This window comes from Leifsonia sp. Soil_N53 (assembly GCF_057655165.1).
In genome coordinates, this window is sequence record NZ_JBDGMM010000059.1 from 1 (window position 1) to 110,341 (window position 110,341).

Annotated in this window: 113 protein-coding genes and 1 tRNA gene (1 of these 114 cut by a window edge); 44 read left to right on the forward strand and 70 right to left on the reverse strand. The window is 71.1% G+C overall.

Annotated elements, in window-relative coordinates:
* From AC3A3H_RS09340 to AC3A3H_RS09355, 4 genes are all read left to right on the forward strand, one after another.
* Positions 1-533, forward strand: a 533-nt coding sequence (locus tag AC3A3H_RS09340; RefSeq protein ID WP_487614287.1) for an NAD(P)/FAD-dependent oxidoreductase, incomplete at its 5' end; no start/stop codon positions are given.
* 166 nt (positions 534-699) lie between these two features.
* Positions 700-2,190, forward strand: coding sequence for a glycosyltransferase family 39 protein (locus AC3A3H_RS09345; RefSeq protein WP_487614288.1), 1,491 nt, complete (start codon positions 700-702; stop codon positions 2,188-2,190).
* A complete protein-coding gene (locus AC3A3H_RS09350) occupies positions 2,187-2,864 on the forward strand; it encodes a DedA family protein (RefSeq protein WP_487614289.1) in 678 nt (225 codons plus the stop codon). Before AC3A3H_RS09345 ends, AC3A3H_RS09350 begins: the two co-directional genes overlap by 4 nt.
* 9 nt (positions 2,865-2,873) lie before the next feature.
* On the forward strand, positions 2,874-3,962 hold the full coding sequence (locus tag AC3A3H_RS09355; RefSeq protein ID WP_487614290.1) for a DNA glycosylase AlkZ-like family protein: 1,089 nt from the start codon (positions 2,874-2,876) through the stop codon (positions 3,960-3,962).
* A 19-nt stretch (positions 3,963-3,981) separates the two neighbouring features.
* Here the strand turns inward: AC3A3H_RS09355 and AC3A3H_RS09360 are convergent, their stop codons facing one another.
* Positions 3,982-4,758 (reverse strand): SDR family oxidoreductase, encoded by a 777-nt coding sequence (locus AC3A3H_RS09360; protein ID WP_487614291.1) that lies wholly within the window; start codon positions 4,756-4,758, stop codon positions 3,982-3,984.
* Between the two features lie 102 nt (positions 4,759-4,860).
* Here AC3A3H_RS09360 and AC3A3H_RS09365 point away from each other — a divergent pair, with 102 nt between their 5' ends.
* The 6 genes from AC3A3H_RS09365 to AC3A3H_RS09390 all read left to right on the forward strand — a co-directional run bounded on the left by AC3A3H_RS09365 (position 4,861) and on the right by AC3A3H_RS09390 (position 10,776).
* Positions 4,861-5,730, forward strand: coding sequence for a helix-turn-helix transcriptional regulator (locus AC3A3H_RS09365; RefSeq protein WP_487614292.1), 870 nt, complete (start codon positions 4,861-4,863; stop codon positions 5,728-5,730).
* Between the two features lie 33 nt (positions 5,731-5,763).
* Entirely contained in the window at positions 5,764-7,308 is a 1,545-nt protein-coding gene (locus AC3A3H_RS09370) for a DUF6777 domain-containing protein (RefSeq protein ID WP_487614293.1), read from the forward strand.
* Between the two features lie 68 nt (positions 7,309-7,376).
* Complete coding sequence (locus tag AC3A3H_RS09375; protein ID WP_487614294.1) at positions 7,377-7,823, forward strand: hypothetical protein; 447 nt, start codon at positions 7,377-7,379, stop codon at positions 7,821-7,823.
* A gap of 58 nt (positions 7,824-7,881) precedes the next feature.
* Entirely contained in the window at positions 7,882-8,799 is a 918-nt protein-coding gene (locus tag AC3A3H_RS09380; RefSeq protein ID WP_487614466.1) for a hypothetical protein, read from the forward strand.
* A gap of 76 nt (positions 8,800-8,875) precedes the next feature.
* A complete protein-coding gene (locus AC3A3H_RS09385) occupies positions 8,876-9,340 on the forward strand; it encodes an SHOCT domain-containing protein (RefSeq protein WP_487614295.1) in 465 nt (154 codons plus the stop codon).
* Positions 9,341-9,501: 161 nt separating this feature from the next.
* The gene (locus AC3A3H_RS09390; protein WP_487614296.1) at positions 9,502-10,776 is read left to right on the forward strand and encodes an AI-2E family transporter; all 1,275 of its coding nucleotides are present in this window, start codon (positions 9,502-9,504) and stop codon (positions 10,774-10,776) included.
* Between the two features lie 28 nt (positions 10,777-10,804).
* On the opposite strand, the gene AC3A3H_RS09395 is transcribed toward AC3A3H_RS09390, so the two are convergent.
* The 8 genes from AC3A3H_RS09395 to AC3A3H_RS09430 all read right to left on the reverse strand — a co-directional run bounded on the left by AC3A3H_RS09395 (position 10,805) and on the right by AC3A3H_RS09430 (position 18,014).
* A complete protein-coding gene (locus AC3A3H_RS09395) occupies positions 10,805-11,068 on the reverse strand; it encodes a HigA family addiction module antitoxin (RefSeq protein WP_487614297.1) in 264 nt (87 codons plus the stop codon).
* A gap of 16 nt (positions 11,069-11,084) precedes the next feature.
* A complete protein-coding gene (locus AC3A3H_RS09400; protein WP_487614298.1) occupies positions 11,085-11,363 on the reverse strand; it encodes a type II toxin-antitoxin system RelE/ParE family toxin in 279 nt (92 codons plus the stop codon).
* Positions 11,364-11,411: 48 nt separating this feature from the next.
* The gene (locus tag AC3A3H_RS09405; protein ID WP_487614299.1) at positions 11,412-11,966 is read right to left on the reverse strand and encodes a hypothetical protein; all 555 of its coding nucleotides are present in this window, start codon (positions 11,964-11,966) and stop codon (positions 11,412-11,414) included.
* Between the two features lie 49 nt (positions 11,967-12,015).
* Positions 12,016-12,888, reverse strand: a complete 873-nt coding sequence (locus tag AC3A3H_RS09410; protein WP_487614300.1) for an MIP/aquaporin family protein — start codon at positions 12,886-12,888, stop codon at positions 12,016-12,018.
* 13 nt (positions 12,889-12,901) lie between these two features.
* On the reverse strand, positions 12,902-14,002 hold the full coding sequence (locus AC3A3H_RS09415) for an ATP-binding protein (RefSeq protein WP_487614301.1): 1,101 nt from the start codon (positions 14,000-14,002) through the stop codon (positions 12,902-12,904).
* Positions 13,999-15,846: a glycoside hydrolase family 15 protein gene (locus AC3A3H_RS09420; RefSeq protein WP_487614302.1), complete on the reverse strand. Its 1,848-nt coding sequence runs from the start codon at positions 15,844-15,846 to the stop codon at positions 13,999-14,001. The genes AC3A3H_RS09415 and AC3A3H_RS09420 overlap by 4 nt, the downstream gene beginning before the upstream one ends.
* A 115-nt stretch (positions 15,847-15,961) precedes the next feature.
* A complete protein-coding gene (locus AC3A3H_RS09425; protein WP_487614303.1) occupies positions 15,962-17,596 on the reverse strand; it encodes an MFS transporter in 1,635 nt (544 codons plus the stop codon).
* Between the two features lie 67 nt (positions 17,597-17,663).
* A complete protein-coding gene (locus AC3A3H_RS09430; protein WP_487614304.1) occupies positions 17,664-18,014 on the reverse strand; it encodes a hypothetical protein in 351 nt (116 codons plus the stop codon).
* A gap of 77 nt (positions 18,015-18,091) precedes the next feature.
* Here AC3A3H_RS09430 and AC3A3H_RS09435 point away from each other — a divergent pair, with 77 nt between their 5' ends.
* Complete coding sequence (locus AC3A3H_RS09435) at positions 18,092-19,453, forward strand: DUF2252 domain-containing protein (protein WP_487614305.1); 1,362 nt, start codon at positions 18,092-18,094, stop codon at positions 19,451-19,453.
* Between the two features lie 55 nt (positions 19,454-19,508).
* Here the strand turns inward: AC3A3H_RS09435 and AC3A3H_RS09440 are convergent, their stop codons facing one another.
* The gene (locus AC3A3H_RS09440; protein ID WP_487614306.1) at positions 19,509-20,888 is read right to left on the reverse strand and encodes an FAD-binding oxidoreductase; all 1,380 of its coding nucleotides are present in this window, start codon (positions 20,886-20,888) and stop codon (positions 19,509-19,511) included.
* Between the two features lie 233 nt (positions 20,889-21,121).
* The gene (locus AC3A3H_RS09445) at positions 21,122-21,898 is read right to left on the reverse strand and encodes an alpha/beta fold hydrolase (RefSeq protein WP_487614307.1); all 777 of its coding nucleotides are present in this window, start codon (positions 21,896-21,898) and stop codon (positions 21,122-21,124) included.
* A 41-nt stretch (positions 21,899-21,939) separates the two neighbouring features.
* Between AC3A3H_RS09445 and AC3A3H_RS09450 the strand changes: the two genes are divergently transcribed.
* A complete protein-coding gene (locus AC3A3H_RS09450) occupies positions 21,940-22,428 on the forward strand; it encodes a GNAT family N-acetyltransferase (RefSeq protein WP_487614308.1) in 489 nt (162 codons plus the stop codon).
* Here AC3A3H_RS09450 and AC3A3H_RS09455 read toward each other — a convergent pair.
* The 4 genes from AC3A3H_RS09455 to AC3A3H_RS09470 form a co-directional block, all read right to left on the reverse strand.
* Complete coding sequence (locus tag AC3A3H_RS09455) at positions 22,374-23,222, reverse strand: ABC transporter ATP-binding protein (RefSeq protein WP_487614309.1); 849 nt, start codon at positions 23,220-23,222, stop codon at positions 22,374-22,376. The genes AC3A3H_RS09450 and AC3A3H_RS09455 overlap by 55 nt on opposite strands.
* A gap of 399 nt (positions 23,223-23,621) precedes the next feature.
* The gene (locus AC3A3H_RS09460; protein ID WP_487614310.1) at positions 23,622-24,500 is read right to left on the reverse strand and encodes a DUF5666 domain-containing protein; all 879 of its coding nucleotides are present in this window, start codon (positions 24,498-24,500) and stop codon (positions 23,622-23,624) included.
* A 35-nt stretch (positions 24,501-24,535) separates the two neighbouring features.
* The gene (locus AC3A3H_RS09465; protein WP_487614311.1) at positions 24,536-25,888 is read right to left on the reverse strand and encodes a sensor histidine kinase; all 1,353 of its coding nucleotides are present in this window, start codon (positions 25,886-25,888) and stop codon (positions 24,536-24,538) included.
* Between the two features lie 5 nt (positions 25,889-25,893).
* Entirely contained in the window at positions 25,894-26,580 is a 687-nt protein-coding gene (locus AC3A3H_RS09470; RefSeq protein WP_487614312.1) for a response regulator transcription factor, read from the reverse strand.
* A 110-nt stretch (positions 26,581-26,690) separates the two neighbouring features.
* Here AC3A3H_RS09470 and AC3A3H_RS09475 point away from each other — a divergent pair, with 110 nt between their 5' ends.
* Complete coding sequence (locus tag AC3A3H_RS09475; protein ID WP_487614313.1) at positions 26,691-27,653, forward strand: DUF1996 domain-containing protein; 963 nt, start codon at positions 26,691-26,693, stop codon at positions 27,651-27,653.
* A gap of 125 nt (positions 27,654-27,778) precedes the next feature.
* A complete protein-coding gene (locus AC3A3H_RS09480; protein ID WP_487614314.1) occupies positions 27,779-30,430 on the forward strand; it encodes a DUF4062 domain-containing protein in 2,652 nt (883 codons plus the stop codon).
* A 76-nt stretch (positions 30,431-30,506) separates the two neighbouring features.
* Here the strand turns inward: AC3A3H_RS09480 and AC3A3H_RS09485 are convergent, their stop codons facing one another.
* From AC3A3H_RS09485 to AC3A3H_RS09500, 4 genes are all read right to left on the reverse strand, one after another.
* Entirely contained in the window at positions 30,507-32,378 is a 1,872-nt protein-coding gene (locus AC3A3H_RS09485; RefSeq protein WP_487614315.1) for an alkyl/aryl-sulfatase, read from the reverse strand.
* A gap of 104 nt (positions 32,379-32,482) precedes the next feature.
* On the reverse strand, positions 32,483-33,094 hold the full coding sequence (locus tag AC3A3H_RS09490) for a GNAT family N-acetyltransferase (RefSeq protein WP_487614316.1): 612 nt from the start codon (positions 33,092-33,094) through the stop codon (positions 32,483-32,485).
* Between the two features lie 21 nt (positions 33,095-33,115).
* Positions 33,116-33,712, reverse strand: coding sequence for a YdeI/OmpD-associated family protein (locus AC3A3H_RS09495; RefSeq protein WP_487614317.1), 597 nt, complete (start codon positions 33,710-33,712; stop codon positions 33,116-33,118).
* A gap of 42 nt (positions 33,713-33,754) precedes the next feature.
* Entirely contained in the window at positions 33,755-33,955 is a 201-nt protein-coding gene (locus AC3A3H_RS09500) for a hypothetical protein (protein WP_487614318.1), read from the reverse strand.
* A gap of 175 nt (positions 33,956-34,130) precedes the next feature.
* Here AC3A3H_RS09500 and AC3A3H_RS09505 point away from each other — a divergent pair, with 175 nt between their 5' ends.
* The 3 genes from AC3A3H_RS09505 (at position 34,131) to AC3A3H_RS09515 (ending at position 36,944) form a co-directional block, all read left to right on the forward strand.
* Complete coding sequence (locus AC3A3H_RS09505) at positions 34,131-35,063, forward strand: NAD-dependent epimerase/dehydratase family protein (RefSeq protein ID WP_487614319.1); 933 nt, start codon at positions 34,131-34,133, stop codon at positions 35,061-35,063.
* Positions 35,060-36,031: an RNA polymerase sigma-70 factor gene (locus AC3A3H_RS09510; protein ID WP_487614320.1), complete on the forward strand. Its 972-nt coding sequence runs from the start codon at positions 35,060-35,062 to the stop codon at positions 36,029-36,031. Before AC3A3H_RS09505 ends, AC3A3H_RS09510 begins: the two co-directional genes overlap by 4 nt.
* A 67-nt stretch (positions 36,032-36,098) precedes the next feature.
* Complete coding sequence (locus AC3A3H_RS09515) at positions 36,099-36,944, forward strand: hypothetical protein (protein ID WP_487614321.1); 846 nt, start codon at positions 36,099-36,101, stop codon at positions 36,942-36,944.
* Between the two features lie 92 nt (positions 36,945-37,036).
* Here AC3A3H_RS09515 and AC3A3H_RS09520 read toward each other — a convergent pair whose 3' ends face one another.
* The 5 genes from AC3A3H_RS09520 to AC3A3H_RS09540 form a co-directional block, all read right to left on the reverse strand.
* Entirely contained in the window at positions 37,037-37,303 is a 267-nt protein-coding gene (locus tag AC3A3H_RS09520; RefSeq protein WP_487614322.1) for a hypothetical protein, read from the reverse strand.
* Between the two features lie 7 nt (positions 37,304-37,310).
* Positions 37,311-39,248: an esterase/lipase family protein gene (locus AC3A3H_RS09525; protein WP_487614323.1), complete on the reverse strand. Its 1,938-nt coding sequence runs from the start codon at positions 39,246-39,248 to the stop codon at positions 37,311-37,313.
* A 199-nt stretch (positions 39,249-39,447) separates the two neighbouring features.
* The gene (locus tag AC3A3H_RS09530; RefSeq protein ID WP_487614324.1) at positions 39,448-40,815 is read right to left on the reverse strand and encodes an NAD-dependent succinate-semialdehyde dehydrogenase; all 1,368 of its coding nucleotides are present in this window, start codon (positions 40,813-40,815) and stop codon (positions 39,448-39,450) included.
* Positions 40,816-40,947: 132 nt separating this feature from the next.
* Positions 40,948-42,255, reverse strand: a complete 1,308-nt coding sequence (locus AC3A3H_RS09535; RefSeq protein WP_487614325.1) for an APC family permease — start codon at positions 42,253-42,255, stop codon at positions 40,948-40,950.
* A 116-nt stretch (positions 42,256-42,371) separates the two neighbouring features.
* The gene (locus AC3A3H_RS09540) at positions 42,372-42,752 is read right to left on the reverse strand and encodes an SHOCT domain-containing protein (protein WP_487614326.1); all 381 of its coding nucleotides are present in this window, start codon (positions 42,750-42,752) and stop codon (positions 42,372-42,374) included.
* Positions 42,753-42,942: 190 nt separating this feature from the next.
* Here AC3A3H_RS09540 and AC3A3H_RS09545 point away from each other — a divergent pair, with 190 nt between their 5' ends.
* The 3 genes from AC3A3H_RS09545 to AC3A3H_RS09555 are packed head-to-tail and all read left to right on the forward strand — an operon-like array spanning position 42,943 to position 44,652.
* Positions 42,943-44,076 (forward strand): M20/M25/M40 family metallo-hydrolase, encoded by a 1,134-nt coding sequence (locus tag AC3A3H_RS09545; protein WP_487614327.1) that lies wholly within the window; start codon positions 42,943-42,945, stop codon positions 44,074-44,076.
* A gap of 23 nt (positions 44,077-44,099) precedes the next feature.
* Positions 44,100-44,339 (forward strand): hypothetical protein, encoded by a 240-nt coding sequence (locus AC3A3H_RS09550; protein WP_487614328.1) that lies wholly within the window; start codon positions 44,100-44,102, stop codon positions 44,337-44,339.
* A gap of 22 nt (positions 44,340-44,361) precedes the next feature.
* Positions 44,362-44,652, forward strand: a complete 291-nt coding sequence (locus tag AC3A3H_RS09555) for a hypothetical protein (RefSeq protein ID WP_487614329.1) — start codon at positions 44,362-44,364, stop codon at positions 44,650-44,652.
* Positions 44,653-44,670: 18 nt separating this feature from the next.
* Here the strand turns inward: AC3A3H_RS09555 and AC3A3H_RS09560 are convergent, their stop codons facing one another.
* On the reverse strand, positions 44,671-44,943 hold the full coding sequence (locus tag AC3A3H_RS09560; protein ID WP_487614330.1) for a hypothetical protein: 273 nt from the start codon (positions 44,941-44,943) through the stop codon (positions 44,671-44,673).
* A gap of 37 nt (positions 44,944-44,980) precedes the next feature.
* On the reverse strand, positions 44,981-45,379 hold the full coding sequence (locus AC3A3H_RS09565; protein WP_487614331.1) for a DUF7144 family membrane protein: 399 nt from the start codon (positions 45,377-45,379) through the stop codon (positions 44,981-44,983).
* A 191-nt stretch (positions 45,380-45,570) separates the two neighbouring features.
* On the opposite strand from AC3A3H_RS09565, the gene AC3A3H_RS09570 reads away from it, so the two are divergent.
* Together AC3A3H_RS09570 and AC3A3H_RS09575 are read left to right on the forward strand one after the other, a co-directional pair.
* Positions 45,571-45,864, forward strand: coding sequence for a hypothetical protein (locus tag AC3A3H_RS09570; RefSeq protein ID WP_487614332.1), 294 nt, complete (start codon positions 45,571-45,573; stop codon positions 45,862-45,864).
* Positions 45,865-45,894: 30 nt separating this feature from the next.
* Positions 45,895-46,740, forward strand: a complete 846-nt coding sequence (locus tag AC3A3H_RS09575; protein ID WP_487614333.1) for an SDR family NAD(P)-dependent oxidoreductase — start codon at positions 45,895-45,897, stop codon at positions 46,738-46,740.
* A 10-nt stretch (positions 46,741-46,750) separates the two neighbouring features.
* Here AC3A3H_RS09575 and AC3A3H_RS09580 read toward each other — a convergent pair whose 3' ends face one another.
* The 4 genes from AC3A3H_RS09580 to AC3A3H_RS09595 all read right to left on the reverse strand — a co-directional run bounded on the left by AC3A3H_RS09580 (position 46,751) and on the right by AC3A3H_RS09595 (position 50,044).
* Positions 46,751-48,505, reverse strand: a complete 1,755-nt coding sequence (locus AC3A3H_RS09580) for an ABC1 kinase family protein (protein WP_487614334.1) — start codon at positions 48,503-48,505, stop codon at positions 46,751-46,753.
* A 4-nt stretch (positions 48,506-48,509) separates the two neighbouring features.
* Positions 48,510-49,112: a PadR family transcriptional regulator gene (locus tag AC3A3H_RS09585; RefSeq protein WP_487614335.1), complete on the reverse strand. Its 603-nt coding sequence runs from the start codon at positions 49,110-49,112 to the stop codon at positions 48,510-48,512.
* A gap of 150 nt (positions 49,113-49,262) precedes the next feature.
* Complete coding sequence (locus AC3A3H_RS09590; protein ID WP_487614336.1) at positions 49,263-49,499, reverse strand: PLDc N-terminal domain-containing protein; 237 nt, start codon at positions 49,497-49,499, stop codon at positions 49,263-49,265.
* A 122-nt stretch (positions 49,500-49,621) separates the two neighbouring features.
* Entirely contained in the window at positions 49,622-50,044 is a 423-nt protein-coding gene (locus tag AC3A3H_RS09595; RefSeq protein WP_487614337.1) for a hypothetical protein, read from the reverse strand.
* 62 nt (positions 50,045-50,106) lie between these two features.
* On the opposite strand from AC3A3H_RS09595, the gene mobA reads away from it, so the two are divergent.
* The 3 genes from mobA to AC3A3H_RS09610 all read left to right on the forward strand — a co-directional run bounded on the left by mobA (position 50,107) and on the right by AC3A3H_RS09610 (position 51,585).
* Positions 50,107-50,679, forward strand: a complete 573-nt coding sequence (gene mobA / locus AC3A3H_RS09600) for a molybdenum cofactor guanylyltransferase (RefSeq protein WP_487614338.1) — start codon at positions 50,107-50,109, stop codon at positions 50,677-50,679.
* Positions 50,679-50,924 (forward strand): DUF6457 domain-containing protein, encoded by a 246-nt coding sequence (locus AC3A3H_RS09605; protein WP_487614339.1) that lies wholly within the window; start codon positions 50,679-50,681, stop codon positions 50,922-50,924. The genes mobA and AC3A3H_RS09605 overlap by 1 nt, the downstream gene beginning before the upstream one ends.
* Before the next feature lie 133 nt (positions 50,925-51,057).
* On the forward strand, positions 51,058-51,585 hold the full coding sequence (locus tag AC3A3H_RS09610) for a DUF1269 domain-containing protein (RefSeq protein ID WP_487614340.1): 528 nt from the start codon (positions 51,058-51,060) through the stop codon (positions 51,583-51,585).
* A 43-nt stretch (positions 51,586-51,628) separates the two neighbouring features.
* Here AC3A3H_RS09610 and AC3A3H_RS09615 read toward each other — a convergent pair whose 3' ends face one another.
* Positions 51,629-52,123 (reverse strand): peptidoglycan-binding domain-containing protein, encoded by a 495-nt coding sequence (locus AC3A3H_RS09615; protein ID WP_487614341.1) that lies wholly within the window; start codon positions 52,121-52,123, stop codon positions 51,629-51,631.
* A gap of 137 nt (positions 52,124-52,260) precedes the next feature.
* On the opposite strand from AC3A3H_RS09615, the gene AC3A3H_RS09620 reads away from it, so the two are divergent.
* The 4 genes from AC3A3H_RS09620 to AC3A3H_RS09635 all read left to right on the forward strand — a co-directional run bounded on the left by AC3A3H_RS09620 (position 52,261) and on the right by AC3A3H_RS09635 (position 54,718).
* Complete coding sequence (locus AC3A3H_RS09620) at positions 52,261-52,455, forward strand: hypothetical protein (RefSeq protein WP_185278140.1); 195 nt, start codon at positions 52,261-52,263, stop codon at positions 52,453-52,455.
* A 52-nt stretch (positions 52,456-52,507) separates the two neighbouring features.
* Positions 52,508-53,080, forward strand: a complete 573-nt coding sequence (locus AC3A3H_RS09625; protein ID WP_487614342.1) for a mismatch-specific DNA-glycosylase — start codon at positions 52,508-52,510, stop codon at positions 53,078-53,080.
* A gap of 386 nt (positions 53,081-53,466) precedes the next feature.
* Positions 53,467-53,916, forward strand: coding sequence for a DUF1801 domain-containing protein (locus AC3A3H_RS09630; RefSeq protein ID WP_487614343.1), 450 nt, complete (start codon positions 53,467-53,469; stop codon positions 53,914-53,916).
* 67 nt (positions 53,917-53,983) lie between these two features.
* The gene (locus AC3A3H_RS09635; protein WP_487614344.1) at positions 53,984-54,718 is read left to right on the forward strand and encodes a hypothetical protein; all 735 of its coding nucleotides are present in this window, start codon (positions 53,984-53,986) and stop codon (positions 54,716-54,718) included.
* 133 nt (positions 54,719-54,851) lie between these two features.
* Here AC3A3H_RS09635 and AC3A3H_RS09640 read toward each other — a convergent pair whose 3' ends face one another.
* The 12 genes from AC3A3H_RS09640 to AC3A3H_RS09695 all read right to left on the reverse strand — a co-directional run bounded on the left by AC3A3H_RS09640 (position 54,852) and on the right by AC3A3H_RS09695 (position 68,146).
* Positions 54,852-55,412 carry a hypothetical protein gene (locus AC3A3H_RS09640; protein ID WP_487614345.1) on the reverse strand — a complete coding sequence of 187 codons (561 nt, stop codon included), beginning with the start codon at positions 55,410-55,412 and terminating at the stop codon, positions 54,852-54,854.
* A gap of 377 nt (positions 55,413-55,789) precedes the next feature.
* Positions 55,790-56,545 carry a hypothetical protein gene (locus tag AC3A3H_RS09645; RefSeq protein WP_487614346.1) on the reverse strand — a complete coding sequence of 252 codons (756 nt, stop codon included), beginning with the start codon at positions 56,543-56,545 and terminating at the stop codon, positions 55,790-55,792.
* A gap of 790 nt (positions 56,546-57,335) precedes the next feature.
* Positions 57,336-57,409, reverse strand: a tRNA-Pro gene (locus AC3A3H_RS09650).
* A gap of 236 nt (positions 57,410-57,645) precedes the next feature.
* The gene (locus AC3A3H_RS09655; RefSeq protein WP_487614347.1) at positions 57,646-59,274 is read right to left on the reverse strand and encodes a chitinase; all 1,629 of its coding nucleotides are present in this window, start codon (positions 59,272-59,274) and stop codon (positions 57,646-57,648) included.
* Entirely contained in the window at positions 59,274-61,598 is a 2,325-nt protein-coding gene (locus AC3A3H_RS09660) for a glycosyltransferase family 2 protein (protein WP_487614467.1), read from the reverse strand. Before AC3A3H_RS09660 ends, AC3A3H_RS09655 begins: the two co-directional genes overlap by 1 nt.
* 194 nt (positions 61,599-61,792) lie before the next feature.
* The gene (der, locus tag AC3A3H_RS09665) at positions 61,793-63,298 is read right to left on the reverse strand and encodes a ribosome biogenesis GTPase Der (RefSeq protein WP_487614348.1); all 1,506 of its coding nucleotides are present in this window, start codon (positions 63,296-63,298) and stop codon (positions 61,793-61,795) included.
* Positions 63,291-63,968 carry a (d)CMP kinase gene (gene cmk, locus AC3A3H_RS09670; RefSeq protein ID WP_487614349.1) on the reverse strand — a complete coding sequence of 226 codons (678 nt, stop codon included), beginning with the start codon at positions 63,966-63,968 and terminating at the stop codon, positions 63,291-63,293. Before cmk ends, der begins: the two co-directional genes overlap by 8 nt.
* On the reverse strand, positions 63,965-65,053 hold the full coding sequence (locus tag AC3A3H_RS09675) for a prephenate dehydrogenase (RefSeq protein WP_487614350.1): 1,089 nt from the start codon (positions 65,051-65,053) through the stop codon (positions 63,965-63,967). The genes cmk and AC3A3H_RS09675 overlap by 4 nt, the downstream gene beginning before the upstream one ends.
* Before the next feature lie 30 nt (positions 65,054-65,083).
* On the reverse strand, positions 65,084-65,842 hold the full coding sequence (locus AC3A3H_RS09680) for a pseudouridine synthase (protein WP_487614351.1): 759 nt from the start codon (positions 65,840-65,842) through the stop codon (positions 65,084-65,086).
* A complete protein-coding gene (gene scpB / locus AC3A3H_RS09685) occupies positions 65,832-66,446 on the reverse strand; it encodes an SMC-Scp complex subunit ScpB (RefSeq protein WP_487614352.1) in 615 nt (204 codons plus the stop codon). Before scpB ends, AC3A3H_RS09680 begins: the two co-directional genes overlap by 11 nt.
* Positions 66,436-67,263: a segregation and condensation protein A gene (locus AC3A3H_RS09690; protein ID WP_487614353.1), complete on the reverse strand. Its 828-nt coding sequence runs from the start codon at positions 67,261-67,263 to the stop codon at positions 66,436-66,438. The genes scpB and AC3A3H_RS09690 overlap by 11 nt, the downstream gene beginning before the upstream one ends.
* Positions 67,247-68,146 carry a ParA family protein gene (locus AC3A3H_RS09695; protein ID WP_487614354.1) on the reverse strand — a complete coding sequence of 300 codons (900 nt, stop codon included), beginning with the start codon at positions 68,144-68,146 and terminating at the stop codon, positions 67,247-67,249. The genes AC3A3H_RS09690 and AC3A3H_RS09695 overlap by 17 nt, the downstream gene beginning before the upstream one ends.
* A 129-nt stretch (positions 68,147-68,275) precedes the next feature.
* On the opposite strand from AC3A3H_RS09695, the gene AC3A3H_RS09700 reads away from it, so the two are divergent.
* Positions 68,276-68,812, forward strand: coding sequence for a GNAT family N-acetyltransferase (locus AC3A3H_RS09700; RefSeq protein ID WP_487614355.1), 537 nt, complete (start codon positions 68,276-68,278; stop codon positions 68,810-68,812).
* On the opposite strand, the gene xerD is transcribed toward AC3A3H_RS09700, so the two are convergent.
* From xerD to tyrS, 9 genes are all read right to left on the reverse strand, one after another.
* Positions 68,794-69,699: a site-specific tyrosine recombinase XerD gene (xerD, locus tag AC3A3H_RS09705; RefSeq protein WP_487614356.1), complete on the reverse strand. Its 906-nt coding sequence runs from the start codon at positions 69,697-69,699 to the stop codon at positions 68,794-68,796. The genes AC3A3H_RS09700 and xerD overlap by 19 nt on opposite strands.
* Entirely contained in the window at positions 69,696-70,370 is a 675-nt protein-coding gene (locus AC3A3H_RS09710) for an NUDIX domain-containing protein (RefSeq protein ID WP_487614357.1), read from the reverse strand. Before AC3A3H_RS09710 ends, xerD begins: the two co-directional genes overlap by 4 nt.
* Positions 70,370-72,115, reverse strand: coding sequence for a CTP synthase (gene pyrG, locus AC3A3H_RS09715; protein ID WP_487614468.1), 1,746 nt, complete (start codon positions 72,113-72,115; stop codon positions 70,370-70,372). Before pyrG ends, AC3A3H_RS09710 begins: the two co-directional genes overlap by 1 nt.
* 17 nt (positions 72,116-72,132) lie before the next feature.
* The gene (gene recN, locus AC3A3H_RS09720) at positions 72,133-73,905 is read right to left on the reverse strand and encodes a DNA repair protein RecN (protein ID WP_487614358.1); all 1,773 of its coding nucleotides are present in this window, start codon (positions 73,903-73,905) and stop codon (positions 72,133-72,135) included.
* Entirely contained in the window at positions 73,898-74,824 is a 927-nt protein-coding gene (locus tag AC3A3H_RS09725; protein WP_487614359.1) for an NAD kinase, read from the reverse strand. Before AC3A3H_RS09725 ends, recN begins: the two co-directional genes overlap by 8 nt.
* A 104-nt stretch (positions 74,825-74,928) precedes the next feature.
* Complete coding sequence (locus AC3A3H_RS09730) at positions 74,929-75,726, reverse strand: TlyA family RNA methyltransferase (RefSeq protein ID WP_487614360.1); 798 nt, start codon at positions 75,724-75,726, stop codon at positions 74,929-74,931.
* Complete coding sequence (locus AC3A3H_RS09735; protein ID WP_487614361.1) at positions 75,713-75,880, reverse strand: hypothetical protein; 168 nt, start codon at positions 75,878-75,880, stop codon at positions 75,713-75,715. Before AC3A3H_RS09735 ends, AC3A3H_RS09730 begins: the two co-directional genes overlap by 14 nt.
* Before the next feature lie 9 nt (positions 75,881-75,889).
* Positions 75,890-77,227, reverse strand: a complete 1,338-nt coding sequence (locus AC3A3H_RS09740; protein ID WP_487614362.1) for a polysaccharide biosynthesis protein — start codon at positions 77,225-77,227, stop codon at positions 75,890-75,892.
* Positions 77,228-77,427: 200 nt separating this feature from the next.
* Positions 77,428-78,759: a tyrosine--tRNA ligase gene (gene tyrS, locus AC3A3H_RS09745; protein WP_487614363.1), complete on the reverse strand. Its 1,332-nt coding sequence runs from the start codon at positions 78,757-78,759 to the stop codon at positions 77,428-77,430.
* A 134-nt stretch (positions 78,760-78,893) separates the two neighbouring features.
* On the opposite strand from tyrS, the gene AC3A3H_RS09750 reads away from it, so the two are divergent.
* Together AC3A3H_RS09750 and AC3A3H_RS09755 are read left to right on the forward strand one after the other, a co-directional pair.
* Positions 78,894-79,520 carry a DNA-binding protein gene (locus tag AC3A3H_RS09750; RefSeq protein WP_487614364.1) on the forward strand — a complete coding sequence of 209 codons (627 nt, stop codon included), beginning with the start codon at positions 78,894-78,896 and terminating at the stop codon, positions 79,518-79,520.
* Positions 79,517-80,116 (forward strand): hypothetical protein, encoded by a 600-nt coding sequence (locus tag AC3A3H_RS09755; RefSeq protein ID WP_487614365.1) that lies wholly within the window; start codon positions 79,517-79,519, stop codon positions 80,114-80,116. The genes AC3A3H_RS09750 and AC3A3H_RS09755 overlap by 4 nt, the downstream gene beginning before the upstream one ends.
* A 76-nt stretch (positions 80,117-80,192) precedes the next feature.
* On the opposite strand, the gene AC3A3H_RS09760 is transcribed toward AC3A3H_RS09755, so the two are convergent.
* From AC3A3H_RS09760 to infC, 15 genes are all read right to left on the reverse strand, one after another.
* Positions 80,193-80,822, reverse strand: coding sequence for a DNA-3-methyladenine glycosylase (locus AC3A3H_RS09760; RefSeq protein WP_487614366.1), 630 nt, complete (start codon positions 80,820-80,822; stop codon positions 80,193-80,195).
* Between the two features lie 120 nt (positions 80,823-80,942).
* A complete protein-coding gene (gene argH / locus AC3A3H_RS09765) occupies positions 80,943-82,400 on the reverse strand; it encodes an argininosuccinate lyase (protein ID WP_487614367.1) in 1,458 nt (485 codons plus the stop codon).
* Positions 82,397-83,350 (reverse strand): ornithine carbamoyltransferase, encoded by a 954-nt coding sequence (argF, locus tag AC3A3H_RS09770; protein WP_487614368.1) that lies wholly within the window; start codon positions 83,348-83,350, stop codon positions 82,397-82,399. The genes argH and argF overlap by 4 nt, the downstream gene beginning before the upstream one ends.
* Positions 83,351-83,388: 38 nt before the next feature.
* On the reverse strand, positions 83,389-84,618 hold the full coding sequence (locus AC3A3H_RS09775; RefSeq protein ID WP_487614369.1) for an acetylornithine transaminase: 1,230 nt from the start codon (positions 84,616-84,618) through the stop codon (positions 83,389-83,391).
* On the reverse strand, positions 84,615-85,538 hold the full coding sequence (gene argB, locus AC3A3H_RS09780; RefSeq protein ID WP_487614370.1) for an acetylglutamate kinase: 924 nt from the start codon (positions 85,536-85,538) through the stop codon (positions 84,615-84,617). Before argB ends, AC3A3H_RS09775 begins: the two co-directional genes overlap by 4 nt.
* A 1-nt stretch (position 85,539) precedes the next feature.
* A complete protein-coding gene (argJ, locus tag AC3A3H_RS09785; RefSeq protein WP_487614371.1) occupies positions 85,540-86,694 on the reverse strand; it encodes a bifunctional glutamate N-acetyltransferase/amino-acid acetyltransferase ArgJ in 1,155 nt (384 codons plus the stop codon).
* A complete protein-coding gene (gene argC, locus AC3A3H_RS09790) occupies positions 86,691-87,740 on the reverse strand; it encodes an N-acetyl-gamma-glutamyl-phosphate reductase (RefSeq protein ID WP_487614372.1) in 1,050 nt (349 codons plus the stop codon). Before argC ends, argJ begins: the two co-directional genes overlap by 4 nt.
* Before the next feature lie 215 nt (positions 87,741-87,955).
* Positions 87,956-90,499: a phenylalanine--tRNA ligase subunit beta gene (gene pheT, locus AC3A3H_RS09795; RefSeq protein WP_487614373.1), complete on the reverse strand. Its 2,544-nt coding sequence runs from the start codon at positions 90,497-90,499 to the stop codon at positions 87,956-87,958.
* Positions 90,499-91,539, reverse strand: coding sequence for a phenylalanine--tRNA ligase subunit alpha (gene pheS / locus AC3A3H_RS09800; protein WP_487614374.1), 1,041 nt, complete (start codon positions 91,537-91,539; stop codon positions 90,499-90,501). Before pheS ends, pheT begins: the two co-directional genes overlap by 1 nt.
* A 52-nt stretch (positions 91,540-91,591) precedes the next feature.
* On the reverse strand, positions 91,592-92,632 hold the full coding sequence (locus tag AC3A3H_RS09805; protein WP_487614375.1) for an SRPBCC domain-containing protein: 1,041 nt from the start codon (positions 92,630-92,632) through the stop codon (positions 91,592-91,594).
* Positions 92,629-92,988 (reverse strand): ArsR/SmtB family transcription factor, encoded by a 360-nt coding sequence (locus AC3A3H_RS09810; protein ID WP_487614376.1) that lies wholly within the window; start codon positions 92,986-92,988, stop codon positions 92,629-92,631. The genes AC3A3H_RS09805 and AC3A3H_RS09810 overlap by 4 nt, the downstream gene beginning before the upstream one ends.
* Positions 92,989-93,035: 47 nt before the next feature.
* Entirely contained in the window at positions 93,036-93,839 is an 804-nt protein-coding gene (locus tag AC3A3H_RS09815) for a TrmH family RNA methyltransferase (RefSeq protein ID WP_487614377.1), read from the reverse strand.
* A 172-nt stretch (positions 93,840-94,011) separates the two neighbouring features.
* Positions 94,012-94,398, reverse strand: coding sequence for a 50S ribosomal protein L20 (gene rplT, locus AC3A3H_RS09820; protein ID WP_345836654.1), 387 nt, complete (start codon positions 94,396-94,398; stop codon positions 94,012-94,014).
* A gap of 37 nt (positions 94,399-94,435) precedes the next feature.
* Positions 94,436-94,630 (reverse strand): 50S ribosomal protein L35, encoded by a 195-nt coding sequence (gene rpmI / locus AC3A3H_RS09825; protein ID WP_487614378.1) that lies wholly within the window; start codon positions 94,628-94,630, stop codon positions 94,436-94,438.
* A complete protein-coding gene (gene infC, locus AC3A3H_RS09830) occupies positions 94,630-95,286 on the reverse strand; it encodes a translation initiation factor IF-3 (RefSeq protein WP_487614469.1) in 657 nt (218 codons plus the stop codon). The genes rpmI and infC overlap by 1 nt, the downstream gene beginning before the upstream one ends.
* A 284-nt stretch (positions 95,287-95,570) precedes the next feature.
* Here infC and AC3A3H_RS09835 point away from each other — a divergent pair, with 284 nt between their 5' ends.
* Both AC3A3H_RS09835 and AC3A3H_RS09840 read left to right on the forward strand, forming a co-directional pair.
* Positions 95,571-95,945 carry a DUF1844 domain-containing protein gene (locus AC3A3H_RS09835; RefSeq protein WP_487614379.1) on the forward strand — a complete coding sequence of 125 codons (375 nt, stop codon included), beginning with the start codon at positions 95,571-95,573 and terminating at the stop codon, positions 95,943-95,945.
* Between the two features lie 4 nt (positions 95,946-95,949).
* Positions 95,950-96,282, forward strand: coding sequence for an MmcQ/YjbR family DNA-binding protein (locus AC3A3H_RS09840; RefSeq protein WP_487614380.1), 333 nt, complete (start codon positions 95,950-95,952; stop codon positions 96,280-96,282).
* Between the two features lie 25 nt (positions 96,283-96,307).
* Here AC3A3H_RS09840 and AC3A3H_RS09845 read toward each other — a convergent pair whose 3' ends face one another.
* Entirely contained in the window at positions 96,308-97,003 is a 696-nt protein-coding gene (locus AC3A3H_RS09845; RefSeq protein WP_487614381.1) for a YoaK family protein, read from the reverse strand.
* 55 nt (positions 97,004-97,058) lie between these two features.
* Here AC3A3H_RS09845 and AC3A3H_RS09850 point away from each other — a divergent pair, with 55 nt between their 5' ends.
* Positions 97,059-98,855: a gamma-glutamyltransferase family protein gene (locus tag AC3A3H_RS09850; protein WP_487614382.1), complete on the forward strand. Its 1,797-nt coding sequence runs from the start codon at positions 97,059-97,061 to the stop codon at positions 98,853-98,855.
* Between the two features lie 24 nt (positions 98,856-98,879).
* Here AC3A3H_RS09850 and AC3A3H_RS09855 read toward each other — a convergent pair whose 3' ends face one another.
* Entirely contained in the window at positions 98,880-100,253 is a 1,374-nt protein-coding gene (locus tag AC3A3H_RS09855; RefSeq protein ID WP_487614383.1) for a pyridoxal phosphate-dependent decarboxylase family protein, read from the reverse strand.
* A gap of 148 nt (positions 100,254-100,401) precedes the next feature.
* On the reverse strand, positions 100,402-101,829 hold the full coding sequence (locus tag AC3A3H_RS09860; protein ID WP_487614384.1) for an amidase: 1,428 nt from the start codon (positions 101,827-101,829) through the stop codon (positions 100,402-100,404).
* Positions 101,830-102,064: 235 nt separating this feature from the next.
* Here AC3A3H_RS09860 and AC3A3H_RS09865 point away from each other — a divergent pair, with 235 nt between their 5' ends.
* From AC3A3H_RS09865 to AC3A3H_RS09905, 9 genes are all read left to right on the forward strand, one after another.
* Positions 102,065-102,355, forward strand: coding sequence for a WXG100 family type VII secretion target (locus tag AC3A3H_RS09865; RefSeq protein WP_487614385.1), 291 nt, complete (start codon positions 102,065-102,067; stop codon positions 102,353-102,355).
* Positions 102,356-102,497: 142 nt separating this feature from the next.
* Positions 102,498-102,875, forward strand: coding sequence for a hypothetical protein (locus AC3A3H_RS09870; RefSeq protein WP_487614386.1), 378 nt, complete (start codon positions 102,498-102,500; stop codon positions 102,873-102,875).
* Positions 102,872-103,111 carry an EsaB/YukD family protein gene (locus AC3A3H_RS09875; protein WP_487614387.1) on the forward strand — a complete coding sequence of 80 codons (240 nt, stop codon included), beginning with the start codon at positions 102,872-102,874 and terminating at the stop codon, positions 103,109-103,111. Before AC3A3H_RS09870 ends, AC3A3H_RS09875 begins: the two co-directional genes overlap by 4 nt.
* Positions 103,112-103,116: 5 nt before the next feature.
* Entirely contained in the window at positions 103,117-104,256 is a 1,140-nt protein-coding gene (essB, locus tag AC3A3H_RS09880; RefSeq protein ID WP_487614388.1) for a type VII secretion protein EssB, read from the forward strand.
* Entirely contained in the window at positions 104,253-108,710 is a 4,458-nt protein-coding gene (essC, locus tag AC3A3H_RS09885; RefSeq protein ID WP_487614389.1) for a type VII secretion protein EssC, read from the forward strand. The genes essB and essC overlap by 4 nt, the downstream gene beginning before the upstream one ends.
* Positions 108,711-108,712: 2 nt before the next feature.
* The gene (locus tag AC3A3H_RS09890) at positions 108,713-109,156 is read left to right on the forward strand and encodes a DUF4176 domain-containing protein (protein ID WP_487614390.1); all 444 of its coding nucleotides are present in this window, start codon (positions 108,713-108,715) and stop codon (positions 109,154-109,156) included.
* A complete protein-coding gene (locus AC3A3H_RS09895) occupies positions 109,153-109,422 on the forward strand; it encodes a hypothetical protein (RefSeq protein ID WP_487614391.1) in 270 nt (89 codons plus the stop codon). Before AC3A3H_RS09890 ends, AC3A3H_RS09895 begins: the two co-directional genes overlap by 4 nt.
* Positions 109,419-109,775, forward strand: coding sequence for a hypothetical protein (locus AC3A3H_RS09900; protein ID WP_487614392.1), 357 nt, complete (start codon positions 109,419-109,421; stop codon positions 109,773-109,775). The genes AC3A3H_RS09895 and AC3A3H_RS09900 overlap by 4 nt, the downstream gene beginning before the upstream one ends.
* Positions 109,766-110,341: the beginning of an alpha/beta hydrolase gene (locus AC3A3H_RS09905; protein WP_487614393.1), read on the forward strand. Its footprint extends 1,437 nt past the window's final position; the window shows 576 of its 2,013 coding nt (coding positions 1-576); it begins with the start codon at positions 109,766-109,768; the stop codon falls past the right edge of the window. Before AC3A3H_RS09900 ends, AC3A3H_RS09905 begins: the two co-directional genes overlap by 10 nt.

Sequence of the window (110,341 nt, forward strand, 5' to 3'; positions counted from 1 at the left end):
CGGCACTGGACGCCGACCGCGTGCTGACCGCCGGCGGCGAACCGCTGGCGGCGGACGCGATCGTCGTCGCGGCGGGCGCGTGGACCGACCGCGTCCTCCGGCCGCTGGGCGTCCGCGTGCGGGTCGAGCCGCAGCGCGGACAGCTCGTGCACCTGCGGGTCGATGCGGACACCCGAGCGTGGCCGTCGGTGCATCCCGTCGCGCCGCACTACCTGGTCCCGTTCGACGCCGGGCGGATCGTCGTCGGCGCCACCCGGGAGACCGGCTCCGGCTTCGACGCGCGCGAGACCGCGGCCGGCGTCCGGCAGGTGCTGGCGGACGCCCTCGCGGTGGCGCCGGGCCTGGCCGACGCGACTCTGGTCGAGACCAGGGTGGGGCTGCGCCCGCTCCCGGACGGCGACCTCCCGACGGCCGGCCCCGTCGAGGACCGGCCGGGGGTCTACGTCAACACCGGCTTCGGCGCCGGCGGCCTGACGATGGGCCCCCTGATCGGCGACCTGCTGGCCGAGCGCATCCTCGCTGAGATCAGCTGACCCGTGGATGTCACCGACTGTTGGACCGTCCGACTCTTGGACGTTTCTGGGGAGTGCTGGGATTGACTGACCGCAGACGCTGATTCGAGAGGACGGTGCCGACCTGTCCGTCACAACGCTGCGGCCGGCCCCGATCCGCAGGACCGCGCCCCTCGCCCGCCCGGCCGTGCTCGCCGCACTCGCCGGCGTGCTCGCGACCGTGCTGTCCGCAGCCGGCTCCTGGATCCCCTCGCTCTGGGGCGACGAGGCCACCAGCATCATGTCCGCGCAGCGTCCGCTGCCCACCCTGTTCCGGATGCTCGGCCAGCTGGACGCCGTGCACGGCACCTACTACCTCGGCCTGCACTTCTGGGGCGAGCTGGCCGGCTTCTCGCCGTTCGCGGTGCGGCTGCCCAGCGCGATCGCGGTCGGGCTGGCCGCCGCCGCCGTCGTCCTGCTCGCCGCACGCCTCCGCGATGTCCGCACGGCGGTCGTCGCCGGACTGATCTGCGCGCTCCTGCCCCGGGTCACCTACATGGGCGAGGAGGCGCGCTCGTTCGCCTTCTCGGCCGCGATCGTCGCCTGGCTGACCGTGCTGCTCATCGGCGCGCTCGGCCGCGACCGTCCGCGAGCACTGTGGTTCGTCGGCTACGGCCTGCTGCTCGCGGTCGGGACCTACGTGTTCCTCTACACGATCCTGTTCGTGATCGTGCACGGCGTGGTCGTCGCCGTGTCCCGCGCGCCGCGCCGGACCGTCGCCGGCTGGCTGATCACCGCGGGAGCCGCGCTGCTGGCCTCCGCTCCCCTGCTTGCGGTGGCGATCCGCCAGCACCACCAGATCGCCTACCTGGGCGCCGTGCAGCAGCTCGCCCCGCAGACGCTCTTCAGCGGCATCTGGTTCGGCGACGCCTGGCCGCTGGCTCTCGCGGCCTGGGCGCTCATGGCCGTCGCCGTGACCGTGGAGGCCCGGCAGCGCATCCTCGTCGCCCGGGTGGCGGGAGGCGGACTGTTCTTCCGGTCGGGCACGCGCCTGCCGTCGCTCGTGCCGCTCGCCCTGCTGTGGCTGCTGCTCCCGCCGGCGATGCTGATCGCCGTGCACGCGGTCGTCCCCGACTTCACCGCCCGGTACGTGTCGTTCTGCGCGCCCGCTGCCGCGCTGCTGATCGCGTGCGGGGTGGATGACATCCTCCGCCGGCGGCGCTGGGCGGGCGTCGCCGCCGGGCTGCTGGTCCTGGCGCTGTGCATCCCCTCCTACGCTGCGGAGCGCACGCCGTACGCGAAGAACCAGAGCGACTGGGCCGAGGTCTCGGCCGCGGTCGGAGCGCATGCGCAGCCGGGCGACGGGGTCGTGTTCGACGAGTCGACCAGGCCGTCCCGACGGCCGCGCCTCGCCGAGCACACCTATCCCGCGGGCTTCGCGCACACGACGGACGTCGCGCTCGACCTGCCGTTCGCGCAGGCGCCGTCCTGGCACGACACCATCTATTCGGTGAGTCAGGCGGGCGCTCTGGGCCGGTTCGACGGGCTACGCCGGGTCTGGCTCATCGAATACGCCGCCTCGCCCCGCACCGTCGACAGCTACGGCATCGCCGACCTCGCCGACCTCGGCTTCCATCCGACCACGACGCGGATCGCGACGCATCGCGCAGTGATCGCGCTGTACGAGAGGACCCCATGATCTCCCACCCCCTGGCGGCCGCCGGCGCCGTAGCCCATTCCGGCCTCCTCGACCCGCAGGCCCTCATCCAGGCCGCCGGCCCCTGGGCGCTGCTCGGCATCTGCGCGATCGTGTTCGCCGAGACAGGCCTCCTGCTCGGCTTCTTCCTGCCCGGCGACACCCTGCTGTTCTTCGCTGGCGTGCTCACGCTCACCGGGCAGATCCCGCAGCCGCTCTGGCTGGTCATCATCGCCGTCGCGGCCGCCGCGACCGCGGGCGGCGAGGTCGGCTACCTGATCGGCCGCACGAGCGGCCCCGCCGTGTTCGACCGGCGCGAGTCGGGAGTGTTCAGCCGGGCCAGCGTCGTGCGCACGCAGCAGTTCTTCGACAAGTACGGCAACGGCGCGGTCGTCGTTGCCCGCTTCGTCGCGGTCGTCCGCACGATCGCCCCGGTCGCCGCCGGTGTCGGCCGGATGCGGCACCGCGTCTTCAGCCTGTTCAACCTGATCGGCGCCGCCGTCTGGGCCGCCGCGGTCGTGCTGATCGGCTACGGGCTGGGCCACATCCCCGGCGTCGCGGACTTCGTTTCGAGGTATCTCGACCTGGTCCTGATCGCGATCGTCGTGCTCTCGGTCGGGCCGGTGCTGGTGCGGACGATCACGCTGCGCCTGCGGAAGTCGCGCGCCGATCGCTAGCGTAGGGGCATGGCCCTCACCCTGGACCGCGACGAAGCGCGCAGGATCGCCGTCCGCGCGCAGCGCCTCGACGCCGAGCGCCCCGCCGGGCTCATCCCGCTCGCCGAGAGCCTGACGTTCCTCCAGCTCGATCCCACGGCAGCGATCGCGCCGAGCGCCGACCTGATCGCCTACACCCGGCTCGGCGCGGCCTACCGGCCGCAGGACCTCGTCCAGGCGCTGGAGGCCGATCGGCTGCTCTACGAGGTGAAGGCGATGGACGACCCGGTCACCGCGCCGTTCGCGATGGTCCGGCCGGTCTCCGACCTCGGCCTCCAGCTCGACCGGATGTCGCGCTGGCCCGACGCCCGCTCCGGCGCGCAGGCCTGGCTGCAGGCCAACGACGCCTTCCGCCGGGACGTGCTCGCACTGCTCCGCGACAACGGGCCCACGCTGTCCAAGGACATCCCCGACACCGCCGCCGTGCCGTGGGAGTCCACCGGCTGGACGCACAATCAGAACGTCACCCGCCTGCTCGAGCTCCTGCAGGGCCGCGGGGAGGTCGCGGTCGCCGGCCGCATCGGGCGCCAGCGCACCTGGGATCTGGGAGAGCGGGTCTACCCGGCGGGCATCGAAATCGTGCCGGAGGCGGAGGCCGCCCTGCTGCGCGACGAGCGGCGGCTGCGCTCGCTCGGCATCGCCCGCCGCGCTCTGGTGGGCGAGGCGGGTGAGCCGGCGACCGTCGAGGGGAGCACGCTGGAGTGGCGGGTCGACCCGGCCGCCGTCGGCCTCCCGTTCTCGGGCCGCACGGCACTGCTGTCGCCGTTCGACCGGCTCGTGCACGACCGGGTCCGCACGCAGGAGGTGTTCGGATTCGAGTACCTGCTGGAGATGTACAAGCCCGCCGCGAAGCGCCGCTGGGGCTACTTCGCGCTGCCGATCCTGCACGGCGACCGGCTGATCGGCAAGCTCGACGCCACGGCCGACCGCAAGGCGGGCCTCCTCCGCGTGACGGCGATCCACGAGGACGAGCCGTTCGCGCCGGACGTGCGGGACGAGGTGCGCGCCGAGATCGGCGCGCTGGCGGCCTGGCTCGCCCTCGCCCCGGAGTACGCGTAGCGGGAGTACGCGTAGCGGGCTACGCCACCGACTCGCGGGCGTGGGGGTCGGAGTCGTTCAGCACCCGCACGACCGTGTCGTAGTCGCCACGGGCCTCGCCGTAGCGGAGGAACTTCACCCGCTCCACCTGGAGCTCGGTCGCCTCCGGCCGGGACTCGATCAGCTCCATGACCTCCGCCACGAACTCGTCCAGCGGCATCGCGAAGTCGCTCTCCTCCTGCCCCGGCATGAGCGCCGTGCGCACGGCCGGCGGCACGAGCTCCACGACCCCGACCGACGTGTCGGCGAGCTGGAGGCGGATGCTCTCGCTGAGCATGTGGATGGCCGCCTTGCTGGCGTTGTAGCTCGGCGTGACCTTCAGCGGTGTGAACGCCAGCCCGGAGGAGACCGTCACGATCGTCGCGTCCGGCCGGGTCTGCAGGTGCTCCACGAATGCCGCGATCAGGCGGATGGGGCCGAGCACGTTGGTGGTGACGATCGACTCCGCGGAGGCGAGGAACGTCTCGGGCCGATGCCAGTCCTCCGCCTGCATGATGCCGGCCATCGTGATCAGCACGTTCAGGTCGGGATGGGCCGCGAGCACGGTGGCCGCGGCCTTCCGGATGCTCTCGGCGTCGGCGGTGTCGACGCGCACGGTGTCGATCCCCGGATGCTCGGCGGCGATCCGCTCGAGCAGCTCGGTGCGGCGTCCGCCCACGACGACCGTGTTGCCGCGCTCGTGGAGGGCGACGGCGAGCGCGAGCCCGATGCCGCTGGTGGCGCCGGGGATGAAGACGGTGTTCCCTGTGATGTTCATGCCCTCCACTCTGCGGGCGTTCCCGCGCGGGCGGGAGCGGAGCGCTCATCGGGGGATCCGCGATCCCTGGTCCGGCGGCCGGCGACGTCGGATGATGGTGTGATGGACCGCATCGCCCTCGCCGACTTCCTCCGCCGCCGCCGCGAGGCGCTGCGCCCGGAGGACGTCGGCCTGCCGTCCGGCCCCCGCCGCCGCGCCCCCGGCCTCCGGCGCGAGGAGGTCGCCATGCTGGCCGCGATGTCCAACGACTACTACACCCGGCTGGAGCAGCGCCGCGGCCCGCAGCCCAGCGACCAGATGCTCGCCTCCCTCGCCCGGGCGCTCCGGCTGTCCGCCGACGAGCGGGACTACCTCTACCGCGTCGCCGGCCACAACACCCCCGACCGACTCGGCGGCGCGCACGTGCCTCCCGCGTTGCAGCGCGTGCTCGACCGGCTCGACGACACCCCGGCGCTCGTGCTCTCGAATCTGGGCGAGACCCTCGTGCAGAACCGGCTGGCCGTCGCGCTGCTGGGCGACCGCTCGCACTACACCGGCCTGGAGCGCAGCGAGTACTACCGCTGGTTCACCGACCCGGAGACGGCGCGGGCGATGTATCCGGAGGCCGACCGCGACCGGCAGAGCCGGGCCCAGGTCGCGTCGCTGCGTGACGCGTACGGCGCCATGGGTCCGCAGTCGCGTGCGGGCGAGCTCGTGCGGGCGCTGCTGGAGCGGAGTCCCGAGTTCGCCAGGCTCTGGGAGCGGCACGAGGTCGCCCGCCGGTTCGAGGACCACAAGACCCTCCTGCATCCGGAGCTCGGCGCGATCGAGCTGGACTGCCAGGCGCTGTTCACGGAGGACCTGTCGCAATGCCTGCTCGTGCTGACGGCGGCGCCGCGGACGGAGGCGGCGGAGAAGCTCGCGCTGCTGGGGGTCCTGGGCACGCAGTCGTTCGCGCGAACGGGCGCTGCCGGGCCCCAACCGGGCATTTGAACCTTCTCAGGTTAATGAGCTATTCTCAGTTTCATGTCCACGGGCTCCGACCCAGGGACGCAGCCCGCTGAGCCGGGCGGATCCCCGGGCCCGCACAACCGACGCCGCTGGTGGCTGGCCGGCGGGATCGTCGTCGCTGCGGCGGTGGTCGCCGCGGCCGTGCTGGGCGGCATCGCCATCGGGCGCTCGGCGGACTCCGGTCCCGTCCGGCTCGTCGCGTCCGGAGACCCGGGGCCGAACCCCTTCACCGAGAGCACGCAGCGGGACGCCGCCCCCGCCCCGAGCGACACCGTCGCGAAGAAGACCGCGCAGCTGCGGGCCACCCTCCCGAAGGCCGCGGGGACGGACACGCCGGTCGCCGGAGGGACGACCCCGGGGCTCTACGGCGGGAGCGGGGACGCGCAGGTCTGCGACCCGCAGCGCCTCGTGACGTTCCTCGCCGGCGCGCACGCGAAGGCGGCGGCGTGGGCGCGCGTGCTCGGCATCGCGCCGGCGAAGATCGCGGCCTACGTCTCCGGCCTGACGCCCGTGATCCTGGGCAGCGACACGCTCGTGCAGAACCACGGCTACCGCTCGGGAGCGGCGACGTCGTTCCCCGCGATCCTCCAGGCGGGCACCGCCGTTCTCGTCGACGCCACCGGCACGCCGCGGGTCAAGTGCAATTGCGGCAATCCGCTGACCGAGCCGCAGCCGCTCTCCGTAGTGTCGGCGGCCACGATCGGGACGGCGTGGCCGGGCTATGCCGGCGGCGCGGTCATCCTGATCCACTCGGGCCGGCCCGGCGGCTCGCTCCCGCTGGTCGATCTGGAGACCGGACGGGTCTACGACCAGCCCGTCGGGTCGGCCGGGGCCGTGTGGGCCGCGGTGACCTGGAGCTCGTCGGCCGGCATCGGCCTGGTCGACCAGTCCGTGGTGTGGACGAGTCGCGACGGCGCCTCGTGGGCCCGAGTCGCCACCGTCCCCCACGAGCTGATCGACGACCTGGCCTGGGGCGACGGCCGCTGGGTCGCCGTCGCGGTCTCCGACGATCAGGCGAGCGTGCACTCCGAGATCCTCACCTCGGCCGACCTTGCCTCCTGGTCGACCGCCGCGACCGTCGCCGAGCGGCTCCGCGGCGTCGGCTTCGGCGCCGGACGCTGGCTGGCGGTCGGCGACCCGGCCGACGGCTACAGCGACACCCTCGGCCTCTCGGCCCCCAGCGGCCGCGCGGTCGTCCACGCCAGCGACGACGGCGCGAGCTGGACGCCTGCGGCGACGGTGCAGACTCCCGGCGCCGACGGCTTCTGGTCGGTGGCGTACGGCGGAGGCCACTGGCTGGCGACCACCGCGGCCGTGTACGTGCAGGACTCGCCGGTGAGCGTGTTCCGGAGCGCGGACGGGAGCGCGTGGGCGGCGAGCGGAGCCCCGCTGTCCGGCCAGACGACCGGCTCGGTCGCGTACGGGGCGGGCGGCTGGCGGATCGCCGCGGCGACGACCTACCCCGCCGACCAGGCGACCGGGCTGCCCGCGACCGAGGACACCGTGATCGACGCGGGCACGACGCGCAGACCTGGGCGACCTCCACGCCGGCCGCGCTGAAGGGACGGCTCCCGCACGGCCTCGCGTTCGGCGGCGGCCGCTGGCTGCTCGGCAGCGAGGACTCCGGGATGCAGAACCAGGCGCACTCCCTCAACACGACGACGGTGTCCGCGAGCGCTGACGGGACGACCTGGACGACCGCCGGGCGCATCGACGGGCCGCTGGGTGCGCTGGCGTACGGGAGTGCGGTGGTGGGCTCCGCGACCCCGTCGCCCGCGCCGTCGACGCCGACGCCGACGGCGACCCCCGGTGGATCCGGCGGGTCGGCCGGCGCCGACTGCAGCGCCGCCGCCCTCCAGCGCGCCTTGGACGCCGCCGGGCTCACCGGCACCATCGGCACCGACCTCGCGTGCAGCGCGGGCTGGGCGACGGCTGGCGTGAACCACCCCGAGTCGCAGACGACGGCGGTGTTCCAGTGGGTGGACGGCGCCTGGCAGGTCCGCGACCGCACCGAGGTGTGCGCGCAGAACGTCCTCCCGCCGGCGGTCCAGCGGGCGGCGTGCAACAGCAACTGAGCGGCGCGGACGTGACCGGCGGGCGGCCGCGCGGAGTACCGTGTGCGCCGTGGATGTCATGGACTGGCTTCTGGACGGGGACCCCGCGATCCGCTGGCAGGTGCGCCGCGACCTGCTGCACGAGCCGGAGGACGCGGTCGCCGCTGAACGCGCGAAGGTCGAGACCGACGGCTGGGGCGCCCGCCTGCTCGAGCTCCAGCAGGAGGACGGGACCTGGGGCGAGGGGGTCTGGACGCAGCGCGACCGCCTCGGCGTCGACGACGCGATGCTGCTGCTGGCCCTGCTGGGCGCACCCGCGGACGGCGAGCGCACCCGCATCGCGGTGGACCGGGTTGTGCGGCAGGTCGACTGGGGCGAGGAGTGGTGGAACCATCCGTTCTTCGACGGCGAGGTGGAGCCGTGCATCAACGGCCGCGTCCTGGTCGCGGGAGCGCGGTTCGGGCATCCGAGCGAGCTGATCGTCGAGCGGCTGCTGAACGAGCAGCAGGACGGCGGCGGCTGGAATTGCTACGCGGAGACCCGCCAGGACCCCGGCTCGTTCCACAGCACGATCTGCGCGCTCGAGGGCCTGGTCGCCTACCGGGACGCCGGCGGCCCGACCGACGTCGCGCCGGCCGTCGCGCGCGGCCACGACTACCTGCTCTCGCGCGGCCTGATGCGCCGGCGGAGCGACGGCGCGATCATCCGGGAGAGCTGGCTGCGGTTCTCGTTCCCGTACTACTGGGCGTTCGACATACTGCGCGGGCTCGACCACCTGCGGGCGGCCGGCGTGCCGGCGGACGACCGGGTGGCGGAGGCGGTGTCCGTCGTGGAGTCGCGCCGCCAGCCGGACGGCCGCTGGCTGCTCGACCACGAGCACTCCGGCCGCGCCCTGCTCGACCTGGAGACGGTCGGCGAGCCGAGCCGGTGGAACACGCTGCGCGCGCTGCGGGTGCTGGACTGGTTTTCACCCTCAACCCACCCGATCGCCCTCTAGACGCCCAGGCCTCCGCGGCGTTACTCTCAGCCCACATCCAGGCTCGGACCCGGGCCAGGGGGAAGGGAAAAACGACATGGACTTCTGGAACAACTTCTGGAACATCATCTGGCTGTTCTTCTGGAGCTTCGCTTTCATCGCCTACCTGTTCGCGCTGTTCGCGATCATCAGCGATCTCTTCCGCGACCACAAGCTCAACGGCTGGTGGAAGGCGCTGTGGATCATCTTCCTGATCTTCGTGCCGTTCCTCACCGCGCTGGTCTACCTGATCGCCCGCGGTCCGGGGATGGCGGAACGCAGCCAGAAGGAGGCCCGCCAGGTGCAGCAGAGCACCGACGCCTACATCCGCCAGGTGGCGACCGCCAGCCCGGCCGACGAGATCGCCAAGGCGAAGGCGCTCCTCGACGCGGGAACCATCACCCCGGAGGAGTTCGCGCACCTCAAGAGCGTCGCGCTCGGCCACCAGGCCGGGGCCGGGGCCCACGCGGCGCCCGCCGCACCGTCCGCGCCGACCCCGCCTCCGGCTGCGCCGACGGCGTGATCGAACGGGATCGGTGACCGACGTGACCGACCCGACCGCTACGGCGCCGGAGTCCCGCAGGGCTCCGGCGCCGTCCCATGCCCGCACCAGCTCGGCCGGGCGGTTCAACATCGACAGGGAGGCCGTCATGGCGCTCCACACAGTGATCCGGGAAACCGATCATGGCCGCCGCTAGCGGCATCTGGCCGTTCCGCCGCCGTACCCGCCGTCCCGAAGCGCCTCCGCCCGAGGGCCCGGACCCCGACCAGGAGGCCGCCGCCGCGAACGGCCGCAGCGTCCGCATCCTCGTCGGCCTGGCCGGCGGGGTCGTCATCCTGATCGGGATGCACGCCATCGCCGGCATCCTCGCCCCGACTCTGCTCGCGCTGATCCTGGTCATCTGCGCCCAGCCGGTGCGGGTCTGGCTGGAGCGCCACGGCACCCCGAGCGGCGTCGCGACCGGCGCGGTCGCGCTGACGACCTTCGCGTTGCTGGCCGGGTTCGTCGCGCTCCTCATCATCGCGATGGCCCAGTTCGTCGGCATGCTGCCGCAGTACAAGGCGCAGTTCCAGCAGATCGGCCAGCAGTTCGCGAGTTGGCTGTCGAGCATCGGCATCAGCCCGCAGGACCTCCAGGCGGTGACGCAGGGCTTCGACCCGACCAAGCTGCTCAACTTCTTCAGCGGCCTGCTCGGCGGCGCGTTCGGCCTGATCACGTTCGGCGTGATCGTGTTGACGATGCTCATCCTCATGCCCGCCGACGCCGCCTACACTCCGACGCTGCTGCGCCAGCTGGAGCCGACCAAGCCGAACCTCGTCTACGCGATGTCCGGTTTCGCCCACAACGTCCGCCGCTACATGGTGGTGACCACCGTGCTCGGCATCGTGCAGGGCGTCATCAACGGCATCGCGCTGTGGATCCTCGGCGTGCCCGCGGCGCTGCTCTGGGCGATCCTGTCGTTCCTGTGCAGCTTCATCCCCAACGTCGGCTACTTCCTGGCCCTCGTGCCGCCGCTGGTGTTCGGCTACCTCATCGGCGGCTGGGGAACCGTCATCGCGATCATCATCATCTACGGAGTCGTGAACGCGGTCGTGCAGTCGGTCGTGCAGCCGAAGGTGGTCGGCAACGCCGTGGCGCTCAGCCAGACGCTCACCTTCTTCTCGGTGCTGCTCTGGGCGGTCGTGCTCGGCGCGATCGGCGCCATCCTGGCCATCCCGCTGACGCTGCTCGCCCGGGCGATCCTGGTCGACTCCGATCCGCGCGCCCGCATCTGGCGCGCCGCGATCGGCGACCTACGGGAGACCAAGGACATCATGAAGGTGGAGTCGGACGCGGCGAAGGCGCAGCGCCGCTCGGCCAAGGCCGCGCGTTCTGGAGGCGGGGGCGGCGGCGCGCCGCAGCCGCCGGCGGGGGCCGGCGGGCCGGGCGGGCAGGAGAGCACGGGCGGTCCAACGTAGGGGCGCGGCGCCGGCTCAGAGACGCCGGTCAGCCGGCAGCGGCAGCCCGCGCGTTCTCGAGGTCGTAGCGCATCTGCATCCTGAGCCAGAGCTCGGCCGTACCGATGCCGTTCGCCTCGAGCGCGAGCGCGAGCTTGGTGCTGACCGCGGCGTGCCCGTTGAGGACGCGCGAGAGCGCCGGCCGAGACATCCCCAGCTTCAGCGCGGCCCCGCCCACGGTCAGCCCGAGCCCTTCGACACCGAGCTGCTCCGCGATCACCTCGCCCGGGTGCGGCCTGTTGTGCATCGTCATCATCGCCTCCTTCGTCTCAGTGGTAGTCCAGATAGTCGACCAGGATCACGTCCTCCTCGTCGAAGGCGAAGATCACTCGCCAGTTTCCGCTCACCCGCAGGGAGAACATCCCGGCCAGCTCGCCTTTCAACGCGTGGAGGCCGAACGCGGGCAGATCGACATCCTCGGGTACTGCGGCGTCGTCGAGCGTCGCCAGGATCAGCCGCAGCCGTCGCCGGTGCTGCGGAACGATCCCCTTCGCCGAGCCTGTGTGGAAGAACGCTGACAGACCCTTGTGGGCGAAGCTCTTGATCACCTCCATCACTGTAGCGCGTAACGGCACACGTTACAACCGCTCGACCCCTCAATGCTGCAGCGTCGTCTTCAACAGGATCACGACCACCCCGAACAACCCCGTCACCACCGCCCCGGTCAGGCACACCAGCACCGACCTCCCGCGGATCAGGAACACCAGGTAGCCGAGCAGCCCCAGCAGCAGCACGGTCAGCCAGAGCGACAGCAGCACGCCGACCTCCGCTGGAAGGATGCCGAGCGCCGCCAGCAGGAGCGGGATGCTCGGTACGACCGCGGCCTCCAGCATGCCGCTCGACTCGAACAGGGCGTGGCGGAGCGAGTCCACGATCCGGGCGCGCACGCTCTCGTCGGCGGCGTGGAAGCCGAGGGCCGTCGAGTAGACGTGGGCCATCCAGAACACCACGATGCTCACCAGGCTGAAGACCAGGACGTGCAGGGCGTCCGCCTGGTCGGCGGCGCCGCCCGAGCTCGCGGCCACCACGCTCGCGTACACGATCGTGCCGTAGATGCCCGCCGGTGTCCCCCAGTGCCGCCACAGCGCGCGCTGCACGCGGATGCTGCCGTCGGCGTCCGCCGCGGACTGGTTGAGATCCATCGAGTCCATGAGGACATCATGGTCCGCGCTGCGGCGCGGCGTCAGTCCCGACGAGGGCTCACTCCTGCTCCGGGTAGCGCGGTTCCGTCATCAGGCCGCCCTGGGCCGCCCCCGAGCCGGCGACGCCGCCTCCGCGGCCGCGCAGCAGGAACGCGGCACCGACCGCGATCACCGCTCCGGCGAGCGGGCCCACGATGTACACCCAGTAGGCGTCCCAGTGGCCGCTCACCAGGTCCGGCCCGAAGGTGCGCGCCGGGTTCATCGAGGCTCCGGAGATCGGGCTGCCCCAGAGGCCCGCCAGGGCGATGTAGGCGCCGACGCCGAACGCGCCGATGATGCCGAGGTTCTGGGCTCCGGAGGCCGTGCCCAGGATGACGCTCACCAGGCCGAACGTCAGCACCGCCTCCATCAGCAGCGCATCCCACGAGCTGAAGCCCGACGCCGGGTAGTTCGACCCGTACCGGGACGACACATGCGTGACGCCCTCCAGGAACCACGCGGCGAGGGAGGCCCCGGCCAGCTGGACGAGGATGTAGCCGGGCACGCGCACCCACGGGAAGTCCCCGCGCAGCGCGAAGGCCACGCTCACCGCCGGGTTCAGGTGGGCGCCGGAGACCTTGCCCATGAACAGGATGATCGCGAACACCATCAGCGCCGGCGCGGTCACCGCAGCGGTGCGGGAGATCGTGTTCGGGAACGCCTGCCCCATCATCCCGCCGCCCGCCGCCACCAGCACCAGGAAGAAGGTGCCGAGCAGCTCAGAGAACAGCCGCCGCCACTCCTGCGACGTGTCGTGGAAGTCCTCGATGGACTGCGCGATCGTCGCCGGCACGTGCATGAGCCTGCCGTGGACGACGTCGTTCATGATGCCGCGCGCCTCCGCGGCGTCGGCCCGGGTGCGCGACTCGGGCGATTCCGGTGTGCCGCTCATGGTTCCTCCTCGATCATCCGACACCTACAGCGCTCGGCTCCACCGACAGGTCGCCGCCGCCTTCGACGGTGATGCGCCGGCCGATCCGGACGAGCTGCGGCTCCTCCGAGAACGCCCCCGCGAACAGCGCCTCGCCCTTGCGGAAGGTGGGCGACTGCTCCAGCAGGTGCTGCGGAACGAACCCGAACACGTGACCGATCTCGTCCAGGTCGCGCGGCGAGTTCATCCGCATCAGGCCGAGGTTGTCGCACTGCGACAGGACGTTCGGGTGGATCTTGGTGGGCCGTTGCGTGGACAGGAACAGCCACAGCCCGAACTTGCGGCCCTCGGCGGCGATCTGGATGAGCTGCTCGGTGAGCTGCGCCTCGACACTGTTCCGCGGCACGGGCGGGCAGAAGTTGTGCGCCTCGTCCAGGACGATGAGCAGCGGGTCGCGCTCCATCCGCTTCTCCCACAGGTGCTCCAGCACGCAGAGCGCCGCCGCCTGCGGCTCGGCCTGGTGTGCGAACCCGCCCACGTCGAGCACGGTGACGCGGGGCCGCTCGTCGATCGTGTCGACGGCGGAGGAGCCGCCGAACGACCACAGCGGCCAGTCCAGGATCTCCAGGTTGTCGATCCGCATCCCGAGCCGCCGCCGGGCCGGGTCGTCCGAGGAGGCGAGCGACTCCAGGAAGACCTGCTTGTCGAAGTGCCGCCCCGGCGACTTGTCGAGGTGCAGGAGCGCGTTGTACTCCTCCTCGTCGGCGATCGGGTCCAGCCGCCCGACCGCGGCCTGCGAGCGGACGCTGAGGTCGACGTAGCGGGCGTGGAACTGCGGCTCGCCCCGGGTGCTGGAGTGGAAGACGCGGATGTCGAAGCCGGCGAACCGGTCGCGCTCCTCGGGCGAGGCGTCCTCCCGCGTGCGCGACATCCGGACGAAGTCGGCGTTCGGGTCGAGCACGGCGATCGGCAGCTCGGTCTGCAGCAGCAGCTGCTCCAGCACCACCCCGAGCGCGTAGGTCTTGCCCGACCCGCTCTGACCGCACCAGAAGGTGTGCCGGTTGAAGCGGGCGCCGTCGATGACGGCGGGACGCTCCGGGGCGTCGACGGTGGTGCCGATGGTGAGCGGGATCATCGTGCGGCCTTCCGGTTGGTGGAGCCCCGGTCGTACGGGCTCCGGGCGGTCAGAGCGGCATCCAGCGCGATCGCCGCTCGGATGAGCGCGAGATGGGTGAACGCCTGCGGGAAGTTGCCGAGCTGGAGGCCGGCCGGGTCGATCTCCTCGGCGAACAGGCCGACGTGGTTGCCGTAGGTGAGCATCTTCTCGAACGCGTACTGCGCCTCGTCCAGCCGGCCGGCGTCAGTCAAGGCGCACACGTAGAAGAAGGAGCAGAGCGAGAAGGTACCCTCTTCGCCCGGGAGGCCGTCCGGCGACGCGGACGGGTTGTACCGGTAGACCAGGCTGTCGGTGACCAGCTCCTCCCCGATCGCGTCGAGCGTGGACAGCCACATCGGGTCGTGCGGCGAGATCATCCCCACCAACGGCATCAGCAGCGTGATCGCGTCCACCACGTCGGTGCCGGGATGCTGTGTGAACGCCTTCCGCTCCGGGTTCCAGCACTTGGTGAAGACCTGCTCGTAGATCGCGTCCCTGGTCGCGATCCAGCGCTCCAGCGGCGCGGGCCTGCTGCGCTCGCGGGCGATGGTGATGGCGCGGTCGAAGGCGACCCAGCACATGATCCGGCCGTAGGTGAAGTCCTTGCGGCCTCCCCTGGTCTCCCAGACGCCCTCGTCGGGCTGGTCCCAGTTGTCGGCGAGCCAGTCCAGGATGCCGACGAGCTTCATCCAGCCGGGGTGGCCGATCGGGTGGTGGTCCTCCGCGATCGACAGCGCGTCGATCGCCTCGCCGTAGATGTCGAGCTGGAGTTGGTCGGCGGCGCCGTTGCCGATGTGCACCGGCGTGGAGCCCGCGTAGCCCTCGAAGTGGTCGAGCGTGAGCTCCTCGAGGTCGGAGGAGCCGTCGATCCGGTACATGATCTTGAGCGGTCCGGAGCCCTCGCCCACCTGCTCGGACACCCGGTCGGCGGTCCAGAGCGCGAAGGCGGTGGCCTCCTCCTCGTAGCCGAGGGCGAGCAGCGAGTAGACCGAGAAGGAGGCGTCCCGGATCCAGGTGTAGCGGTAGTCCCAGTTGCGCACGCCGCCGAGCTGCTCGGGCAGGGCGGCGGTCGGCGCGGCGACGAGGGCCCCGCTCGGCGCGTACTGCAGCAGCTTCAGCACCATCGCCGAGCGCTCGACGTCCTCCCGCCAGCGGCCCGAATACGTGCTGCGGTCGATCCACTCCCGCCAGAACGCGACCGTCTCGCGGAACAGCCGGTTGCCGCGGACCCGGCCGATGTCGCGCGGCGCGCCACGCGGCTCGGTCTCGAACGCGAAGATCCGGAGGTCGCCCGCGGCGAGCGAGAACTGCAGGTCGGCGTCGCCGTCCACCAGCGCCTCGGGCGGCACGCCGTGCAGTGCGGCGGTGGTCTGGCCGTCTTCGAACAGCACGCCGTTCTCGGAGGCCGTCGCCGTGTGCGGCCTCCTGCCGTAGTCGAACCGGGGGCGGCACTCCAGCCGGAAATTCAGCTCCCCGCGTACCACCCGCACCGCCCGGACGATCACGCGCCGGGCGGTGGCGATGCGCGGCTCGTCGGCGACCGGCATGAAGTCGATGACCTCCCCGACGCCGGCGGACGACATGAACCGGGTGATCAGCACCGCCGTCTGCGGGAAGTACATCTGCCGGATCCGCACGTCGTCGGCGAGCGCGCGGATGCGGAAGTAGCCGCCGTTCTCCCGGTCGAGCAGCGCAGCGAACAGCGTCGGGGAGTCGAACCGCGGCGCGCAGAACCAGTCGATCGACCCGCTGGTCGAGACCAGGGCGACGGTCTGGAGGTCGCCGATCAGTCCGTGGTCGGCGATGTCCGGGAACGCCTCCATGCCGGTCTCCTCCCGTCGTGGCGCACGCAGCCCGGCGCCGACGGCCGCATGCTAGCTCCGCTCGCGAGCGCGGCACCAGACCTGTCCGCCCCGGCGCGCGAACGCCGTCGCGTCGTCACGCCGATGCCGCGGCGGCGGGCGGCGTCTCCGCGCTGTCCTCGTCGTCGTCGTTCTCCGGCCGGCCCAGCACGCTGGACGGCAGGTTGCGCGAGAAGAACACCGCGCCGAGCGAGACCATCGCCAGCGCCGCGAAGGAGAGCCGCAGCGCGTCCAGCTGCGCGGTGCTGTAGATCGACGACAGCTGGTCGGCCTCCTCCTGGGAGAGGCCCGCGTCGGTCGCGATCTTCGGCACGTCCGCGACGGGGACCACGGCGACGCCCGCCGCCGTGCGGGTCGCGACCTCCTGCTGCACGGAGTCCGGGAGGCTGCTCGCCGCGACGCCTCCGCTGAACAGGGTGGTGAGGGACGCGATCATGACCGAGCCGATCAACGCGGTGCCGAGCGAGGAGCCCAGGTTCTGGAAGACCCCCTGCACGCCGCCCGCCTCGCTGAGCTCGTCGTCCTGCACCGCCGACATCGTGACATTGCCGAGCTGGGAGGCGAGCAGCCCGAGGGCGGCCCCGGCCAGGAACATCCCGGTGCCGAAGATCCAGTTGTCGAGCGTCGTGTCGACCGAGCCGAGCAGGACGAGGCTCGACAGCACCAACCCGAACTGTCCGATCCGCGCGATGAGCTTGGGCGACAGCCTCCGCGCCAGCACCGTGCCCAGGATCGAGAACAGCACGAGCGCGACCGAGAGCGGGAAGATCCGCAACCCGGTCGACAGCGCGTCCAGCCCCAGGGACAGCTGCAGGAAGATCGGCACGACGAAGAACAGGCCGGCCGTCACGGTGTACTGGATGCCCAGGCTCCCGACGCCCGCACGCAACTGCTGGAGCCGCAGGATCGCCGTGTTCAGCAGCGGCGGCCGCCCGAGCCGGATGAGCCGGCGCTGGCGCAGGAAGAACAGCCAGAGCAGCACCGCGCCGATCCCGACGATGAACGGCACGAGCGACAGTCCTAGGAAGCTGATGTTCTGCTGCGTCGGCAGGATCCAGCCCCAGGTCTTGGTCTGCAGCAGGCCGAAGACGATGAGCACGAGGCCGGCGGCCGACAGCAGCACGGACGGGATGTCGATGCGGATGCGCGAGCGTCCGCCGGAGTCGGAGACGACGTTGCGGAACAGCAGCACGACGGCCATGATCACGACCTCGCCCGCGAACACGTACCGCCAGCTCGCGTACGTGGTGAGGAACCCGCCGATCAGCGGGCCGACCGCGACAGCGACACCGGAGGCCGCGCCGATCGCGGCGAACGCCGTTACCCGGGCGTGGCCCGAGTAGTTGTCGGCGATGAGCGCAGCGATCGCCGGGATCACCAGCACGGCGCCGAGCCCCTCGATCACCGACCAGCCGAGGAACAGCACAACGATGTTCGGCGCGAGCGCGGTCGTGGCGGACCCGACCGCGTAGACGATCGAGCCGATCACCAGCGCCCGCCGCCGCCCCCAGACGTCGCCGAGCTTCGCGCCGAGCAGCATGAAGGCCGCCATGGTCAGCGTGTAGAAGGTGATGCAGGCCTGCATGGCCGAGATGGTCGTGTGCAGGTCCTTGACGACGGTGGAGATCGAGACGTTCATCACCGTGCTGTCCAGCGTCATCACGAACTGCGCCGAAGCCAGCACCGTGACCGCGCCCCACCGACCCGCCATGGCAGCCCCCTCCGGGAAATCTGGTCGATGGTAGCCCGGCGGCGATGCGGCGCACCAGACCCGGGAGTCAGCGCCGCAGCAACCGCAGGCTCTCCGGCGCGGGGAACGGCAGCGGGTAGTACAGCTGCGGCGCGCCCACCGCGCCGAAGTCGTCCTTCTTCGCCACGATGCGCTCAGGCGAGACCTCCGCCAGCCGCACCCGCAGCCACGATCCGTCCGGCAGCCGCAATTCGTACAGCTCGGCGAGGTAGCCGATGCCCGCGGCGTCGAGCGTCTCCTCGGCCGCCAGCCAGTCGACGGGTCCGCTGAGCTCACGGCCCAGCAGGTCCACTGGGACGAACAGGTCCCCCGCCATCCGGATCCAGCCGACCCGCTCGCCGTCGTGCCTGCGGTGCTCGATCCATCCCGTCCGGTCCACGGCGTCCACTCTAACCAGAACCGTCTACCCGACCGCCGCGCGCCGAGCTAGCATGAGCGCCAGCCAGGAGGTGCGTCATGACGACCATCGCGACCCCGCTCACGGAAATCGAGCTCTACGACGCTGGGCGGGCTGCCCGCTCGCAGGTGCCCCGCTCCGCCCAAGCCGATTACACGCCGCCGCCCGGGCGTGACCCACTGGGCATCCTGCACACGCAGAACGAGTCGCGACTCCCCTACCTGGTGAAACTGCGCATGGAACGAATGAGCACCGACCCGTTCGCCTTCTACCGCGGCACCGCTGCCATCCAGGCCGCCGACCTTCGCGACGCGCCGTCCTCCGGCGCCGAGGTGGTCATCTGCGGCGACGCGCACCTGAGCAACTTCGGCATCTACCGGTCGCCCGAGCGGTCGATGGTGTTCGACATCAATGACTTCGACGAGGCGTCCGTCGGCCCGTGGGAGTGGGACGTGAAGCGCCTGCTCGCCAGCGTCGTCCTGGCCGGGCGCTCGCTCGGAATGGGCGGCGGCGACCTGCGCTCGATCGTGCTCTCGTCGGCGGCGATGTATCGCAACTCGCTGCGGAACGCGCTGCAGCAGCCGCTGTTCGGGCGCTACTTCCGGCCGACCACTCTGGCCAACAGGCAGGTGCTCAGCCCGGACAGCGAGCGGATGATCAAACGGACCCTCAAGGAGTCCGAGAAGCGCACCAGCGAGCGCGTCGCCCGCCGCACGCTCGAGGAGGGCGGCGACGGGGGCTTCCAGTTCGTCGACAACCCGCCCGTGCTGACCCGGCTCGAGCCGGAGATCCGCCCGCTGATCGACTCGGTCTTCGCCTCGTACCGCGCGACGGTCCCCACGAATCTCGCCCTGATGCTGTCGCAGTACACCGTGCTCGACATCGCCCGCCGGGTCGTCGGGGTGGGCAGTGTCGGGACGCGCTGCTTCATCATCGCGCTCGGCGACCCGACCGGCGACGTGCTGATCCTGCAGCTCAAGGAGGCCAGCCAGTCGGTCGTCCAGCAGTTCGGCGGAGTGACTCCCGCGCCCGGCTACCTCGACCCGGAACTGGAGGCCAAGCACCAGGGCTACCGCGTGGTGGGCTGCCAGCGCATCCTGCAGGCGGTCTCCGACCCGTTCCTCGGCTACCTGAACGTGCAGGACTACAGCTTCTACATGCGGATCTTCCGCAACCGGAACGCCTCGTTCGAGATCGCGGACATGAACCGCGTGCAGTTCAGCGAGTACGCGCAGTCGTGCGCGATCGTCCTCGGCCGCGCGCACGCGCGGTCACCGAAGGCCCAGTTCGCGGCCGGCTACATCGGGACCGGCGGAACGTTCGTCCGCGCGGTCTCGGAGTGGGCGCACGCCTACGCGAACCAAGCCGAAGCGGACTACGCGACCTTCGTCGACGCGATCCGCTCCGGCCAGTTCGGGTAGGCGACCTGCGGCCCGGGGGCCAGCGGCTGGGCAGCCGCCGGCTCGGCGACCGCCGCTAGTCGAGTTCGTGGGCGGTGCGGATGACCCGCTCGGGGTCGTACGCCTGCTTGATCGCGCGCAGCCGCTCCAGCGTCGCCGGGTCGTAGAACCGGGACGGCGAGGCCGGGGCCTCGCGGAAGTTGGAGTAGTCGCGCGGGCTCGTCCACGGTTCCAGGGCGGCGCGCATGCCGGCCACCTCGGCCTCCAGCACGGGTACGAGTGCCGGGTCGGGCAGCATCCCGACGGCGTAGACGAGGAAGCGCCCGGGGAAGTGGTCGACCGCTCCCCCGTTCTCAGCGGGTCGGCCGACGGCGCCACCGAGGTGCCGGAGGTCGACGGCCAGCAGCGCGGTCTGGGCATCGGGACCGGCGATCGCGACCAGCGCCTCGATCGCACCCTCCGGGAGGTCGTCCAGGATCAGCCCGTCGCCGATCGCGGGCACCGGCTCCGGCGGGTCCATGTGCACGAGCCCGAGCTGGCTGGCCGGGAGGACGTCGAACGTGTCGATCGCCGGACCGAGCGCCCGCAGCGGTTCCAGGATCGCGGCGGCCTCCGCTTCGGGCGCGTCGATCGCGCCGTCGACGCCGACGAAGGCCTGGCCGCGGAGGAAGTCGGGGAGGTCGGGCAGCGGCGGGACGTGCAGCAGCCGGACGCACGTCGTGGCGGCCTCGGTCAGGTCGCGGGTCCACTGCTCGTAGGCGCGCAGCACCTCGCCGGCGCGCGCGATCGGGTACAGCAGCATCCCGGCGTAGACCGTGGCGACCGGGAACACCGTGAAGGTGAGCGCGGTCACGATAGCGGCGTTGCCACCGCCGCCGCGGAGAGCCCAGAACAAGTCCGGCTCGCTGTCGGCGGTCACGTGGCGCTGCCGGCCGTCCGCGGTGACGACGTCGATCGCGGTGACCGCAGAGCAGCCGAGCCCGCGCTTGCGCGCCATCCAGCTGTAGCCGCCGCCGAGCAGGTAGCCGGCGACGCCGACGTCCGGCGACGACCCGGCGAGCGCGGCCAGCCCGTGCGGTGCGAGGGCTGCGCTGACCTCGCCCCACAGCACGCCGGCGCCCACGCGGACGCTGGCGGAGGCGACGTCGACCTCCACCTCGCGCAGCCGCGGCGTGCGCAGCAGCAGCGCGCCGGCGAGGTTGCCGAGCGGCGCGGCGAGGTGTCCGGTGCCCTGCGGCACGACCCGGAGGCCGTTGTCACGCGCGAACCCGACGACGACGGCGATGTCGGAGGCGTCGGCCGCGACGACCACGGCTTCGGGGCGCTGGTCGGCGGCGAGGTTCCAGGCCTGCCGCTGGGCGTCCCAGTCGGGTTCGGCCGGCGTGACGACACGGCCGGTCAGCCGGTCGGCGAGATCTCGGAAACGATCCGAGACGGAGGTCTCGGTGAGAGACATAGTGGTGCTCCTGTTCGGGGTGCTGAGTTTTCGGGTGCTGAGTTTTCGGGTGCTTGTTTTTCGGGTGCTTGTGTTCTGGTGAGGGCCGCCGGCGGCCGGGCACGCTCGGCGACGGGAGACAGGATGCTCCTCCGAGGACGCCGCGCACCACCCCCGAGTTGAAAATTGCTCATCTGAGCACGGGGCGGCCCGTGCACGCTCCGTCGGCGTGCGGCTCAACGGGTTCGGCGGGTTCAGCGGGCGGCGAGGAAGGTGCGGACCGCGTCGAGGACCTCCGGAGTGTCCAGGTGCAGTCCGTGCCGCGCGTCCAACTCCAGCAGCCGGGCGTGCGGGATCCCCTCGGCCAGGAGCCGTGCGTGGGCGACCGGAGTCAGCGAATCCTCCCTGCCGTGGATCACCAGGGTGTCGGACCGGATGCGGCCGAGCACGTCCCGGGCGTCATGGTCCCGGCTCGCCGCGAAATGCCCGCGCAGCGCTGCACGCGAGGCGACCCGGTCGAAGAACCGGGCCACGGCCTCCGGGTGCGCCCGCGCCCAGTCCGCGTCGAAGAACAACGGCACCATGCGCTCGCGATCCCCGCTGAGGAGGTCGCCGACCACGGCTGGATCCCGCCGGTCGCCCGCACCGCCGGCCTGGTCGCTCGCCGTGGTGCCGATGAGCACGAGGCGGCGGACCCGGGACGGGTGCTCGGCCGCCAGCCATTGCGCCGCCCGCCCGCCCATCGAGTGACCGAGCACGTGCGCAGCCGAGACCCCCGCCGCATCCAGCACTGCGAGCGCATCATCGGCGAACTGGCGCGTGCTGTACGTGGCGGGGTCGCCGGTGCCGCTGTAGCCGATGCCGCGATGGTCGAAGACGATCACGCGGAAATCCTCGGCGAGGGCGTCCGCGAACGGTCCCCACCCGCGCATCCCGGTCGCCTGCCCCGCGATGAGCAGCAGCGGAACGCCGGTCCCCGCCTCCTCGAACGCTATGGGCACACCATCGTCGGCGGTCGCGAGAGGGGGCACGAGGTGGGAGTCTAGCGGTCGGCCGCCGCTAGCATCACGTGATGCATGTCCGACTGCGTCCGGCGACCGACGCGGACGCCGATTCCGCGTTCGAGATGATGCGCGACCCCGAAGCCGTCCGGATGGCGGCCTTCACCGCCGCCGACCCCGACCCCGACCCCGACCCCGACGACCGTGCCGCGTTCGACGTCAGGTGGCTGCGCCACCTGAACGATCCGACGATCATGCTGAGCGCCGTGGAGGCCGACGGCGGGTTCGCCGGCACCGTCGCAGCGTTCACCCTCGACGGCGACAGGGAGGTCACCTACTGGATCCGTCGCCCGCTCTGGGGCCGGGGCATCGCGACCGCAGCCCTCCTGCTGCTGGTCGCGGCGGAGCCGGTTCGCCCGCTGCACGCGCGCGTCGCCGCAGCCAACGTCGGATCGCGGCGGGTGCTCGCCCGGGCGGGATTCGTGGAGACCGGGCGCGAGACGTCCTACGCCGCGGGCGCAGGGAGGCCGGTAGAGGAGCTCCTGCTCGAGCTGCGGTGATCGCTCCATTCACTGCGCACCGCCCGTGCGCTCCACCGCCCGTCGGCCCGCTCAACGCGGATCGGGTGTTCGAACGCGGTGCTCACGGTCTCGGTCGTGACGGCCTCCGCGATGGGGCCGGATGCGACGATCCGGCCGTGTGAGAGCAGCAGGGCGTGCGATGTCGTCTCCGGCAGCTCCTCCAGATGATGGGTGACGAGCACGCTGGCGAGCTCGGGCACCGCGATCGAGAGGCCGTCGATGGTTTCGAGGAGCTGTTCGCGCGCGGCGACGTCGAGCCCGGTCGTCGGCTCGTCGAGCAGCAGGAGCCGCGGCTCCGAGATGAGTGCCCGGGCGATCAGAGCGCGGCCGCGCTCGCCCTGGGAGAGCGTGGGCCAGCGGGCATCGCGCCGGTCGTCGAGGCCGATCGTGTCGATCAGCTCGCGCGCACGGAGGACCTCCGCCGCGGTCGGCTCCCAGCGCATCGGCAACTCCAGGGAGCCGGTGATGCCCGTGAGAACCACCTCCGTCACGGTGAGCGGCGAGCGGACCGGATGGCGCGGGTTCACATGGCCGATGTGCCGCCTGAGCTCCTGCAACTCCACCCGGCCCAGCCGGCGCCCGAGCACGTCCACCGTGCCCGATGTGGGGAACGCGACGGCGCCGCAGAATCCGAGCACGGTGCTCTTGCCCGCTCCGTTCGGTCCGAGGAGCGCCCAGTGCTCGCCCGAACGCACATCGAAGCCGATGCCCTGGAGAATGTCGCGCCCCTCACGCCGGAACGTCACATCACGTAGCTCGAGCACCGTCTCCATACATCCATCCTGCCCTGTGCGGCGCGCTCGCCGCGCCGGGAGGCGGCCCTCCGGCACAGTCCGCGGCCCTCCGGCACAGTCCGGCAGTCCGTGGCTGTCCGGCACGGTCTGCGGCCGTCCGGCACGGTCCGGGGGCGTCCGGCACGGTCCGGGACCGCCCGGCACGGTCCACGACCGCTCGGCACGGTCCTGGGCCGCCGCCCGGCACGATAAGCGGCCGCCCGACACTGTCCGGGGCCGCCCGGCACGATACACAACCGCCGGGCACGGTCCCCGGCCAGCCCGCTCGATTCGCTCCCGTCCGCTTGGTCCGCGGCCCCTCCCGACCGGGCGCGAAGCCCCTCAGCTGTGCGCGACGCGACCACCCCACCCGCGGCGCCACCGCTGGCCGCGCGCATCTCAGGTATTCGGACTGGGCACCGGAGTCGGGGCAGCACTCCCTCCGTGCTTCCCGGGAGCGCCGTGAGCCGTGCTCGCGAGATGAACGATGCGGGTGGCCGTGACGCTGTCGCCGACGCGTGTTCCGACGACGCCGATGCGGTCTCCGACCGCGAAGGATGAAGCATCTGCGGGTTTCTTCGCGGTGCCGAATGTCGTGCCGGAATCGACCGTCACAGCAATGGTCGCACCGGCCGCCGATCGGATCGTCCAGGTGCCGCCAGACATGGCCGTCACGGTTCCGACCGCAGCGCGGTCATGGTTGCGCCCGACGACGCCCGTCGTGCCCTTCTTGGCGTGCACCGCCGTGCTCATTGACGCGGGCGCGGCAGCATCTGCTTGCCCGACCGCCGCAGACACTCCCCACGCCGTGCCGCCCGCCACCACCACGACAGCCAGGGCGGCGGCGGCGATCGAGAGGCCGACCGCATGGCGGCGCAGGAACGCTCCACGGTCGGGCTCGATCGACTTCATCGAATCCGTCACGGCCATCCCCGCCGCGGGCGCCACCTGGCTGGAAGCATCACCCGCGCCCGAACCCGTACCCCCTGCCGCAGACCCCGCTCCGCCAGAACCGCCTGCGACACCCAAACCCGCATCCCGCCCCGCTGCTCCTGCAGCACCCGGATCCCCCACCGCTGGCCCCACCACGCCGAATCCCACACCGGAAACCGCACTCCCCGCTCCGCCGCCCTCCCCCAACGCCTCGCTGCCCCCACCCGCGCCCGGCCCGCCGGCCTCCGCTTTCCACCATGGCAGCGGCTCGGTCACCTGATCGTCGCTCACCGGGTCGTTCAGAGGGTGCTTGAGGGGGTCGTTCTCGCTGTCGTTCGTGTCCATGCCTCAACCGTGACAGGAGCAGATCAGGGCGAAGCTCAGGGAATGTCAGAGGAAGGTAAGGCCACCCGGAACTCCGTTCCCCCGCCCTCGACGGCCGCCACGTTGATCCAGCCGCCGAGCCGAGTCGCGAGCGCGCGCGCGATCGAGAGTCCGAGGCCGGTTCCGACCGGTCGTGCGCCGCGATAGCGGGCGTGGAGGGTCCCGCGGTCGAACGCGACAGCGGTGTCCTCGGGGCTCAGCCCGGGTCCTCGGTCGCGGACGGCCAGTTCGACCATCCCCTGGCGGGAAACCCCGCCCGTGATGACGATCTCGGTGCCGGCCGGCGCGACGCGCAACGCGTTCTCCACGAGGCCGTCGAGGATCTGCCGCAGCCGCATCTCGTCGGTGTCGACGGGGACGGGGCCGTCCTGCAGCTCGGCGCGGAGCACCACGTCGGCACCTCCGGCCGCGCCCGCCCACGCCCGCACGACAGCGCCGACCGTGTCGCGCGCGTCGAAGTGCTGTCGCTTGATCGTGAAGTCCTCGGCCTCGAGCCGGGCCAGTTCCAGGAGGTCGTCGAGGAACCGTCTCAGCCGTTCCGACTCCGCTGAGAGCGTGCGCCCGGCCTCCGCGACCTCGCCGGCGGGGATCACTCCGTCCGCGAGCGCCTCGGCGTAGCCCCGGATCGCCGTCAGCGGCGTGCGGATCTCGTGCGAGACCGAGAGGAGGAACTCGCGCTGGCGGTCCTCGCTCGTCGCAAGCGCCCTGTCGAGCGTGCGCAGCGCCTGGGCGATGTCGTCGATCTCCGCGACCGACTGGGGTTCGATCTCGACCCGGCGCCAGCCTCCGGCCAGCGCTTGCGCGACATCGGCCAGCCGGCGAAGCGGGCGGGCCAGCAACCGCGCGAGCAGCACTCCCGCCGCGGTGGCCACCGCGAGACCGATCGCCAGAGCGAGCAGGATGCCGCGCAGCAGCTCGGCGTCGCCCGCGGCGATGTCGGAGACCTTACGCACCCCGACGATCCCGCCGCCCTTAGGGCCCGGAATGCCGACCAGCACCGCGTCTTTCCCGTTCAGTGTCGTGGTCGCCGAGACCGACTCGCCGTGCTGGAGCTTCCGCACCACCTCGGCGCTGACCGTCCCGCGCGCCGCGCCCGTGACCGTGCCGTCGGGCGAGACGACCGCGAACCGGTCGCCGACCACTCCCACCCGCCCGCCGGCCGCGCGCCCGGAGGCCACGAGTGCCGCCGCCTGTGCCTTGAGCTGCTGTCGTGCCTGGTTCTGCTCCACCGTCTGGACCACCTGCACAGCGACCAGCGCAGTCACCAGCACCGCGATGAGGGCGACGGCGAACGTCACCAACACGAATCGCGCGCCCAGCGAGCCGAGCAGGCGCTTGCGGCGCGCCATCGCGCTCAGCTCTCGTCCGCGACGCTGTACCCGACGCCGCGTACGGTGCGCACGATCTCCGCGGCCGCGCCCAGCTTCACCCGCAGCTGCGCGATGTGGACGTCGACGGTGCGGCTGCTGCTGTAGTCGGCCACCCCCCACACCGAGGAGAGCAGCTGTTCACGCGAGAACACGCGCCCGGGCTGGCTCATCAGCCGGTCGAGGAGGTCGAACTCCGTCGCCGTCAGCTCGACCCTCCCTGCAGCGGTCTCCACCCGGCGGCGCGCGCCGTCGATGCGCACTCCGCCCACGCTGCGGGTCGGGGCGGCCACGGGCCCGGCCGCCCGGCGCACCATGCCCTTGACCCGCGCGACGAGCTCGCGCGGTGAGAACGGCTTGGTGAGGTAGTCGTCGGCGCCCAGCTCGAGACCGAGCACGCGGTCGACCTCGTCGTCGCGGGCCGTCACGAAGATGACCGGCGTCCAGTCGTCGCGGGCGCGCAGGGCGCGGCACACCTCGATGCCGTCGAGGCCGGGGATGCCGACGTCGAGCACGATCGCGGCCGGGCGCAGCCGCTCCACCGCGGCGAGCGCCTCCCGTCCGTCTCCTTCGACGTGGACCCCGAAGCCCGCGCCGGACAGGTAGAGGCGCTCCAGCTCGACGATCGTCGCCTCGTCCTCGACGACGAGCACCAGCCCTCTCTCCTCACTCATCTGACCATCTTCCCTGGTCGCGTCCCGGCGGAGAGCCGATTCCCCACACCCTTACCGTTTCCTTACATTCCGCTCTCATCGACCGAACACTTCAGTCGTTGACTTGCCTCATGCCCACTTGGTTCCGCCTCCGCAGCCCGATCGCCCTGCTCATCGCGTTCGGCGTCGCACTCGTCCTGGCCGCGGGCGCCGCGGCTGCGACGGCGGCGACGGTCGCGTCGTCCGCGCCCCCACCTCGCGTCGACACGACCGGCTTCCCCGCGGGCGGGGCCAACCCGGGCATCTTCACCGACACCTGCACTCGCTCCCTGACCGCGCCGAACGACCCCATCATGATGCCAGGCATGACGGGGATGTCGATGCAGCACGACTTCTTCGGCAATCCCGCGGTGAACGCCTCCTCGACGGCTGCGATGCTCCGGGCCGGCTCCACCACCTGCTCGACCTCAGCCGACTCCTCCGCCTACTGGACGCCGGTCATCTATCAGAACGGGCGGGCGCTGGTCCCGCAACGCACCCTGCTCTACTGGCGCACACCTGCAGCCAGTGCGTCCTCCACCCGCACGATGCCGGAGGGCATCAGCCTGATCGCGGGGAACGAGACCGCGACCGCTCCGCAGAGCACGTCAGTGGTCGACTGGACATGCACCACCACGACGGCCGATCCGCGACCAGGCAGGGCCGCCCTGCCGCACGACTGTCCCTCCGGCTCGCAGGTGCGGCTGATCATCACCTTCCCGAACTGCTGGGACGGGCACACCATGAACGGTCGCGAACGCTCCGGCGCGGTCTACGCCACACGAACGGGATGCCCCGCCTCGCACCCGGTGCATATCCCCCAGCTCGTCCTCCATGTCACGTACCCGACAACAAGCGGCTCGGGAATCACGCTCTCGACCGGACCGAACACCCAGGGTCCGCCCGTGACAGGACACGCCGACTTCGTGAGCGGCTGGCAGCAGAACAGGTTGGACGCGGATGTCGCCGCCTGCGATACGGCGCAGGTGCGGTGCGGTCCGGTGAAGGGGGTGGACGCGACACCGCAGGGTGGGAAAGCGGCCGGGCGGCGGTGAGGGGGAAAGGTGGGGGAAGGGCCCCCGCGACCGCGACATCCGTCCGCCTACACGCGCCAACGAGCGCGAATTCGCAGCATTCGCTCTCTGTACATTTCCACACGAACCCCACACAATGACATAACATGAGCCACCCTCACGTAATCCGGACGCCCGATCAACGATTACGGATCTTCGTCTCCTCGACCCTGCAGGAGCTGGCCGCAGAACGACGGGCCGCCCGGACGGCCATCGAGCGGCTTCACCTCGCGCCCGTCATGTTCGAGCTCGGTGCTCGGCCGCACCCGCCGCGCGAGCTGTATCGCGCCTATTTGCAGCAGTCGGATGTCTTCCTCGGCCTCTACTGGGAGCGTTACGGCTGGGTGGCGCCCGACGAACAGGTGTCCGGCCTCGAGGACGAGTACAACCTCTGCCCCGACGATGTGCCGCGATTGCTCTACGTCAAAGCGTCCGACCACCGGGATGAGCGGCTCACCGGCCTCCTGAACCGCATTCGCGAGGACGATCGAGCCGCCTACAAATACTTCGAGACGACCAAGGAGCTCGCCCAGCTGGTGGAGGCCGACCTCGCCATCCTCCTCGCCGAGCGCTTCGATCAGAGCCGGCCCGTCCTCGTCGACGAGCCCGATCCGTCGCTCCAACCGATCGCACGGTCCGGGCCGGATCCGGCGGTCGCCGATCCCGTCCGGCTGCCGGTGCCGCTCACCGGGCTGGTCGGCCGCGAGCGCGACATCGCCGAGATCCGCGGGATGCTCGCCGTCGGGACCCGGTTCGTCACGCTGGTCGGGCCCGGCGGGATCGGGAAGAGCCGGCTGGCGATCGCGGCGGCACGCGCCTCGGCACCCGACTTCGACGACGGCTCGGTCTTCGTCGACCTGTCGGCCGTGCACGACCCCGAACGGGTCCCCAGCCGCATCGCGCAATCCCTCGGCGTCCGCGACACCGGCGACGCGCCCATCATGGAGAACCTGGCGACCGCCCTGCGCGACCGCAGCATCCTGCTCGTCCTCGACAACTTCGAGCAGGTGGTCGACGCCGCGCCCGCGCTCACCGCACTGCTCGCCGGAGCTCCCGAGCTCGCCATCCTGGTCACCAGTCGCGTGCTGCTGCGCATCAGCGGCGAGCAGAGCTACGACGTCGGACCGCTCGCGGACGAGCAGGCGGTGAACCTTTTCGTCGAGCGCGCCCATGCCGTCAAACCCGACTTCGAGATCACGCCGGACAATCAGGAGTCCGTCGAGCGCGTCTGCGCCGCCCTCGACGGCGTGCCGCTCGCCATCGAGCTGGCGGCGGCGCGGGTCCGGGTGCTCTCCCCCGCCGAACTGCTGGACCGCCTCGATCGGCGGCTGTCCGTCCTGGTCGGCGGGCCGCGGGACCTCCCCGCTCGCCAGCAGACGATCCGGCGCACGATCGAGTGGAGTACGCAGCTCCTCGACAGCGACCAGCGGAGGCTGCTCGCCCGGCTGGGTGTGTTCGAGGGCGGGTTCACGCTGGAGGCAGCGGAGTTCGTCGGCGGCAGCGCGTCCACCGCCCCGAGCACGGGCGACGACGACGCCGGTTACGCGGACGTCGTCGACGGCGACGTCCTCGAGAACCTCGCCGCGCTCGTCGACAGCAGCCTCGTGGGTCAGCACGACAGCGACGACCGGCCACGGTTCTCCATGCAGGCGATCGTCCGCGAGTACGCGAGAGAGCAGCTCGCCCGCAGCGGCGAGCAGCCAGCCGTGCGCGACGCCCACGCCCGCTACTTCCTCGCCCTCGCCCAGGACGCGGAGGACGATCTCCGCGGCGCCGGGCAGCGCACGTGGATGCAGCGGCTCGGCGACGAGCGCGACAACCTGCGGGCGGCCGAGAGGTTCCTGCTCGACGGCCGCGACTGGGATCGAGCCGCGCACCTCGCCTTCAGCCTCTACCTGTACTGGTGGGTCACCGGCCTCCTCGGCGAGGTGCGGACGTGGATGGACGAGGCGCTGACCTCCGGCGACGAACTCGACCCGCACACCCGCGCCATCGCGCTCTACTTCAGCCGCACGATCATGTTCTGGAAGGACCCGGACGGCAGCGTCGCCGCCGACCTCACCGAGAGCATCGAACTGTTCCGGCGCACCGGCGACCCGAACGGCGAAGGCATCGCCTCCATCTCGCTGGCACTCGCACTGCTCGCCGGCGACACACCCGACACCGCGCGCGCCCGTCGAGTCATGGAGGCCGCGCTCGCGCTCTACCGGTCGACCGGCAGCGCCTGGGGCGAGTCGATGGCGCTGGTGCTGCTGGGACGCGTCGCCCTGCGCGAAGGCGACCTGATGGAGGCGCAGGACCACTTCGCGGCGAGCCTGGCGCTCACCAATCGGTCCGGCGACCGCGTCGGCCAGCGGATCGCGTCGTACCACCTCGGCTGGACCGAGCTCATGCTGGGCGATGTGGCCGCGGCCCGCTCGGACTTCGCGCTGAGCGTCACGATCTCCGCCGCGGTCGGGCATCCGGAGGGCATCGCGTACGGGCTGGAGGGCATGGTCGCGGTGGCGGCGCTGGCGCACGACGACGAGCGGGCGGGGATGCTGGCAGGAGCGGCGCAGGCGCTCCGGGAACGCAGCGGCCTGCACAACGGCCCCACGTTCACTTTCCACCAGCGCTACCTGGACGACCTGCTCGCCGGGCCCCACCACGACCGGGTCGCCAGCGCCATGGCGGCCGGCCGGGAGCTCACCGTGGAGCAGGCGGTGGCGGAGGCGCTGGCCGAAGGACGCGGCGAGGCGGCGGGGCCGGCCGAGGGGTGACCGCGGGTTAGGCGGGGCGGGACATCCGCCCCGCGCTCGAACGCAGCGCACGCTCAGCGCGCGCCGCTCCCTCCCCCTACGGCAGCACGATGTCGAACCCCGGGTCCCCGTCGTCCAGCACCGCGACCAGCGCCGTCAGCACACCGAGGTCGCCCTCCACCGTCAGCCCGTCCGACTCCGTGTCGCCGCCGACCAGCCGCAGCAGGCGCGGCTTCGTCAGTGTGAGGTGCAGGGGCGCGTCCCCCGACGGCTCCCGCTCCACGTACACGAGGACGCCGTTGTGCAGGGTCAGGTGGAAGCTGCGGCCCAGGTCGGTCAAGGTGATGTCGAAGGCCAGGTCGAGGTCCCAGGAGCGCGGGCCGTCGACGCGGATGGCGACCGCGTCGAAGAGCTGTTCCGGCGAGAGCTGCATGAGGATCGCCGGCGACGCCGGGGTGGTCGGGGTGCCGAAGTTGCCTTCGCGCAGCTCGGTCGCCCCGGAGAGGAAGAAGTTGCGCCAGGTGCCGTTCTCCGACCCGTACGCCAGCTGCTCCAAGGTGTCGGCGTAGAGCGCCTTCGCCGCGTCGTGGCCCGGGTCCGCGAACACCGCGTGGTCGAGCAGCGTCGCCGCCCAGCGGAAGTCGCCGGTGTCGTAGGCCTCCTGCGCGAGCTCCACCACGCGGTCCACGCCGCCGATCGCCGCGACATAGCGCTCGGCGAGCGGCTGCGGCGGGTGCGGCCAGAGCCGGGCGGGATTCCCGTCGAACCAGCCCATGTAGCGCTGGTAGACGGCCTTGACGTTGTGGGAGACCGAACCGTAGTACCCGTGCGTGCTCCACTCCGCCACCAGCGCGGGCGGGAGCTCGAACTCCTCGGCGATCTCCGCGCCGGTGAAGCCGCGGTTGATGCCGCGCAGCGTCTGGTCGTGCAGGTAGCCGTAGAGGTCGCGCTGCACTCCGAGGAAGTGCCGGATGCGGTCGGCTCCCCAGGTCGGCCAGTGGTGCGAGGCGAACAGCACGTCGGACCGGTCGCCGAAGCGCTCGATCGCCTCGGTCAGGTAGGCGGACCAGATGTGCGGGTCGCGCACCAGCGCACCGCGGAGGGTGAGCAGGTTGTGGAGGTTGTGGGTCGCGTTCTCGGCCATGCACAGCGCGCGGTAGCGCGGGAGGTAGAAGTGCATCTCGGCCGGGGCCTCGGTGCCCGGCGCCAGCTGGAACTCGATCTCGACGCCGTCGATGGTGCGCGTCTCGCCGGTCTCCCGTACGTCCACGGTCGGCACCAGGATGCCCGCGTCGCCGGTGGAGGTCGTCTGTCCGAGGCCCGCGCCGACCTGACCCGACGGGCCCTTGTCGAGCGCGGCCCCGTACATGTACCCGGCGCGGCGGCCCATCGCCGTGCCCGCGTAGACGTTCTCCGAGATGGCGTGGGCGAGGAACCCCTCCGGCGCCACGATCAGCACCTTGCGGGCCTCCAGATCCGCAGCCTCCACCACTCCGAGCACACCGCCGAAGTGGTCGATGTGGCTGTGGGTGAAGATGACCGCGACCACGGGCCGCTCGCCGCGGTGGGCCCGGTAGAGGCCCAGTGCGGCCGCCGCGGTCTCCTTCGAGATCAGCGGGTCGACGAGGATCACCCCGTTGTCGGACTCGATGAACGACATCACCGACAGGTCCAGCCCGCGCACCTGGTAGACGCCCTCGACCACCTCGAAGAGGCCGTGCTTGGCGACCAGCTTCGACTGACGCCACAGGCTCGGGTTGACCGTCTCCGGCGCGTCCCCGTCGACGAAGTCGTAGGCGGACGCGTCCCAGACCGGCTTTCCGGCGGCGTCGCGGATCACCGGATCATCGAGCGTGCCGAGGAAGCCGCGGTCGGCGTCGTCGAAGTCGCCGGTGTCGGCGAACGGCAGCGTGCCGAGCAGCGCGCGGTTGGCGTCGGCGATGGAGGTGGTCGGGTCGTTCTGCTGCATTCGGGTCTCTCCTTCGCGCCGTCCGGCGCTCGAATCGCACCGTCACCGCCGAGGATCCATCAGGGGCAGCGGGAGCGTCTAGCCCCGAGTCGCCGCCGAGCGCGTCAGGAGCGCACCGGGTCTCGCCACATCGTGGTGACGGCGGCGCCGTCGATCACCGCACGGAAGCCGCCCACCGGCCGGAACCCGGCGCGGACGTACCGATGGTCGTTCGCCGGGTTCGTCGACTCCAGGTAGGCGGGGAGCCCCGCGGCGTCGAAGCGGGCGAGGTCCTGCGCGAGCAGCAGCTGGCCGATCCCGTGCCCGCGATGGTCAGGATGCGTCGCGAGCAGGCTCAGGTACATGTGCGGCGGTTCGTGCGGATGCGCCTCCTCGAACAGGGTCCACAACCGCTCGTAGGCGGCATAGCGCTCGGGCGCGAGCGTCGAGGCCATCAGCTCGTCGACGGCGTGCTCCTGCTCGGGGGTGAGCTCGTCCACCCCCGGCGGCAGCCAGACCGCGACGGCCGCGACCTCCCCAGCCGGGCCGTCCGTCACCGAGACGGTGCCGTGGCCGACCGCGCCCGCCACGAAGAACCGCCAGAACGGGAGGAGGTGGCCCGTGCCGCCGTCCGCGGCGAGGAGCGCGGGACCCCACACCGGATCGCCGCGGAACGCCAGCGCGATCGTGGCGGTGATCGCGTCCACGTCCTCGGGGCGGGCGGTGCGTGTGTCCATAGCGGAACTGTACCCGCGGCGTTACTGCGGGTGCGGCGTCTCGCCCGCCTCCAGCATGCCGATCAGCTTCGCGAGGCGGTTGCCGCGGCTGGTCGCGCTCGGCGCGGTGATGATGCGGTGGATGACGGAGTAGCGGTTCGCCGCGTTGAGCGTCGCGAAGGTCGCTGCGGCCGCCGTCGAGACCTCCAGCGCCGCGGCGAGGTCCTCGGGGATCTCCGCCGTGCGCGACGAGGCGTACGCACGCTCCCAGCGGCCGTCGGACTTGGCGCGCTCGATCTCCGCGTGGCCGCCGGCGCGCATCCTGCCCTCGGCGATCAGCGCCTCCACCAGCCCGATGTTGCGCTGCGACCACAGCGACGCGGAACGCCGCGGCGTGAACCGCTCGACGAACGTCGTCTCGTCGCGGCTGCGCTTCTGCCCGTCGATCCACCCGCTGCACAGCGCCTCGTCCACCGCCTGCGCGTAGCTGAGGGAGGTCGGCTCGGTCGTGCCCTTCTTGGCCAGCACCAGCCACACGCCGTCGGAGGCGTCTTCGTTGGCGTCGAGCCAGGCACGCCAGGCGGCGGCGTCGGCGACGATCAGCTCGGTCGTCGCTGCGGAAGGTGCGGGCGGCGTCATGGACTCACCCTAGGGGTGGCCGCCGACACCCGGCGGCGCGCGTCACACGTGCAGCAGCACCAGCACGTGGTACACGACGAACGCCGGCCAGACGATGGCCTCCAGCAGTCCCCACACCACGCCCCAGAAGGAACCGTCGGAGACCGACACGAAGTAGACCGCCGCGCCGATGTACGCGATGAAGAAGAAGAATCCCCACTGGGCCGACTGCACGACCACCCGGCCCCGCCCGTTCTCGCTCATGGCTGCCTCCCGCTGTGCTCGCCGCCAGGTTAGCGACCGGAGGCGGCGGCGGGGATGCCCCGATCTGAGAGCGGGCAGCGGCGCTGCCCGGCCGGCGAGAGGCCATGTCACACCCACGCCCGCCATCCCGTCTGGAGGGGTGTACGCAGACAAGGTATCCAGGAAGGCGGACACGATGCGGGTATTCGTGGCAGGTGGGAGCGGCGTGCTCGGGCGGCGGCTGGTGCCGGAGCTCGTGGCGCGCGGCCACGCGGTGACGGCGTCGACGACGAGCGCGGCGAAGCTCGGGACGATCGCGGCGATGGGCGCGGAGGGCGTGGTCATGGACGGGCTGGACGGCGCCTCCGTCGGCAAGGCCGTGGCGTCCGCCGAGCCGGACGCGATCATCCACCAGATGACCGCGATCAACCCCGCGCACGCGGGCAAACCGGACCTCAAGCATCCGGACCGATGGTTCGCCGGCACCAACCGGCTGCGCACGGAGGGCACCGATCACCTGCTCGCCGCAGCGGAGGCCCAGGGCGTGACGCGGTTCCTCGCACAGGGGTACGCGAGCTGGAACGGGATCCGCGAGGGCGGCTGGGTGAAGACGGAGGCCGACCCGCTCGATCTGCTGGCGGGGACGCCCGCGGAGCCGGGGATGCGCGCCATGAAGCACGTCGAGGACTCTGTCGCCGCGTTCGGCGGCGCCGTGCTGCGCTACGGCTCCTTCTACGGGCCGGGCGCGACGGACGACCAGGTCGAGCTGGTGCGACGGCGCCAGTACCCGCTCGTCGGCCGCGGCCAGGGCTACAGCTCCTGGGTGCACCTGGACGACGCCGCCGCGGCGACCGTCCTCGCCCTGGAACGGGACGCGACCGGCGTGTTCGACATCGTCGACGACGATCCGGCGCCGGCGAACGAGTGGCTGCCGTACCTCGCCCAGGCGGCGGGGGCGAAACCTCCGTTGCGGATCCCAGTGTGGCTGGCGCGGATCGCCGCCGGCGACCAGGCTGTCATCATGATGACCGAGGGCCGCGGCTTCTCCAACGCGAAGGCCAAGCGCGTACTGGGCTGGGAGCTGCGCTACCCGTCGTGGCGGCAGGGCTTCGCGGAGGGGCTGAGATGAGAGCGGGCGCCGACGAGAGCTTCCAGGAGCTGCGACCCCTGCTCTTCTCGATCGCGTACCGCATCCTCGGCAGTGTGACGGAGGCCGAGGACGCCGTGCAGGAGACCTGGCTGCGCTACCAGGCGGCGGAGGTCGAGCCCGTGTCCGTCAAGGCCTACCTGTCGACCATCGTCACGCGCGTGTCGATCGACGTGCTCTCCTCGGCGCGGGTGCGGCGGGAGGCCTACGTCGGGCCGTGGTTCCCGGAGCCGCTGCTCTCCGACCCGTATCAGGACCCGGAGCGCTCGGCCGAGTTGGCGGACTCGCTTTCGATGGCCGCCCTCCTCCTGCTCGAACGCCTCACCCCGCTGGAGCGCGCCGTGTTCGTGCTGCGGGAGGTGTTCGCGTTCGACTTCCCGGCGATCGCGGCTGCGGTCGGGAGGTCGGAGGCCGCCTGCCGCCAGCTCGCGGTGCGGGCACGCCGCCACATGGACGACGGCCGGCCGCGCTTCGACGCCGACCGGGCCGAGCGCGAGGACCTCGCCGCCCGGTTCTTCGACGCGTTCCGTGTGGGCGATGTGGAGGCGCTCCGCGCGCTGCTCCTCGCCGACGTGGACATGGTGGGCGACGGCGGAGGCAAGGCGCCGCAATGGGCGCGGCGCATCGTCGGAGCGGACAAGGTGGCAGCGGTGCTGGTCGCGATGGCGGGGCCGTTCGCGGCGATCGGCGGGTCGGTCGAGCCGCACGAGGTCAACGGCCAGCCGGGCGCGGTCTTCCGCGACCGCGACGGCCGGGTGGTGAACGCGATGGTGCTGGAGATCGTCGGCGGCGGCGTCCAGACCATCCGCACCGTCCTCAACCCCGACAAGCTGGCGCACGTTGGCCCGGTCGCCGACGCCTGGGCGGTGCTTCGGGAGGCCAACCGCGCGCGCCTGGCCGCCGGCGGCGATCCACTGCCTCCGCTGGCCAAGCGCGTCCAGCCCGAGTGAGCCGCGGGTCGGCCCCGCGCCGCACCGACCTGTTCCGCACGCCCCGCGCCCCCGATACTCTCGGCTCATGGCCTCTGTCCCGCTGACCGACGCGCAAGTGCGCGAGCTGCGCGAGAAGTACGCGGCGGGCGCCCGGCAGGTGCAGCTCGCGGCAGAGTACGGCGTGCGCCAGAACACGGTGTCGAGCCTGGTGACCGGGAGGTCGCGGCAGGACGCCGGCGGCCCGATCATGCCGGGCAGGGCGCGCAAGGTGACGAGCGCGGAGGTCGTGGCGATCCGCGAGGCGGTTGCCGCCGGCACGGGGCGGGCGGAGGTCGCCGAGCGGTACGGCATCTCGCACCAGATGGTCTCCAACATCGCCTCCGGCCGCGCGTTCGCCGACGTCGGCGGACCGCTCACCAGCTCGGCGGCGACCCGCGCCCGGCCGCTGACGGTCGAGCAGGTGGAGCGGATCCGCGAGCGGGTCAAGGCGGGCGAGGACCGGCACGCGATCGCGGACAGCTTCGGCGTCTCGCACTGGACGATCGCGTCGGTCGTGCGCGGGGCGACGACCGGGGTGGAGGACGCGACCGGCGACGACTCCGACGAGGTCGTCCAGATGCGCCGGCTGCACAGCGCCGGGGTGTCGCAGACCGAGATCGCGCGCCGGTTCGGCACCAGCCAGCAACGGGTCAGCCTCATCGTGCGCGGGAGCTCGCACGCGCGGCACGGCGGCCCGATCGCGGAGGCGCACCGGAGGCGGCTCGGCGACGACGAGGTGCGCGGCATCCGCGAGGCGTACGCCGGTGGCACGCCGCTCGCCGAGCTGGCGGAACGCTACGACGTCGCCCCCGCGATCCTCCGGCTCGTGGTCACCGGCCGCACGTACGCCGACCGGCCGGGGCCGATCGCGCCTCCCGAGCCGCGCTCCTGACGGGCTACGGCGGCGGGAGCGCGCCCTGTTCCGGCGGCTCCATGGCCGCGGGCGACCCGGTCGCAGCCGCGGCCCCGGCCTCGACCGCCGCCTCAGCCCGGCGATAGTGGGGCGGCACCAGCCACAGCGCTGATCGACCCGGTCACCCGCTCGATCGCGAACAGCACGACGCAGAACGGCACCAGGAAGCTGCCCAGCAGGATGAGCGTCGGCGCGAGGTTGGTGTTGCCGGTGAACGCCGTGACGGGGATGGTGACGATCCACAGCCCGAGCCCGGCGAGGAGGGTCTTCCACCACCAGCCGTGGTGGTGGTGCGGGTGGTGCCGATCCTCGACGTTCAGGGCTTCAGCGGCGGTCATGCGGTGCCTACGCCTCGCGGTCCCGGTTCGTGATCGTGAACGTCAGCCGGGCGGCCGGCCCGAAGATCGGGAGCGCCCGGGCGGTCTCCGGGAGGTCGAGCACCGCGTGGATGACGTTCCGGTCCTGCGGGTCGGGGGTGAGTGCGAGCGCGTCGGTCATCTGGCCGAGCTGGTTGATCGCGCCGGGCACGGCGCTGTTCCAGCCTGTCCACGCCCCGAAGCGGCCGTCGGCCGACCGGCCGAGGTCGACGATGAGCACGTCCTGCCAGTCGCCGACCTGCTCCAGGTTGCTGGAGAAGTCGAAGACGCCGTTGCGGGTGATCACCTGGTAGACGCGGAGGGTGAGCGCGTAGCGGGAGAGGTCCCGGCTGAGCCGGGCGTAGTCGCCCGTGGCTGCTGTGGTGGACACGCCCGCGGCGGTCGCGAACTCGTCGGCGACGGCCGCGATCGCAGCGGTCGACACTCCGGGGAGCGTCGGATCGAGCGGGTTCTGCAGGGGGACGTCCTCCTCCCGGCCCGCGCCGGCGCCGGGCTCGTCGTCGTCCCCGCCGAACGACGCCACGAACCGGTGCCACCAGCCCTGGTGCTGGGCCGGCGCCGGCGCGTCCTCCGCAGCGGGCGCGGCGGCCGCCGTCACCGCCGGCCCCGGATCGTCGCCCACCCCCGGCGTCACGTGCGTCGGCGGGAGGTCGCTCGGCGGCTCCTTCGAGAACAGGAACGTCCCCACCAGCGGGATCGGCGCGTCGACCGAGTCCTCGCCCACGGCTCCCGGAGCGTGCTGCGCGATCTCGGCGTTGAGCTGCACCGGATTGTAGTGCGCCGCCTTCTGCTCGGTGATCAGCACCGACAGCCCGCGGATGGCCAACTGGAGGTCGGCCTGCCAGGCGACGTCCGGCCGCGCGGTGACGACCGAGGCCGGCGGCAGATTGCTGAGCTGCACCTGCACGGACCAGTGCCCGAACAGGAACCGGGACAGGTTCTGGTAGCCCTCCTCGGAGTTCACCTCGCCGTACGGGCCGGAGTGCGACTTGTAGACGAACGCCCGGTGGGCGCCCTTCACGTAGGCGTTCTCGATGAGCACGAGCCCGTCGCTGCGCGGCCCGACGCCCAGCTTCGCCAGGTTGTAGTCGTTCTGATCGGTGCCGATGATGCAGAACACGTCGTCCACGTCGAACACCGAAGCCGGGATCACGCGCGGGTCCCACGCCTCGCCGATCGGCTTGTCGCCGAACTTCTTGCCCGGCGTGAGGTAGCCGTACATCTTCGGCGGCGAGAAGATGTCCGACCCGGCCGGGCCGAAGGTCTCCATCAGCCAGTTGAGGAGGCCGCCGGTGAAGACGATCCCGCCGTGCGGCGTCGCGTAGGTGCAGAACTTGGCGACGAGGTCCTTCGCCGGGATGCGGCCGTCCTCCTCGCACACCTTCTGCATCATGCAGCGCGCGACCAGGCCGCCCATCGAGTGCGCGACCAGGAACACCTTCGGCGCCCCGGTCTTCTCGCGGACGAGCAGCACCAGGTCGTACAGCTCGCGCGCGGCCTGCTCGATGTCGAAGCCCTGGGCGCTGGTGTGCTCCCGGACGAGGTCCTCCGTCCAGGTGATCGCCCGGTCGAACAGGTTGCCCGTCCGCGGCGTCGGCGCCGCGTAGGTGGTGGCGGCCTCGTCGTAGAAGCGGTGGATCCAGATGGACTTCTGCGGCAGTGTGCCGTCGACGGCGGTCGCCAGCAGCTCCTTCTGGCTGCCGCGCACCAGCACCTGGTACGCACGCTCCCCCAGCAGCCGCAGCAGCGGACCCTCGAACTGATAGAACAGCGGATCGCCGTCGCCGTTGACCCGGGTGTGGGTGGCGCCCTCGTTGAAGCCGTAGAAAGGATCGTTGACCGTGGAGTCGATCTGACTGGTGGGGCCGGCATACCCGCGGCAGTAGACGATCGGCAGCTCTTGCACGGGGAAAGGGTCCCGCCGATCGTGAGGAAGTGTCAAGACCGCCTGTTCCACCCCACCCCGCCCCAACCCTCCTGCAGGAGTGCGACCGACGCGCCACGGATCTCCTTCCCAACCCCGTTCGGCAGGAGATCCGCCGCGTGTCTCCTGTACAACACAGGAGGCCGGCCGCGCGTCGCGACCGGCCTCCTGTGGACAGACCTCAGCCGCCGATGCGGATGAGCTTCTTGTTCACGAACTCGTCGGCGCCGAAGCGGCCGAGCTCGCGGCCCGAGCCGGAGCGCTTCACGCCGCCGAAGGGCAGCTCCGCGCCGTCGGCGAGCACGACGTTGACGAAGACCATGCCGGCCTCGATCTGGTCGGCGACCCGCAGGGCCTGCTCCTCGTCGGTGGTGTAGAGGTACGAGCCGAGTCCGAACGGGGTGTCGTTGGCGATCCGCACCGCGTCCGCCTCGTCCTTCGCCCGGAACACCTGGGCCACCGGCCCGAAGAACTCCTCCTTGGAGGCCGGGTTCTCCGGGGCCACGTCGGTCAGCACGGTCGTCTCGAAGAACGCACCGTTGCGGCCGCCGCCGCGCACCAGCGTCGCGCCGTTGGCGACGGCGCGCTTGACCTGCTCATCGAGGCCCTCCGCCGCCTTCAGCGACGAGAGCGGGCCCAGGGCCGAGCTCTCGCTCGTCGGGTCGGAGGCCTCCACCTCGGCGAGCTTGGCGGTGAACTTCGCCAGGAACGAGTCGTACAGCTCGTCCGCGACCACGAACCGCTTCGCGGCGTTGCAGGACTGTCCGCTGTTGTCGAGACGGGCGTCGACGGCGTTCTGCACGGTCGCGTCCAGGTCGTCCGTGGAGAGCAGGATGAACGGGTCGGAGCCGCCCAGCTCCAGCACGACCTTCTTGAGGTTGCGGCCGGCGATCTCGGCGACAGCGGCGCCCGCGCGCTCCGAGCCGGTCAGCGACACGCCCTGCACCCGCGGGTCCGCGATGACCTTCTCGATCTGGTCGTGCGACGCGTAGATGTTGACGTACGCACCCTCCGGGAAGCCCGCGTCGAGGAACATCCGCTCGATCGCGGCGGCCGACTCGGGGCACTGCTCGGCGTGCTTGAGCAGGATGGTGTTGCCGATGATCAGGTTCGGTCCGGCGAAGCGGGCGACCTGGTAGTACGGGAAGTTCCACGGCATGATCCCGAGCAGCACGCCAAGCGCCGAGCGGCGGACGACCGCCGAGCCGGTGCCGTCGAGCAGCTGGATGGGCTCGTCCTTCAGGAACTCCGACGCGTGGTCGGCGTAGTACACGTAGATCGCCCCGGCGAAGTCCACCTCGCCGAGCGCCTGCTCGACCGGCTTGCCCATCTCCCGCACGATGATGTCGGCGAGCTCCTGGCGGCGCTCCACGTGCAGTTCTCCGACCCGGCGCACCAGGGCGGCGCGCTCCTGCACGGTGGTCGCCTTCGACCAGGTGCGGTACGCGTTCTCGGCCGACGCGATCGCGGCCTCGAGACCGGCGTCGGTGATGGTGTCGAAGGTCTTGACCGTCTCGCCCGTGGCGGGATTGGTCACGGCGTAGCTCATGTTGCTCCTTATTCCTACAGTGACGGGGTCGTGGCCCTGGGTGAACGTGGCGGAGCCTCGGAGGAGGCCCTCGATACGACCCTACGGGTCCGGTCGCGGCTCGCGCTATGCGCTGCGGCCAGCGGGCCGCGCCTACGCCTTCTCCCTCACCCCGGTCGCGCGCGCCCCCCGCCCGGCCGCGCCCTTCCACCCGAAGTCGATCACGACCGCCAGCACCAGGATCCCGAGCAGCGCGAACGCGGTCTTCGGTTCGTCGACCAGGGTCGTGGTGCTGAAGATCACGAACGTCCCGAGCGTCGCGATCAGCCCGACGAGGAGCACCACGAGGTTGCCGCCGGTCTCGCGCCGGATGCGCAGGTGGCCGATGCTCACCGCCGAGAACACCAGCAGGGCGACCGCACTGCCGATGGAGGCGATCGCGTTGAGATCGAAGAACGACACCAGCAGGATCGCCAGCACCGCCATCACCACCAGTCCGGCCGGGAACGGTCCCCACTTGCGGCCGAAGAACGTCGGGAACTGGCCGACCCGCGCCAGGTGCTGGGTCATCCCGATCGACGGGTACAGGCCGGCGTTCACGGCGCCGGTCGTCGAGAACAGCGCCGTCACCACCATGAGCACGTAGCCCGCCTGGCCGAGCACCGGCTTGGCCGCCTCGGCGAGCGCCGTCGACCCGTACTTCACCACCTGGTCCGCCGTGAGCGTGCCGAACACGCCGAGCGACACCGCGACGTACACCGTCGTGGCGACGAGCAGCGCGATGTAGATGGCCTTCGGGAGCTGCCGCGCCGGGTCCGGCAGGTCTTTCGCCGTGAACGTGATGACGCCGAAGCCGAGGAAGGCGAAGAAGGTGAGCGCGACGCTGGAGATGATCTGCTGCCACCCCGGGTAGCCCGACGGGGCCAGGAGGGCCGGGTTCCAGTTGGCGATCGTCACGACGGCGAACAGCACCAGGATGACGAGCACCACGCTCACGATCACCGACTGCACGCGCGCCACCGCGGCCGACCCGATCGTGTTCAGCCCGCTCATCACCAGGATGAGCAGAACGCCGAACACCTTCGCCCAGGTGGGGTCGGAGTGGGTGACGACCGAGCTGGCGTAGCCGCCGAACGACGTCGCGATCATCGCCACGACGATCGAGCCCGCGGTGAAGAACAGCCACGCGCCGATCCCCGCGACATGGCCCTCCCCGTACCCCTTCGACAGGAACGTGAGGATGCCGCCGCCCGAGGGGAACTTCGACCCGAGCTTCGCGAACGAGTAGCCCTGCAGGAGGGCGATGATCCCGGCGATGAGGAACGACAGCCAGACCGCCGCTCCGGCCACCGCGCCCGCCGCGCCCAGCAGCGCGAAGATCCCCGCGCCGACCATCGAGCCGACGCCGATGTACGTCGCCTGCAGCACGGTCATGCGCTTGGCGCCAGGTGTTGCGCTCATGTGGATCCTCCGATCCCCGCTCCACCTCGCCGCTGTCGCGGAGGCGACCGAGTCCGCGGGTGCCGCCGCCAGGGGTTGGACGGCCGCGGCACCCGACGTCAATCAGTTCGAGCCGGCTACCCCAGCGCCCGCGCCTTCAGGTGGGCGAACTCGTCCTGCGAGATCGCGCCGGAGTCCAGCAGCGCCTGCGCCTTCGCGATCTCGTCGGCCGGGCTGCTCGTCGAGGTGACGTCGCGGATGTGCGCGTCGACCGCGGCCTGCGTGTCCACGGCCTCCTTCATGCTGCGCTCCGCCATTCCGCGGCCGCGGGCGATGAGGTAGATCAGCGCGGTCAGGAACGGCACGAAGATCAGGAAGATGATCCACACCGCCTTCCACCAGCCGTTGAGCTTGTGGTCGCGGAACAGGTCCCCGATGATCGCGAACAGCGCGAACAGGTACGCCACGAACGCGAAGCACCAGAAGAACAGCCAGACGGTACTCCAGAAGTTGCTCATTTCCGTTCCTCCCCTGTCGTGCCGGCCCACTGACCGGCGACCGGAATGTAACCCTGCGCGGCTGTTTCTGGCTACACCCGGTTTCGCGGCGTGTGAAAACGTCGGGATCCGCGAATTTGCCCTATTCCCAATGCGGGCGCCGTGCTGCATCCTGTGGCCGAACACGCCAGGCGGAGCGGGGAGGCCGACCATGGAGACCGCGCTCGTCATCATTCAGGGCTGCGTCGTCATCGGCGCGATCGTCCTCGGCGTCCGGACCGGGGGGATCGGCCTGGGGCTCTGGGGGGTCGTCGGGACCGCGGTCCTCGTCTTCGTCTTCCGGCTGCCTCCGGGGTCGCCGCCGATCGACGCCTTCTTCATCATCATCGCCGTCATCACGGCGTCGAGCGCCATGCAGGCAGCGGGCGGCATCGACTACCTGGTGTCGGAGGGCGAGGAGGAGACGATCTCGCACCTGGAGGCCTTCGTGGAGGCCCACCCCGAGCTGTTCGCCCGCGACGCCGCCGTCATCGCCGACATCGGCGGACAGGAGGTCGGCCGGCCCGGCCTCACCGTCGCCCTGCGCGGCGACGTCGCCTGCACCGTCACCGTCCGCACGCTCGCGAACCCCGTCCACTCCGGCGAGTTCGGCGGGGCGGCGCCGGACGCGGTGACGGCCATGATCCGCATCCTCGACACCCTGCACGACGAGAACGGCGACACGGTGATCCCCGGCGTCGACTCCGGGCGATGGGACGGGGCTGCGATGGACGAGCCGGTGTACCGGGAAGGGTCGGCCATCCTCCCCGGTGTCGCCTTCCTGGGCACCGGCTCTTTGGCCGACCGGGTCTGGATGAAGCCGTCCGTGACGGTCCTCGGGATGGACCTCCCGAACACGGCCGAGGCGTCGAATGTGCTGCTGCCGTCGGTCACGGCGAAGCTGTCGATGCGCATCATCCCGGGTTCGGACGGCGACGCCCAGCTGGAGGCGCTGATGGCGCACCTGCGGTCGCAGCGGCCGTGGAACTGCGTCGTCGAGGTGGAGAAGGTGAAGGTCGGGCACGCGTTCCGGGTGGACGAGAGCCACCCCGCGATCCCAGCAGCGATGGACGCCCTGCGGGAGGCCTACGGACGGGAGGTCGAGTCGATCGGCAGCGGCACCTCCATCCCGCTCGTCGCCTCGATCAAGAAGGTCGCGCCGGACGCGGCCATCCTGCTGTGGGGCGCGGAGGACACCAAGCAGTCGCGCATCCACGCCTCCGACGAGTCGGTCGACCCGGACGAGATCGAACGGATGATCGTGACCCAGACGCTGTTCATCCGGAAGCTCTCGGCCGCGATGTAGGCCGGGCGGGACAGGGGCAGTCGATGCGGGAATTGGCCGGATTCGCGGGGGCCGTGGCCCTCGTGGCCCTGGTCGCCCTGGCGACGGCTCCCGGCCCCGCGCTGGGCACGGTCCGGCTGGTCGACGCACTCATCGTGCTGCTCTCCGCTGCGGTGTGCGCGTTCTGCGCGGGGGTCGCGGAGGTGCGGCGCAGCCGGTCTGCGGCAGCCCTCCCGGGCGACCAGGTGGGCTTGGGCGCGCAGCGGGATGAGGCCGTTCGGTAGCGAGAGTGTGTAGTTTGTTCCCATGACGGACCTGCCGGACGCGCTCCCCGCCGACTACGACCCCGCGCACGTCTTCCGGGTGGTCGCGATGCCGCTCGATCGCGGCTGGGGCGTCTGGCTGCGCGCGGCCGACGACAGCGTCATCCACAGCTTCGGGATCGGACTGCCCCCGGGGATGCCGTTCCGCCCGGACGTGCTGGAGGTGCTCGGGCCGGTGCTCAACCTCCAGTTCAAGCTGGCGTACATGGACGACTCGGCCTGGGACGAGCTCGACAACCACTGGTCGGCGGTCGTCTACGAGTACACGCGGTAGCCCCGCACTGTCCTCCGCTCAGTCGTCGGGCGTCGACACCTGCCTGACGCCGTCCCCGTCCGCCACGGTCCCCGGCTCGGTCCCTTCGTAGAGGTAGGCCGCCGCCTCCGGCCACGCGCTGGCGTCCACCAGCCGGAAGACATCGACGGCGGCCGCCCCTTCGAACGCCGCGGCCGCCCGGATCACGGCCGGCGGCCCGGCGCCCACGATCGGGAGACGCTTGCTGAAGCTGTCGACCGACTCCCCGGGGTACAGGAACACCGCCACGAAAGTGGCCTGCGCGTCGCCCATGACCCGGCCCCGGCTGTCTTCGCGTTATCGCGCGTCGCTAGTTCTTCAGCTCCCGTCCGTGGACCGTCACCGCGTAGATGACCAGGATGTCGACGGTCACCATCACGATCGACCACCACGGCTGCGCGGGCAGCGACATGAGCTGCGTGACCGCGTTCAGCGCTGCGATGACCACGGCGAACACCCGCGCCCACATCGCGCCGCGCAGCAGGAACAGGCCGGCGAGCAGCAGCAGGACGCCGATGATCAGCGACCACCAGCCCCACAGCGCTACGTTGAACGAGGCGACCGCGGTGGAACCGACGAAGTACGCCGTGTTCGGCCCGATGATCGCCATGATCCCGTAGAAGATGTCGATCGCTGCTCCGATGAACAGCATGATCGACGCGAAGTACGCCCATCCGACCCAACCGGTCGTCGCTCGAGCCTCGGTCATTTCCGGCACCCCTCTCGTCGCCGCCGCGGACCCGGCCGGGGCTGCGGCACCCCGGGGGACGGCCTCCCGGCTCCCCCGTGGCGGCATGATGCACCCGCCGCCGCCGACTCGGCAATACGTCGATCGGCGTCGCCCGGGGGACAAAATACCGGGAATAGCCAAACCGGTCCCGCAGGATGCACAATCCGGTCATGAGCGAAGCCAACGCCACAGGCCCCACCGCCCTCGGCCCCGGCACCACGCCAGGGGGGATCCCACTCAAGCTCCACTTGAACGAGCCGGAGTACGCCGCGCTCGTGCGGATCGCACTGCATCGACACACCACAGCGTCGCACCTCGTCGAGACGCTCGTCCTGCGGGCACTCGAGCACGCGGACGTGCCGCCGCCCGCGGACTCCTCCCCGAAGCGGTCGCACACGACCTACGACGACGCGACGCGCGGATTCACGCGGGACGGGGAACGAGTGACGCTGCCGGAGCACTGAGGAAGCCGGGCGCGGTGGCAGGATGACACCGTGACCGAATCCATCCTCCTCGTCACCGGAACGTCCTCCGGTATCGGCCTCGCGACCGCCGTCGCCGCCGCACGCCACGGGCTCACCGTCGTGGCGACCATGCGCGACCTCGGCAAGGCGTCTGCACTGCAGGCCGAGGCCGACGCTGCCGGCGTCACGCTCGACCTCCAGCCGCTGGATGTGACCTCGCCGGCCTCGATCGCGGCCTGCCTCGACCACATCCGGTCGACTTACGGGCGCCTCGACGCCCTCCTCAACAACGCGGGCTCCGGGCATCTCGGGACGGTGGAGCTGGAGTCCGTCGACGACGTGCGCGCCGTGATGGAGGTCAACTTCTTCGGCGTCGTCGCCGTCACCAAGGCCGCCCTGCCGCTGCTGCGGGAGAGCGGCGGCCGTGTCGTCACGGTCTCCAGCGTCGGCGGTGTGGTGGGCCAGCCGTTCAACGAGGCGTACTGCGCTGCGAAGTTCGCCGTCGAGGGCTTCATGGAGTCGCTGACCCCGGTCGCCGCGACGGTCGGCGTCGGCGTAAGCGTCGTCGAGCCCGGAGCCGTGACGACGGAGTTCGTCGCGAGCGTGCGGGCGCAGGAGCCGCCGGCTGTCGCGGGCACGCCGTACGAGGGCGCGCTGAGCGCCTACCTCGCCCGGACTGCCGCCGCGTTCGACCCTGCCGCGGCGCAGACGCCGGAGGGGGTGGCGGCGGTGATCGTGGAGACGCTGACGGCGGCCGAGCCTCCCGCGCGCGTTCAGACCTCGGAGGCGGCTCGCCGCTTCGCGGGCGTCAAACTCGCCGACCTCGACGGCGCCCACGTGCAGGCCGTGACCCGGCACTGGGTGGCCGGGGCCTGACGCGAGAGGGCTACCGCCGGCGGCCCCCGACGACCACGTAGATCAGCGGGAGCGCCGAGACGCTCATCAGCACGATCCCGAACGCCGGCACGGTCGGCAGCAGGACCGCGCCCGCGACCAGGAACCCGCTGAACAGCACCGCCGCGATGAGCCGCCGGGTGACGCGTTCGAGCCGCCCGATCCGCTGGTCGAGCGCGGGCGTCTTGACCGAGAGGTTGCCCTCCTCGATCCGGGAGACGACCGCGTCGAGGCGTTTCGGCAGCCGCACCGCCACGCCCGCGATCGACACGGCCTCCTTGAGGGCGTCCTGCACCAGGTTGCCGCTCTCGTCGCGCAGCAGTTGCGTCGCGTATGGCTCGATCGAGTCCCACAGGTTGAACTCCGGGTCGAGTGCGCTGCTCACCCCGGACGTCAGCGACATCGCCCGGACGATCAGGAGGAAGTGCTCGGGCAGCTGGAACGGCAGCGACCGGATCACGTCTCCGAACTGGATGGCGAAGTCGCGGAACTCCCGCTGGTCGACCTCCCGCAGCTGGGCGAACCCCATCCCGCCGAAGCGGGCGAAGAGCTGCGTCATCGCGCGTTCGAGCTCGCTCGTGTCGGAGGTCGGCAGCAGCACCCCCACCTCGCGCATCGCGTCGACGAGCCCCTTGCCGTCGCGGCCCGCTGCGGCGATGAGGAGCTTGCGGAGGCCGCGCCGGGTGCTGTCCGGGACCTCCCCCATCATCCCGAAGTCGATGAACGTCAGCTTCCACGGATGGGCCGTGGTCGCGTCCATCCCGTCGGCGGCGAGCGTGGGATCGGGCGTGACGAAGATGTTGCCCGGGTGCGGGTCGGCGTGGAAGAACCCGTTGGTGAAGAGCTGGTCGAACATCACCGACGCGAACACCGGCGCCACGTGGGCCGGGTCGATGCCCGCCGCGCGCAGGGCGAGCGTGTCGGTGATCTTGATCGCCGTGACGTCTTCGAGCGTGAGCACGCGCCGGGTGGTCCGCTCCCAGACGACCTCCGGAACCGCGACGCGCGGGTCGTGCGTGAACTCCTCGGCGAACCGTGCGGCGCTCCTGGCCTCGTGGAGGTAGTCGATCTCCTCCAGGCTGGTGGCCGCGAACTCCTCCACCAGCGCCGGCATGTCCACGCGCTCGGACACCACGCGTACCCGCTTCAGCCAGCCGCCCACCCGACGCAGCGCCGCCAGGTCGACGTCGACGATCGCGTCGATTCCGGGCCGCTGCACTTTGACCACGACCGTGTCGAGACCGGTGTCGTCCCTGTCCTGCTCGGCGAGCCGCGCCCGGTGCGCCTGGCCGAGGGAGGCCGCCGCGACCGGCACCGGGTCGATGGCCTCGAAGACGCGCTCCAACGGCATCCCGAGTTCGGCTTCGGCGAGGCGTTTGATCTGGTCGAACGGGACCGCGGGCACCTCGTCCTGCAGCCCTTCGAGCTCCTTGGTGATCTCGGGCGGCAGGATGTCGAGCCGGGAGGACAAGAACTGGCCGACCTTGATCATCAGCCCGCCGAGCTCCACCGCGAGGTCGTGGAACCGTCGCGCGAACCCGGTGAGCCGCTTGGTGCGTCCGCGTTCACTGAGGCGGGCGAGCCCGATGCGCGGCAGGAAGAGGTCGTACCACCAGATGTGGATGAGGTTGCGCGCGGCGAACCGCAGGATGCGGCGGTACCGGGCCCGGGTGTCCCCCGAGCCCGTCACCGCCGTCGTGTTCCTTCGTGTCGTCGTGCCGGAGCCGGCCGCTTCGGGCGCCGCCACCCGCTCAGTCCTGGGCGTCCTGGGCGAGGATCGAGTACAGCTTGCGCCGCGCCTCGTCGAGCACCGCGACGGCCTCCGTGATCTGCTCGGGCGTGCCGGAGCGCCGCACCTGGGCCGCGGCCTGCGCGAGCGCCACCCCGGCCTTCGGGAGCTCGCCGTCGAACGGGTTGTGACCGCCCGTCCAGTTGCCAGGCCCCCAGCCTCCGCCTGCTCCGGCGCTCTCCTTCTGCTCGTCGGGCTCCCACGGCGCGGGCCCGGCCTCCTCGGCCGCTGCCTTGCCCTCCTCCGTGAGCGCGTAGGTCTTGCGCCCGTTGGACTCCTCTGCCGTGATGAGCCCCTCGTCCGCGAGCAGCTGCAGGGTCGGGTAGACGGAGCCGGCGGACGGCTTCCAGCTCCCGCCGGTGCGCTCCTCGATCTCCCGGATGATCTGGTATCCGTGCATGGGCTTCTCGGTGAGCAGCGCGAGCACGGCGGACCGGACGTCCCCGCGCCCCATGCGCGTGTTGACCTTCTTCTCGAACTGCGACCGCAACTGGTCGAAAGCCTGGAACAGGCCATCGGGATTCATGTTGCCCCAGCCGCCGCCGCCGGTGAATGTTCCGCTCATGATGCGCCTCCTGATGAAGAATCGGGTGAGTCGGTAACGATAGTCAACGATATATCGTTGAGCTGCCGCGAGGGAAGGGTCTGTCAGCTCTCGTTCAGGTCGCGACGCCCGGCGTAGACCGTCGCGACTCCTCACGGGGCACCCTCGCAGCTAGCCTGTCACCCCGCCGGCCGATCCGCCCTCGCGCAACGACCGCCGGCCGATGGCGAACCACAGGATCGCACCGACGATCGGGATCAGCGTCACGATCACCACCCACGCGACCACCGGCCCGGCCGCGGCCTTCGACTTCGCGATCTGGACCAGCGCGACCACCCACAGCACGAACGGCACGATCCAGAACGAGAGCACGATCATCACGTGCCATCCGGTGAGTCCATAGAACATGTCGAGAACCATACCGAACAGTAGGGAAACACTCGACCTCCGAACCGCTCGCCCCGCCTCCCCGACCGTGGCAGGCTGAACCTCGTGGCCCTCACTCCCCCGCCGCCCGCCGCGATCGTCGCCTACGCGCGATGCGCGACGTAGACGATCGCGAAGTCCCAGACCTCCGCGGCCAGCCGCACTGCGAGCACATCGCCGCGTTCCTCCCACTCACGCTCGGCGACCGGATCCTTCCACGGCTCTGCCGGCCCGACCGCGGCTTCCCACTCGTCGTACCACTGACGAAGGGTTTGGGTGAGGTCGGGGCTCAAGCCGAAATCCTCGGGACCGGCCGTGTAGCCGACCGACGCGTCCCAGAGCGGCCAGCGGTGGCCGTGATCGGGAAAGAACCGGACCACGCGCAGATCGCCGAACCGGCGCATCGACTCGCGGAGAACCGTCGACGCCGGATCGCTGAATGCCGGAATCGGCAGCTCCACCTGGGTGACCGGATCGACGACGATCCCCCTCGTGTCGAAGTCGGCGCCTCTTATCTCGCGGTCCATGCATCCACCCTGCCATCTGCCACGACTCGCTCCGCCAGCCGTCCCGTGGCAGGCTGAACCTCGTGGCCCTCACTCCCCCAGCGCCCGCCGCGATCGTCATCGCCGGCGGCCGCTCGACCCGTTTCGGCAGCGACAAGCTGCTGGCCGAGGTCGCCGGGCGCACGCTGCTGGAGCGCACGATGGAGGCCGTCGGCGCATGCGCGACGGTCGTCCTGGTGTCGGCGGCCACCGAGACGGTGCCGCGCGGTGTCGTCACCGTGTCCGAGTATCCGCGGTGGGGCGGGCCCTGCGCGGCGATCGCGGCCGGCGTGGCTGCGCTGCCGGGCGAGCTGGACGAGACGCTCATCGTCTCCGCCGACCTCGCCCGTCCGGCCGACGCCGTCGCGGCGCTGCACGGGATGGTTGCGGGCGTGCTCGCCGACGAGGGCGGCAACGCCCAGTGGCTGCTCGCGCGCGTCCCGCTCGCGGCGCTCCGCTCCCGGCTCGCCGAGCTCGACGCGAGCGGCGGCGCCGGCGGCCTCCCGGCTCGGGCGCTCATCGAGCACCTCGGCCTCCCGATCGTCCCCGCGCACCGCGACGCCGTCGCGGACATCGACGAACCGCACGACCTCGAACGACTGAAGGAGCGACCTTGATGGAACCCCAGGAACTCGACGCATGGGCCGGCGCCGCGGCGCGACGGCTGGGCGTGACCCTCGAACCCGGCGACGTGTCGGCGCTGCTCGATCTCGCCAGGGACGCCGCGCACGGGGTGACCCGTCCGGCGGCGCCGCTCACGGCCTACATCGCCGGTGTCGCGGTGGGATCGGGGCGCACTCTCGAGGATGTCGCGCGCGAGCTGCGGGTCGCGATCGCGGAGGTCGAGCAGGGCGAGGCCTGAGCGCGTCGGACCCGTCATCCGCGCCGATCACTGCCGGCCGAAACCGAGGACTGTTGCAGCGACGTCGCCCGGCGCTACCGTGCGCGTGACGCCGCGGTCCCGCGGCGGAGGATGACACCCGACGGGAGTGGACATGGCTGACAAGCCGTACATGGCGATCGCGGCGCAGTACGCGAGCGAGGACGAGGCGGTCGCGGATTTCGACGCGCTGCACGCGCACTACAAGGACGCCGGCAAGCACGCGGCTTTCGACGCGGCGGTGGTCAACCGCGACAAGGAAGGCAACGTCACCATCCCGAAGCGGGACGACGGGAACAAGCACCACGGCGGCAGGAAGGGCCTCGCGATCGGCCTCGCGGGCGGCCTCGTCGTCGCGCTGTTCCCCGCGGTGGCGCTCGGCGGCGCCCTCCTGGTCGGCGGCGGCGCCGGGGCCGGGATCGGCGCGCTGGCCGGGCACATCAAGAACAAGGCGTCGGCAGAAGACCTCAAGGAGATCACCGAGACCCTGCACGCGGGCAGCTCGGGGATCGTCGTGGTCGTCGACCCCGCCGAGGCCGACGAGGTCGCGGGGCTGCTGACCCACGCCACGGGCGTCACCCGCAAGGAGCTCGCCGTCGACGAGGACTCGCTCGACGATGAGGTCTCCGAGGCGAACGACTAAGGGCCCGAACCCGCCGGAGGCTCCGACTCCGGCGGGTTTCCGGTCAGGAGGTCACGTACTGCAACCCGACCGCTGTCTCCAGCGTCGCGCTGGCCGCGTGGAGCGAAACGCTCCAGGTCTGGTCGCCGACCACACCGTCCACCGCGACCCCGCCCCAGCCCTGGAAGGCCTCCACCGAGGCACGGGTGTGCGGCCCGAAGATCCCGTCGACGCCGCCCGGCCCGACGCCTCCCCACTGGTCGGCGCCGTTGGTCAGGATGGTCTGCAGGCTGGAGACCACGGCACCGGTGGACCCCTCGCTCAGCACCGGCATCGGCCCGCCGTCGGGCAGGGCCGCCCAGGTGAGCGGTCCGACGATCCCGTCCGGCGTCAGCCCCGCGCCGCTCTGGAAGTCCACGATCGCCGCGCGCGTCGCCGGCCCGAAGATGCCGTCCACGGTGATCCCGAGGTTCGGCGTGCGCCGCACCGCGCGCTGAGCGCGCCGAACGGCCTCGCCGGTGTCCCCCTCCTGCACCGTCGGCTGCCCTGGATTCGACATGATGGCTCCTCTCGCCAGGCGCCGCCAGTGTCGCAGACCGCCCTGTCTACGGCAAGGTCCGCGCGGCCGTCCCGCCGTTCTGCGGCCTGCCCGCGTGGCCGCGCGTGTACCGCGAACGGGGGGCATACCGTGGGTGCATGGCGATCAGGATCGAACTGCGGACGGCGGACTGCCCCGTCTGCGGAAAGCGCATGGACGGCACGGTGAAGATGCTCGGCAACCCGGGCCAGGCCGGCTTCCGCACGGCACCGCAGGATGTGCACTGCGTGTCGGGCTGCGAGCGGGCCCTCGGCGACAACCGGGAGCGGATGCTGGGGGTGTTCCAGGAGTAGATTCGGAGCCGCGCGACCGGCCACGCGAGGCAGGCGCGCTCAAGGAGGAGGCGTGACCTTCACGCGTGCGGAGCTGCTGACGTTCACCGGACGCACCCTCCCCGACCTCATCCCGTCGCCGACGCGGCTCCTCGTCGTCGGCATCAACCCCGGACTGCTCACCGTGGCGGTGCAGGCGCATTTCGCACGGCGCGGCAACCGGTTCTACAAGGCGCTGCACCTCGCCGGGATCACCGACCACGTCATCGACGCATCCGGCGGTTTCCGCCCGGAGGATGTCGCCCAGCTGGAGAAGCTCGGCATCGGCATCACCTGCATCGTCCCCGGCGCCACCGCTCGCGCGGACGAACTCACCCCCGAGCAACTCCGGGAGGGTGGCGCCGCCCTCCGACGCCGCGTCGAGCCCCTGCGGCCGAACGTCGTCGCGATGCTCGGGGTGACCGCCTACCGGGTGGCATTCGGTGAGCCGCGGGCGACGGTGGGGCGGCAGCCGGGCGACTGGGGGTCGTCGCAGGTGTGGGTCGTCCCGAACCCGAGTGGGCTGAACGCCCACTCGAGCCTCGCGGACCTCGCCGCCGCGTACCGGGAGGTCGCCGTCGCGGCCGGCATCCCCGTCTCTCGTTGAACGACGACCAGAAGAACGCCTTGGGTCCTGATGTCGTCGGCGGCGCCCCGACCGCGCTCGGGAACTGCGCGGCGAGCGCCGGATTCTGCGGCCCGGTCATCGTCGTGCTCGCCGGGTCTCCGGCCGTGTTCTCGATGCCCTCGAGTGGGAGGTCGGGGTTTCCCAGCTGCGGGGTCTCGTGATGCGGTGCATGGTGGTCGTCGACAGTCATGCATCTCTCGCTTCCCGTTTCGTCGTGTACGCCGTTCACAGCGCATCACGCGCCGCCGCGGCCAGGGACGTTCCACTCTCGCGCCGGGACTGGCCTCCGACTGAGCTCCCCGCCGGCGTGCGCGTCCGTTACCGTGGATGCCATTGCCAGGACCTGCACACAGGGGGACGAACCAATGACGAACACGGACGACGCCGGCACCTTCACCGCCGAAGAGCGAACCGCGATCAAGCGGCGCGCCGCCGAACTGAAGGCGGAGGCCAAGCGCGCGAAGTCGGCAGACAAGGCCGCCGCAGAGGCTGCGGAGGTTCTCGCGACGATCGCCGGGATGCCCGCCGGCGACCGCGAGCTGGCGGAACGCCTCCACGCGATCGTCGCGGAAACCGCACCCGACCTCGCGCCGAAACTGTTCTACGGCCAGCCCGGATACGCCAGGGACGGCAAGGTCGTGGTGTTCTTCCGCAGCGGCCAACAGGACAAGGAACGCTACTCGACCTTCGGGGTGAGCTCCCGCGCCGCGCTCGACGACGAGAGCGGGCTGTGGGCGACGTCGTACGCGCTCATCGAGCCGACAGAGGAGGCGTGGGAGCGCATCGCCGAGGTGGTGCGGCGGGCGGTGGGGTGAGGGTCTAGGCGCATTCGGAGTCCGTCGATGAGTGCCCTTCGGGAAGCACGCATGCCAGGCTTCGCTTGTGAGCGACGAGAACTGGTGGGAACTGCAGGTCGGCGAAGACGGGGAGAAGCAGCGCATCCCGATCACCGAGGTGGGTGGAAAGGTTCGGGTTGCCGTCGGTGAACCGGGAAAGCGGTCGAGCATCTGGTCCATCCTTGCTGGACGGAACGCCAGTTGTGTATATGTCTTCGCTCAAAACATGAGCCGCGTGCAGAAGTTCTCGCTGCATGAGTCCGGGGTGTGGCGCTACGCGTACACCGATGAGTTCTGGGAAGACCCGGAGAACGCGGAACTGACCGATGAAGGTCGCAAGGATAGGCTCATCGACCGGTGGCAACGTCCTGACGAAACACCGGTGCGAGGCCCTTCCATTCGTGTTCGCGCCGAGGACGTGACCGCATTGGACGACTCGACGCTACGGCGACCGCAGCGAGTGGAGTGGCTCCCGGCACCTCCCGACGGCATGGCGACGGCAATCGAACTCCTGTTCTTCGAGACGGACACCCTGTTTGAGTTGAAAGGAGTACGGCCGATTGCAGGCCTCCTGCTGGCCAGCGGCGAGGCCCTGCTCGTGTTGGAGCGCCCCTTCGAGGTGTTGCCCGAAATGAACAGCTCCATTGACGAATTGACCCGGAAAGCAATTGTCGAGTTCCCTGCCGAACTGGTCGCCCGTCGCGGGGAGCCCGGCCTACGAATGGGAATCTTCGGCCAAGACAACCTGGATCACCGGTTCGTCTGGGACACCGCGTTCTAGCGACCGGCGAGCAACCACGCGCATAGGTGATGCCCCATCTCGCCCGGGCTACCGGCTAGCTATCGTGAAGAGTGGCTTGGGTTGCGCACGCCGCGATCTTGATGCCTCCGGGGATGAGAACGACGCAATCCCGTCATCGCCGCCCGAATGAATCCAGAGCCTCCGAATAACCGGCGACATCCCGTCGAGTGACGCTCGAGATAAGGAGGGCCGCCGTGGACAGCTCGCGCGCAAAGGGCCCGCCGAGCGGCACCTCAAGAACGACTCGCAGCCCGCGTTCCCAGGCGCCGCGGAGTCTCGCCACCGCGGCTCGCTCCGCATCGTGGAACGTGAGCGTTCGTCGCCAGGAAGCAGCGCCGTCGCTCGCATCCAGCCCGAGTTCGGCCGCGAAGGACGCGATGTCGGGCGGAGTCCAGAGATCGGCGCGGTCAGGGATCGCGAGAGGATCGGTTTCCTGGAGCCGGCGCGAGTGCTCGAGAGCGTCCTTCCATGACTTCTCCCACAGACCGACGAGTCGATCGTCGGGAGACTCGACGGGATCGCCAGGCAACGCCGCCGCGGGCAAGGAAGGTTCGGCATTAGCCACGGCGTGATGGCGCAGCCACAGCAGCTCGAGCAGGTTCGAACCGTCCGAGACCCGGATGGACATGTCGTCAGGCCAGGCTTCGTTCTCGTGTGGGCTCTCGAATTGCATCCTCGCTCCTTGCTCGTTGTGCAATCTTTGCATGAAAGCTTAGGAATTTGAGATCGGCAGCGAGTTCTGAAAAAGCCGGAGGGGCACGTGGTCGCTTGCGACCGTCGTGCCCCTCCGGCTCTTTCAGAACGTGGGCTGTTTACGAAACCTGACAACCCCCGACTGCCAGAGGCGTTCAGTCACCGTGTTTCCTCTGACCCCCAGGAGATTTTCCTCCAACCCGTTGCTACGAGCGTGGCCTACCCCGCTGCCTTGGCCATTTGTGCGATGCCGACCGCTGCTGGGCAACGCCGGCTACGGCTGCGATTACGTTACCCGGTACGTTTTCGTCCTCAGCAGCTACGGGCTCAGCATCAGCCGGCAGGACGCAGACTCGATCAAGCAGACGTTGAGCGACTGCCCGTAACCCCATCTCGGAGTGCGTCCCACCGAAGATCGGTCCCGTCATCTCGGAGGCCGTGCGCCTCAGTGAAGTACTGCCAGGACGCGCCCGCCAGAGCCGTGGCGTCCAGAGCCGGAGCCACCGCCGCGATCGCCTCGGTCAAAGCCTTTCTGGTCCGATCCAGCTCGACGGTGAAATCACTAAGCCGCGGCTCCCAACCTTTCTTCGCAACCGGTTCAGCGGGCCCGAGAGCCATGTACGCGTAGCCTCGGTCGTTCATCGCGAAGAAGACGGTGTCCGACGTGAGATCGCCGAAATCGAGCGCCCACAGGACGGGGGTCCGTTCCGCGGTCCATTCGGGAACCATCGCCTCCACGAGGTAGTTCGTTGCGTACCTCACTGGTTCGACCAGGCCGTAAAAGAAGCTATCCGCGTCGTCGCCCACCCAGAAGTCCCAGCGCGGGTCGCCCATTGAAAGGGAGTACGTCCATCCGTGCTCCCTATGGAACCTCGACGTCGGCTGCTCTAAGAACTCTTTGGAACGGATGACGGAGAGGGCGGCCCGCAAGCCATCTTTCCGACCGACGAGCTTCGCGGGCTTGTCCTCCTCGTCCAGGACGGAGACGAGTTCCATCCCGGTGCACGCGTTCGAACGAGCGAGCACTCGCCCCGCGCCCACGTAGTTGGTACTTGCTTCGAACTGCGCCCGCTTCACCGCTTCCAGCATCCGCTCCCGATCCCTTATCTTCATCGTGTGCCTCCCCTGATCTACTAGGTCTACGCTCCGGGATTCGCTTAGGCCATATCGGGAAGACGACGGGCGCCGAACCCAGCAACGCCCGTCCTAGCCGGCACTGAATGAACCGCGTTTCACAGCCCACACATACCCGGCGTGACTACTTCAACTCAGACCCGTCAGCCGGCCGGTATCCCCAGCGGTGAGTGGCTTTCCGCTCCCGGTTCGGGCGTTCACGGCCCGACGGCGTGAGCGGCCATGAGCACCTTGCACACCCGGGGCTAAGCTGGCGCAATGAGCGAGCAGCAACGCTAGCCGCATTCGGCGGCCGGCGACACCGATTAGGGAGTCCCTATGAAGTCTGCGCTCAGCCATGTTCTGCTCCGCCTCATCTACGACGGCGGCCCGTACTCCGCGCCGTCGAGACCCCGGCGCCTGCTCTGCGACGCGCTCTTTCGCATACTCGGTCACCGCATCTGCTGCCGCGTTCCCGAGTGGACTGCGCACGTCGGTCAGCGGTGGGACACGTACGACGTCGCCCCCTGGAACCTTTACAACCTGCTGTGGGCCGTGGGGGCCCGGGTTCGCGAGGGCATGACGCCGTAGGCGCTGATAACCGTTCTCCACGCCCGTCACCAGGCTGCGCCCCACCCGCTACCCCAAACGCCAGTCCTCGCAGAGCGAGGCCTGGCGCCCGGGGCCCCTCGCGGGCGGGGACCCCATTAGTCGGCAGCGAGTTCTGAAAAGGCCGGAGGGGCACGGGGTCGCTTTGCGACCGTCGTGCCCCTCCGGCTTTTTCAGAACGTCGGGCTGACAGGATTTGAACCTGCGACCCCTTGACCCCCAGTCAAGTGCGCTACCAAGCTGCGCCACAGCCCGTTGCCGTCCCGCCCAGGCCGTGAGAGCGCCAAGCAAGACAACTCGTCTATCTTAGCGTGTCGGCGGGGCCGGTCGTGACCAACCCGACAGGCACCGTGGGCCCCGCCGACACGGCGCCGCAGAGCCTTCCTCCCGACGAGGGAGGCGCGACGCGACGCCCGGACCTCCCGCCCCGCAGCGGTGCGTCCAGGTGGGTCGGCGGCGGGATGCGCTCGCTGCAGCATCCCGCCACCGAGTCACTTCTGGGTGGTATCACCGCCCAGGATCGTGTCGATCTCGTCCTGGGTGAGCGGGGCCCAGGGGGACGAGTCGGGGTTCGCACTGGCGGCCTCCGGGCTGTCGCCCTTGGTCCACCATTTGGCCTCGAACGGCACGCCGTCGAAGAGGATGCGGGCGCCCTTGTCGTAGGCGGTCTCGCCGCTCCAGTCCGGGTAGGTCCCGGGCGGGAGGGTCGGCTGCGGGATCGGGGTCTCGCCCGGCAGCACAGGGCCGACGAGGTCCCACGGCGTCTCCCACGCGTTCAGCACGGGGTTGTCCGGAACGTCGCCCTTGGTCCACCACTTCGCCTGGTACACGTTGTGGTGCCAGGTGACCTTGGTGCCCTTCAGGTACGAGTTGCTCGCGGTCCAGATCGGGTAGGGCGAGTGGGCGGGGTCGTCCGCGGCAGCGGCGGAGGTCGGCTCGGCCGTGGTCACGGCGCCCTCCCCCAGCGCGATGCGGCCGTCGAAGCCCTTCGACAGGATGCCGGCGAAGGTCTGCTTGCCCTGGTTCACGCCGCTGCACGCGTCCGAGACGACCGTGGTGTCCACGTAGTTGGAGCCGCAGGTCTTGTCGCGGTTCGCCGACCACATCGACATGCGGCCGATGCCCGTCGACACGGCCCACGCGTTCAGGGTCTTCGCGTCGGCGAGGCCGAACACCTGGCCCCGGTCGTCGTTCTGGCCGATCATCGGGGTCGCGCCGATCTTCGCCCACAGGCTCGGGTCGGACTGGTGGATGCCGGCCCGGTTGTACAGCACGCCGAGCTGACGCTGAGCGGCGGTGAGCGCCGCCTCGGAGGTCGCGGCCATCGACTTCGACGCGTCCTTGGCGTTGCCGTAGTCCATGGTCATCAGGTTGACGCCGGCGACGTCGACCTTCGCCTTCAGCATGGCGTCGACCGCGTTGGTCCCGTCGACGGTCAGGCCGGTCGGCGACACCGGGAGGGTCAGCCAGACGGCGAGGCCCTTGCCCGCGGCCCTGCGCTCCTGCTGGAGGTCGTGGATGGCGGTGGCCCGGCGCGCGGCGGCGTCCGTGTTCACCAGCCCGTCGCCCTCCAGGTCGAGGTCGATGGTGCCGACCTTGTAGCGGTCGACGACCGACGCGTAGGCGTTCTTCAGCTCGGCCGGGTCGGTGCAGCCGACCGCGAGCTCCTCGTTCGCCTGGCCGCCGAACGACACCGCGACGGTGCCGCCCTGCTGCTGCAGCCGGGCGATCCGGCGGTCCAGGTCGAGCGCGCCGCGCGCCTCGTCCATCGTGTACGCGCCGCCCCAGGAGGGCGTGCAGGCCTTGGCCGGGTCCGAGACGATGAACGACAGCACGGCGTCCTTGGTGGAGGTCGAGCCGAGGCTCTCGAACGCGTACTTCGGGGTCGCGGTCACGTCCACGTAGGAGGCGAACCACGGCTTCAGGTCCACCGAGGCGCGGGCGCTCCACCACTGGAAGCCGACCACGCCGGCCGAGACGACGATCACCGCGACGAGACCGGCGCCGATCACGCGCCACGGCGAGAGGCGGCGGCCAGAGCCCGACTCGGGAGCCTGGAGACGGTCGGCAGCAGCAGCGGCGTCCTGAGCGGCCGCGGCCTTCTTGTCCTTCCGGGACATCAGGCGGCCTGCCTCTCACCGTCGACCGCCGGAGCGTCGACGACCGGGGCGTCGCCCCGCACCGCGGTGCGCTCGAAGTGCGGCAGCTCGCCACCGGCGTGGCCGTGGTACAGCACCGACCGCCAGTCGATCGACTCGGTCGCCGGCGCGGCCTCGGGGGCTGAACGCTTGCGCTTCTTCTCGACGTACAGCGGCTTGGTCAGGCCGAGCCAGATGTCCACGATCGTGTTGCCGATGCCGATGTAGGCGACGAGCGCCCAGATCGCCAGGCTGGCGTTGAAGGCCGCGAACGCGGCGTTGCCCCAGTTGTGCGCGTTCCAGTCCCGCCACAGCGTGAACAGCGAGAACCCGATGATCGCGAGCGGCGCGATCACGTACAGCAGCGGCGACGCGGTGCGGTTCTTGACCTTCGGCGTCCGGGCGAACGGGATCTTCTTGCCGGTGAGCGACTGCTGGATCGACTTGAGCACGCCCGCCAGGTTCACCGGCAGCAGGATCAGGTTGAAGCCGTAGATCCGGAAGATGTCCGTGGCCTTGTAGCCGGCGTAGCGGAGGTCGCTCGCCTGGCTGATGAAGTACGGCAGCGCGGCCAGCAGCACCATCGGGCTCAGCAGGCGGCCGTCGTACGGGTACGCCAGCAGGAACACCAGGCCGAAGCTCGCCCAGCAGATGGAGGCCATGTAGTTGACCCGCAGCAGCAGCTCGATGCGCGAGACGCTCTCGCCCCTGCGCTTGCGCTCGCGGACCTGCTTCCACAGCTTCGGGAGGATGAGGAGGCCGCCGTTCGCCCAGCGGCGGCGCTGCACGATCAGCGAGCCGAAGTCCGGCGGGGTCGCCGAGTAGCTGAGCCGCTCCGGGTAGTTCACGAGCGTCCAGCCGTGGGTGCCGAGGTCGATGCTCGACTCGGTGTCCTCGATGACGGTGCGGTCCTGGATGTACCGGCGCACCTCGAAGCCGCCGACCCACTCGGTCTCGACGATGTCCTCCAGCGCGCGCTTGCGGATCACCGCGTTCGCGCCCACCCAGAAGGTCGCTCCGTAAAAGCTCTTGCCCTGGTGGAGGATGTGCTGGATGTCGGTCGTCGCGCCGGCGAGGCGCTCGATGCGAGTGCCGGCGCCGCGGAACGACGAGTACGGGGTCTGCGTCACGGCGACGCGGGCGTTGTCCGGCTGCTGCAGGAAGTAGGTCAGCCGCAGGCAGTACTCGCGCAGCAGGATGGAGTCGGCATCCAGGGTCAGCAGGAAGTCGCTGTCCGGGATCTCGATGTCGCCGGGCCGGCGGGAGCCGGCGGGCACCGGGTTGAGGATCGGGCCGTCCGGCGTCTCCTCGACGCGGTAGGTGCCGCCCATCAGGCCGATGTAGGCGTTGAGGTTCATCGCCTTGTTGGCCTCGTGGGAGAGGGACGCCCACTTCTTGCGCTCGAAGATCATCAGCTCGGCGTCGAAGGTCCACGCCAGCCGGCGGTAGAGCTGGGCCACACGCTCGGACGAGAGGGCAGCGCCCTCGCTCACGGCGGCCGCCACGGCCTCCGCGGTCAGAGCCAGCTCGTCGCCGAGCGCACGGAGCACCTGGTCGGCGAAGAAGACGTCCACGTGGTCGTCGATGCCGTGCGCGTCGGCCTGGGCGTACAGCCACTCGGCAGCCCAGCGGTAGTGGTCGGCCAGCTCGAGCGCGGCCTCGTCGGTGACGTGCGTGCGCTCGTCGCCCAGCTCGTGCCGCAGCAGGGCGTCGGTGAACCGGAACCGCGGCTCCGCGAGCTGACCGGTGATGCTGTCGGCGAGGGCGCGGGTGGCGTTCAGCCGTTCGGCGACGGCCGGGTCGGTCGGGTTCGGGTTGTCGTCGACGAGCAGCACGACGCGCATGGAGGGGAACTCCTGCAGCGCGGCCGAGAGCAGCGTCATCCGCACCACCTCGGGCTCCTCCGCGTAGGAGGGCACGAGCACCGTGATGGACGGCTGGTTCTGCGCGAAGTGCCGGTCGAGCTCGGCGCGCGGGACGCGCACGTGCTTCTGGAACCGCTGCAGCGCGCCCTGCCGGGCGACCAGGTACATCAGTGCGGAGAAGGTGAGGAAGGTGACGACGACGGTGTAGCCGATGGCCTCCATCGTGAACCGGAAGTCCTGCGTGCCGAGCACGAGGAACTGGCGGATGATCGTCGTGACGACGTAGATCGCCCAGAAGACGATGGTCGCGACGATGGCGACGCGGCTCCAGGTGACCTTCCGGTCCGATGGCTTCGGGTGGACCGTGGGCAGTGGTTCGGTGCGGCGTTCGGCGCCGAATTGGCGTTTCCGGGCAGGCGTGTATGTACTTGTAGAACTCATGGTCGGGTATGCGTCCTCGATGACGAGAGCCCGCGTCTTCGGGTAACGCGGTCGGGTAGCTCTCAATGGTCCACATTAGTGAGGACAGACCGGGGTACAAATACCCCCAACCGGGTCACCCCCTCACTGGGGGTGATCTGAACCGACCTGTCCACCCGCCCGCACCGGCGCGCCTGCTTGACGCGCCGGGGAGGTCAGCGCTTGCGCTTCTCGCGCACGCGCATGTTGAGGACGATCGGGCTGCCCTCGAAACCGTAGACCTCGCGGAGCCGGCGGATGATGTACCGACGGTAGCCCGGGTCGAGGAATCCGGTGGTGAACGCCACGAATGTCGGGGGCCGGCTGGTCGCCTGCGTGCCGAACAGGATGCGCGGCTGCTTGCCGCCGCGGACCGGGTGCGGGTGCGCCGCGGTGAGCTCGGCGAGGAACGCGTTGAACTTGCCGGTCGGGATGCGGGTGTCCCACGACTCGAGGGCCAGCTCCAGCGCGGGGACCAGCTTCTCCAGGTGGCGGCCGGTACGGGCGGAGATGTTCACGCGCGGCGCCCACGACACATGGGCGAGGTCCTGCTCGATCTCCCGCTCCAGGTAGCGGCGGCGCTCGTCGTCCAGGAGGTCCCACTTGTTGAACGCCAGCACGAGCGCGCGGCCCGACTCCAGCACCAGGTCGATGATGCGGACGTCCTGCTCGCTGATCGGCTCGGACACATCGAGCACCACGACCGCGACCTCCGCCTTCTCCAGTGCGGTGGAGGTGCGCAACGACGCGTAGAAGTCGGCGCCCTGCGCCAGGTGCACCCGGCGGCGGATGCCGGCGGTGTCGACGAAGCGCCAGACCTTGCCGCCCAGCTCGACCTGCTCGTCCACCGGGTCGCGGGTGGTGCCGGCGAGCTCGTTGACGACCACGCGCTCCTCCCCCGCCGCCCTGTTCAGCAGGGAGGACTTTCCGACGTTCGGGCGGCCGACGATCGCGACACGACGCGGCCCGCCGACCTCCCGCTTCGCGACGTTGGACACCTCCGGCAGTGCCTTGAGGATCTCGTCCAGCAGGTCGGCGACGCCGCGGCCGTGCAGCGCCGAGACCGGCCACGGCTCGCCGAGCCCGAGCGACCACAGCTCGGTCGCGTAGGGCTCCTGGCGGGCGTCGTCCACCTTGTTGGCGGCGAGGAACACCGGCTTCTTCGTCTTGCGCAGCAGCCGGACGACGTGCTCGTCGGTGGCGGTCGCGCCGACGGTGGCGTCCACGACGAACAGCACCGCGTCGGCGAGGTCGATCGCGACCTCGGCCTGCGCGGCCACGGACGCGTCGATGCCGCGGGCGTCGGGCTCCCAGCCGCCGGTGTCGACGACCGTGAACCGGCGGCCGTTCCACTCGGCGTGGTACGAGACGCGGTCGCGCGTGACGCCGGGGGTGTCCTCCACCACTGCCTCGCGGCGGCCCAGGATGCGGTTGACGAGCGCCGACTTGCCCACGTTCGGGCGGCCGACGATGGCCAGCACCGGCAGAGCGGGGAGATAGGTGATCGCGTCCGGGTCCTCGGTGACGGCGCCGAGGAGGTCGAGGTCGGTGTCGTCGAGCTCGTACTCCTCCAGGCCGGTGCGGAGGGCGGCGGCGCGCTGCACCGCGAGGTTCTCGTCCAGGCCGGCCAGGCGCTCGGCCAGGTCGTCGGCGCCGGTGGGCTCGTTCTCGATGTCAGACATGGGTCTCTTTCTGTACGACCGCGATGACCGCGTCGACGGTCTGGTCGAAGTCGAGGTCGGTGGAGTCGACGGTGGTCACGCCGTCTGCGGCGTTCATGAAGTCCACGACCCGGGAGTCGGCCGCGTCGCGCCTGCGGAGGGCCTCACCGACGTGGGAGGCGGAATGGTCGGCCAGCTCAGCGGAGCGCCTGGCAATTCTAACCTCTTCGTCGGCGGTGAGCAGGATCCGCACCGGCGCATCGGGGCAGACCACCGTCGTGATGTCGCGGCCCTCCACGACGATGCCGCGCTTGTCGCCGTGCGCGATGATCGAGCGGAACAGGCCGGTGAGGAACTCGCGCACCTCGGGGACCTTCGCGATCGCGCTGACCGCGGCGGTGACCTGCGGCTCGCGGATGGCGGTCGTGACATCGTGGTCGCCGACGAAGACGTGGTACGTGTCGGGGTCGGTGCCGATCCGGTAGTCGAAGTCCGGCAGGGCGTCGATGACGGCGTCCGCGTCGGTCAGGTCGAGCCGGCGCTGCACCAGGAACCAGCTCAGCGCCCGGTAGGCGGCGCCGGTGTCGAGGTACGACCAGCCGAGCGCGCGCGCGGCCGCCTTGGAGACCGACGACTTGCCGCTTCCTGCGGGCCCGTCGACGGCGACGACGATGGGGTTGGTGTCGGTCATCCGGCGATCCTCCAGCCGCGGTCGGTCAGGTCGGTCACGGTGCGCTGCCACACCTCGGGGAGCACGGCGATCTCCGCCAGCCCGAACGCGGCGCCCGGCGAGTGCTCCAGGCGCAGGTCCTCCAGGTTGACGTCCAGCTCGCCCAGCTCGGCCAGCAGACGCGCGAGCTCGCCCGGCCGGTCGTCCACCATGACGACGAGGCTGGAGAACCGCTTGTCCTGGCCGTGCTTGCCCGGCAGGCGCGCGACGCCGAGGTTGCCGCCGGCGATCTCCTCGGCGATGGTGCGGCGGGAGCCGGCGGCGTCGACGTCGCTCAGCGCGGCGAGCACCCGGTCCAGGTCGTCGCGGTAGGCGCGCAGGATCGCCACGATGGCGGGCGCGTTGGCGCCGAGGATCTGCACCCACAGCTCCGGCTCGCTGCCGGCGATGCGCGTCACGTCGCGCACCCCCTGGCCGGCCAGCCCGAGGGCGGCATCGGTGGAGGCCGCGAGCCGCTTCGCCATCAGCGACGAGACGATCTGCGGGGTGTGCGAGACCAATGCGACGGCGGCGTCGTGGTCGGCCGCGGCCATCTCGACCGGCGTGGCGCCGAGGTCGAGGATGAGCGCCTCCACCAGGTTGACGGACGCGCGCGCGTTCTCGGGCCGGGCGGCGACCACCCACGGCCGCCCGATGAACAGGTCGGCGCGAGCGGCACTGGGACCCCCGCGCTCGCGCCCGGCGAGAGGATGCGACCCGACGTACCGGGCCAGGTCGACCCCGGCCGCGACGAGCTCGGCGAGCGGCTGCCCCTTGACGCTGGCGACATCAGTGACGACAGCGGCGGGATGCGCGGCCAACTCCTCCGCGACGACGCGCGAGACCAGGTCCGGCGGCACCGCGACCACGATCAGCGCGGGCTCGACTCCCCCGTCGTCCGGCCGCCCCGCGCCGTAGTCGGCGGCGAGACGCAGATGGGCGGGCGAGGCGTCGGCGAGCAGCACGTCAACGCCGCGGGCGCGCAGCCCCAGCCCGACGGACGCCCCGAGCAGCCCCGCACCGACCACGCGGACGGGTCCGGCGAGACGGGAGGCGGATTCAGTCACGGATCAACCTTAGTCGGGGCGGAAACGGGGCTACTGCCGCGAGATGGTCAGGAGCGCCCCCAGCTCCTCCTTGGTCAGATCGCGCATCGCGCCGACCTTCAGCGTGCCGAGGTGCAGCGGCCCGAACTGGCGGCGCACCAGCTCGATCACCGGGTGGCCGACCTCCGCCATCATCCGGCGGACGATCCGGTTGCGGCCGGAGTGCAGCGTCACCTCCACGAGGCTGTCGCCCCCGCCCGACCGCGACTGCAGCAGCCGTGCCTTGTCGGCGGCGATCGGGCCGTCCTCCAGTTCGACGCCCTTGGTGAGGCGGGCGATCGTCTGCGGGGAGACCGTGCCGCGCACGCGGGCGATGTAGGTCTTGGTCACGCCGAAGCTGGGATGCGCGAGCACGTGGGCGAGCTCGCCGTCGTTCGTCAGGATCAGCAGGCCGGAGGTCTCGGCGTCCAGCCGGCCGACGTTGAACAGCCGCTCCGGGTAGCCCGCCGTGAAGCCAGAGAGGTCGGGCCGGCCCTGCTCGTCGCGCATCGAGGACACCACGCCGACCGGCTTGTTGAGCATCACGTAGCGACGGGAGGTGTCGAGCTGCACCGCGGTGCCGTCGACGGCCACGCGGTCGGTCGCGGGGTCGACGCGGCGGCCGAGCTCGGTGACCACCTGGCCGTTCACGCTGACGCGGCCGGCGACGATCATGTCCTCCGACACCCGCCGGGAGGCCACGCCCGCGGCGGCCATGACCTTCTGCAGGCGTTCGCCCTCCGCGGCCGCGCCGCCCACGTCACCGGACATCGTCGAACCCGTCGGCGCCGTCCGCCAGCAGCGGGGAGATCTTGGGCAGCTCGTCGATCGAGTTGATGCCGAGCTGGGTGAGCAGCAGGTCGGTGGTGCCGTAGTTGATCGCACCGGTCTCGCTGTCGGTGAAGAGCTCGGTGATCAGGCCGCGGCCGGCCAGCGTCCGCACCACCGAGTCCACGTTGACGGCGCGGATGGAGGCGATCGCCCCGCGGCTGATCGGCTGCTTGTAGGCGATCACCGCGAGCGTCTCCAACGCCGCCTGCGACAGCCGGGTGGGGTTCTGCTGGAGGACGTAGCCCGACACGACGGCGTCGAACTCCGGCCGCACGTAGACGCGCCAGCCGCCGCCGACCTCCCGCAGCTCGAAGCCGCGGCGCACGCCGGGCGTGCCAGCGGGCCCGGCCGAGCCGTCGAAATCGGACACCAGCGCGTCGATCGCCGCGCGGACGCGCTTCACCGGCGCGCCCACCGCGGTGGCGAGCGTGACCAGGCTCATCGGCTCGTCAGCGACCATGAGGATGGCCTCCAGCGCGCGCTCGATCTGGGCGTCGTCGACCGCGGCCGGCTCCGTCTCCAGCTCGGTTCCGTCAACCGTCATAATCCGCTCCCAGGTTCGACAGGTTCTCCTCCGACCAGTGCTCCGCCGTCCAGCGCAGCGTCAGCTCGCCCAGCGGCTCGAGCTGCTCGAACGCGATCGCCGCGTGCCGGTAGAGCTCGAGCACGGCGAGGAACCGTGCGATCACGACGCCTTTCTGCTCCGCCCCGGCCACGAGCTGCCGGAACGACAGCGGCTCGCCCGCCCGCAGCATCCCGACCACCACGGCGGCCTGCTCGCGGATGCTGACCAGCGGCGCATGCAGGTGGTCGAGCCCCACGACGGGGATCTCGCGCGGCGTCATCGCCAGCGTCGCGAGCGCAGCGAAGTCCTCCGCCGTCAGCGTCCACACCAGCTCGGGCGTGCGCTGGCGGTACTTGTCCTCCAGCCGCACCGTGCGCGCGTGCCGGGAGCCCTCGGCGTCGAGCCGGGACGCGAACCACGTCGACGCCTCCTTGAACGCCCGGTACTGCAGCAGGCGGGCGAACAGCAGGTCGCGCGCCTCCAGCAGCGCCACGTCCTCGGCGTCGACCAGCTCGCCCTGCGGCAGGAGCCCGGCGATCTTGAGGTCCAGGAGGGTCGCCGCCACGAGCAGGAACTCGCTCGCCTCGTCCAGGCTCTCGTCGGCGTCGAGCCGGCGCAGGTAGGCGATGAACTCGTCGGTGACGCGGCTCAGCGAGATCTCGGTGATGTCCAGCTCGTGCTTGGAGATCAGCGACAGCAGCAGGTCGAACGGCCCCTCGAACTGTCCGACCGCTACGCGGAAGCCGCCCTGGCCGGCGGTGTCCTGTTCGAGCGGCGCCTCAGGCGACGGCGCCACGGAAGATCAGTTCCCTCGCGAGCTGGCGGTAGGCCTCCGCCGCCTGGTGCTCGGGCGCGAACTGCGTGATCGGCGTCGCCGCGACCGAGGCGTCCGGGAACTTCACCGTGCGCGAGATCACCGTCTCGAGCACCCGGTCGCCGAACGCGTCGACGACGCGCTCCAGCACCTCGCGCGAGTGCAGCGTGCGGGAGTCGTACATCGTGGCGAGGATGCCGTCGAGCTCGATCGCCGGGTTGAGCCGCTCGCGCACCTTGTCGATGGTCTCGATGAGCAGGGCGACGCCGCGGAGGGCGAAGTACTCGCACTCCAGCGGGATGAGCACGCCGTGGCTCGCGGTCAGCGCGTTGACGGTGAGGATGCCGAGCGACGGCTGGCAGTCGATCAGGATGACGTCGTAGTCGGCCGACACCTTGCGCAGCACGCCGGCGAGGATCTGCTCGCGCGCCACCTCGTTGACCAGGTGCACCTCGGCGGCCGAGAGGTCGATGTTCGCGGGGATGATGTCCAGCCCTGCGACGCCGGTGGACTGGATGGCCTCCCGCACGTCCGCGTTGCGGTTGAGCAGCAGGTCGTAGATGGTCGTCACGTCGTGGGTCTGCGCGCCGAGCCCCGCCGAGAGCGCGCCCTGCGGGTCGAAGTCGATCGCCAGTACCTTGCGGCCGTACTCGGCCAGCGTCGCGCCCAGGTTGATGGAGGTCGTGGTCTTGCCGACCCCGCCCTTCTGGTTGCACAGCGCCACGACCTTGGCCGGCCCGTGCTGGACGAGCTCGACGGGCATGGGGAACGTACGCAGCGGGCGTCCGGTGGGTCCGAGCGGCGCGGCGATGGATGCGGCGTCCATGCCGGGGAGCTCCGTCCTGACCTCGTCGTTGCGCGTCACCTGGCTGATCCCCGTCCCTTTCGCTCGTCGGCCGTTCACGGCCTGTTCACGGGGTCCATCCTATCCGCGTGCTCCGGTCTCCGCGGGCCGCGGCGGCGGCGGGTCCCCACGGCGGCGTACGCTGTGCGGATGCCGACGATGCCAGCCGAGCTCAGCACCGAGCGCCTGCACTTGCGCCTCCGCGACGGACGCGACGCCGAATGGAGTCTCGCGCTGATCGCGGAGGACCCGAAGCAGCAGGCGCCGTCGCTCGCGGAGGAGCGCGACCGGCTCGACGCGCAACGCCGCGCCGCCGGGGAGGCCGGCTTCGGCGTCTACACCGTCGAGCTCGCCGACTCCGGCGAGGCGATCGGCTACTGCGGCCTGGTGACCGGGCGCACGAGCCCCGCGCAGCCGGAGCTCGCCTACGAGCTGCTGCGCAGGCACGTCGGCAACGGCTACGCCACGGAGGCCGCCGCCGCGGTCGCCGACGCCGCGTTCGACGCCGGCTTCCCGGTGCTCTGGGCGATCGTCGAACGCTGGAACGCGCCGTCCTTCGGGATTCTGGAGAAGCTCGGCTTCACGGCGTCACGCGTCAGCCTCGACGGCGGCCGGGGCGAGGGCGGCACGGTGCTGGTCTGGCTGTACCGGAAGGCGCCGCGCGGCCGTCACCGCGCCCGCGGGTGAGCCGTCGCGTACACGTCGCGCAGCGCGTCCGCCGTGACGAGCGTGTAGATCTGCGTCGTCGCCACCGAGGAGTGGCCGAGCAGCTCCTGCACCACACGCACGTCGGCGCCGCCGGCGAGCAGGTGGGTCGCGAACGAGTGGCGGAGGGTGTGCGGCGAGATCTCGACGCCGAGCTGGGCGCGCTCGGCGGCGGCGCGGATGATCAGCCAGACGTTCTGCCGTGACAGCCGGGCGCCGCGCATCCCGAGGAACAGCGCGGGCGTCGCCCTCCCCCGCGCCGACAGCACCGGCCGCGCCCGCACCAGGTAGGCGGCCACCGCGGCCTGGGCGAAGCTGCCGAGCGGGACGATCCGCTGCTTGGCGCCCTTGCCGGTGAGCCGCACGACGTCGGTGTCGATCACGTCGTCCACGTTGAGGCCGACCGCCTCGCTGACCCGGGCGCCGGTCGCGTACATCAGCTCGAGCAGCGCCTTGTCGCGCAGGTGGTCGAGCTCGTCGCCGTCGGTGGCGGCGAGCAGAGCCGTCACCTGGTCGATGGTGATGGCCTTCGGGAGGGTGCTCGGCAGCTTCGGCGGGCGCACGTCGCGGGCGGCGTCGAACTCCACGCGGCCCTCCTCCAGGAGGAACCGGTGGAATCCGCGGACCGTGGACAGCATCCGGGCGAGAGAGGTCGCCGTCAGCGGCGCCTCCTCGCGCGAACCGAGGTGGGCGAGGTAGGTCGAGACGGTGGCGGGGGCCACCTGGCGGACGTCTCCGACATCCTGGCCCGCCAGCCAGCCGATGTAGACCGTGAGGTCGCGCCGGTAGGCGGCGACGGTGTTCGCCGAGAGGCCGCGCTCGATGGCGACGTGCCGCAGGAAGGCGTCCGCGTCCGCCTCGACGGTCATCCCGCCGCGCTCTGCTCGCTCAGTTCGGGCTCGCCGCCGGCCGCGAGCTTCGGGTGGCTCGGCCAGGCCGCGTCGGCCGCGCCGAGGCTCGCCCAGCCCTTCTCACGGGCCACCAGCGCGGCGAGCACTGCGACGCTCAGCGGCGCGTTGTGCATCCGCCGCTCCAGCACTGCGTCGACCGCCTCCTCCAACGGCACCCACGCGACCCGGATGTCGGCCTCCTCGGCCTCGCGCGCGAACGCCGAACCGGTCGGCCGGACGTCGCGCGCCAGGTAGATGCGGATGGCCTCGTCGTTGCCGCCGGGGCTCGTGAAGATGTCGGTCAGCACGTTCCACTGCCCGGCCTCCAGGTCGGCCTCCTCGGCCAGCTCGCGCTGCGCCGCGGTCAGCGGATCCTCGCCGAGGATGTCGAGCAGGCCGGCCGGGATCTCCCAGTCGCGGTGCCTCACCGGATGCCGGTACTGCTGGATGAGCAGCACCCGCCCCTCGTCGTCCAGGGCGAGCACCGCGACGGCGCCCGTGTGGTCGACGTACTCGCGCGTGATGTCCTCGCCGTTGTAGCGGAAGGTGTCGCGCCGGACATCCCAGATCTTTCCGTCGAAGGCGACCTCCGACGCGACGATCTCGGGACGGAACGGCTCATCGCGCAGCGTGCCGGTCTCCGCCGTCATCAGGCGCCCGCGCCGACTTCGACCGCGCTGACCTCGTCATCCGGTGCGACCTCGAACAGGAGGCTGGCCTTCTGCCGGTCGAGCGCGGCGCCGACGAGCCCGGCGAACAGCGGGTGCGCGTGGTTCGGGCGCGACCGCAACTCCGGGTGCGCCTGAGTGCCGATGTAGAACGGGTGCACGTCGCGCGGCAGCTCCACGTACTCGACCAGGTGCCCGTCCGGCGAGGTGCCGGAGAACCAGAGGCCCGCGTCGGCGATCTGCTCGCGGTAGTTGTTGTTGACCTCGTAGCGGTGCCGGTGACGCTCGCTGGCCTCCGCGGCGCCGTAGAGGTCGGCCGCGAGCGAGCCCTCGGCGAGTACCGCCGGGTAGAGGCCCAGGCGCATGGTCCCGCCCAGGTCGCCGCCCGCGATGATCTCGACCTGCTCGGCCATGGTGGCGATCACGGGGAACTCGGTCTCCGGGTCGAACTCCGACGACGACGCGCCGGCCAGCCCGGCCTCGTTGCGCGCGTACTCGATGACCATGCACTGCAGGCCCAGGCACAGGCCGAGGGCCGGGATGCCGTTCTCGCGGGCGAACTTCAGCGCGCCCACCTTGCCCTCGATGCCGCGGACGCCGAAGCCGCCCGGAACGCAGATGGCGTCCACGTCGCCGAGCTGCGCGGCCGCACCCTCCGGCGTCTGGCAGTCGTCGGACGGGATCCACTTGAGCTTCACCTTGGTGCGGTGGGCGAAGCCGCCCGCGCGCAGAGCCTCGGTGACCGACAGGTAGGCGTCGGGCAGGTCGATGTACTTGCCGACCAGGCCGATCGTGACCTCGTGCTTGGGGTCGTGTACCGCCTCCAGGAGGCGTGCCCAGCCGTTCCAGTCGACGTCGGCGGCCTTGTCGAGGCCGAGCTGGTCGATGATGTAGGCGTCCAGGCCCTGCTCGTGCAGCATGGTGGGGATGTCGTAGATGCTCGGGACGTCCACCGCGTTCACGACGGCCTGCTCGTCCACGTCGCACATCAGCGCGATCTTGCGCTTGTTCGACTCGGAGACCGGCCGGTCGCTGCGCAGCACGAGTGCGTCCGGCTGGATGCCGATGGAGCGCAGCGCCGCGACGGAGTGCTGCGTCGGCTTGGTCTTCTGCTCGCCGGAGGCGTTCATGTACGGCACGAGCGAGACGTGCACGAAGAAACAGTTCTTGCGGCCGAGCTCGTGGCGCACCTGACGCGCCGACTCGATGAACGGCTGCGACTCGATGTCGCCGACCGTGCCGCCGATCTCGGTGATGATGACGTCGGGCGCGGGCTCGCCGTCCGGGCCCGGCTGGGCCTGGAGGCGCATCCGGCGCTTGATCTCGTCGGTGATGTGCGGGATGACCTGGACCGTGTCGCCCAGGTACTCGCCGCGGCGCTCCTTGGCGATCACGTTCGAGTAGATCTGCCCGGTGGTGACGTTCGCCGACTGGGAGAGGTTGATGTCGAGGAACCGCTCGTAGTGGCCGATGTCGAGGTCGGTCTCCGCGCCGTCGTCGGTCACGAAGACCTCGCCGTGCTGGAACGGGTTCATCGTCCCCGGATCCACGTTGAGATAGGGGTCGAGCTTCTGCATGACGACGCGGAGTCCGCGTGCCGTCAGGAGGTTGCCGAGGGAGGCCGCTGTAAGGCCCTTCCCCAACGAAGAAACGACACCACCTGTCACGAAGATGTGTTTGGTAGTGCCGTTTTTGCTGTTGGTCTGCGCCGCGTCTGAATAATCCACCACGGGCTTGCAGCTTATCACCTGCTGCGGGGAGTCCCGCGCGTGTCCGCCGCCATGTCGACGAGCTCGCGCGCGTGGGCGAGCCCGCTCTCGGAGTCGGGGAGGCCGGAGAGCAGCCGCGCCATCTCCGCGATCCGCTCGTCTCCGTCGAGCCGGCGCACGCTGGAGGACGTGACGGCTCCGTCGCTGCCCTTGACGACGGTGAGGTGATTGGTGGCGAACGCCGCCACCTGGGCGAGGTGCGTCACCACGATCACCTGCGCGCTCTCGGCGAGGCGCGCGAGCCGGCGGCCGATCTCGATGGCCGAGGCTCCGCCGACGCCGGCGTCCACCTCGTCGAAGATGAAGGTCGGCACCGGGTCGGTCCCGGCGATGACGACCTCGATCGCGAGCATGACGCGCGAGAGCTCGCCGCCGGACGCGCCCTTGCCGAGTGGCCGGGGCTCGGATCCCGGGTGCGGGCGCAGCAGGATCGCGACCTGGTCGCGACCGCTGGCGGTGTAGCTCTGCGGGTCGTCCTCGTCGCGCTGAGAGACGTCCACGACCACGCGGGCATCGGGCATGGCGAGGGCGGACAGCTCGTCGGAGACCGCGGCGGCGAGGCGCTCGGCGGCCACCCGGCGGCGTTCGCTCAGACCGGCGGCGAGCTCGACGACGAGCGCGCGGTCGGCCTCCACCTCGTCGGTCAGCTCCTGGATGCGGTCGGCGTCGCCGTCGAGCTCGAGCAGCCGCAGGCTCCCGGTCTCCAGGGTCGTGATCACGTCGTCCAGGGTCGGCCCGTACTTGCGGACGAGCGACGAGAGCTCGGCCCTGCGCTCCTGCAGGGCCTCCAGCTCGCGGGAGCCGTCGGTGTCGAGCGTGGCGAGGTAGCTGGAGAGCTGCGCGGCGATGTCGGAGGCCAGGTAGCTGAGGTTGGCCACGGCCTCCACTGTCGGCGCCAGCTCGGCGTCGTGCGGTGCGACCCGCTCGACCTGCCGGCGGGCGGCCTCCAGGAGGCCGACGACATCGGGCTCCTCCGACTCCTCGGCGGAGAGCAGCTCGCGGGCGCCGGACGCGGCGAGACGGAGGTCCTCGAGGTTGGTCAGCCGCTCGGCCCGCTCGGCGAGCTCGTCGTCCTCCCCCGGCTGCGGCGCCACGGCCTCGATCTCGGCCATCGCCAGGCGGAGGTCGTCGGCCTCCCTGGCGCGCCGGTCGCGGTCGGCGAGGAGCTCGGCCAGCTCGGAGGCGTTGTCGCGCCAGCGGTGGAAGACCTGGCTGTAGGCGTCGAGCGCGCTCGCGAGGTCGGGGCCGGCGAACCGGTCGAGTGCTTCGCGCTGCGCGACGGCCGACCGCAGCCGGAGCTGGTCGGACTGGCCGTGGACGACCACGAGCTGCTCGCCGAGCTCGGTCAGCACGCTCACCGGGGCGCTGCGCCCGCCGACGACCGCGCGCGACCGGCCCTCTGCCGACACGGAACGGCTCAGCACGAGCTCCGCCGCGCCGTCGTCGATCGGGTCGACGTCTCCGCCGGCGTCGCGGACGCGCGCCACGACCTCGCCCGGCTGCTCGACGCGCCAGCGGCCCTCGACCCAGGCCTGCGCGCTGCCCAGCCGGACGGAGCCGGCGTCGGCGCGCTCGCCCAGCAGGAGGCCGAGCGCGGACACCACCATCGTCTTGCCCGCGCCCGTCTCGCCGGTGATGGCGGTGAAGCCGGGCCCGAGCGGCAGCGCGGCCTCGGCGATGACGCCCAGGTCGCGGATGGAGATCTCATCGATGCCGCCGCGGCTTCGATTCGTGCGGAGGTCAGTCACGGCCGGCCGGCCCCCGCCATCCCGTCACGGGAAGGTCGAACTTGTGGACGAGCCGGTCGGTGAACGGCCCCGGGTGCAGGCGCGCGAGGCGCACCGGGATGGGCGACCGGCGCACGACGACGCGCGAGCCGCGCGGCAGGTCGAACTGCCGCCGCCCGTCGCACCAGAGGATGCCCTCCCCGCCCGCGCGGTCGAGCAGCTCGATCGCGAGCGACGAGTCGCCGTCGACCACCAGCGGCCGCGAGAACAGCGCGTGCGCGCTGAGCGGCACGAGCAGCAGTGCGGCGACGCCGGGCCAGACCACAGGGCCGCCCGCCGAGAACGAGTAGGCGGTCGATCCGGTCGGCGTGGACATCACGACGCCGTCGCAGCCGAAGCTCGACATCGGCCGGCCGTCGACCTCGATGACGACCTCGAGCATCCGCTCCCTGCTGGCCTTCTCGACCGTCGCCTCGTTGAGCGCCCAGCTCTCGTAGACGACCTCCTTGCCGACCTTGACGCGGGCGGAGAGCGTCATGCGCTCCTCCACCTCGTAGTCCTTCGCGAGCCCGCGCGCGACGGCGATCACCAGGTCGTCGCGCTCGCTCTCGGCGAGGAAGCCGACATGCCCGAGGTTGACGCCGAGCAGCGGCGCCGTGCAGCCGCGCACCAGCTCGGCCGCGCGCAGGATGGTGCCGTCGCCGCCGAGCACGATAACCAGCTCGAGGTCGCTCGCCTGCACCTCGTCGCCGAGCACGGCGACCGCGTCGAGATCGGGCTCCGCGGCGAGCAGGTCGCGCCGCTCGTCCTCGCTGAGCACCGGAACGACACCGGCGGCGATGAGCTGGCGGCACACCTGCACGCCCGCCTCCAGAGAGTCCTGACGACCGGTGTGCGCGACGACGAGGATGTATCGCTGCGCGTCACCCGATGCCGCCACGAAAGCCTCCTCTGCCTCGCCGCCCGGTTCCGGGCCGTCCCACTATTCTGTCTGTTTTCGCGCCGGGATGTGCCCGGGGCGCGGAGATTGTGGAGAACGTTCACTCATGGCGCGAGGCGGAGGAGAGCCTCGCGCGACGCCGACGGGTCCGGCGCGCCGGCGCGGAACCAGGCGAGGAACTCGTGGTTGCCGTGCGTGCCCGCGATCGGCGACGCGATCACTCCCACCGTGCCGAGACCCGCGTCGTGGGCCGCCCAGAGCACGCGCTCCACTGCGTCCAGCCGCAGCCCCGGGTCGGTCACGATCCCCTCGCGGACGCCCTGCCTGCCCACCTCGAACTGCGGTTTGATCAGCAGCACGAAGTCGGCGTCGTCGGCCGCGACCGAGCGCAGCGCCGGGAGGACCTGGGTGAGCGAGATGAACGACAGATCGGCCACGACCAGCTGCGGAACGACGCCGTCGCCCACCAGCCCGGCGAACGCCGCCGCGTCGAGCGAGCGCACGTTCACGCCCTCGAACGACCGCAACCGCTCCGCCCCGGCGAGACGGGGATCGAGCTGCCCGTGCCCGACGTCGACGGCGATCACCAGCCGGGCGCCGCGCTCCAGCAGCACCTGGCTGAACCCTCCGGTCGAGGCACCGGCATCGAGCGCGACCCGGCCCTCCACCGGCACGCCGAACGCGTCGAGCGCGGCGATCAGCTTGTGCGCGCCACGGCTCACGTACTGGTCGGCACCGGCGACGACGAGCTGCTGCCCCTCGCCCACCTTCGCCGACGCGCGCACCACGGGCCGGCCATCCACCGTCACCAGCCCGTCGGCGATCAACGAGGCCGCACGTGTGCGCGAGGAGGCCAGACCGCGGGACACCAGGGCGACGTCGAGCCGCTCAGTTCCCGACACGCCGATCGCTGCCTTCCAGCCGGGCCTGCAGCGACTCGTGCAAGTGCGCGTACGCCTCCGCGCGCTCGGCGAGCGGCTGACTCTCGATCACCTCGAGGCGTGCGACGAGGGCGTCGCTGTCGTCCGACGCGACGCCGGCGGGGTTCTCCGGCATGCGAACACGCTACACCGGATCGGCGTCCGGGCCGGGGAGGGCGGCGGGGACGGGCGACGACGCGGGCGCGACCGGCCAGCGTCCCGACGCGCGCAGCTCCCGGAATCGCCGCCGCACGGCGATGAGCTGGACGATCAGCACCGCGGTCTCGGCGAGGAGCTGGCCTGCGAGCGCGCCCGTGCCCGCGAAGAGCATCGCGCCGAAGAAGATCCCGGGAAGGCCGACCACCGCCCCGACCGCGGCCGACGTCGCGACGGCGGAGACCCGGCCGAGGGCGACCAGGAGCACGAACCCGGTGGACATGGTCGCGCAGATGATCGCGATACCGGTTCCCGCGAGGACGGCGGCGAGAGGCGGAATGTCCACGGTGCCCGAGAACACCACGTCGGCGACCAGCGGCGCTCCGATCGCGAACAGGACGCCGGAGACCACCCCGATCACGACGCTGATCCGGGTCGCGCGCACCGCCTGGCGGATACGCCGCCCCGGATCCACCTCGCGACCGACCCACCCCTTGAACACGAAGTTCTGAGTGCGCAGCACCTGCTGGACCATCCGCTGAAGCCGGTCCACCGAGGCGAACAGCAGCGTGGCGTTCGCCGAGCCCAGGGTCGCGACGGTCGTGCCGAGCGAGATGTAGACGCTGGAGAAGACGCTCGAGTTCAGCGCGGCGCGCTGGTATCCGATCACCGTGATGAGCCGCCGCGGGCTCAGCGACACGAGGTCGCGCCAGCGCAGCCGGAGCACAAGCGCGCCGGCGACCGGCGCCGACACTGCGGCGAGCAGGAGCGCGCCCGCGTACGTCCACAGCCCGGCTCCGAGCTGGATGGCGACGGCCGATCCGGCGATGAGCGCCGCCCGCGGGAGGACCTCGGTGTAGAGGAACAGCCGCGGTCGCAGGATTCCGACGAAGATCCAGCCGGCCGAGAGCATGGCGACGGCGGAGGCCACGGCGACGACGGCCGTCTCGCCCCGGAACGCGGCTGGGGCGAGCGTCCATGACAGCGCTGCGGCCACCCCGATCACCGGCACCCCCACGATCGACTTCGCGACGAGCGAGACGCCGAAGGCGTGCGCGCGGTTGCGCGGCGACATCCGGGCGACCCGCTGACTCCCGGAGAGCCCCCAGCCGAGCTCGACGATGACACCCGCCGTCCCGCCGAGCGACTGCCCGATGGCTATCGCCGCCCACGCCGGGCTCCCGAACGACGCGGTGATCGCAGGAAGGGCGAGCAGCGGCGACACCGCGTTGAGGATCGGCACCGCGAGATAGCTCAGGACGACACCAGCGAAGAACCGGAAGCGCGCGCGGGCGGATCGCCCGGTTCGTGCGGAAGGGGTGTTCATGCGGGCCTGACTCGTCGGCGACGGAGGCACTTCTCCGCTCGGATGTGTCGGGCAGAATACCGAGCGTTATCCGCGGCTCACGGGCGTGTGGCCAGCGTCCGCCGGACGGGCGCGGCGGACCGGACGTTCGGAGTCGCCGACGAATCACGTCGGAGATCACCTGGCAAACGGGCGCCGCCGGGCAGCGCGGATGGCGCTCGCTACTCCACGAACACCCCGCTGAGCGTCTTCTTCCCCCGTCGCAGCACGACCATGCCGCCCGGGAGCAGGTGGTCGCCGACGGTGGACTCCGCGTCCTCCACCTTGGCGTTGTTGACGTAGACGCCGCCCTGGGCGACCGCGCGGCGGGCTTCGCCGAGGCTCTTGGTGAGCTCGGTGTCGACCAGTGCCTGGGCGATCGTGGTGGAGGCCGCGGTCGTCGTGTTGGGGAGCTCGCGGAGCGCCGACTCCAGGGTGGCGCGGTCCTGGCCGGCCAGGTCGCCCTGGCCGAACAGCGCCTCGGACGCCGCGATGACGGCCTCCGTGGCCTCCACGCCGTGGATCAGCGCGGTCACCTCGTAGGCCAGCCGGCGCTGGGCCTCGCGGCGGAACGGCTCCTCGGCGACCGCGCGCTCGAGGCGCTCGATCTCGTCGCGGTGGAGGAACGTGAAGACCTTGAGGCGGTCGATCACGTCGGCGTCGTCGGCGTTGAGCCAGAACTGGTAGATCGCGTAGGGGCTCGTGAAGCCCGCGTCCAGCCAGATCGCGTTGCCCTCGCTCTTGCCGAACTTGGTGCCGTCGCTGTTGGTGATGAGCGGGGTGCCGATGGCGTGGACGTGCGCGCCCTCCACCTTGCGGATGAGGTCCGTACCGCTGGTCAGGTTGCCCCACTGGTCGCTGCCGCCGGTCTGGAGCACGCAGCCGTGCTGCCGGTAGAGCTCCAGGAAGTCCATGCCCTGCAGGATCTGGTAGCTGAACTCGGTGTACGAGATGCCCTCGTCCGAGTTGAGGCGGGCGGCGACGGCGTCCTTCTTGAGCATCGTGCCGACGCGGAAGTGCTTGCCGATCTCGCGCAGGAAGTCGATCGCCGACAGCGGCGCCGTCCAGTCGAGGTTGTTGACCAGGCGGACGGCGTTGTCGCCCTCCGACGACAGGAAGCGCGTCACCTGCTGCTGGAGGTAGCCGACCCACTCCGAGACGGTCTCCTTGGTGTTCAGCGTGCGCTCGGCGGTCGGGCGCGGGTCGCCGATGAGGCCGGTCGAGCCGCCGACGAGCCCCAGCGGCTGGTGGCCGGCGAGCTGGAGGCGGCGCATGGTCAGCAGCTGCACCAGGTTGCCGAGGTGGAGGCTCGGCGCGGTCGGGTCGAAGCCGCAGTAGTACGTGATCGGGTCACCGGCCAGGAGCTCCTTGAGCGCGGCCTCGTCCGTCGAGACGTGGACGAGTCCGCGCCACTTCAGCTCGTCCCAGACGTCGTCGAAGGTCGGGTCGTTGGTCTGCTCGCGGAGCCTCTGCTCCGCGCTGCTGCGGTCTGCTGCGGTGACGGTTTCTGACACTCCAGCAGATTAGCAGCGGACGCCCTCCGCACGCGGGCGGCGATCAGGCTTTCAGACCTGATTGTTATTGAAGCAGGCTTCAGGACCTGATATGATCCGGATCAGGTCCAAATCCCTGATGTGAGGAGATCCCGATGTTCGTCGTCACCGCCGACCAGGTCGACAGCCGCAGCCGGCCCGACATCGTCGCGCCCGCGCTCGCCGAGCTGAACGACCGCCACGGCGAGCGCCTCGCGCTGCCCGCCGATAGGAATGCCGGCGACGAGCTCCAGGCCCTCACCGCCGACCCCGCCACCGCCCTCGACATCGTCACCGCCCTCGCCCGCGGACACGCCTGGAGCGTCGGTCTGGGCATCGGCGACGTGCGCACCCCCCTCCCCGACGCGACGCGGGAGGCCAGCGGCGACGCGTTCGTCGCCGCCAGGGCCGCGGTCACCCGCGCCAAGCGCACGCCGCTCCGCTTCGCCGCGGAGGCGGTCGCCGCGCCGGAGCCGGCAGAGGACGTGGAGGCGCTCGTCGGCCTCCTGCTCACGCTGCGCGCGGGCAGGAGCGAGGCGGGCTGGGAGCTCTACGACCTCGTCGCCGCGGGGCTGACGCAGGCGGAGGCCGGGGCCAGACTCGGCATCACCCCGCAATCCGCCAGCGACCGCGCCCGGGCGGCCGGCCTGCGTGCCGACCTCGCGGCGCAGCCCGCCCTGGTTAGGCTGTTGGGGACCGCCGACGCAGCCCAGCGCTCGGCCGAACGACCGGAGGACGGATGACGACCCTTCCCGTGCCGCAGCTCCTGGCGGCCGCCGTCCCGTTCGCGCTGTGGGCGCTCGCCCTGATCAGCGCCATCGCCGCCGTGTGCTGCATGATCGCCACGCTGCGCACGCCGCGGCGACCGCTCGTCTACACCGCCACCGGCCTGCTCGGGCTGGCCTTCCTGCTCCTCGCGATCCCCCAGCACGACGCCCCGCCGGTCTTCCGGGTCCTCATCGGCGTCGTCGCGCTCGTGCTGAGCGTCGTCGGCGGCGGCCCGGCCGCGCAGCTCGCCCTGGCCCTGGCGACCCGGAGCACGTCGGTGCCGGGCGTCCACGGCGGCATCGTCGTGCACGACCGGGTCAGCGGGCTCGACGAGACCCGCGAAGTGCTTCGAGGTGGCACGACCATCGGCTACCTGGAGCGGTTCGCGACGACGGGCTCGATCATGGCGGGGTTCCCCGAGGCGCTCGGCGTGCTGATCGCGATCAAGGGCGTCGGCCGGTTCACCGAGCTGGAGGCCCCGGAGGCGCGCGAGCGGTTCATCATCGGCACCCTGGTCAGCCTGATCTGGGCGTGCGTCTGCGCCGGCCTCTTCCGCTTCGCCGTCGCCTGACTCCTCCCGGACGCCGAAGGGCACGTTGTTGTCACTTTTGGGCGCGAAAAGTGACAACAACGTGCCCCTCGCGGGGTCAGTCGTGGGATTTGGGGTGGCGCTTGTAAGGGCTGACCGAGGGGTCGCCGGGCAGCCAGTAGCGCCACGGGAAGGTCACGCTGCCGCCGGCGCCGGAGACACCCGTGCGCGGCCCCGTCTCGTAGGCCGGCTGGACGCGCGGCAGCTGCAGGTCGAACGGGGGCGCGAACACGTCGGAGCCGTTCTCGGCCAGCAGGATGCCCGCGGCCACTACCAGCCGCGCCGGTCCGCGCGCCAGGTCGCGCGGAGGGATGTCGCGGCCGAGCGGTCCGGCGCGACGATGCGCCGCCAGCTCGGCGCCCTCCACGACCTCCCCCGCCCGCAGCAGCACCGCGGAGGACTCCCCCTCCGGGGAGCAGACGATGTTCGCGCACACGTGCATCCCGTACGTGAAGTACGTGTAGACGTACCCGGGCGGCCCGTACATCACCGCGTTGCGCTTGGTGCGGCCGCGGAAGGAGTGCGAGCCGGGGTCGACCCCGTCGCCGACGTAGGCCTCTACCTCGCTGATCCGGATCGCGACAGCGCCCTCCTCCGTCTCGTGACGGAGCACCGCGCCGAGCAGTCTCGGGGCGATCTCCAGCGCCGACGCGAGGAACACGTCGCGCCCGGGCCGGTAGAGGGTCACCGCGACCGGCTCAGAAGATCCGGCCGCCGGCGACGACGGCCACGATCAGGCCGACCACGATGACCGCGACCGCCACGACGACGATGAGCGGGATGAGCCATCCCGGCCGCTGCCGCGCCATCAGCCCAGGTCCCGTCGGGTCGCGAGCAGGGTCCGGGTCAGCGCGCGGACGCGCTCGGTCAGCGCGGCGAGCTGGTCGGCGACACGCTCGGGAGCGGTCCCGCCTGCACCGGTGCGGCTGGCGACCGACCCCTCCACGGTCAGCACCGAACGCACCTCGGGGGTGAGCAGCGGCGACACCGCGGCGAGCTGCTCGTCGGTGAGGTCGCTCAGCTCCAGCCCGTCGTCCTCGGCGAACTTGACCAGGCTGCCGGTGATCTCGTGCGCGTTCCGGAACGGGACGCGCTGCTTGACCAGCCACTCGGCCACATCGGTCGCGAGCGAGAAGCCCTGCGGCGCGAGCTCGGCCATCCGGTCGGTGTGGAACCGCAGGGTGGCGACCATCCCGGCGAAGGCGGGGAGGACGACCTCCAGCGTCTGCACCGAGTCGAACACCGGCTCCTTGTCCTCCTGGAGGTCGCGGTTGTACGCCAGCGGGAGGCCCTTCAGCGTGGTCAGCAGCCCGGTCAGGTTGCCGATCAGCCGGCCGGCCTTGCCGCGCGCGAGCTCGGCGATGTCCGGGTTCTTCTTCTGCGGCATGATCGACGACCCGGTGGAGTAGGAGTCGTCCAGGGTCACGAAGCCGAACTCGCGCGTGTTCCAGAGGATGATCTCCTCGGCGAAGCGCGACACGTCCACGCCGATCTGTGCGGCGACGAAGGCGAACTCGGCCACGACGTCGCGTGCGGCCGTGCCGTCGATCGAGTTCTCGGAGCTGTCGGCGAAGCCGAGCTCCCGCGCGACCAGCAGCGGGTCGAGCCCGAGGGTGGAGCCGGCGAGCGCGCCCGACCCGTACGGGGAGACGTTCGCCCGCCGGTCCCAGTCGGCCAGCCGCTCCAGGTCGCGCACCAGCGGCCAGCAGTGCGCGAGCAGGTGGTGGGCGAGCAGGACGGGCTGGGCGTGCTGCAGGTGGGTGCGGCCGGGCATGATCGCGGCGGGATGCGCGTCGGCCTGCGCGGCGATCGCGTCGATGAGCGCGATCAGCCGCTCCGCGATGACGCCGGCGTGGTCGCGGAGGTAGAGTCGCACCAGCGTGGCGATCTGGTCGTTGCGGCTGCGGCCGGCGCGGAGCTTGCCGCCGAGCTCGGCTCCCGCCCGCTCGATCAGGCCGCGCTCGAGGGCGCCGTGCACGTCTTCGTCGCTCTCGGCGGCGACGAACGCGCCGGAGGCCACGTCGGAATCCAGGTCGTCGAGGGCCGCGATCATGCCCGCGAGCTCGTCGTCGGTGAGGTACCCGGCCGCGGCGAGCGCTTTCGCGTGCGCGCGGGAGCCCGCGATGTCGTAGGCCGCGAGCGCCCAGTCGAAGTGGGTGGACTTGCTCAGCGCGGCCAGCTCGGCGGAGGGACCGCCGGCGAAGCGCGCGCCCCAGAGCTTGCCCTCGTCGGTCTTGCCGACGCCGCCTGTGGTGTCCTCGGTCATGCCGTCCTCTCCTCGTTCGCGGTCGGCTCGTTCTTGGCGAGCAGCCACGCCAGCAGCGCCTTCTGGGCGTGCAGGCGGTTCTCGGCCTCGTCCCAGATCACCGACTGCGGGCCGTCGATCACGTCGGCCGTCACCTCCAGGCCGCGGTAGGCGGGCAGGCAGTGCAGGAACACCGCGTCGTCCGCCGCGAGGCCCATCAGCTCGGCGTTCACGGTGTAGTCGCCGAAGACGGCGACGCGCTCGGCCTTCTCGTCCTCCTTGCCCATCGACACCCAGGTGTCGGTGATCACGACGTCCGCACCGGCCGCGGCCTCCCGCGGGTCGGTGAACACGGCGACCGAGCCGCCGGTGCGCTCGGCAACTGCTGCGGCGTCCGCCAGCACGGCGGCGTCGGGCGCGTAGGCCGCCGGAGCGGCGACCCGCACGTGCATCCCGGCGGTGGCGCCGCCGAGCAGGTAGGAGTGCGACATGTTGCTCGCGCCGTCGCCGAAGAACGCGAGGGTCAGCCCAGCGGTGCGGCCCTTGTGCTCGCGGACGGTCTGCAGGTCGGCGAGGATCTGGCAGGGGTGGAACTCGTCCGACAGCGCGTTGATCACCGGGACGGCGGTCCCCTCCGCCATCTCCTCCAGGCCGGACTGGCCGAAGGTCCGCCAGACGATCGCCGCGACCATCCGCTCCAGGACCCGCGCGGTGTCGGCGAGCGACTCCTTGCCGCCGAGCTGGCTCTCACCGCTCTGGATGATCAGCGGGCTGCCGCCGAGGTCGGCGATGCCGACGGCGAACGAGACGCGCGTGCGCGTGGAGGTCTTGTCGAAGATCACGGCCACCGTCTGCGGGCCGGCGAGCGGCTTCGCGGAGAATCGGTCGGCCTTCAGTCGCGCGGCGAGGTCGAGCACCTCGGCCTGCTCGGCGGGGCTCAGGTCGTCGTCGCGGAGGAAATGACGTGTCATCGGGAGTCCTTGGTCTGCGTGGAGGTCTGCGTCGGAGGTCAGGCGGCGTGCACCGCGGCGAGCGCGCGGCCGAACCGCTCGCGGAACTCCGCGAGCTCGGCGTCGCCGACGATCAGCGGCGGCGCGAGCCGGATGCTGGACTCGTTCGGCGCGTTGATGATGAGCCCGTTCGCGAGCGCCGCGTCGGAGAGCCGGTGCGCCTCGCCGTCGGTGAGGCCGACGCCGATCAGCAGGCCGGCGCCGCGGATGTCGCGGATCAGCGGCGAGTCGTAGGAGCGCAGGATGCCGCGCAGCTCCTCGCCGCGGCGGGCGGCGTTGCCGACCAGGTCGGCGCGCTCGATCTCGCCGATCACCGCGTTGCCCGCGGCGGTCGCCAGCGGGTTGCCGCCGAAGGTCGAGCCGTGCTGGCCCTGCGTGAAGATCTCCGAGGCCCGGCCGAAAGTGATCAGGGCCCCGATCGGCACTCCGCCGGCGATGCCCTTGGCGACCGTGATCGCGTCCGGCACGATGCCCGCGTGCTGGTATGCGAACCAGCGTCCGGTCCGGCCGATGCCGGTCTGGATCTCGTCGATGATCAGCAGCGCGCCGTGCTGCTCGGTGAGCTCGCGGGCGCGCTGGAGGAAGCCCTCCGGGAGGTCGAGCACGCCCGCCTCGCCCTTGATCGGCTCGACGAAGAGCGCGGCGACGCGGTCGTCGATCGCGGCCTCCAGCGCGTGGATGGTGGAGTCGATGTGCTCGACCCCGCCGGGCAGCGGCTCGAACGCCTCGCGCATCGGCGGCTTGCCGGTGAGCGCGAGCGAGCCCATCGTGCGGCCGTGGAACGCGTTGTGGAGGGCCAGCACCCGCGTGCGCTTGCCGTGCGGGCCTCTGTTGAGCCGCGCCAGCTTGAACGCGGCCTCGTTGGCCTCCGCCCCCGAGTTGCCGAACAGGATGCGGCCGCTCTCGCCCGCGCCCGTGATCGCGCGCAGCCGCTCGGCGAGCTCCAGCTGCGGCGGGGTGGAGAAGTAGTTGGAGACGTGCGCGAGCGTCGCCACCTGGCTGCTCACGGCCTCCACCAGCACCGGATGCGCGTGGCCCAGCGAGTTGACCGCGATGCCGGCGAGGAAGTCGAGGTACTCGTTGCCGTCGACGTCCCAGACCCGGCAGCCCTCGCCGCGGACCAGCATGACCTTGGGCGTCGCGAGCGTGCGCATCATGGCGTCGCCGAAGCGCGGTTTCCAGCGCCCCTGCGTGTTCGCCTCTGTGCCGTGCAGGACAGGTGCGTTCATGCGGGCACCACCTCCGTTCCGATTCCGGACTGCGTGAAGACTTCGAGCAGGATCGAGTGCGCCACCCGCCCGTCGATGATCGCCGCCTTCTGGACGCCGCCGTCGACAGCGTCGAGGCAGGCGGACATCTTCGGGATCATCCCGGACTCCAGCGACGGCAGCAGCTCGCGCAGCTCGGGGGCCGTGATCTTGGACAGCAGCGAGTCGCGGTTGGGCCAGTCGCTGTAGAGCCCGGCGACATCGGTCAGGATGACGAGCTTGGCGGCGCCGAGCGCCACCGCGAGGGAGGAAGCCGCGGCGTCGGCGTTGACGTTGAGGGTCTGGCCCGGGTCGTCGATGTCCGGTGCGATCGAGGACACCACCGGGATGCGGCCGGCGTCGAGCTGGGCCAGCACGGCCTCCGGGTTCACACCGATGACGTCGCCCACCAGGCCGAGGTCGACCTCGGCCCCGTCGACGACCGTGCCGCGCTTGCGGCCCTGGAACAGGCCCGCGTCCTCGCCGGAAAGGCCGGCGGCGAGCGGGCCGTGCTTGTTGATGTTGCCGACGATGTCACGGTTGATCTGGCCGGTCAGCACCATCCGCACCACGTCCATGGCCTCCGGCGTCGTCACCCGGTAGCCGCCGCGGAACTCGCTCTCGATGCCCAGCCGGTCGAGCATCGCCGAGATCTGCGGGCCGCCGCCGTGCACCACCACCGGGCGCAGCCCGGCGTAGCGCAGGTAGACGATGTCCTCCGCGAAGGTGCGCTGGAGGTCCTCGCTCACCATGGCGTTGCCGCCGAACTTCACGACGATGATGCGGTCGTGGAAGGTCTTCAGCCAGGGCAGGGACTCGATCAGGGTGGCGGCCTTCGCCGTTGCGGAGGCGCGCTCGGCGGCCTCCGCGCTGTCGTTCTCGCCGGTGGTCTCTGTCGTCATCTCAGCTGGAGTATGCACTGTTCTCGTGGACGTAGTCGTGGGTCAGGTCGTTGGTGAGGATGGCCGCCGTCTCGTCGCCCGCGTGCAGGTCGATGAGCACGTGCACGGCGCGCGGGGTCAGGTCGACGAGGTCGCGCGGCTGGTCCGGCTCCCCCGCGGTGCAGACCTGCACGCCGTTGATGGCGACGTCGATGCCGTACGGGTCGAACTCCGCGTCGGTCGTGCCGACGGCGGCGAGCACGCGGCCCCAGTTGGGGTCGTTGCCGAAGATGGCCGCCTTGAACAGGTTGGAGCGCGACACCGCGCGCCCGACCGTCACGGCGTCGTCCTCGGTGCGCGCGTTCACGACCTCGATGGTCACGTCGTGGGAGGCGCCCTCGGCGTCCTCCTGGAGCTGCTTCGCCAGGCTGCGGCACACCTCGGTGAGCGCGAGCGTGAACTCCTCCGGGTCGGGCGTCACGCCGCTCGCGCCCGAGCCGAGCAGGGCGACCGTGTCGTTGGTCGACATGCAGCCGTCCGAGTCGACGCGGTCGAAGGTGACCCGGGTCGCGGCGCGCAGCGCGGTGTCCAGCTGGACGGAGTCGAGGACGGCGTCGGTGGTGATGACCACGAGCATGGTCGCGAGCCCCGGCGCGAGCATCCCGGCGCCCTTGGCCATGCCGCCGACCGCCCAGCCGGCCGCGGAGACCTGCTCGGCCTGCTTGGGCCGCGTGTCGGTGGTCATGATCGCCTCGGCCGCGCCGAGCCCCGAGTCGCCGGCGAGCGCCGTGGCCGCCTGCGCGACGCCCGCGGTCAGCTTGCCGACGTCGAGCTGGTCGCCGATCAGGCCGGTGGAGCAGACCAGCACGTCGCCGGCGGAGACGCCGAGGGCCGAGCCCACGGCCTCCGCCGTCGCGTGCGTGGTCTGGAAGCCCTGGGCGCCGGTGTAGCAGTTCGCGCCGCCGGAGTTGAGGACGATGGCCGAGACGACGCCGTCGGCGATGACCTGCTCGCTCCAGAGCACCGGGTTCGCCTTGCAGCGGTTCGTGGTGAATACCGCGGCGGCCGCCGTGAGCGGTCCGCGGTTCTGGACGAGCGCGACGTCGCGCTTGCCGCTCGACTTGAGGCCGGCGACGACGCCGGCGGCCGAGAATCCCTTGGCTGTGGTGACGCTCATGGCGCGACTCCGTTCACACTCAGGCCGGCGGTCTCGGCGAGGCCGAGCGCGATGTTCGCGGACTGGATCGCCGCGCCGGCCGTTCCCTTGTAGAGATTGTCGATGGCGAGCACCGTGACGACCCGCCCCGCGGCCTGGTCGAGGGCGACCCCGATCAGCACGGTGTTGGCGCCCAGCACGTCCGCCGTGCGCGGCACGGTGCCGGCGGGGAGGACGTGCACGAACGGCTCGTCCGCGTAGGCGGCCTCCCAGACCTCCTGCACCTGGGCGGCGGTCACCCCCGGCTTCACCCGGGCGGTGGAGGTCGCCAGGATGCCGCGCGACATCGGCACGAGCACCGGGGTGAACGACAGGGTCGGCGCGGTCGCGCCCGCCTTGCGCAGGTTCTGCTGGATCTCGGGGATGTGCCGGTGAGTGCCGCCCACCGCGTACGGGTTCGCGGAGCCGAGGATCTCGCTGGCCAGATACATCGTCTTGAGCGACTTGCCCGCGCCGGAGGGTCCGACGGCGAGGACGCTGACGATGTCCTCCTCGTCGATCACCCCGGCGTGGATACCCGGCGCCAGGGCGAGCGAGACGGCGCTGGCGTTGCAGCCGGGCGCGGCGATGCGCGTGGCGCCCGCGAGGTTCGCGCGCTGCTTGCCGCTGTCGGAGCCGACGATGAGCTCGGGGACGCCGTACGCCCACGACCCGTAGTACTCGCCGCCGTAGAAGGCGGCCCAGTCGGCCGGGTCCTCCAGTCGGTGGTCGGCGCCCGCATCGACGACGAGGGTGTCGGCCGGCAGCTGCGCGGCGATCTCCCCCGAACGGCCGTGCGGCAGCGCCAGGAAGACGACATCGTGACCGGCGAGGTTCTCCGGCGTGTTCTCCACGAGCGTGAGGTGGGTGAGCGAGCGCAGGTGCGGCTGGTGCGCGGCGAGCGGGTGACCGGCGTTGTTGTGCGCGGTCACGGTGCGGATCTCGAAATCGGGATGATCGGCGAGGATGCGCAGCAGCTCGCCGCCCGCGTACCCGGAGGCACCGGCGACGGCAACCGAGAGAGTCATGCTTGTTCCTTGATGGGGTGGACGACAGGGGGCCGAGGATCCGGCGACGCCCATGTCCGACCGCAAGGGTCGCCCGAGCGCCGCCTAGATTCGGCGGTCGCGCAGGCGTCGGCGCATCGAGGGGGCACCGACAGTAAGCATGTAGACCACCCTAGCGCCCGATCCCGGTCGGTCGCCAAATCGCGGCTGTCACAGAGGGTCCCGCTCCCTGCCCGCTACTCCCGGATGTGGGCGCCGAAGAGCTCGTCGGCGCGCGCCGCGCCCGCGAGTTTCGCCTCGCTGGCCTCGGCCGCGGTGAGCGTGCGGTCGTCGGCGCGGAAGCGCAGGGCGAAGGTGAGGCTCTTGTGGCCGTCCGGGAGGCCGGCGCCGCGGTAGTCGTCGACCAGGCGGATGTCCTCCAGCAGCCCGCCCGCGCCCTCCCGTACGGCAGCGAGCAGTTCGCCGGCCGAGACCTCCTCGCGCACGACGAGCGAGAGGTCCTGGGTGGCGGCCGGGAAGCCGGCGATCACGCCCGCGACGATGTCGGCGGGGGCGACGGCGATCAGGGCGTCCAGATCGAGCTCGTAGACCGCGACGACGCGCGGGAGGTCCAGGTCCTCCGCGATCGCAGGCAGCAGCTCGCCGGCGTAGCCGACGACGACCCGCGAGCCGTCAGCGGCGTGTGCCACGAGCTGGGCCGTGCGGCCCGGGTGCAGGGCCTGGTGGCGGCTCTGCACCGGCTCGACGCGGACGCCGACGGCGGTCGCGGTCTGCTGGACGGCGGTCAGCGCGTCGGCGAGACCGGCCGCGACCGGGGTCTGTCCCGGCTGCTTCTCGACCGGGTGGCCGACGATCAGGCCGGCCAGGTGCCGCGGCTGCGCGGGGATGCCCGCGTTCAGGCCGGCGAGCACGTCGTCGCCCGGGAGTGCGGCCCCCAGCGGCAGCTCCTCGCTGCCGAGCGCTGCGCCCGACGGCAGGAACACCGTGCCCAACTCGTAGACACTCAGGTCGACCAGGCCGCGCGCGAGGTTGCGCTTGGCCACGTCGATGAGGCCGGGGAGCAGCGACGTGCGCAGGTACGGCGCCGTCGCGTCCAGCGCGTTCGCCAGCCGGACCGCTGGCACGTGGCCCGCTTCAGGCGAGCCGAACAGATCGTTCTGCGCCTCCGAGACGAACGGGAACGCGAGCACTTCGGTCGCGCCGTTGTCGGCGAGCATCTGGGCGACGGCGCGGCGCAGCTTCTGGGCGCGCGACAGGCCGCGGCCGGGAGGCGCGACCGGCAGCACGGACGGGATGCGGTCGAACCCGACGATGCGGGCGACCTCCTCGGCCAGGTCGGACTTGTCGCGCAGGTCGGGCCGCCAGCTCGGCGGCACCACCAGCAGGCCGCCGGCGTCGCCGGTGACGGTGCCGCCGATCTCGGCGAGCGCGCCGCGCACCTCGTCGTCGCTGAACTCCACGCCGATCAGGTTCGGGATGTAGTCGTTCGGCAGGCGGATCGCCTCGGCCTCCCCCGCCGTGTCGAGCAGGGAGCCGAGCTCGTCGGCGTGGCCGCCGGCCAGCTGCTCCAGGAGCTGCACGACGCGCGCGGCGGCCGCGACGGCGACCCGCGGGTCCACGCCGCGCTCGAAGCGCTTGGACGCCTCGCTCGGCAGCTTGTGCCGGCGGGCGGTGCGGGCGATCGAGACCGGGTCGAAGTTGGCGGCCTCCACCAGAACGTTGCTCGTGCCGGCGCCGATCTCGGTGGACGCGCCGCCCATGACACCGGCCAGGCCGATGGCGCCGGAGTCGTCGGTGATGAGGAGGTCCTCCGGGTCGAGCACCCGGGTCTGGTCGTCCAGCGTCACGAGCGTCTCGCCCGGGTGCGCGCGGCGCACGACGATGCCGCCGGAGAGCTTGTCGAGGTCGTAGCCGTGGATCGGCTGGCCGAGCTCGAGCATCACGTAGTTGGTGATGTCGACGATGAGCGAGATGGAGCGGATGCCGGCCAGCTTGAGCCGCGCCACCATCCACGGCGGGGTCGGCCGGCTGCCGTCGACGTCGCGCACCACGCGTGTCACGAAGACGGTGGCGCCGACGCGCTCGCGGATCGGGGCGCGGTCGTCGATCGTCACGCTGAAGCCGTGCGCGTGCGCTCCCGCGGAGTGCACGCGGACCGCGTCCGCCGGGTCGCGGAAGGCCGCGCCGGTCGCGTGCGAGTACTCGCGCGCGATGCCGCGGATCGAGAAGGCGTAGCCGCGGTCGGGGGTGACGTTGACCTCCACCGCGGTGTCGTCCAGGCCGAGCAGCGAGATCGCGTCGGCGCCGACCTCCGGGTCCAGCCCGAGCGTCGTCAGCCGGAGGATGCCCTCGTGGTCGTCGCCGAGGCCGAGCTCGCGGGCGGAGGCGATCATGCCGTCCGAGACGTGGCCGTAGGTCTTGCGCGCGGCGATCGGGAAAGGCCCGGGCAGCGTAGAGCCCGGCAGCGTCACGACGACCTTGTCGCCGACGAAGAAGTTTCGGGCGCCGCAGACGATGCCGTGCACGCTCTCGCCGCCATCGGCGGCCTTCTGACCTTCCGGCGCCACGCGGACCTGGCACCAGCGGATGGTCTTGCCGTTGCTCTGCGGCTCCTCCACGAAGTCCAGCACCTGACCGACGACCACGGGGCCGCTGATCTCGAAGGTGTGGACGTCCTCCTCCTCGAGCCCGACCGACACGAGGGCGGCGTGGACCTCCTCGGCGGTGGTGCCCGGCTCGAGGTCGACGTACTCGCCGAGCCAACTCAGGGGGACGCGCATCAGACCACCATTCCGAACTGCTGGGAGAACCGGACATCGCCCTCGGCCATGTCACGCATGTCTTTGACGTCGTTGCGGAACATCAGCGCCCGCTCGACGCCCATCCCGAACGCGAACCCGGAGTAGACCTCCGGGTCGATGCCCGCGGAGCGCAGCACGTTCGGGTTCACCATGCCGCAGCCGCCCCACTCGATCCAGCGGGCGCCGCCCTTGAAGGTCGGGTGCCAGAGGTCGAGCTCGGCGCTCGGCTCGGTGAACGGGAAGTAGTTGGGCCGCAGCCGCACGCGCGCGCCCTCGCCGAACAGCGTCTTGGCGAAGTGGTCGAGCGTGCCGCGCAGGTGCGCCATGGTCAGGCCCTTGTCGACGGCGATGCCCTCGGTCTGGGTGAAGACCGGCAGGTGCGTCGCGTCGAACTCGTCGGTGCGGAACACCCGGCCCGGCGCGATGCGGTAGACCGGCAGCTCGTTGCCGAGGAGGGCGCGCAGCTGCACGGGAGAGGTGTGCGTGCGCAGCACGAGGTGCGCGTTCGTGGGCTCCACGAAGAAGGTGTCCTGCATGGCCCGCGCGGGGTGGTCGGCGTCGAAGTTGAGCGCGTCGAAGTTGTACCACTCGCTCTCCAGCTCCGGGCCCTCCGCGACCTCCCAGCCCATGCCGACGAAGATGTCGGCGATGCGCTCCTGCAGGAGGCTCAGCGGGTGCCGGGCGCCGGGGGTCCAGCGGGTCGGGACGGCGGTGACGTCCACGGTCTCGGCGGCGAGCCGGGCGGCGTCCTCCTCGGCGGCGATCGCGGCCTCCTTGGCGGCGAACGCCTGGCTGACGCGGGCGCGCGCGCCGCCGACGAGCTTGCCGGCGGCGGCCTTCTGGTCGCCCGGGAGGGAGCGGATGGCCGCGTTCAGCAGCGCGAGGGGCGAACCCTCCGCGGTGTGGTCGTGACGGACGGTCTTCAGCGCGTCCGAGGTGCCGGCGGCGTCGATCGCGGCGAGGGCCGCGGAGACGGCCGCCTCGACGGACTCCTCGGTGATTTCTGTGGTTTCAGACACGGTTCCCCAGTCTAGTCGGCGGAGAGGAAGGGCTACTCGGCGGAGCTGGGGTCTATTCCGCCGAGTACACCAGGTACGCGGCCTCCCACAGCCGGTCGGGAGCCGGGACGGTCAGCCCGGCGAGCAGCAGGGTCAGCTGGTCGATCAGCGGGTGCCAGCCCGCCGCGAAGTCCGGCGCCGAGCGCAGCCGCCCGGCGCCGACGATGTCCTTCACTCCGTCTTGCTCGAGCGACAGCAGCGTGCCGTCGCCGGTCTCGGTCAGCCGGATGCTCACCGCGGCGTCGCCCCAGCTGAAGCGCAGGTGCGCGCGGTCCTCGAGGTCGAGCACCTCCAGCTCCTGGATGGCGCCCTCGATGTTCTCGTCGCCGAGCCGCATCACGTCGCCGAGGCGGAGCCGGCGCTCGCGCACCGGATCGTCCGGCCACTCCACGACCGGCCACAGCCAGCGGCCCACGCGGTCCGGCAGCGTGAGCGCGTCCCACACCTCGTTCACGGGCGCATCGAGCAGCCGCTGCAGTGCGACGGCGGACCGATCGCCGGCGCGCGTCATGGTCGCCGCAACGAGGGCCGCCTCCTCCCGGCGGTACTCGTCGAGGGCGGCGTCGAACGCTGCCGGGTCGGCCGCCTCGCCGAGGTAGCCGTCGTGCTCCTGCGGCGACGCCTCCGCGCCGAGCTCGCGGGCGAGGTGGGTGAGGACGTCCTGCCAGCCCGCGCCGTACACCGCTGCGGTGACCGCCTGCACGCGCCGGTGGGTCAAGGTGAGGAGGACATGCCCCTCCCCCGCCTCCTGGATGACAGCCTCCAGCTCGGTCTCCGCCTCGGTCTGCCCCTCGCCGCTGAACCGCCAGGAGACCAGGAGCCGGCGCCCCGGCTCGCAGGCGAGCACGCGGCCTTCGACCACGGCGTCCGCGTCCGGGCCTCCCATCGCGAGCCGGAAGCCGTCGGGGGTCGGCACGTAACGGCCGATCCAGCGCGCCAGGCGCTCGGGCTCGGTGAGCGCAGCCCAGAGCTCGGCGGCGGTGGCCGGGTACTCCCTTTCGACCGTCACCGAGCGGCGCGCGCCGTCGAGGACAAGCTGTCCCCAGAGCGTCATGAGGCGGCCTTTCCGGCGTGGTGGTTTTCGCTGCGACTGCGTCTGCGCCCGCGCACGAGCTCGGTGCCGAGCGCGTCGAGGCGCTGCTCCCAGAAGGCCGCCAGCCCGTCGAACCAGGCTGCGGCCTCGTCCAGCCCGGCCGGTTCCAGCGCGTAGACCCGGCGCTGGCCGTCCACACGGGCGGCCACGACCCCGGACTCCCGCAGCACCCGCAGGTGCCTGGAGGCCGCCGGTTGCGTGATCCCGAACTCCTCGGCCGCGAGCGCAGCGAGCTCGCCCGCCGTGCGCTCCCCGCGGGCCAGCAGCTCGACGAAACGCCGCCGCACCGGGTCGCCCACCGCCTCCAGACCGTCCATGGCGGCCAATCTATCAAGCTCGCGTTATATAACGCAAGGCTTATCGATCACTCGGAGCGCTGTGCGAAGGCCGACTCGTAGAGGCATACGGACGCCGCCGTCGCGAGGTTCATCGACTCGGCCTTGCCGTAGATCGGCACCGTCACCACGCGATCCACCAGCCCGAGCAGGTCGTCGGTGAGGCCGTGCGCCTCGTTGCCGAACACCCACGCCGTAGGCCGGGCCAGCTGACCCTCCTGCCGGGCCACGAGGAGGTCCTCCCCCTTGATGTCCGCCGCCAGCACCTGCATCCCGGCCGAGTGCGCACGACCCACCACGTCGGCGAGATCCGCGCCGACCGCGACGGGGACATGGAAGAGCGACCCGGTCGTGGAGCGCACCACCTTGGGGTTGTAGAGGTCGACGGTGCGGCCGGTCAGCACGACCGCGTCCGCACCCGCGGAGTCGGCGGCGCGGATGATCGTGCCGGCGTTGCCGGGGTCGCGCACCTCCTCCAGGATCGCCACGAGCCGCGGCTGATCCGCGAAGATGTCGCGGACGGAGGTCGGGAACTGCCGGCACACCGCCACGAAGCCCTGCGGCGTGACCGTGTCCGCCATCGCGTCGAGGACGTGCTCGGTGACGAACTCGACGTCGACGCCGGCCTCCACAGCGGTCTGCGCGATGTCCTGGTAGCGCTCCAGCGCCGTCGGGGTCGCGTAGAGCTCGACGACGAGCTCCGGCCGGAAGGTGAGCGCCTCGGACACCGCCTGCGGACCTTCGAGCAGGAACAGCCCGGTCTCGGCGCGGGCGGGACGCTTCGCCAGCTTCGCAACGGCGCGGACGCGCGGGGAGCGCGGGTTGTCAAGCATGCGGACAGCCTATCGGCGCACCGCGCGTCACCGCAGGCACCGCCGAAGGGCACGTCGTTGTCGCTTTTCGGGCCCGGTAGTGACAACGACGTGCCCCTCGCGGGGTCTCGGGGACGCAGAACGGCCCGGTCGTGGTCGACCGGGCCGTTCGTGTGGTGCTGGGGTGCGCTGCTTACGCGGCGGCCTTCGGGGCCGAGGTGTCGGCCGGGAGGGCCTTCTTGGCGGTCTCGACGAGAGCCGCGAAGGTCGCGGGCTCGTTCACGGCCAGCTCGGCGAGGATGCGGCGGTCCACCTCGACGCCCGCCAGGCCCAGGCCCTGGATGAGACGGTTGTAGGTGAGGCCGTTCGCGCGGCTCGCGGCGTTGATCCGCTGGATCCAGAGACGGCGGAAGTCGCCCTTCTTCTGGCGGCGGTCGCGGTACGCGTAGACGAGCGAGTGGGTGACCTGCTCCTTCGCCTTGCGGTAGAGGCGCGACCGCTGACCGCGGTAGCCCTCGGCGCGCTCGAGGATGACCCGACGCTTCTTGTGGGCGTTGACAGCCCTCTTCACTCTTGCCATTAGTCGATTTTCCTTACGTGCGTGTCGGGGAGGAGCTCTACTTGCCGATCATCCGGCGGATGACCTTGGCATCCACCTCGGGGACGACCTGGTCCTGGTTCAGCCGGCGGGTGCGGCGGCTCGACTTGAGCTCCAGGTTGTGGCGCATGCCGGCCTGCTGCTTCATGATCTTGCCGCTGCCGGTGATCTTGAAGCGCTTCTTGGCGCCGGAGTGGGACTTCTGCTTGGGCATTACTTCTCCTCGTTCGTCGCCTGGGCGGGCGAACTCTCGTCGGACTGAGCAGCTTCGGCTGTCTCAGCAACCGCGTCCTGGTCGCGCCCCTGGGCGCGCGCCTTGGAAGCGGCACGTTGTGCGTTGGCCTCGGCCTTGGCCTCGGACTTGTTCTTGAGCGGGCTGATGATCATCACCATGTTGCGGCCGTCGATGGTCGGGTTCGACTCGACCTGGCCGAGCTCGGCGACGTCCTCCGCGAAGCGCTGCAGCAGGCGGACGCCCTGCTCGGGACGCGACTGCTCGCGGCCGCGGAAGAGGATCATGGCCTTGACCTTGTCGCCGGCCTTCAGGAAGCCCTCGGCGCGCTTGCGCTTGGTCTCGTAGTCGTGCTTGTCGATCTTGAGGCGGAACCGCACCTCTTTGAGGATGGTGTTCGCCTGGTTGCGCCGGGCCTCCTTGGCCTTCTGCGCAGCCTCGTACTTGAACTTGCCGTAGTCCATGATCTTCGCGACCGGCGGCTTGGAATTGGGCGCGACCTCGACCAGGTCGAGATCCGCCTCCTGCGCGAGTCGGATGGCGACCTCGATCTTGACGACGCCGACCTGCTCTCCGCTGGGGCCGACGAGTCGAACTTCGGGGACGCGGATACGGTCATTCGTACGGGGTTCGCTGATGTCAGTCTCCTCTGATGAGCGATGCTTCGAGTGCTCGGCCGTCGCGGGGACGGTTCGGAGAAAGTAGCGATTCCACGCACCAGCGCAGCCCCACGGCCCGATTTTCCCGAAGGATTCATCTCGCGGGGCTGGTGCAGCACCCTGGCTACCTCCGTGCTGACGCACGTCGGCGGAGTGCAACGACCCGGTAACCTGTAAAGCGGTCAAGCGCGGGTGGGAGGAATCTCCACTTTCGTCCCGAGGCAGATGCCTCGGAGCCCGAACGATTCTAACAGAGGAATGCAGTGAGCGACACATCCCCCATCCATGACGATCACACGCACGAGGACGAGGCGATCGCCGGAGCCACGCGCGACATCGCCGAGGTGCCCGCGGTGGAGGTCATCACGACGACCGCCGTGCACCTGATGAGCGCCGCAGCGGTGAAGGTCGGGCTGGCGGACGACCCGGAGCACCAGACCGACCTGGACGAGGCCCGCAAGCTCATCGACGCGCTGGCCGGACTGGTGACGGCGAGCGCCGCGCACCTCGGCGACCAGCACGCACGCAGCCTGCGCGACGGCCTCCGCTCCCTGCAGCTCGCGTTCCGCGAGGCGTCGCCGTTCCCGGACGAGATCGGCAAGGGGCCGGGCGAGAAGTACACCGGCCCGGTGAGCTGAGCCCATGGATGCCGCCGCCGTGCACCGCCTCGCCCTGGGCCTCCCGGAGGTCGAGGAGTACGAGCACGGCGGCCTCCCGGCGTTCCGCGTCGGCGGGAAGCGGTTCGCGACGATGCTCGACCCGGAGACCTCGACGGTCCATCTGATGCTCGGCGAGGCCGGGATCCGGGAGGCCGCGGCCGCCTGGCCGGAGTACTGCTCGGAGCGGTGGTTCGCGGGGCGGCTGTCGTCGGCGCAGGTCGACTTCAGCGACATCGACCCGGCGCTGCTGCGCGAACTCGTCACCGACGCGTGGCGCAACCGGGCGCCGGCGGCGCTGCGGCGCCTGCTGGACTGACCGCCACTCCTCCGGTGCGGTCGGGCTAGGCGGCGGTGCGGGCTCGGTGGCCGGTGTGGCCGAGCGACGCGACCACGATCGTGATCGCCGCCGACACCAGCACGCCGAGCGACACGTGCACCAGCAGCGCGAGCGCGCCCGCAGCTGCTCCGGCGGTGATGAGCAGGACCGCGAGCGCGCGGCGGATCCAGAGCGAGCCGTTCCCGCCGGCGAGGCGGCTGTCGGCGGCCAGTCCGGTGAGCGTGGAGGTCACGACGACGGTCGTGACGTCGGCGACCTTGACCCGGCGGGCGAGCGCGGCCTGCATCCCCATCGCGAAGCCGAGCGCGGAGGTGGCGATGGTGCCCACCAGCTCCGGGTCGAGGTGCAGCGCGAACGCGAGCAGGACGGCGATCGCGGTCAGCAGTCCGGCGATCACCCACAGCGTCGCCGTCACCCGGCCCGACCAGCCGTCGTCGCGGCGCACGAGCCGGCTGCCGACGACGGCGCCCAGGAGGAATGCGCCGAGCGCGAGCAGCGGCCGGAGGATCGGGAGGTTGGTGGTGCCGGTCAGCGCCATCCCGAGCAGGACGACGTTCCCGGTCATGTTGCCGGTGAAGACCCGGTCGAGCCCGAGGTAGCCGGTGGCGTCGACGACGCCGGTCGAGAACGTGAGGGCGAGCATGAGGGCGAGGTGCAGCCGATCGGCGTCGGCGTGGCCCAGGCGGTGAGAGACGGACACGGAGGACCACACTATTCGAACGGGAGCGTCCCGAACGCGGTGCAGACTGGACACCATGACGTTCACCCCGCCACCCGCCGTCACCACCCGCCCCACCCTGACCGGCACGTTCGGCATGACCGCCTCCACGCACTGGCTGGCCACGGCGAGCGCGCAGGCCGTGCTCGAGCGCGGCGGCAACGCGTTCGACGCCGCCGTCGCCGGCGCGTTCGTGCTGCACGTGGTGGAGCCGCACCTCAACGGCCCGGGAGGCGACCTGGTCGCCCTGTTCGCGACGGCGGACGACCCGACCCCGGTCGTGCTGGCCGGGCAGGGGCCCGCCCCCGCCGGGGCGACGAGGGAGCACTATCTGGCGGAGGGCCTGGAGCTGGTCCCCGGCGCGGGCGCCCTCGCGGCCGCCGTGCCCGGTGCGGTCGACGCCTGGCTGCTCCTGCTGAAGGACCACGGCACCTGGGAGCTCGCCGACGTCCTCGCGTTCGCGATCGGGTACGCGGAGAACGGCCATCCCGTGCTGGAGCGCGTCTGCATCACCATCCGCACGGTCGCCGGCCTGTTCGCCGAGCACTGGCCCTCCTCGGCCGAGCACTGGATGCCGGGCGGCCTCGTGCCGGAGCCCGGCGAGCTGATCCGCAACCCGGCGTACGCGCGGGTGCTGCGCGGACTGATCGCCGCCGGGGACGACGCGACGAGCCGCGAGGACCGGGTGGAGGCCGCCCGCACCGAGTGGGCGACCGGTCTGGTCGCCCGGGAGGCGTCGGCGTTCGCGCGGATCCCGCACCGGCATTCGCCCGGCACCGACCACGCCGGGGTGATCGCGGAGTCCGACTTCGCCGCGTTCCGTGCCGGGTACGAGCCGGCGACGACGTCGGAGTTCCGCGGGCACACCATCGCGAAGACCGGCGCGTGGGGCCAGGGGCCGGCGCTGCTGGAGACGCTGGCGATCCTCGACGGCTTCGGCGACGAGCGCCTCGACCCGTCGACGGAGCTCGGCGCGCACACGATCCTGGAGGCGCAGAAGCTCGCCTACGCGGACCGCGACGCCTACTTCGGCGACGCGCGGGTGCCTGTGGCGGAGCTGCTCGACCCCGAGTACATCGCCGGACGCCGCGCGCTGATCGGCGAGCGGGCGTCGGCCGAGTTCCGGCCGGGCCGGGTCGCGGGCGCCGAACCGTTCATCCCGCCGCTGCGCACCCAGTACGAGCCGCCGCTCGCGGAGGCCATCGCGGGAACCGGAGAGCCCACCGTCGCCCGCGACGGGACGACCCGCGGCGACACCTGCCACCTGGACGTCGTCGACCGCTGGGGCAACATCGTGTCCGCGACGCCGTCGGGAGGCTGGCTGCAGTCGTCACCGACCATCCCGGCGCTCGGCTTCTGCCTCGGCACGCGGCTGCAGATGACCTGGCTGGAGGAGGGTTCGGCCGCCACGCTGGAGCCCGGGAAGCGCCCCCGTACGACGCTCACGCCGACCCTGGTGCTGCGCGACGGCGTCCCGGTGACCGCGCTCGGCTCGCCCGGCGGCGACCAGCAGGACCAGTGGCAGCTCCTCTACCTGCTGCGCACGCTCGTCGGCGGCTACACGCCCCAGCAGGCGATCGACGCCCCGGCGCTGCACACCACGTCGATCGCGGAGTCGTTCTGGCCGCGCACCTGGGTGCCGGCCGGAGCCGTCGTGGAGTCCCGGCTCGGCGAGGAGGTCATCGCGGGGCTGGAGGCGCGCGGCCATGTCGTCTCGCGCGCCGGCGGGTGGACGCTCGGCCGGTTGTCGTCGGTGGGGCGGGATCCGGGGACGGGCGTGCTCTCGGCCGCGGCGAATCCGCGCGGGATGCAGGGGTACGCGGCCGGGCGGTGATCGCGGCGCGGTGATCGCCGCCGGCTAACCCGTCGCCGCCACGGCCTCCCGCACCGCCGCCACCGTGCGACCGGCCTCCGCGGCGTCGGTGAGCCAGTTGCTGACCGAGAACCGCAGCACGGCGGTGTCGTGCCAGACCGACGGCGACGCCAGCGCGACTGCGCCCGCCCGCAGCGCCTCCCCCACCCGGCGGGTGCGGTCGTCGTCGCCGAACGCGGCGCACACCTGCGTGTAGACCACGTCGTTGAGCACGCGCGCTCCGGGGATGCCCGCCAGCCCGTCCGCGATCGCCGTCGCGGCGTCGGCGAGCCCCTGGACCAGGTCCGCGACTCCTGCGCTCCCGAGCTGGGCCAGCGCGGCGTACACCGGCACCCCACGAGCGCGCCGGCTGAGCTCCGGCACCCGGTCGCCCGGGTCGGCCGTGCCGGACATGGCGGCGAGGTAGGCCGCGTGCTGCGCCATCGAGGCGTGCAGGACCTCCGGGTGTGCGACGATGGCCACGCCGCTGTCGTACGGGACGTTGAGCGTCTTGTGCGCGTCGGTCGCCCAGGAGTCGGCGACCGCCATCCCCTCGGTGAGTCCGCGCAGCCGCGGGGCGGCCGCCGCCCACAGCCCGAAAGCGCCGTCGACGTGCACCCAGGCGCCGGCCGCGTGGGCGACCTCGATCGCGTCGGCCAGCGGATCGAACGCACCGGAGTGGATGTTGCCCGCCTGCAGGCACACGACCGCCGGTCCCTCGCCGTCAGCGAGGGCGTCCCGCAGCGCGTCCACGCGGATCCGGCCCTGGTCGTCGGCGGCGACCGGGCGTCCGGCGCCGAGACCCGCCAGCATCCCCGCGCTGTCGATCGAGCCGTGCCGCTCGGCTCCGACCAGGAGGCGCACCCGCGGGCCTCCGGCCAGCCCGTCGGTGCGCGCATCCCAGCCGGCGCGGCGCAGGGTCTCGTCGCGCCCGCAGATCAGGCCGACGAGGTTCGCGACGGTCGCGCCCGTCACGTAGCCGACCTCGGCGTCGGCCGGGAGCTCGAGCAGGTCGAGGATCCACTCGGCGGCGAGCTCCTCCGCCGCGATCACGCCGGGGGTCACCGCGCGCAGGGCGGTGTTCTGGTCCCAGGCCGCCACCAGCCAGTCCGCGCCCAGCGCCACCGGCTGCGCGCCGCCGATCACCCAGCCGTGGAACCGTGGCGAGTGCATCCGCATCAGGCCGGGCTCGACGGCCGACGCCAGGTGCGTCAGCACCTCCACGGCGGCCGGGCCGCGCTCCGGGAGCTGCCGGCCCAGCGCGTCCTTGACCGCCTCGACGTCGGCGGCCGGCGGGATGACCCCGTCGCGCACACCGTCCAGCCATCGCCCCGCGATCACGGCGGCTTCGCCGAGCACCGGGCGGAACGCATCGTCCACACGGGCAGGGTAGCCCTCCCGAGCCTGCGCGGACAACGGAGGAGAACGGGTCCGACACGCGGGCGGGGAGCAGTCAGCGGAGGGGATCGGGGGTGGGGGTGGGCGGATCTCCTCCGTCAGCTGCGGGGACAGGGCGGGGTGGGGCAGGTCACCAGGTTGGTGGGCGGCGGGTGGGCCAGCGGAGGCGGCGCTCCAGTTGGGTGGCGAGGGACAGGAGAGTGCGTTCTCCGCCGGGGCGGCCGATGAGCTGCACGCCCATCGGGAGACCGTCCTCGGTCTGCGCGACGGGCAGGACGATCGCCGGGAGGCCGGTGACGTTGAGCATCGAGGTGAACGGCGTGTACAGGACCTGCTGCTCGAAGTTGCGTTCGCCGTCCTCCTGGTCGTACCAGCCGATCGGCCGCGGCGGCAGGGCGAGCGCGGGCGTCAGCACGGCGTCGAACGACGCCAGCTGCCGGATGAACGAACGCTCGTACGCGGTCAGAGCGGTGAGCGCCTCGCTGAGCTCGCGGGCGAGGATGCTCCGGCCCCGCTGCACGAGCCACGCGGTGAGCGGCTCCAGCAGGGCGAGCGCCTCCCCCTCGGCGGGGATGCGCGCCGCCCCCGCCTGCCAGATCGTCCGGAAGGCTGGGGCGTAGGTCGGGTCGGGTTCGAGGGCGGTCTCCTCGACGCCGTGCCCCATCGCCGCGAACGCGTCCACCGCCGCGTCCAGGGCCGCCCTGGCCTCCGGGGAGACCACGATGTCGTACGCGTCGTCCCACGCGGACGTCGTCATCACGCCGAGCTGGAACCGCCCCTCCCCGCGGATCGCCGTGCCGAGGAACGGCCCGTCGTCCTCGTACGGCGCGCGCAGCGTGAAGTGGTGGTCGATGCGTCCGCCGACCTTGGCGATCATCCCGTCGAGCAGCAGCGCCGCATCCGCGGTGGTGCGCGCGAGCGGACCGGCGACGACCAGGCCCGCCAGCGACTCGATCCCGCTGCCCGCCGGCACCAGCCCGCGGGACGGCTTGAGCCCGACCAGCCCGCAGGCGGCGGCGGGGATGCGCACCGAGCCGCCGCCGTCGGAGCCGGGAGCGAACGGCAGCATCCCGCTCGCCACGGCGACGGCCGCACCCCCGCTCGACCCGCCTGCGCCGAGCCCGGGGTCCCACGGGTTGCGGGCGGGCGGCGCGGCGAGCGACTCGGTGTAGGCGGGGAGGCCGAACTCGGGCGCGTTCGTCTTGCCCAGGCTGACGGTGCCGGCGGCATCCAGGGTCGCCACGATCTCGTCCGACTGGTCGGGGACGAAACCCGTCATCACCCGCGAGCCGAACCCGGTCGGCACGCCGGCGCGCAGCCAGAGGTCCTTGTCCCCGGAGGGCAGCCCCCAGAGCGGCGCCGTCTTCGGCACGCGTTCGGCGACCTCGTCGGCCCGCTCCAGCGCTCGTTCGCGGGTGACGGTGACGAACGCGCCGAGCTGCGGGTTCAGCCGCTCGATGCGGTCGAGGTAGTGGGAGGCCAGCTCCGGCGGCGACACCCGCCCCGCCTGAAGTTCCTGCCAGAGTTCCAGCGCCGTCAGCTCATGAAGTTCCGCCACAGACCCCACGCTAGTCCTTGCCGCTTGTCCCGGCGGCGCTAGCCGCCTGGCGGGGCACGCGTGCTTGCGGCGGCCGACAACGCGCAGCCGAGGGCAGCCCCGTCCGACGACGGCGTCCACGATTTGACCCGCCCCGTCCGACGTCGATACATTGGGCTCTCGCGACATCTGCAATATCTACGCATGGAATGTGTCGCGTAAGTCAAGGTATTCAAACACCGTTCAGAGGATTCTTATGGGTCAGATCAGCGTCACACCGGAAGAACTGAAGCAGCAGGCTCAGGTCTACACGCGCTCGAAGGACGAGATCGAGCAGGCGATTCAGAAGGTCAACCAGATGAACTCGACCATCGCCGAGCAGTGGAAGGGTCAGGCGTTCCAGGCGTATCTGGAGCAGTACAACCAGCTGCACGAGAGCGTGAGGAAGTTCGAGGACCTGCTGGCGAACATCAATGAGCAGCTCAACAAGTACGCCGACACCATCGCCGAGCGTGACGCGCAGGATGCGCAGAGCTTCGGCTTCTAGCTCCCGGCCCAGCGAAACAGTCGACTCGCGAACCCGGTCGCGCGTTTGTAGGCTCATCGCGTGCGCGCTCGCCGTCGGGTTGTCGGTCGGCGGCCCAGCGGCCTCGCACGCCGCCGGGAGGACGGACGACGATGCCGGGCAGTTGGAGCTGAACGACGATGTCCTGGTCAACGAGTCGGTCAGCGCCGGGACCTCCGGCGACTTCGCCATTCGCGGCAGGCTCTTCTCCAAGGATCTCGCCGCCCGCGCTCGCGAACGACGCCAGTCCGGCGCTGAACGGCTGCAGGCCGTCGACGGCCTCACGTTCGAACCGCGCGCGGTCGTCGCCGACGAATTCCAGGCGGTGAGGGCGGCACTGTTCGATGGCTACTCCTCCCGGGTGCTGTCGCAGACCCGCGAGGCCCGCGAGGAGCCTCCGATCCTCGCGGCCTTGGCGCTGATCACCGGTGTCCCGCTCGTGGTGGCGACCGGCGCGTCGTTGGGGAGACTCCGGACGAGACGAAAGCGAGCCTCCGCGTGATCGAGATCACTCTCGCCTACCTGGGCAAGCAGATCGACCTTCTCGTGCCCGGCGAGGTCACATTCGACCGACTGCGGCAGTTGATCGGTGAAGCCTTCGCTGCGCGGGGCCTGGTGTTGCCTGAGGGATTCTCCTTCGTACTCGAGGGAAAGGATCTCGCGGCAAGCCGGAACGACGTCATCGCGTCGTTCGGTGTCGGCAACGGCGATCGCCTGCGGATCATGACGAAGAGTTGAGCAGAATGCGTATTGAGCAATCCGGCACCACCCTCGACCTGGACGCCCGAAACGGCGCCCTCCGTGTCGATGTGTCCAAGAACGGCTACGACGCGGAGTGCCTCGGCGTGATCCTCCGGTACGTCGACGCGCAGGAGACGGATACCGGACTCACGTTCGAGTATGCGCTCGCTGACGGTGAGATCAGCTTCAGCCAGGCAGTCGGCCGGGCACACACTCGGCTCGACCGTTTGGCTCTGGCGCAGAAGCTCGTCGCGTGCGTCGTCTACCGCAGCGGCTTCAGAGTGCCGGTGATCCACCCGGACAACGTCTACCTGGGTGGCGATCTGCTGCGGGTGGTGCATTGTGGCCTGGAGGGCATGCTCGTCCCGATGGCGTTCGATGAGACGCTGTTCCTCCGGTCGCTGCAGGCGATGGTGCTGCACATCTTCCGGCCGAGGCTGCCCTTCGAACAGCTCCTCGACGGAGCGAAGGCGCTCAAGGATCACTTCTCGACCTCGGTGTGGCAGACGACCACGACTGACGAGCTCTTCGCGTTCATCGGGGCGGAGCTGAGCGCGGAGAAGGCACTGGCTGCAGCGACGCGGGTGAGCGTCTCGAAGCGACGCTATTCGGGGTATCGCGCACTGGGAGTCGCGGGCGTCACCGTTGGTCTCGTGGCCGGGGCCTTCGCCTGGCAGGCCGAGAGCAGGAATCGTCTTCAGTCCGCGGTCGTCGCTGCCCAGGCGCGCTTCCTCGCGACGGACTATGCAGGGACGATCGGTGAGCTGCAGGACTACGCCTCGGCTTCGCTGCCGGCGTCCGCCAAGTACGTCCTGGCAGTGTCGAGCATCAACCTGGACGACCTCACCGCGTCGCAGAAGCAGGCGGTTCTCAACACCATCTCCGAGAAGTCGGACGACGTCACCCTGAACTACTGGATCGCAATCGGCCGGGGCGAGTTCGAGCAAGCGCTCGATTTCGCGCAGAACCTCGGCGACGAACAGCTCATCCTGCTGGCCTACACCGACCTGTACCAGGCGACCAAGCTCAACACGCAGATGCCCGGCGGCAAGAAGCAGGCCCTCCTCGACGACTACGCGAAGGCCATCGACGAGTTGACGGCGAAGCTTGCGGGCACCGACGCCGAGGCAGCTCCGCGATGAGCGTGTTCGAGACGGAGCAGACGGGAGAAGCTCGGCACGTCGCCCTCGACTCGCGGCTCGATGCAAGCGAGTTGCGTTATCTCGTCTATGCGCTCGAAGGCCGGCGAGCGACCCGGCTCTCGCTCACCGACGAGCACCCGTTCGTCAATCATGGCGGTCACAAGCTCAGCGTGATCAACGATGCGCTGTACGCGGACGGTGATCGGCTCGGGGACGGTCTGCACTCGGTCGGCGAACTCGACTTCCTCGTGATCTCCGCCTCGCAGGCACGCACCGAGTTCTTCACGATCGACGAGGGTGCGGAGTTCGTCATCGGCGATGCGACGTATGCCGCCATCCGGGCCGTGGACTCGCCCCTGCTGATCCTGCGTGAGGGCTCGTTGATCGTCGACGCGCGCGACCGCCTCGTGTACGTGAACGATGCGGCGGTCGTGGGCCGGCAGATCGTCGAGGCCACTCCCGGCATGGTGGTGCTGACCGAAGGCTTCCTCCTCGAGCGACGACCCACGCAGTTCACGATCACCCCGCTTCGCTCCCGCCTCGTGTTCGATCACTCGAAACTGCTGACCCGGCAACCGGTGAGCGAGTTCCCGCCGGACTTCCCGGACTACCGGCGTTCCCCGAAGCTGAACCTCGACGTCGAAGCGGCCGAGTTCACGCTGTGCGGCCCGGATCAGCCGGGCGCCAAACCGAAGAATCGCATCCTGCGGATGCTGGTACCGCCGGTCGCGATGGTCGCGGCGATGGGCGCGACCACGATGATCATGGGCAACAACCCGCTGATGCTGATCGGGATGGGGCTCGCGAGCGTATTGACGGCCTCCTTCACGGTGTCGCAGTACGTCTCGGAGAGGAGGGCGGCCGCGGAGTCGGCGTCGCAGGTCGAGGAGGACTACGCCCGATACCTGGTCAGGACCGTCGCTGCAGTCTCCCGCGCGTACGACGAGGAACGCCGCGTGCTGCTGTACCAGCAGCCGAGCCCCCGGCGGCTCGCAGAGATGGTCGAGCGTTACGACCTGAGGATCTACGAGCGTCAGCGCTTCAACAAGGACTTCCTGAGTGTCTCGCTGGGGCTGTCCGATCGCCCCTCCGCCCTGAGGGTGACCTCGGACGTGAGCGAGAAGGACGCCACGGCGCAGGGGCGCCATGTGACAGACCTCGCAGCAGGGTTCCGGACGCAACGCGATGTACCGACCCCTATCAGTGTCTCCGGGCAGGCGATCGGGTTGGTCGGACCGCCCGAGGTCGTCACCGACTACGTGCAGTCGCTGCTCTTCCAGACCGCGTTCTTCCACTCCTATCGCGACGTGAACTTCGTGAGTCTGCTCTCCCGCGACGCATATGCGACGACGTGGAACGCGTGGCGGCTGTTGCCGCACTTCACGCTGCACGAGCTCAACATGCGTGGTCTGATCCACACCGAGAAGCTGCGTGACGTCGTGCTCAACAGCTTCTATCAGCTCCTCCAGAAGCGTCGGCAGCTTCTGAGAGACGCCGGCGCCCAGAAGCCGCAGTTCGCGCCGCACTACGTGTTCACGATCTCCGACGATCGCTTCCTGGCCGGCCACGGGATCAACGAACTCCTCGCCGAAGACATGAGCGAGCTCGGAGTCACCGTGATCTGGTGCACGGAAGACGCGAAACTGCTGCCCGAGACCGTGACCGCGCTCATCCAGGCGCCGCATCGGGTGCGAGGTGAACTCGTCACGAACAACGACGTCTACGTCGCGACACCCTTCGCACCGCACGCACTGCCGAGCGATCTCGAGCGTTCCCTTCGGAGACTGTCGAACCTGAACCATCTCGAGGTCGAGAAGAACGCGGTGCCGGAGGCGCTGAGCCTGCTCGAGCAGTACGAGGTGACGACGGTCGACGACCTGCGGATCGCCGAGCGGTGGCGTCGGGCCGAGCCGAACAAGTCGATCGCCTCCCTGATCGGGTTGCGCGGCAAAGCCGACCGCGTCTATTGGGATCTGCACGAGCGCGCACACGGTCCCCACGCCCTCGTCGGCGGCACGACGGGCTCGGGGAAGTCGGAGTTCCTGACCACCTACCTCGTCGGTCTCGCGATCGACTTCTCCCCCGAAGACGTCGGGTTCCTCATCATCGACTGGAAGGGCGGCGGGATCGCCAACACGCTCGACCGGCTGCCGCATTTCATGGGCGCGATCACGAACCTGGACGGCGCCGGCACGGCGCGGGCCCTCGCCAGCATCACAGCGGAGCTCATCAAGCGACAGCGCGAGTTCGCGGTCTACGGCGTGAACAGCATCAACGCCTACATGAGCTTGTACAAGCAGCGCCACGACCCGAAGCCCGAGGTCACCTACCCGACCAAACCGCTCCCCCACCTGGTGCTCGTCTCCGACGAGTTCGCAGAGCTCAAAGCGAACGTGCCGGAGTTCCTCGACGAGCTCACCTCGGTGGCGCGGATCGGCCGAAGCCTCGGCGTGCACCTGATTCTCGCCACCCAGAAGCCCAGCGGCGTGGTCAACGACCAGATCGAGGCGAATTCGACGTCGAAGATCGCCTTGAAGATGGCCGGAGAGCAGGACTCGAACGAGTTGCTGAAGACCACCGACGCCGCTCACATCACCAACCCGGGCCGCGGATACCTGAAGGTCGGCCAGAACGAGGTCTACGAGCTCTTCCAGAGCGGCTATGCCGGCGTGCCCTACGACCCCGACGCCGTGGTGTCCCAACGCGTCGACGAGCGCGTCTACCGGATCAACGACCTCGGTCAGTACGAGCTGTTCTACGACCCCGACGAAGAGGTCGAGCAGGGGAAGGACACGAGCGACCTCCCCTCGCAGCTCGAAGCCGTCATCGAGACCATCGCCGACGTCTTCCGGAGCGACGACGCTTTGACGACCCCGGACCGGCCCTGGCTCGAGAACCTGCCGGCGAGCATCCCCACGCCCGAACCAGGCAAGGGCAGCGGAGGGAGCGTTCCGCTGGGAATGCTCGACATCCCGGCCCGGCAGGCGCAGGAGACCTACGAGTTCGATCTCGCACGGGCGGGGCACACGGCAGTGTTCGGCAGCCCCGGCTACGGCAAGTCGACCGTGCTCCAGAGCCTCGTGGTGAACCTTGCGAAGTCCAGGACTCCCGAGCAGGTGAACGTGCACCTCATCGACTTCGGGAACAACGGCCTGCTGCCGCTCGCAGACCTGCCGCACGTCGCCGACATCGTCGCGCTCGAAGAAGCCGAGAAGCTCGGCAAGATGCTCCAGGCGATCGCCGGCCTCCTGGCCGACCGCAAGCAGCGGTTCAAGGAGGCCGGGGTCGCGAACCGGGAACAGTACCGGTCGAAGACAGGGCAGGAGTTGCCGATGGTGGTGAACGTGCTCGACAGCTACGACAATCTCACCGCGAACGACCGGCGGAAAGAGACGATCGACTCGCTGCTGCTGCTGGTGCTGCGCGAGGGCGCGGCGCTCGGTGTCACGCTCGTGATGAGCGCGAGCCGTGTCGGCGGCGTCCGGGTGAACATGCTGAGCAACATCTCGACGAAGCTGTGCCTCTACCTCAACGACGAGAGCGAGTTGGCGCACCTCATGGGTCGGGAACGCCTGCTTCAGACCGACCTCCCCGGCCGGGGTCAGGTGCTCCTCGACGCACCCACCGCGATCCAGTTCTACCTTCCCGCACCGGGTCACGACAGCTCCGAGACGCTTGCGGCGCTCGAACGGCAGGTCGCAACGCTGAACGAGAACTGGACGGGTGTGCGGCCGGAGAGGATCCCGATGGTCCCGCGGGAGCTCACGCCGGAGTCGTTCCAGCGCTATCGGTCGCCGGAGACGTCGCGCAACACGCTGGCCCTCGGTGTGAACAAGGGCAGCGCGACACCCGAGGGCTTCGACCTGTTCCGGGCCGAGTCGCTCGCGATCTTCCCGGAAACGGCGAGACAGGCCGCCGCGTTGTATCCATTCCTGATCGCCGGCCTCGTGGACGCGGTGAGCGGAGAAGACCTCGTCGTGATCGACGCGCATGACACGTTGAAGCCGCTTCTCGGCTCCAGGGCGTCGCTCTACGTCGGCAAGACCGTGTTGAGAAGCCACACCGAGCTGGTGAAGGCAGCCCTCACGGAGGTGATCGAGAACGGCGCACAGACGCGCCAGTGCATCCTGATCAACGGCATGACGGACGTGTTCGAACGGCTCATGCTCCCCACCGATCGCGTCAGCGAGCTCCTCAGCGCCGGGAGCATCGACATCCAGGTGATCGTTCTGGATCTCTTGTCGAAGGTGAACGCCGGCTTCGGCATGGCCGGCCCGCTGAAAGAGAACGCCGGGCGGATCCTCTTCGGCGGCGATTTGGGCGCACAGCGTTTCGTCGACAACCTGCCGCTGGATGTCAGGAAGGAAGCCCACGGCAAGAACGTGCTGCACTCCCTCACGGATGACGAACTCATCCAGATCGTGGTCCCGACGATCCCCGAAAGCGAAGGGTGACGATGAAACTCGAACTCGCCGGCCAGTTGCTCGGCCTGGGGTCCGTCGTTCGGTTGGAGAGCGACAGTCATTCCGGACTGTTCGTCGTTCTGGCGCGGGGAGCGTTCCGGCCCGACAGCGAGTCGAACGTAGTCGTTCCTCGCTACTTGGTGGGGCCGCATCCCCACGGCGAAGCGCCCGATCACGAGACCTTCCCGATTCTTGCCGGCGACATCAACGAGGTCGTTCACGAGGGCTACACCGATGAGGCCGACGCCGCGTTCCTGCGAGATCTCCTCGATCAGATGCAGAACGGCCGAAGAGAGACGACGCGTGCGCAGCAGTTCACAGAACCGCTCACCGCCATCCCGGAGTCCAGGGCAACGGCCGCAGACAGCGACCGCGCGGATCCCTTCCAGGAACTCCGGAGGGTGGTCGACCAGCACGATCAGAGGAGTGATGCGTGAAACTGTCTTCACATGTCGGCACCGCACAGGATGCCGTCTCGGGGTTCGCCGAAGTCGACCTCGACGGCGAGGGGCGGCAGGTGCGCCTCGGGTCGAGCACCATCCCGAGCGTCCAAGACGGAGCGACCGCCGCGAACAAACTTGTGAGCTGTCTCTCCGAGCTGATCGCCGGTGTCAAGAGTCAGGCCGGCAACGTCACGTCGCTCGCGACCGAGATCGAGCGGCGCGACAGCCGAGACGCCGGGAATTGGGGTGGACAGCCGTGAGCGCCTCCACCCCGAATCAGCACGCGGAACTCGATCAGAAGGTCAGCGCTCACGAGACCCGGACCGCGGAGGACGTCGCGACGATCCACCGGCTCGCACAGCGGTGGGCGGACTACCGGCAGGTGATACGCCAGAACACCGCCCGCTTCGAAGAGGCCGGGAACGCCATGGGGGCCGAGAACTACTTCGTTCAGAAGGGGTTGGCCGCCCGCAAGGAGCTCGACAGCTACGTGGGACGACTCGCTGACGAGCAGGAAGAGCTCTTTGCGGACGCGGCGAGGAAGATCCGGTCGATGTCGGAGCTTGAGCCGGAACGGCTGCGGAACGCGAAGGCGGGTGGATCGTGGGCCTGAACTACGACTCGGGCGACTCGAGCAGTGTGAAGAGCGCGCTTTCCGGGAATCTCGGCACCGCACGGTCTGCACTGGAGTCGGCTGAGCGCGCGACCGATCGTCTTGTCGCCGCTCTGGGCACAGGCGAGCTGGCGGGGAGGGGCTACTCCGCGGTCGACGCGTTGTTCTCGCTGATCGTCGCGCCGTGTCTCGCGGACGCGAGAGCCGAGATCGACGCCATCGGGCGTGAGCTTGAAAAGTTCACGTTCGAGGACTGCAAGGTCAGCCGTTTCGGTGTGCTGAAGGAGGACGAGCTGAACACACAGCTCATCGCGACCGTGATCCAGCGGGATGCGACCGAGCGCCTGATGGAGGCGAACCGTGCTGCGGCCAACACGCTCATCGCGGTGCCGGTGTTGGGAGAGGCGTTGCAGGCGGTCAACTCTCGACTGGAGTTGGTGCTGACTCAGCTCGAGAACGATATCCGCGATCTGGAGGACAGGCTCCGTGCCGTGCAGACGTTTCACGCGGCGACGCGTGGGCTCTTTCACGACAGTCTGGAGAAGTTGGCCGCTGCCACGCGGGAT

What these genes read in the sequence shown, in the direction of transcription:
- AC3A3H_RS09350 (WP_487614289.1), top strand. Translation starts at nt 2,187, where the DNA reads ATGATCTCCCACCCCCTGGCGGCCGCCGGCGCCGTAGCCCATTCCGGC.
- AC3A3H_RS09355 (WP_487614290.1), top strand. Translation starts at nt 2,874, where the DNA reads ATGGCCCTCACCCTGGACCGCGACGAAGCGCGCAGGATCGCCGTCCGC.
- AC3A3H_RS09360 (WP_487614291.1), bottom strand. Translation starts at nt 4,758, where the DNA reads ATGAACATCACAGGGAACACCGTCTTCATCCCCGGCGCCACCAGCGGC.
- AC3A3H_RS09365 (WP_487614292.1), top strand. Translation starts at nt 4,861, where the DNA reads ATGGACCGCATCGCCCTCGCCGACTTCCTCCGCCGCCGCCGCGAGGCG.
- AC3A3H_RS09370 (WP_487614293.1), top strand. Translation starts at nt 5,764, where the DNA reads ATGTCCACGGGCTCCGACCCAGGGACGCAGCCCGCTGAGCCGGGCGGA.
- AC3A3H_RS09375 (WP_487614294.1), top strand. Translation starts at nt 7,377, where the DNA reads ATGCAGAACCAGGCGCACTCCCTCAACACGACGACGGTGTCCGCGAGC.
- AC3A3H_RS09380 (WP_487614466.1), top strand. Translation starts at nt 7,882, where the DNA reads ATGGACTGGCTTCTGGACGGGGACCCCGCGATCCGCTGGCAGGTGCGC.
- AC3A3H_RS09385 (WP_487614295.1), top strand. Translation starts at nt 8,876, where the DNA reads ATGGACTTCTGGAACAACTTCTGGAACATCATCTGGCTGTTCTTCTGG.
- AC3A3H_RS09390 (WP_487614296.1), top strand. Translation starts at nt 9,502, where the DNA reads ATGGCCGCCGCTAGCGGCATCTGGCCGTTCCGCCGCCGTACCCGCCGT.
- AC3A3H_RS09395 (WP_487614297.1), bottom strand. Translation starts at nt 11,068, where the DNA reads ATGACGATGCACAACAGGCCGCACCCGGGCGAGGTGATCGCGGAGCAG.
- AC3A3H_RS09405 (WP_487614299.1), bottom strand. Translation starts at nt 11,966, where the DNA reads ATGGACTCGATGGATCTCAACCAGTCCGCGGCGGACGCCGACGGCAGC.
- AC3A3H_RS09410 (WP_487614300.1), bottom strand. Translation starts at nt 12,888, where the DNA reads ATGAGCGGCACACCGGAATCGCCCGAGTCGCGCACCCGGGCCGACGCC.
- AC3A3H_RS09415 (WP_487614301.1), bottom strand. Translation starts at nt 14,002, where the DNA reads ATGATCCCGCTCACCATCGGCACCACCGTCGACGCCCCGGAGCGTCCC.
- AC3A3H_RS09420 (WP_487614302.1), bottom strand. Translation starts at nt 15,846, where the DNA reads ATGGAGGCGTTCCCGGACATCGCCGACCACGGACTGATCGGCGACCTC.
- AC3A3H_RS09425 (WP_487614303.1), bottom strand. Translation starts at nt 17,596, where the DNA reads ATGGCGGGTCGGTGGGGCGCGGTCACGGTGCTGGCTTCGGCGCAGTTC.
- AC3A3H_RS09435 (WP_487614305.1), top strand. Translation starts at nt 18,092, where the DNA reads ATGACGACCATCGCGACCCCGCTCACGGAAATCGAGCTCTACGACGCT.
- AC3A3H_RS09440 (WP_487614306.1), bottom strand. Translation starts at nt 20,888, where the DNA reads ATGTCTCTCACCGAGACCTCCGTCTCGGATCGTTTCCGAGATCTCGCC.
- AC3A3H_RS09450 (WP_487614308.1), top strand. Translation starts at nt 21,940, where the DNA reads ATGCATGTCCGACTGCGTCCGGCGACCGACGCGGACGCCGATTCCGCG.
- AC3A3H_RS09455 (WP_487614309.1), bottom strand. Translation starts at nt 23,222, where the DNA reads ATGGAGACGGTGCTCGAGCTACGTGATGTGACGTTCCGGCGTGAGGGG.
- AC3A3H_RS09460 (WP_487614310.1), bottom strand. Translation starts at nt 24,500, where the DNA reads ATGGACACGAACGACAGCGAGAACGACCCCCTCAAGCACCCTCTGAAC.
- AC3A3H_RS09465 (WP_487614311.1), bottom strand. Translation starts at nt 25,888, where the DNA reads ATGGCGCGCCGCAAGCGCCTGCTCGGCTCGCTGGGCGCGCGATTCGTG.
- AC3A3H_RS09470 (WP_487614312.1), bottom strand. Translation starts at nt 26,580, where the DNA reads ATGAGTGAGGAGAGAGGGCTGGTGCTCGTCGTCGAGGACGAGGCGACG.
- AC3A3H_RS09475 (WP_487614313.1), top strand. Translation starts at nt 26,691, where the DNA reads ATGCCCACTTGGTTCCGCCTCCGCAGCCCGATCGCCCTGCTCATCGCG.
- AC3A3H_RS09480 (WP_487614314.1), top strand. Translation starts at nt 27,779, where the DNA reads ATGAGCCACCCTCACGTAATCCGGACGCCCGATCAACGATTACGGATC.
- AC3A3H_RS09485 (WP_487614315.1), bottom strand. Translation starts at nt 32,378, where the DNA reads ATGCAGCAGAACGACCCGACCACCTCCATCGCCGACGCCAACCGCGCG.
- AC3A3H_RS09490 (WP_487614316.1), bottom strand. Translation starts at nt 33,094, where the DNA reads ATGGACACACGCACCGCCCGCCCCGAGGACGTGGACGCGATCACCGCC.
- AC3A3H_RS09495 (WP_487614317.1), bottom strand. Translation starts at nt 33,712, where the DNA reads ATGACGCCGCCCGCACCTTCCGCAGCGACGACCGAGCTGATCGTCGCC.
- AC3A3H_RS09500 (WP_487614318.1), bottom strand. Translation starts at nt 33,955, where the DNA reads ATGAGCGAGAACGGGCGGGGCCGGGTGGTCGTGCAGTCGGCCCAGTGG.
- AC3A3H_RS09505 (WP_487614319.1), top strand. Translation starts at nt 34,131, where the DNA reads ATGCGGGTATTCGTGGCAGGTGGGAGCGGCGTGCTCGGGCGGCGGCTG.
- AC3A3H_RS09510 (WP_487614320.1), top strand. Translation starts at nt 35,060, where the DNA reads ATGAGAGCGGGCGCCGACGAGAGCTTCCAGGAGCTGCGACCCCTGCTC.
- AC3A3H_RS09515 (WP_487614321.1), top strand. Translation starts at nt 36,099, where the DNA reads ATGGCCTCTGTCCCGCTGACCGACGCGCAAGTGCGCGAGCTGCGCGAG.
- AC3A3H_RS09520 (WP_487614322.1), bottom strand. Translation starts at nt 37,303, where the DNA reads ATGACCGCCGCTGAAGCCCTGAACGTCGAGGATCGGCACCACCCGCAC.
- AC3A3H_RS09530 (WP_487614324.1), bottom strand. Translation starts at nt 40,815, where the DNA reads ATGAGCTACGCCGTGACCAATCCCGCCACGGGCGAGACGGTCAAGACC.
- AC3A3H_RS09535 (WP_487614325.1), bottom strand. Translation starts at nt 42,255, where the DNA reads ATGAGCGCAACACCTGGCGCCAAGCGCATGACCGTGCTGCAGGCGACG.
- AC3A3H_RS09540 (WP_487614326.1), bottom strand. Translation starts at nt 42,752, where the DNA reads ATGAGCAACTTCTGGAGTACCGTCTGGCTGTTCTTCTGGTGCTTCGCG.
- AC3A3H_RS09545 (WP_487614327.1), top strand. Translation starts at nt 42,943, where the DNA reads ATGGAGACCGCGCTCGTCATCATTCAGGGCTGCGTCGTCATCGGCGCG.
- AC3A3H_RS09550 (WP_487614328.1), top strand. Translation starts at nt 44,100, where the DNA reads ATGCGGGAATTGGCCGGATTCGCGGGGGCCGTGGCCCTCGTGGCCCTG.
- AC3A3H_RS09555 (WP_487614329.1), top strand. Translation starts at nt 44,362, where the DNA reads ATGACGGACCTGCCGGACGCGCTCCCCGCCGACTACGACCCCGCGCAC.
- AC3A3H_RS09560 (WP_487614330.1), bottom strand. Translation starts at nt 44,943, where the DNA reads ATGGGCGACGCGCAGGCCACTTTCGTGGCGGTGTTCCTGTACCCCGGG.
- AC3A3H_RS09565 (WP_487614331.1), bottom strand. Translation starts at nt 45,379, where the DNA reads ATGACCGAGGCTCGAGCGACGACCGGTTGGGTCGGATGGGCGTACTTC.
- AC3A3H_RS09570 (WP_487614332.1), top strand. Translation starts at nt 45,571, where the DNA reads ATGAGCGAAGCCAACGCCACAGGCCCCACCGCCCTCGGCCCCGGCACC.
- AC3A3H_RS09585 (WP_487614335.1), bottom strand. Translation starts at nt 49,112, where the DNA reads ATGAGCGGAACATTCACCGGCGGCGGCGGCTGGGGCAACATGAATCCC.
- AC3A3H_RS09590 (WP_487614336.1), bottom strand. Translation starts at nt 49,499, where the DNA reads ATGTTCTATGGACTCACCGGATGGCACGTGATGATCGTGCTCTCGTTC.
- AC3A3H_RS09595 (WP_487614337.1), bottom strand. Translation starts at nt 50,044, where the DNA reads ATGGACCGCGAGATAAGAGGCGCCGACTTCGACACGAGGGGGATCGTC.
- AC3A3H_RS09605 (WP_487614339.1), top strand. Translation starts at nt 50,679, where the DNA reads ATGGAACCCCAGGAACTCGACGCATGGGCCGGCGCCGCGGCGCGACGG.
- AC3A3H_RS09610 (WP_487614340.1), top strand. Translation starts at nt 51,058, where the DNA reads ATGGCTGACAAGCCGTACATGGCGATCGCGGCGCAGTACGCGAGCGAG.
- AC3A3H_RS09615 (WP_487614341.1), bottom strand. Translation starts at nt 52,123, where the DNA reads ATGTCGAATCCAGGGCAGCCGACGGTGCAGGAGGGGGACACCGGCGAG.
- AC3A3H_RS09620 (WP_185278140.1), top strand. Translation starts at nt 52,261, where the DNA reads ATGGCGATCAGGATCGAACTGCGGACGGCGGACTGCCCCGTCTGCGGA.
- AC3A3H_RS09630 (WP_487614343.1), top strand. Translation starts at nt 53,467, where the DNA reads ATGACGAACACGGACGACGCCGGCACCTTCACCGCCGAAGAGCGAACC.
- AC3A3H_RS09640 (WP_487614345.1), bottom strand. Translation starts at nt 55,412, where the DNA reads ATGCAATTCGAGAGCCCACACGAGAACGAAGCCTGGCCTGACGACATG.
- AC3A3H_RS09645 (WP_487614346.1), bottom strand. Translation starts at nt 56,545, where the DNA reads ATGAAGATAAGGGATCGGGAGCGGATGCTGGAAGCGGTGAAGCGGGCG.
- AC3A3H_RS09655 (WP_487614347.1), bottom strand. Translation starts at nt 59,274, where the DNA reads ATGTCCCGGAAGGACAAGAAGGCCGCGGCCGCTCAGGACGCCGCTGCT.
- AC3A3H_RS09660 (WP_487614467.1), bottom strand. Translation starts at nt 61,598, where the DNA reads ATGAGTTCTACAAGTACATACACGCCTGCCCGGAAACGCCAATTCGGC.
- der (WP_487614348.1), bottom strand. Translation starts at nt 63,298, where the DNA reads ATGTCTGACATCGAGAACGAGCCCACCGGCGCCGACGACCTGGCCGAG.
- cmk (WP_487614349.1), bottom strand. Translation starts at nt 63,968, where the DNA reads ATGACCGACACCAACCCCATCGTCGTCGCCGTCGACGGGCCCGCAGGA.
- AC3A3H_RS09680 (WP_487614351.1), bottom strand. Translation starts at nt 65,842, where the DNA reads ATGTCCGGTGACGTGGGCGGCGCGGCCGCGGAGGGCGAACGCCTGCAG.
- scpB (WP_487614352.1), bottom strand. Translation starts at nt 66,446, where the DNA reads ATGACGGTTGACGGAACCGAGCTGGAGACGGAGCCGGCCGCGGTCGAC.
- AC3A3H_RS09700 (WP_487614355.1), top strand. Translation starts at nt 68,276, where the DNA reads ATGCCGACGATGCCAGCCGAGCTCAGCACCGAGCGCCTGCACTTGCGC.
- xerD (WP_487614356.1), bottom strand. Translation starts at nt 69,699, where the DNA reads ATGACCGTCGAGGCGGACGCGGACGCCTTCCTGCGGCACGTCGCCATC.
- AC3A3H_RS09710 (WP_487614357.1), bottom strand. Translation starts at nt 70,370, where the DNA reads ATGACGGCGGAGACCGGCACGCTGCGCGATGAGCCGTTCCGTCCCGAG.
- AC3A3H_RS09735 (WP_487614361.1), bottom strand. Translation starts at nt 75,880, where the DNA reads ATGCCGGAGAACCCCGCCGGCGTCGCGTCGGACGACAGCGACGCCCTC.
- AC3A3H_RS09740 (WP_487614362.1), bottom strand. Translation starts at nt 77,227, where the DNA reads ATGAACACCCCTTCCGCACGAACCGGGCGATCCGCCCGCGCGCGCTTC.
- AC3A3H_RS09750 (WP_487614364.1), top strand. Translation starts at nt 78,894, where the DNA reads ATGTTCGTCGTCACCGCCGACCAGGTCGACAGCCGCAGCCGGCCCGAC.
- AC3A3H_RS09755 (WP_487614365.1), top strand. Translation starts at nt 79,517, where the DNA reads ATGACGACCCTTCCCGTGCCGCAGCTCCTGGCGGCCGCCGTCCCGTTC.
- argH (WP_487614367.1), bottom strand. Translation starts at nt 82,400, where the DNA reads ATGACCGAGGACACCACAGGCGGCGTCGGCAAGACCGACGAGGGCAAG.
- argF (WP_487614368.1), bottom strand. Translation starts at nt 83,350, where the DNA reads ATGACACGTCATTTCCTCCGCGACGACGACCTGAGCCCCGCCGAGCAG.
- AC3A3H_RS09775 (WP_487614369.1), bottom strand. Translation starts at nt 84,618, where the DNA reads ATGAACGCACCTGTCCTGCACGGCACAGAGGCGAACACGCAGGGGCGC.
- argB (WP_487614370.1), bottom strand. Translation starts at nt 85,538, where the DNA reads ATGACGACAGAGACCACCGGCGAGAACGACAGCGCGGAGGCCGCCGAG.
- argJ (WP_487614371.1), bottom strand. Translation starts at nt 86,694, where the DNA reads ATGAGCGTCACCACAGCCAAGGGATTCTCGGCCGCCGGCGTCGTCGCC.
- argC (WP_487614372.1), bottom strand. Translation starts at nt 87,740, where the DNA reads ATGACTCTCTCGGTTGCCGTCGCCGGTGCCTCCGGGTACGCGGGCGGC.
- pheT (WP_487614373.1), bottom strand. Translation starts at nt 90,499, where the DNA reads ATGCGCGTCCCCCTGAGTTGGCTCGGCGAGTACGTCGACCTCGAGCCG.
- AC3A3H_RS09805 (WP_487614375.1), bottom strand. Translation starts at nt 92,632, where the DNA reads ATGACGCTCTGGGGACAGCTTGTCCTCGACGGCGCGCGCCGCTCGGTG.
- AC3A3H_RS09810 (WP_487614376.1), bottom strand. Translation starts at nt 92,988, where the DNA reads ATGGACGGTCTGGAGGCGGTGGGCGACCCGGTGCGGCGGCGTTTCGTC.
- AC3A3H_RS09815 (WP_487614377.1), bottom strand. Translation starts at nt 93,839, where the DNA reads ATGCTTGACAACCCGCGCTCCCCGCGCGTCCGCGCCGTTGCGAAGCTG.
- rplT (WP_345836654.1), bottom strand. Translation starts at nt 94,398, where the DNA reads ATGGCAAGAGTGAAGAGGGCTGTCAACGCCCACAAGAAGCGTCGGGTC.
- rpmI (WP_487614378.1), bottom strand. Translation starts at nt 94,630, where the DNA reads ATGCCCAAGCAGAAGTCCCACTCCGGCGCCAAGAAGCGCTTCAAGATC.
- AC3A3H_RS09840 (WP_487614380.1), top strand. Translation starts at nt 95,950, where the DNA reads ATGGATGCCGCCGCCGTGCACCGCCTCGCCCTGGGCCTCCCGGAGGTC.
- AC3A3H_RS09850 (WP_487614382.1), top strand. Translation starts at nt 97,059, where the DNA reads ATGACGTTCACCCCGCCACCCGCCGTCACCACCCGCCCCACCCTGACC.
- AC3A3H_RS09865 (WP_487614385.1), top strand. Translation starts at nt 102,065, where the DNA reads ATGGGTCAGATCAGCGTCACACCGGAAGAACTGAAGCAGCAGGCTCAG.
- essB (WP_487614388.1), top strand. Translation starts at nt 103,117, where the DNA reads ATGCGTATTGAGCAATCCGGCACCACCCTCGACCTGGACGCCCGAAAC.
- essC (WP_487614389.1), top strand. Translation starts at nt 104,253, where the DNA reads ATGAGCGTGTTCGAGACGGAGCAGACGGGAGAAGCTCGGCACGTCGCC.
- AC3A3H_RS09890 (WP_487614390.1), top strand. Translation starts at nt 108,713, where the DNA reads ATGAAACTCGAACTCGCCGGCCAGTTGCTCGGCCTGGGGTCCGTCGTT.